This is a genomic window from Rhodococcus sp. WMMA185 (assembly GCF_001767395.1).
Classification (GTDB): Bacteria; Actinomycetota; Actinomycetes; order Mycobacteriales; family Mycobacteriaceae; genus Rhodococcus_F.
In genome coordinates this window covers 4297661-4413003 of sequence record NZ_CP017014.1, presented here as the reverse complement: position 1 = coordinate 4413003, position 115343 = coordinate 4297661, and the positions used below count along the sequence as shown (strand labels likewise).

Below are 115343 nucleotides of genomic sequence, written 5' to 3'. Positions count from 1 at the left end.
GGACCGAATCGGACATGAAGATCGACGGGCCGGGCGTATGCACGGTGGCTGACGGCGTCGAGGTGGCCGAACTTATCGCCCCTGTGCTGCGCCTTACCGGATGGCCGTTTCGAAGGTGCGACACGAGTGGCGATGGATTCCGGTCATCGGCGATAATTCCGACGATCCGGTTGTGATCGACCTGATTCACACCTTGTTGCCGCTCCAGACCCCTGGCCCGGGGCAGCAACCCCGGGCGGATCCGTTGACGCGCACGAGGAGACAGCATGGAACCTCAGGAAGTTGATTTCGCACACACGGACGGCGCAGCGCGGAGGCGACGGGAGAAAGCGATCGGTCTGGCTAAGTACGTCTGGGACAGGGGGATCAGCGGGGAGGAACTACTCGACCTCACCGACAGCGCACGGCGAAAGCTTGCCCGCGCGGCAGAAATCAACCCGCCGAGCACCATGGAGACCTGGAACATCGTTGCCGAGATGCTCGCGCAGAAGTCGGGGTGGGCGGCTCGACACCCCGACCATCCCGCTGCGACTCCCGCTCACCTCGACGAGAAAATCATGTGGGCGAAACCGCCGGTCCAGCCTTGGTCCTGACCACCGATCACCGAGCCGGCCAGATTTCGAGAATGCGGTCGTCTGTATCTGCGGGCGTGCCGCGACCGTCGCGGTTGCTCGTGGTGAACCACAGTGAGCCGTCCGGGGTAGCGACGACTGTGCGTAGTCGCCCGTACTCGCCCTCGAAGAGCGACTGCGGCTCGCCGAGCGAACCGTCGACGCCCACCGGGATCTGCCACAGTCGTTCGCCGCGCAGCGCCGCTACCCACAACGAGCCGTCGACGAAAGCCAGCCCGGACGGTGACGCTTCGCTGGGGCGCCACTGCAGCACCGGGTCGGTGAAGCCGTCGATACCCGCAATGCCCTCCACATCGGGCCATCCGTAGTTGTTCCCAGGTTCGATCAGGTTGAGCTCGTCCCAGGTATCTGCCCCGAACTCCGTCGCCCACAGTCGACCGGCGTCGTCCCAAGCCAACCCCTGTACATTGCGGTGCCCGAGTGACCACACCGGGGACCCCGGTGTGGGGTTGTCCTGGGGGATCGATCCATCGGCGCCTATCCGCAGGATCTTGCCGCCGAGCGAGTCGGGGTCCTGCGCGAGGGGCTTGTCGCCGGCTTCGCCGGTGGTGACGTACAGCGCTCCGTCGGGTCCGAAGGCGATCCTGCCACCGTCATGGATGGTCCCGGCGGGGATGCCCGTCAGGATCGGATCGGGTGCTCCGAGTCCGTCTTCGTCGAACCGGAGCGCCACCACCCGGTTGTCATCGGCGGTGGTGAGGTACGCGTAGATCGTCCGGTCTGTGTCGTAAGTGGGTGAGATGGCAAGGCCGAGCAGTCCCGATTCGCCCCGTGCTGCTACTCGGGGCACGGTCCCGACATCAGACACTTCCCCGTTCGCCTGCAGTTGGAGGATCTTGCCGCTGTTGCGCTCGGCAATCAGTGCCGTCCCGTCGGGAAGGAATGCTATCCCCCACGGCACTTCGAGGTCTTCCGCGATCACGGTGGGGTCGGCAACGGCCGCTGCCCCAGTGGTCGACGACGCCTGCGAATTCCCGTCCGACTGGCATCCCGCAGATCCCACCACCGCAAGCACCGCCGCGACCGCCAAGAGTCGCCGTCTCATGAGAGGTCCTCCCGTCGCGTAACTCCTCTGACAATCATCGTCCCCTGCAGGGCGGTGCGGTGGGGGCGAGATAGGCCATTTGTCCATTTCAGAGGCCGAAATTTCACCGAAATGTGGGTTCCGTCAACCGCCGACGCGGGCATACACTCCTCGAGATGCGCGACTCACATCCGACCTGATGTTGCGCCGAGGAGAGTGAGCCCGGAGGGAGTGAGCAATGTCCGGCACCGCGGATCCACAACTTCAACACACACTGAAAAAGCGCCACCTCTCGATGATTGCTATCGCCGGGGTGATCGGGGCTGGCCTCTTCGTCGGATCCGGCGCCGCGATTCGCGAGACCGGGCCCGGCGTGGTGTTCGCGTACGCACTTGCCGGCCTCGTGGTCATCCTGGTGATGCGGATGCTCGGCGAGATGTCAACCGCGAATCCCGACACCGGATCGTTCTCGGCCTATGCCGACCGGGCGATCGGGCCGTGGGCCGGATTCAGTATCGGCTGGCTCTACGCATGGTTCTGGATTCTGGTACTCGGCATCGAAGCGACGGCGGGCGCGCTCATCATGCACCGTTGGATCCCTGAAGTCCCGCAGTGGAGTTGGGCGCTGATCATGATGATCGTGCTCACCCTGACGAATATCGCTTCTGTGAAGTCCTTTGGCGAATTCGAATTCTGGTTCGCATCGATCAAGGTCGCAGCCATCTCCATCTTCATCGTCCTCGGCGTTCTGGCCATATTCGGCTTCCTGCCCGGCGTCGAAGCTCCCGGATTCACCAACCTCACCGGTCACGGCGGGCTGTTCCCCAACGGTTCCGGTGCGTTGTTCGCCGCGATTCTCGTGGTCGTGTTCTCGTTCTTCGGCGCCGAGATCGCGACCATCGCTGCGGGCGAATCCGCGAACCCGGTCGCAGCGGTGCGCAGTGCGGTGCGCTCCGTGGTGTGGCGCATTCTGATCTTCTACATCGGTTCGATCGCTATCGTCGTCACGCTTCTCCCGTGGGACGACGCATCGGTCGCACTGAGCCCGTATGTCGCAGTCATGGACTCGTTCGGCATTCCGGCGGCGGGCAACATCATGGACTTCATCGTCCTCACCTCGGTTCTGTCCTGCCTCAACTCCGGCCTCTACACGGCAAGCCGCATGATCTTCTCGCTCTCACGCCGCGGGGATGCCCCACCCGCACTGGGTAGGATCAGTTCCTCCGGCGTTCCGCGCACGGCCGTCCTCGTCTCTACGATCGTGGGGTTCCTCACCGTCGTCCTCAACTATCTGTATCCGGACACGGTGTTCCTGTTCCTCGTCAACTCGTCGGGCGCGATCGCGCTGTTTGTATGGCTGACGATCTGTGTTTCGCAACTGCGAATGCGACGTCAGTTCGATAGTGAGGGGAGGGAACTGAAGCTGAAGATGTGGCTGTTCCCGTACCTCACCTGGGCCACGATCGCCGCCATCATCGTCCTCTGCGTCGGGATGATCGTCATTCCCGACACCAGGAGTCAGATGTACGTGTCGCTGGCGCTCGCCATCGTCGTGGTCGGACTCGGGGTCCACCGTCACCGAAACGGAACTTCCACTGGGGAGCCTGATACCTCGCTACATGACCAGCCCGCTGGGGCGTCGCCTTAGCGGTGATTGTTCCTGCACCGGCATCGAGTTCGGCGGAACGGGATACGGCGCACCAACGTTCAACGTTCCGGCGACAACATTGACACCGCACTGCGCGATGGCAGCCTGCAGCCGAGGCCCGGGGTCGGTCATCGCGGGCACACCGACGTCAGGCGCAGAACCGAAGTCGAACGCCGACGTCATGTCGCCGGTGACTCCGCGGCGCCATTCGGTCAGATTGGGGACCGGGACGCCGAACCGCGTCTCGAGTAGCCGCAGTTGCGACGTGTGATCGAAGGTGTCGGATGCGACCAGGCCGCCCCGGCTGTAGGGCGAGATGATCAGCGCAGGCACTCGGAACCCGAGGCCGATCGGCCCCGGGTTGCCGTCGCTCTCCGAGACCGAGTCGAGCGGCACGGTGAGAAACTCCCCCGGTGTGCCTGGGGGTGCCGTGGGTGGCGGGACGTGGTCGAAGAACCCACCGTTCTCGTCGTAGCTGATGATCAGCGCCGTCTTCTCCCAGATCTCGGGGTTCGAAGTGAGAATGTCGAGCACCTCGACGATCCCGACCGCTCCCCCGGCCGGAGGCAACGCCGGGTGCTCGCACGTGAAGACGCTCGGGACGATCCAGGACACCGACGGCAAGGTACCGCCCTCGACATCGGCGCGGAAGTCGTTGGGGTAGATCGGATCGATGCCGCGACGCACGAGATCGGACGTCGGGTCGCCGTATTGCGTGAACGAGCCCAGCATCCCGTCGAGCAAGACGCTCGACACCGGGCCGACATCCTTGTTCGCGTACACCTTCCAACTGACTCCTGCTTCCTGCAGGTTCTCCGGGTAGGTGCGCCAGGAGTAGACGAGCTTGGGAATCAGCGTCGGCGTCTCGACGAGCGGGCCGCCGGCTCGACCGTCGGGGTCGATCGTCGCGCTGACCCAGTACAACCTGTTCGGGTCGGTGGGACCGAGCACCGAGCAGAAGTAGTGGTCGCAGATCGTGAACGCGTCGGCGAGGTCGTAGTGGACGGGAATATCGGCACGGGTGTAATAGCCCATTGTCGCAGGGCCGTTGAGCGGCCCCGCATTCGCGATGTGGACCGGCAACCACTGGTCCATTGCACCGCCGTTCCAGACATCGTGCTGCGAGCCCCACGTGTGGGTCGGATCGTTGATGCACTCACCGTCGAGGTGCGGGCCCTGATTGGTGTCCAACCGGAACGGATTGATGTAACCGTCGGGAGTCGGCCCCTCCCCCGGCGCATATCCATACTGGTTCCACGCCGGCGACGGGTCGTCGAAGCCTCGCACTCCCGACAGGGTGCCGTAATAGTGGTCGAACGAACGATTCTCTTGCATGAGAAGCACGAAGTGCTCGATGTCGCCGAGCGACCCGGTACCACCCGGGTCATACGCATAGGCACGGTCGATGACCGGGCCCGCCCACGAACTGAGGAATGCGGCACCACCCGCCGCCGCTGCGGAGGCGAGGAACTTGCGACGCGAGATCTCCGATGCCGAAGTCACGACCCCTGATGGTAGTCGCGGTGGAAGTTGCTCGCCGGGTGAATTCTCCTGGCACCACCTCGGGGGCGAATCAACTCCAGCGAGCCTGCCCGCCATCGAGCGGAATGGTCGCCCCTGAGAGATATCCGGCGTCAGATCCGACTAGGAAGACGACGGCGCGCCCGATGTCCTGTTCGCAGTCCCCGATTCGGCCGAGCGGGATGGACTTCACGAACTCCTCGGCCTCGTCCGGATAGTTCTCCGTCCACCACTTCAGGCCAGGGGACAACGCGTGCGGTGCAACCGCATTGACGCGAATGCCGTCAGGTCCCCATTCGCTGGCTGCCGTCCGGGTGAGCGAGCGCATTGCCTCCTTGGTGGCCGCGTACAGCCCGTACCCGCTGGTGTCCCACCGAACGGCCGAGGAACTCACGAGGTTGATGATCGACCCGCCGCCACGCGCCTTGAGATGTGGATGGCACAGTTGCATGAGGAACAGGGTCGCCACGGGGCCCACGGCCATCGCGCGGTCGAGGAGTTTCGGCGTGATCTCGAGGAGTGGCCCGAGCGCGCTGGCGTTTGCGTTGTTGATCAAGATGTCGAGTCCACCGAACCGGTCCACGACGCGCTCGACCATCGGTGCCAACTGCTCACGTTTGCTGATGTCGCAGACGATCGGTTCGGCATCGCCCCCGAACCCCGCAATGGCAGAACACGTGTCGACGAGTTTCGCCTCTGTCCGCCCGACGATCGCGATCCGGGCACCCTCCTTGGCCAGCGCAAACGCCATCCCCGCCCCAACACCCTGACCTGCCCCCGTGATCAGCGCGACCTTGCCGTCCAGTGTCCCCATCACACGGCTCCGTTGCCTGAATCCGATTCCGCCGCCATACGATTGGATGTCAACCGAAAACTGGGCATATCCGACAGCGACATCATCGCCTCGTACGTGCGCTCGTAACCCGTGTGCGCGATGCGCCACCGCCCGTCCGTGCCACGGGTGTACCGATCGGAGTAGAACGCGGCACCGCACAGCGCAATACCGCGTTCCGGGATCAAGACGGTGTCGGACAGATACCACCGCCCCGTCGCCGTGTCGCCCTCCACGTCGATCTCGGGGTGGCCGCAATGATGCTCGGTGATGGTTTGCGGTCCCAGGCTTGATTTCATGAACTCGACGAGCGCGTCCCGCGAGTCAAAGGCGAGGTCTTCGCCGTAGCTTGCCGTCACGTCGGGGAGCAATGTGTCTGCGAACTCGTCCCAACACTTCGTGTCGAGTGCGCGAAGGTACGTGTACTTGAGCCGGCTGATCGCGGCGACGGCCTCGAGATCCACTACGTTCACCCTTCGTCCATCCCCCAAAAAAACTGATACCCGTTCTACCACAATCATTTGGGGTAGAGATCGAACTCGGGAATCGCCGCCAGCGGTCCGGTAGACGAGCAGGATTTGCCAGGGCTCTATACCTGGGCGCAGACGAGTACCGTCGATCAGGTGACCATCCGCCTCGGCTATCAGATGCCGAAGTTCGCATATTCGGCTCCTGCCGAGAACATGTTCCCCACGATCGTCGCCCAGTCACGTGAAGCAGAGTCCGCCGGCTTCGACTGCGTCTTTTTGGCTGATCACTTCTTTCAAGTGCCCACGCTCAGCGAGCCCAGCAGATCGATGCCGGAGGTCTACACCACCCTCGGCGCGCTGGCCACCCCCACGAAAAAGATCCAACTCTCCGCGTTGGTTACCTGCAACAATTTCCGCAATCCGGCTCTGCTCGCCAAAGCTGTGAGCACCTTGGACGTGGCCAGCGGGGCCCGCGCCGTGCTCGGCATCGGCGCGGGCTGGTTCGAACCCGAGCACACGCAGTACGGCTACGAGTTCGGCACACTCACCGACCGATTCGAACGCCTCGACGAGGCCCTCCGGATCATCACCCCGATGCTCCGCGGCGACAGGCCCACCCTCGACGGCAAGTGGTACCACGTCGAGAACGCGATCAACGAACCACGGATCCGTGACGATCTGCCCATCCTGCTCGGCGGTTCCGGCGAGAAGAAGACGTTCGCACTCGCCGCCCGCTTCGCCGACCATCTGAATATCACCTGCGGCCAGAGCGAGCTGCCCCGCAAGCTCGACGCCCTCGATGCGCGGTGTGCTGAGGTCGGCCGCGACCGGTCCACACTCGAAACCAGCTACCTGGCGTTCGTCTTCATCGACGAAAACGGCGACCGCGCCCGGAAACTCCAGCACGAATTCCTACTCGACCTGGGTGTCGACCTGTCCACAGCCTCGGAGGCCGAACGCGCCGCGGCCACCGACAGGATGTTCTGCGGCGCACCCGACGAAATCGCCGAACAGATCGACACCCGTGTCCTCGAACCGGGCATCGACGGCATCGTCCTCAACCTCGGTGCCAACGCCCGCCAGCCCGAAATCGTCGAGTTGACCGGTCGCACGTTGCGCACGCTGGTCGAGGCCTAACCCACTCTCGACGCCCTGCACCTCGACAACTACCGCCCTGACGTGCACGTCAGACGAGTATCGTCGATCACGTGGCCATCCGCCTTGGTTGCCAGATGCCGAAGTTCACATATTCGGCCACTGCCGCGGACCTGTTTCCGACCATGATCGCCCAGGCGCGCGAAGCCGAGTCCGCGGGCTTCGACTGCGCCTTCGTGGCGGATCACTTCTTTCAGACGCCCGCGCTCGGTCCGGCAGGAGGACCGAGACCCGAGGCCTACACCACCCTCGGCGCGCTGGCCACCGCCACGGAGAAGATCGGACTCGCTGCACTGGTCACCAGCAATACGTTCCGCAATCCGGCCCTGCTCGCAAAGGCGGTAAGTACTTTGGACGTGGTCAGCGGGGGTCGCGCCGTCCTCGGTATCGGCGCTGGCTGGTACGAACTCGAACATCAGCAGTACGGCTACGAATTCGGTACGTTTGCCGAACGCTTCGAACGCCTCGAAGAGGCTCTGCAAATCATCGCGCCGATGCTCCGCGGCGACAGGCCCACCTTCGAAGGCAAGTGGTATCGCGTCGAAAGCGCGATTAACGAACCGCGAATTCGTGTCGATCTGCCCATCATGCTCGGTGGTGGCGGAGAGAAAAAGACGTTCGCACTCGCCGCCCGCTTCGCCGACCACCTGAACATCATCTGCGCCATAAGTGACTTACCGCGCAAGCTCGACGCCCTCGACGCGCGGTGTGCTGAGGTCGGCCGCGACCGGTCCACACTCGAAACCAGCTATCTGGCGTTCGTCTTCATCGACGAGAACGGCGATCGCGCCCGAAAGCTCCAGCACGACTTCCTACTCGACCTCGGCGTAGACCTGGCCGAGGCCTCGGACGCCGAACGTGCATGGGCTACCGCACAGCAAGTCTGCGGTACCCCCGACGAGGTCGCCGAACAACTGCAGACCCGCGTTCTCGACAAGGGCATCGACGGCATCATCGTCAACCTCGTCGCCAACGGCCACCAGCCCGGAATCGTGGAGTTGGCCGGCCGCACAGTGCGACCTCTGGTCGCCCCGTAACCGACCCTCGGCAAACACGGGTAAAACGGGCACAGAGAGAAGTACCGTCGATCGAGTGACAATTCGCCTCGGTTACCAGATGCCGAACTTCAGGTACTCCACCCCCGTCACAGACCTGTTCCCGACCGTCATCGCCCAGGTACGTGAAGCCGAATCCGCGGGCTTCGATGCCGCGTTCGCGGTGGATCACTTCTATCAAACTTCCACACTCGGCGAGCCCGACAGACCGATGCTCGAGTCCTACACCGCCCTCGGGGCGTTGGCGACGGCAACGGAGAAGATCCAGCTCTCCGTACTGTGTACCGGCAACACCTTCCGCAACCCACCGATGCTCGCGAAGTGCGTGTCCACCCTCGACGTCGCCAGCGGGGGTCGCGCCGTCCTCGGTATCGGCGCGGGCTGGTTCGAACTCGAACACCGGCAGTACGGCTACGAATTCGGCACGCTCACCGACCGATTCGAACGCCTCGACGAGGCCCTGCAGATCATCACGGCCATGCTCCGCGGCGAAAGGCCCACCCTCGACGGTAAGTGGTACCACGTCGAGAACGCGATCAACGAACCACGAATCCGCAACGACCTGCCCATCCTGCTCGGCGGTTCCGGCGAGAAGAAGACGTTCGCCCTCGCCGCCCGCTTCGCCGACCACCTGAACATCAACTGCAATACAAGCTTGTTGCCCCGCAAGCTCGACGCCCTCGACGCGCGGTGTGCTGAGGTCGGCCGCGACCGGTCCACACTCGAAACCAGCTACCTGGCGTTCGTCTTCATCGACGAAAACGGCGACCGCGCCCGGAAACTCCAACGCGAATTCCTACTCGACCTGGGTGTCGACCTGTCCACAGCCTCGGAGGCCGAACGCGCCGCGGCCACCGACAGGATGTTCTGCGGCGCACCCGACGAAGTGGCCGAACAGCTCGAGACCCGTGTTCTCGACAAGGGTATAGATGGCATCGTCCTCAACCTTCTCGCCAACGGCCACCAACCCGGGATCGTGGAGTTGGCAGGGCACACGGTGCGCCCGCTGGTCGAGGCGTAACCCACTCAAGGTGGCCTCCTGAGTCGCTCTCGCTGCTCGATACCTGGCGGGTGACCGGCAGTGGTTACCGAGCGTGCGCCCGGAACGGTGTTGGCGAGGGCGATGGCGATGCGCCGTTCAGAGTCGTCGACGAAGGAACCTGCGACGGTGACGCTTCCCTCGGAGACACTCACGTGCCAGCGACGCGTGCCGGTGTAATCGTCGAGGCGTGTTTGAGCGCTTACGGCGATCGCTTCGTCGGGCTTGAGCATCAGCCGAATCAGGTCGCCGCGGCTGAGGATTCCGGTTACCTGCCCGTCGTCATCAACCACGGGCAAACTCCGCAAACCGTGTTGGAGAAGAATTTTCGTGGCCTCGGCGAGGTCTTGGTACGTTGCGATCGCCACCGCTGGGGAGGTCATCGCGGCACCGACTGTGATGTCGGGCGGCGAGGGAGTCCCCGCACGGAGTAGGTCGCCACTGGTCAGCATTCCTACGAGGTGACCGTCACCATCGGTCACCGGTAGCGCCGCCCAACCGTGTTCGGCGAGCAAGACAGCCGCCTGCCGGGCGCCACTGGACTGCAGCACGGTGGTCACTGGCCGCTGCATCACGTCGTGAACTCGCATGATCTTCTGCGCCTCCGAGGGACCTCACTCGATTTCGTATATCACGAATAATAAATACCGAATTATATTTCGTCAATAATGATTCTTGAATGAGTGTTGTAGCCTGCGGTGATGGCGTCGTGGACCTTTCTGACCAATCACGCACATGTCTTGCTGTGCGTCGCTCACGATCCCGGGATTCGGCACCGCGACCTCGCCGAAAGAGTAGGCATCACCGAACGCGCAGCGCAGCGCATCGTCACCGATCTCGTGGATGCGGGCTACTTGAAGCGAGAGAAGGTCGGCAGGCGCAATCGGTACCAACTCGATCCGACCCTGCCGCTGCGGCATCCCCTCGAGCGCGACCACGCCATCGGCGAGATTCTCGCCGTACTGCAAGACAAGCCGGGCGAAGAGTAGGTCGCGTCCCGCCAGCGGCGTTCTCCCGGGTCGCACTCAGGGAAGGACGAGTACGGTCGATCAGGTGACTGTTCGCCTCGGCTACCAGATGACGAAATTCAGCTATTCCACTCCAATCGGAGAGCTGTTCCCCACCGTCATCGCCCAGGCGCGAGAAGCCGAATCCGCTGGCTTCGATGCGGCATTCATCATGGACCACTTCCTCCAGGCGCCGGTACTCGGTGCACTCGACGAGCCGATGCCCGAGGCCTACACCACGCTCGGTGCGCTCGCGACAGCCACGAAGAAGATCCAGTTGGGAGCGCTGGTCACCAGCAACACCTTCCGCAACCCGCCGATGCTGGCCAAAGCGGTGAGCACGTTGGATGTGGCCAGCGGCGGTCGTGCTGTCCTGGGCATCGGCGCGGGCTGGTTCGAACCCGAGCACTCGCAATACGGCTACGAGTTCGGCACGCTCACCGACCGATTCGAACGCCTCGACGAAGCCCTCCAGATCATCACGCCCATGCTCCGCGGCGACAGGCCCACCCTCGACGGCAAGTGGTACCACGTCGAGAACGCGATCAACGAACCACGAATCCGCGACGATCTGCCGATCATGCTCGGCGGTGGCGGAGAAAAGAAAACCTTCGCCCTCGCTGCCCGCTTCGCCGACCACCTCAACATCACCTGCAGCCAAAGCGAACTGCCACGCAAACTCGACGCCCTCGAGAAAAGGTGCGAAGAGATCGGCCGCGACCGCTCGACCCTGGAAACCAGCTTCCAGGCGTTCGTCATCATCGACGAGAGCGGCGACCGTGCCCGAAGGCTCCAGCACGATTTCCTGCTCAGCCGGGGCGTCGACCTGTCCACGACCTCGGACGCCAAGCGCCCCGCAGCCACCGACGAGATGATCTGCGGCGACCCCGACGAAGTCGCCGAACAACTGCAGACCCGATTTCTCGACAAGGGCGTCGACGGCATCATCCTCAACCTCGTCGTCAACGGCCACGAGCCCGGCATTGTCGAACTGGCCGGCCGAACATTGAGCCCGCTGGTCCACGGATAACCCACCGGTGAACCCGCGCGACCGCCACGACGTGCACCAAGCCCGACTACGGCCGATCTGAGTACGGTCGGTCCAGTGAGTATTCGACTCGGCTACCAGATGCCGAACCTCAGTTACTCGGCCCCCGTCGCGGACTTGTTCCCGACTGTCATCGCGCAGGTCCGGGAAGCCGAGTCCGCAGGCTTCGATGCCGCGTTCATCATTGACCACTTCTATCAAGCGTCCAATGTCGGTGAAATAGACGAACCGGTAGTAGAGGCCTACACCGCGCTCGGCGCTCTGGCCACGGCCACCGAGAAGATCCAGTTGGGCGCGCTGGTCTCCGGCAATACCTACCGCAACCCGCCGATGCTGGCGAAGTGCGTGTCCACACTCGACGTGGCCAGCGGGGGGCGCGCCGTCCTCGGCATCGGTGCGGGCTGGTACGAACTCGAACACCAACAGTACGGCTACGAGTTCGGCACGCTCACCGACCGATTCGAACGCCTCGACGAAGCCCTCCAGATCATCACGCCCATGCTCCGCGGCGAGCGTCCGACATTCGACGGCAAGTGGTACCACGTCGAAACCGCGATCAACGAACCGCGAATCCGCGATGACCTGCCGATCATGCTCGGCGGTTCCGGCGAGAAGAAGACCTTCGCCCTCGCCGCCCGATTCGCCGACCACCTCAACATTCATTGCAGAGGGGGCTTGTTGCCCCGCAAGCTCGACGCCGTCGACGCGCGGTGTGCGGAGATCGGCCGCGACCGATCCACACTCGAAGTCAGCTACCTGGCGTACCTCTTCATCGACGAGAACGGCGACCGCGCCCGGAAACTCCAGCGCGACTTCCTGCTCGGCCGAGGCGTCGACCTGTCCACCGTTTCGGACACCGAGCGCGCGACAGTCACCGACCGAATGTTCTGCGGCGACCCCGACGAAGTCGCCGAACAACTGCAGACCCGCGTTCTCGACAAGGGCGTCGACGGCATCGTCGTCAACCTCGTCGCTAACGGCCACGAACCCGGCGTCGTGGAGTTGGCCGGCAGAACGGTGCGCCCGCTGGTCTGCGGGTAACAACCCACACACGACAGATGCGATTCGCGTATGCCCGAAGACGAGTACGGTTGAATACGTGACTATTCGACTTGGTTATCAGATGCCGAACTTCAGTTACTCCACCCCCGTTGCGGACCTGTTCCCGACCGTCATCGCCCAGGCCCGAGAAGCCGAGTCCGCGGGTTTCGACACCGCCTTCGTAATGGATCACTTCTATCAGCTGCCCGGTATCGGTGCGCCCGACGAACCGATGCTCGAGGCCTACACCGCTCTCGGTGCACTGGCCACGGCCACGGAGAAGATCCAACTGTCCGCGCTGGTCACCGGGAACACCTACCGCAACCCGCCGATGCTCGCGAAGTGCGTGTCCACCCTCGACGTCGCCAGCGGGGGCCGCGCCATCCTCGGTATCGGCGCGGGTTGGTACGAACTCGAGCACAAGCAGTACGGCTACGAGTTCGGCACGTTCACCGACCGATTCGAACGCCTCGACGAGGCCCTGCAGATCATCGCGCCGATGCTCCGCGGCGAGCGTCCGACTTTCGACGGCAAGTGGTACCACGTCGAGAACGCGATCAACGAACCACGAATCCGCAACGATCTGCCGATCATGCTCGGCGGTTCCGGTGAGAAGAAGACCTTCGCCCTCGCCGCCCGCTTCGCCGACCACCTCAACATCATCTGCAATGCGAGCGAATTGCCACGCAAGCTCGAGGCCCTCGAGAAGCGGTGCGAGGAGATCGGCCGCGACCGGTCCACGCTGGAAACCAGTTACCTGACCTTCGTCATCATCGACGAGAACGGCGATCGTGCCCGCCAGCTCCAGCACGACCTCCTGCTCCGACAGGGTGTCGACCTGTCCAAAGTCTCGGATGCCGAGCGCGCCGCCGCCACCGACCGGATGTTCTGCGGTGCCCCTGACGAGGTGGCCGAACAGGTCCAGACACGCATCCTGGACAGGGGCATCGACGGCATCATCCTCAACCTCGTCGCCAACGGCCACGAGCCTGGAGTTGTCGAACTGACCGGCCGCACGCTGCACCCGCTGGTCAGCGCATGACGTACGGTCGAACCCGCGCGCGGCAGATGCGATTCGCACAATTCCGACAACGGACCGGTCGGTGACATGACCATTCGCCTCGGCTACCAGATACCCAATATCAACTACCACATCCCCGCTGCCGACCTTCTTCCCACCATCGCCGCCCAAGCCCGAGAAGCCGAGTCTGCGGGCTTCGATGCCGCGTTCGTGGCGGATCACTTCTATCAAACGCCGACATTCGGTGTACCCGAGGAACCGAGGTTCGAGGCCTACACCGCGCTCGGTGCGCTAGCCACGGCCACCGAGACGATCCAGCTGGGCGCGCTGGTCACCAGTAACACCTTTCGCAACCCAGCCATGCTCGCGAAGTGCGTGTCCACCCTCGACGTCGCGAGCGGCGGACGGGCCGTCCTGGGCATCGGCGCGGGCTGGTTCGAACTCGAGCACGTGCAGTACGGCTACGAGTTCGGCACGGTCACCGACCGATTCGAACGCCTCGACGAGGCCCTGCAGATCATCGCGCCGATGCTCCACGGCGAACGACCCACTGTGGACGGCAAGTGGTACCACGTCGAAACCGCGATCAACGAACCACGAATCCGCGACGACCTGCCGATCATGCTCGGCGGAGCCGGCGAGAAGAAGACCTTCGCCCTCGCCGCCCGCTTCGCCGACCACCTCAACATCACCTGCGGCCAGAGCGAGCTGCCACGCAAACTCGACGCCCTCGAGAAACGGTGCGAAGAGATCGGCCGCGACCGCTCGACCCTGGAGACGAGTTACCTGGCGTTCGTCATCATCGACGAGAACGGCGATCGCGCCCGGAAGCTCCAGCACGACTTCCTGCTCAGCCTCGGTGTCGACCTGTCCACGGCCTCGGACACCGAACGCGCCGCGGCCACCGCTCGAATGTTCTGCGGCGACCCCGACGAGGTCGCCGAACAACTGCAGACCCGCGTTGTGGACAAGGGCGTCGACGGCATCATCCTCAACCTCTCGTGCAACGGCCACGAGCCCGGCATCGTCGAACTGGCGGGCCGATCGTTTCGGCCCCTAGTCGATATGTGACCGCTTGCGCGTCCCGGAATACCGGTAGTCGCGCGCCGGTTGTAATGCGGGGTGACGCGTGAGCCTCTGATGAGTCGCGTCTGCTCGGTGACGAAAGGGAATGATGTCCGTGAGTACAGTGCTGTCGATTCTGGATCTGGCCTACATCCCCGAAGGCGGCGCGGCACGAAACAGCTTCGATGCCAGCGTTGCGCTGGCGCAACTCGCGGAGTCCCGTGACTACCGCCGAATCTGGTACGCCGAACACCACAACATGGCATCAATCGGCTCGTCGGCGACGAGCGTCCTCATCGCCCACGTCGCGGCACACACCCAGAGCATCCGACTCGGTTCCGGCGGAATCATGCTGCCCAACCACGCGCCGCTGACGATTGCCGAGCAGTTCGGCACACTCGAAACCCTGCATCCCGGTCGGATCGACCTCGGACTCGGACGGGCACCCGGAACCGATCAGAAGACCATGTACGCCCTGCGTCGCGACCCTGCCTCGGCCGATCGGTTCCCACAGGACGTTCTGGAACTTCAGGCATACCTCGCGGGAAAGTCGCGTGTGCCCGGCGTCGAAGCCATTCCCGGCAAGGGCACGAACGTCCCGCTATATATTCTCGGGTCCTCACTGTTCGGTGCACAGCTAGCCGCCAAACTCGGACTCCCCTATGCCTACGCATCCCACTTCTCACCGGACGCGCTGGTCGACGCCGTCACGCTCTACCGGGAGCGTTTCGAGCCATCCGAGCAGCTGTCCGAGCCGTACGTGATTGCCGGTGTCAACGCCATCGCTTCGGACACCACCGCCGAAGCACACCGGCAGTTCGAGTCGGCAGTTCGGCGGCGAGTAGTGCAGTTGGTCGGGCACGGGCAAACATTCAGCCCCGAGGAGGTCGACCTGATCATGTCGTCCCCAGCCGGTCAGCAGATGAAGCAGAGGTGGCGGTACTCGGCGGCCGGGACTCCGTACGAGGTGAAGGCCTACCTCGAAGAGTTCGCCGAACACGCACAGGCAGACGAACTGATCATCGCCTCCTATACCGAAGACAGCGAATCCTGGCTGCGGTCCTACGATCTGATCGCGGACGTGTGGCACGCGGCGAAAGTGAGTGGTCAGTAGACAATCACACCACGAATGTTCTTGCCGTCCATCAGATCTTGGTAACCCTCGTTCACCTGCTCGAGCGTGTACTTGGTGGTGATCAACTCGTCGAGTTCGAGTTGTCCGGCATCGTAGAGGCGCAGCAATCGGACGATGTCGTACTGCGGGTTGGCCGAGCCGAACAGTGAGCCCTTGATCGTCTTCTGGTTCTCGGTGAGGTCGGCACCCGAGACGTGAACCGTCAGCTTGGTGGGGTCCGCGAGACCGGTGATGACCACCGTGCCGCCCTTTCCGATGATGGCGGTCGCGTTCTGGACCACCTCTTCGTCGACGGTCCCGACCAGAATGAGGGCCTGATCGGCGCCCTGACCCCAGGTCAGCTCGTGGACCTTCTGTGCGGCCTCGGCCGCGTCGGCGAAGGCGTGGGTGGCACCGAACTTCAACGCGGTTTCCCGCTTCATCGCCACTGGGTCCACGACCACTACATACTTGGCGCCGGAACTTACCGCACCCTGCACAGCGTTGATTCCGAGTCCCCCGATGCCGTAGATGACGACGGTGTCGCCCACACGGACACCTCCCGCGTACACCGCCGTGCCCCAACCGGCTGGTACGCCGCAGCCTACGAGCACAGCCGTCTCCAGCGGAAGCCAATCGTCCACCTTCACCACGGAATGCTGCGAGATGGTGGCTCGCTCAGAGAAAGTACCGAGCATGCACATGCCGCCGAAGTCTTCCTTGCCCGCGTGGAACCGGAACGAGCCGTCGGGCATCGAACCCTCGGGGATCATCGCGCCCAGATCGCACAGGTTCTGCCGGCCAGTGGAGCAGTAGCGACAGGTGCCGCAGTTCGGGATGTAGCTGCAGACCACGTGATCGCCGGGCTTGACCTTGGTGACCCCGAGGCCGACTTCTTCGATGATTCCGGAACCCTCATGGCCACCGACGATCGGGAACCGCGGTACCAGGGCGCCGTCGATCAGATGAAAATCGGAATGGCACAGTCCTGCGGCGGCATATTTGATGAGAACTTCGCCGGGACCCGGCCCATCCAGATCGAGCTCGATGATTTCGAACGGCTTGTGCGCTTCGAACAGCACGGCTGCTTTGGTCTTCATGCCTTCTCCTCGTTGACTGACACTCACCAGTGCGTTGTGAAGGCAATTGATTGTGAAGGAGCTGATCAGCCAGGCAACGAACCGCTTTGCAGCAGTTCTCCCCACTCTTGCGTGGCCACGTCACGGGCGCGGCGACGGTCGCCGGCGGCAGCCGGCACATTCAGCGCGATGTCTGCCAGGGCCTCCGCAAGATCTCCGAGATCGACTTGATGACGCATCGAGGTGTCGAGAAGTTCATCGAACGCCTGATCGGCGCTATAGGCTTTCCCACGCGCCACAGCCAGGATCTCAATCGCCGCATCCAGCGCGGACAGGTGCCGCATAGCACGGGTCTCGCCACGAGCTTCGATCGTCAAGATTCCGCCTCTGAGGTGTCGCCACGCGGCGTTGTCGTTCACGGGTACGCCCATCACACCACACCAGATCACGAACAGGCCGCGTTCGTCATCGAATCGATATCAATCCCAAAGTTGCTCTTCACCAGCAGTATACGCGCTTCGGCAAGCAATCCTTCGAAGCCATTTCCTACTGTCGAGTTCTACCAATCGGTACCCGGAGGGCGGTCACGCTCCTACATCTCGCGTCCGACCTCGTCCAGCGCCGCAGGCAAGAAGAGGTCGATATCCGTAACCTGGCAACGTGTCCTCAAAACCCGTCAGCTTCGATGCCGTGCTCTTCGATTTCTCCGGCACACTCTTCCGGTTGGAAGAAGACGAGAGCTGGATGTCCGGTCTCATCGATCACAATGGCGAACCGTTGGACGTCCACCACCAGGCCGAGTTGATGCGACGCATGACGGCACCCGTAGGCCAGCCCGTCGAGATGAATGCCGCAGAACACCACGCCTGGACGAATCGAGACCTCGACCCGCGTCTACACCGCCAGGCCTACCTCACCGTGCTGCGAAAGTCCGGGGTCGCGCGGGAAGACCAGGCCGTACGGCTGTACGAGCGGTCGCTCGATCCAGGAAGTTGGAGCGCGTACCCCGACACAGCCGAGGTGCTCGCGACGCTGAACGGCCACGGCATCAAGGTCGGGGTGCTCAGTAACATCGCATTCGATATCCGTGCCACGTTCGCCGCTTTGGGGGTAGAGCACCTCATCGACCAGTTCGTGCTGTCGTTCGAGGTAGGCGCGGTGAAACCCGATCCGAGAATCTTCGAGATCGCGCTCGCCGAACTCGGCGCCGATCCCTCGCGCACTCTGATGGTCGGGGACAGCGAGAAAGCTGACGGAGCCGCACGAAAGCTGGGCTGCGCCTTCGCGCTCGTCGAACCACTCCCTCTGGCGGAACGTCCGACCGGACTCCGTGATGCCCTGCATCGAAACGGGATCCACTAGAACACATTTCCGCCCGACCACGGCGTAGTAGCGCGGCTATCGGACCGCGCTACGCAGAAGGTCGGCGACAAGCTGATCGAATGCCACAAACGTGACGACGTCAACGTTCGTTCGAGTCCTTCCGACCGCTTCGACGGCCTGCAGCACAGCGTCGTCCTGCGGCCACCCGAACGCACCCGACGAGATGAGCGGGAACGCGACCGTAGCGGCGCCGAGCCCGTCCGCGACCTCGAGGCTGCGGCGGTAGCACGACCGCAACACGTGACTGCGGTCGTCGCGCCGCGAGTAGCGCGGTCCGACCGTGTGAATCACCCATTTCGCGGGCAACTCCCCTGCCGTCGTCGCGACGGCTGCCCCCTCCGCCAGTCCGTCCGGCAGTGTCGTGTCGCGCAGCGCCCGGCACGCCGCGAGGACCGCCGGGCCGCCCCGCCTGTGGATCGCACCGTCCACCCCGCCACCGCCGAGAAGTGAGGAGTTGGCCGCGTTGACGATGGCGTCTACGCGCTGCGTAGTGATGTCTCCCTGGACAATGTCGATGATGGGCATACACGCTCCTTCGCTGTAGTAGCAATCTTCCACCGTCGCAGCCGCGGGCGTCCCGCGACAACCACGTCTCGAAGTGCCTACCGACGCCGCCAGGACGATCTTGGATTGGCCGTCCTCATACCGGCCTGCCGTTGCCGAAATTGTCGGCCCGGCGCGTTACGTTGAAACCGGCACGGCTCGAACGCATCGGCCAGCAGCAAGTCCTGGTGTACGAGCCCGACAGAGAAGGGGGCAACTTGTTCGATAGCACCAGCTTCGACGAAGCCATCGACCAGTCCTGGATCATGTTCCAGCGCAAACTCGCCGACCACCTCTCCGCGATGCAGAACGACGACACCCTAATCCTCGAATGGATCGAGGAGAGCACCGTCGACGGCTTCACACCGTACGTCCAATTCCTGATCTGGGGGGACGAATACGTGCGCGCCGAGGTGCCCTCGAACGCGTACCTCGCGCCCCGCTACGCACTCGCACCCGAGACCCAGCAGCGCTTGGTAGAGCTGGGGTGGGATCGCCCGACACGACTGGTCGACGATGAACCCGACGAGGGATCACCCGCGTTCTTCGTCGACAAAGAGCGCAGATGGGCCGACCAACTCGCTGCGATGACCGTAACCACGCTGCGCGAGATCTGGAACGTACCGCATCCCAGCTTCATCCTTACCGAGATCGCAGGCACACTCGAGGGAGCCAATTCCGATATCGACTCGCACGCGGCCGAGTCGAGACCTGACCCCATCGGTCTCGACGACACCACCGCCGTCGTTCCCGAAGATCCAGATCAGCTCCGGAACCTCGTCGCTCGCACCGTCGAACAGGCCCTTGGTTTCCGACCCGACGTCGATGAGGACAGCGACGTAATCCTGAAACTGGACGACCAGTCAGTGCTGGTCATCGCGCACCCGAGCCAACCGCTGGTACGGGTGTGGGTGCCCCTCTTGTACGGGATCGCCGGCCGCACCCGGGCGGCCGAGAATGTCTGCGACCTCACCAGACGCTGGCCCGGTATCCGGTTCACCCTCGACGAGGACCGGCTGAACGCGTCGATCGACGTCTCCGCGAATCCGTTCGTCCCCCGCCACCTCGTCGATGCACTCAACCGGTTCAGCGCATTCGTGCCTTCAGTCGACGCCCAGTTCGCTGCACGTTTCGACGGCTCCCGGTTCGCCGACGGCCCTCGCCGCAGCTGCGGCGACAACGTTCCGTCGAGCGCATCAACCGATGACGATGATGACGACGAAGATCTTCCACCCGCCCTGTTGACGATGCTCCACCTAGATCCCAACGGGTCCGGGTCGCTGAGCGGAGACGAAGTCGCAGCTGTGTGTGGCAACGACCGCGACGCGATCCTCGAGTACCTGACGATCGCACAGGAACAGGAGATCAGCTGGCGTGAGTTCGCGGAAACAGCTCGGGGCGAGGGTGATCCGGAGGAGGCAGCGACATGCGACCATGAGGCGCGGGCTTGGGCGAAGACTTATGAATCGCTGCGATCGGCGCTACGGGTGATTGCACTCCCGCACCCCACACGTGCGGCGCCGGCCGCGAACAAGCCCGATTCTTGAGCGGTGGCTCGGATCACCAGATAGTCACTAGCTGGTCACCAACGTGCGCTTCGGGAGAGCCTGGCGCGCACTCGAACGCCTCCGCGAATCCGGGGACGTTTGCCACGACACCGTTGACACGAAGAGACGCCGGCGAATGTGGATCGCTGTTGATCCGGGTGAGAAGAGCTTCGTCGCGCGTCTTGTCACGCCACACACGCGCGTAGTTGAGGAAGAAGCGCTGATTCGGTGTGTAGCCGTCAATCTCCGTGGTCGCGGCCCCGGGTTCGGAGTCGAGTACGGTCTTCAACGCGTCGTACGAAGTATTGACACCACCCAGATCTGCGATGTTCTCGCCGAGGGTCAACTCGCCATTGACATGAACGTCCGGCATGCTGGGGATCGGCGTGTAGGCGTCGTACTGTTCCACCAACTTGGCTGTCCTGCTGTCGAACTGCGCCCTGTCCTCAGGTGTCCACCAGTTCACGTGATTTCCTTGGCCGTCGAACTGGCTGCCCTGATCGTCGAACGCGTGTGTCGCCTCATGGCCGATCACAGACCCGATTCCTCCGTAGTTGAGGGCGTCGTCAGCGTTCGGGTCGAAGAACGGGGCTTGCAAGATGGCTGCGGGGAAGTTGATCGTGTTGTCAGTGGGGCTGTAGTAGGCGTTGACCGTCTGCGGCGTCATCACCCACTCGGACCGGTCGGATGGCTTGCCGATCTTCTCCAGATCGTAGGCATGGTTGAACCTGTCGGCGGCTGCGAGGTTGCCGAAGTAGTCACCCTGAGTTATCTGCAACCCGGACCAATCGCGCCAGTTGTCCGGGTATCCGATCTTGGGCACCATCTGCGACCACTTGTCCAGAGCCTGTTGCTTGGTCTCCGGACTCATCCAATCGACGTTCTCGATACGCACTCTCAGGGCATCGAGAACATTTTGGACAAGCTGCTCCGCATGTTCCCTCGCCGACGGGTCGAACGCCTCCTCGACGTACAGCCTTCCCATCGCCTCACCCATGGCTGAGTTCACGTCGCCGATGGCGATCTTCCACCGATCGCTCTGTTCGGCAGTGCCCGTTATTTGCTGTTCGAATTCGAATTTGTTGTCCCGGAAAGGCTTCGAAAGCCTATCCGCCGATCGATTTACCACTTGCGCACGCAAGTACGATTTCCACTGGTCAATCGGCGCTTGGGCGAGTAGTTGTTCTACCTGAGTGAAGTATGCAGTGTCAGCCAGCGAGAACGCTTCGTCGGGCGATACGTTCTGCGCCTCTAAATACTGTCGCCAATCAAACGCCGGGGTAATCGCGTTCGCCTCGTCAACTGTAACCAGCCTGTACTGGGTCGCCGGATCACGTGCTTCTGCGGGAGACAGCGATGCCGCTGCCAACGCCGTCTCGAAATCGAGGGCCTGATCTGCCTGGGCCGAGGCCTCGGCGTCACCGATTCCGGTCAGTTCCAAAGAGGTCTGCAGGTAGCTGCGGTACGCGTCGAGAATGGGCGCGTACTGCGGATCGGTGTAGTAGTCCTTGGACGGCAAAGTGATTCCGGTCGGCCCGACGAATCCGATTTGCCTGGTTGCATCTTGAAAGTCGGCGCCGGATCCGAGGCTGAACAGAATGGCCCCGCCATCCTGGGCGTCTTCTCGAAGGAACGCTGCGATGTCTTCCTGCGACGCAATCGCGTCGACCTGAGCCAGTTCGGGCTCGATGGGCGAGAATCCGGCCTCGTCTATCGAATTTTCGTCCATGGCCGACTCGAACAGCAACCCGATCTTGGTGCGATCGGACGTCTCATCCGCGCTCCCGAGATCCGCGGCCGCCCTATCGGCTATTCCCCGCTGAATGTCGAGGCTCTCGTCCCGCAGTTGGTTGAAGACGCCATAAGACGACTCGTCGGCGGGAATCTGCGTCTGCGCACTCCATTGGCCATTCACGAACGCGTTGAGGTCGTCACAGGGGTTGATCCCCAAGTCCAATTCGGACGTATCGAAAGCGGAACTCGTGGCGACCTCCGTTGACGAACAACTCGCGACACCGATTACCAGGGCCGAACCAGCCGCCACTGTTGCAATCCACCGTCTACGCCCGATCTGCACCGTTTTCTCTTCCTTCGTCTTGCGGTTGCATCTACTCCAACGTACGCGACGATGCAGTGGTCAAGCCCGGGCTGAATCTCCAGCCCCGTGACCTCACCACCCGTTACAGCTCCCCCATCGAGGTTGCCGATAGGTGCTATCGGGCTCACCCGTTCTGTTTACCTTTCGTTCTCTGCCGCGACTCCTAGCCGACATGCAGGGCTGGGTTGCGTTTCGTAGCGTCTGCGCTGCAACGTGCAGGCTTTGCCGCGTCACGGGCGCGGAGAAGGGTGACTCCTTATGAGAATCCGTAACTTTCGGTGCAGCCGAGTGCTTGCCGGGTTGATTGCCCTGATGGCGCTGACGCTCGTGGCGTGCGGCGCGTCCGGCACAAATTCGGACAATACCATTCGGTTGGGTCTCTCCCCCGACGAAGATTCGGCCGCGGTGCTCGCCAGATATGAACCGCTCGTCGACTACCTGAGCGAAGCCACCGGATTGAGAGTCGAGCCTTACGTCGGAGCCGACTACACAGCAGTTATCGAGGCACTCAACTCTGGCCACCTCGACCTGGCCTGGTTCGGCCCCTCGGAGTACGTGCTAGCCAGCGAGCGAGTCAACGGCGGCGTCGAGCCGTTCGCATCGGCGATCCAGTCCGACGACACCGTGCCGTACCGTTCGAGCTTCATCGTGCGAACCGACTCGGGCATCAATGGGCCCGCAGACTTCCAAGGCAAGGTCGTCGCCTTCACCGACCCCGCATCGACATCTGGACACATTTTCGGCCAGTACGCACTCACCGAAGCAGGTTATGACGTCGACAGCCTGTTCTCGCAGATCGTCTACTCGGGCAGCCACGATGCGTCCCTGCTCTCGCTCCTGAACGGGCGGGTCGACGTCGCAGCAATCTCGAGTCGCAAGATCCCCGGGTTCATCGACAGCGGAGTCGCCGGCCGCGATGAGATCAAGACGGTGTTCGAATCACCCGAGATTCCTGCCGACCCGATTACCTACCGTGCCGACCTTCCCCAGGACAAGAAGGATCTGCTCCGACACGCGTTCCTCGATCAGACCCCCGCACTGGCGGCGGCCCTCGAGGGAACCGGCTTCAGCCACTTCGGAGAGGCCCGCGATTCCGACTACGACATCGTCCGTACCGCCTACGAGGTAACGGGACTGGAGCCCGAGCTGTGACCGGCGCAGGTGAGGCCGTCAGCTTCTCCGACGTCCACCTCACATACAAGCGGAAGGAAGAGGCGGTCCTGCGTGGGGTCGATCTCGAGATTCCGGCGTCAGACTTCTGTATCTTGTTGGGGCGCAGCGGCACAGGGAAGTCGACGTTGCTGCGGTGCATAAACGGTCTCGTAGCCCCTTACCAAGGCACGGTAACAGTGGCCGATGAGCAGGTACACGCCGCCGACCGCAACGCGCTGCGCGGTATCCGCCGCAAGGTCGGCATGATCTTCCAGGGCTACAACCTCGTCAACCGGATCACCGTGCTGCAGAACGTATTGGCAGGCATTCTGCCGGATATACCCGCCTACCGATCTCTCCCCGGAATCTTCACGCAGGCGGAGCGTGAACAGGCGCTGTCGATCCTCGAGACCGTTGGGCTCGCGGGCTTCGCCGACCAACGCGCCGACCAGCTCAGTGGCGGGCAGAAGCAGCGCGTGGGAATTGCCCGAGCGCTCGCGCAGAACCCCAAGGTAATCCTTGCGGACGAGCCGATTGCGAGCCTCGACCCGGTGACCGCGGGCGAGATTCTCGATCTGCTCAAGGGAATCAACGAACGCGACGGCATCACGGTCATCTTGAGCCTTCATCAGCTAGGTTTCGCGCGCAGCCATGGCGAGCGGATTGTCGCGCTCCTCGACGGCCGGATCGCCATCGATACCACTCCCACCGGACTCTCGGAAGACGAGGTCAGTCGAATCTACGGCCAGGGTGCAGAGAAGGCGGCTTGACATGTCTCTGGATTCCCAAGCTCCTACCGCGATTTCGCCGAAGCCACCATCTCCGCCTGCCGAGTCGGGCATGCGACGCAACATCCTGTGGGTGCGGAACATCGTCGTGGTCTTGGCAGTACTCACCTTCCTCGGCTGGAGTGCAAATGACCTCGGTCTCAGCCCCGGTCGGTTCATCCAGGGCGTCCCCCGACTTGTCGAATTCCTGGTCCGAATGCTCCCGCCCGACCTGTCGGTCATCCCCAGTCTGTGGGACGCGATTCTCACAACGGTGGCGGTGGCGCTCTGGGGCACGCTGCTCGCGATGATCATCAGCACCTTTCTCGCGATGGGCGCGGCGAAGAACCTGCTCGGTCGCAACCCGTTGGTGTACGCGACATCGCGGGCCATCCTGAGTGTTCTGCGCTCGCTACCCGACTTGATCTGGGCGCTGATCTTCGTCTCGGCGGTCGGGCTCGGCCCCTTCCCGGGCGTCCTCGCGCTGACCGTGTACTCGTGTGGCGAGCTGAGCAAGCTCTACGCGGAGGCGGTCGAGAACATCGATCCGGGCCCACGCGAAGCTCTGGAGTCGACAGGCGCGGGTATGCTCACGACTCTGCGGTGGTCCGTCATCCCGCAGATCCTTCCCGAGGTGATCACCTACAGCCTCTACCGCCTCGAATCGAACGTGCGCCACGCGTTCGTGCTCGGCATGGTCGGCGCAGGTGGGCTCGGCTTCGAGCTGACGGTAGCGATGAGACTGTTCCAGTACCACAAGGTCTCGGCGATCCTCATCGTCATCATCGTCACGGTCGCGACGATCGACTTCATCTCGTCTCGCATCCGTGCACGGATCATTTGATGGCTCCCAAGATCAGCCTGCAGCGTCTCGAGACCTTCGTCGCTGTCGCAGATCACGGTGGACTGTCCGCCGCAGCTCGCGCACTCGGCATCGCACAGTCCACCGTGTCGGGCAATCTGCAACTGCTCGAGCGCGAACTGGGCGTAGTCCTCGTCGACCGATCCGGCCGCGCTTCCCGGCTCACCGATGCGGGGGAGGCCCTCATCGACCATGCCCGCACGCTACTCTCTCTTGCCGGAGAGGCGGCCGATCGGGTGACGCGGCTCCGCAAGGCCCCTGTTTCGGGAGTGCTGGCAGTGGGCGGCACAGAGACGGTTGCGCAGAAGCTATTGCCGCGGCTGGTCACGTCGTTCGCCTGCAGATACCCCGGCATCGAGATTGACTTGCACGTCGACAACTCGGCAGCTGCGGTACTAGCAGTCACCGAGGGTCGAGTACCGATTGCCCTCGTCGCCGCCGAAACCGACAAGCCCTCACTCGAATCGAGCCGGGTCGCGAGCGAACCACAAACGATGATCGTCGCGAGCGACCACCCACTCGCAGGACGGCAAGCAAGTCCCCACCGGCTGCGCGGTAGCCGCATCCTCCTGCGTGAAGAAGGATCGGCAAGCCGCCGATACCAACTCGACCTGCTGAAAAAGTGGCAGATCCCGAATACTCACACCAGCACCATCGCAAGTAACGGCGCCATCATCGGCGCAGTTGCCCACGGGCTCGGCATCGCCTGCCTCCCTCGAAATTGCACCGAAGACGCACTCGAGCTGGGACGCATCGGCGAGATCCATCTCGACCCGGCCCTACCTCATCGCCCGATCAACCTCGTCCGGCTCGCGGATCGGCCACTGACCCTTATCGAAGAGCTCTTTCTCGAACACGTTCGAGAGAAGGAAGGCATCCAATGACCACCGTCATGGCAAACAACCGCACATATCGGGCTCCGGATCACTCCGTAGTGGTCATCACCGTCGACGGCGGCGACCCCGCCTATTTCCACGACGGACTCTCCCGGGGCATCATGCCCCGTTTGCAGCAGATGCTCGACGAGGGCGGCGTCTTCAGCGTGGGGGCCTCCGAGGTCCCGAGCCTCACGAACCCCAACAACATCTCGATCGTCACCGGCGTCCCACCCGCCATCCACGGGATTCCCGGCAACTACTGCCGGACCCCTGAGGACGGGCTGGTGCTCCTCAACGATGCCAAGTATCTGCGCGCACCCAGCATCCACGCGCGGTTCGAGGAGGCCGGCGTGCCGACCCTGATGGTGACGACCAAGGACAAGCTGCGTCAGCTACTCGGCAACGGCGGCGTCCCCAGCGTCAGTGTCGAGCGGGCAGCCGGGATGGGCATCCCCGAGTACGGCATCGAGTCGATCGAGGCGCTGGTCGGCGAGCCGGCGCCGGGAGTCTACGACCCGCTGGCCAGCCACTACGCCATGCGAATCGGCCTGCATGCCCTGCGCGCGGCCCCTCAGATCCGGTTGCTTTACGTGTCGCTGACCGACCGTGTCCAGCACGCACACGCACCGGGCGAGGATGTCTCCGACCTGTTCTTCACCGAGTTCGATACGCTGCTCGGCGAGTACCTCGACGCCGGCTGCACGGTGGCCGTCACCGCCGACCACGGCATGAACGCAAAGCACGACGAGAACGGCGAGCCCCGCGTCATCTACCTGAAGGACGTGCTCGCGGCGGCAGGCATCCCGGTCGAGGAGGTCGTGTTGCCGATTACCGATCCGTACGTGAAACACCATGGCGCTCTGGGCTCGTTCGCCTGGCTCCATCTGCCTGCCGAGCACCGCGACGCCGCTCGCCGCGTGCTGAGCGCGTTACCCGGCATCGAGGAGATCTGGGACCGCGAGGATGCGGCCACCGTGTACGAGCTGCCCCGCGACCGGATCGGAGACCTGGCCGTGACGGCCTCGGCCGACACCGCGCTCGGAAGCGGCGCCGCCGACCACGACCTGAGCCAGCTGCACGGGCCCCTCCGCTCGCACGGCGGCCGACACGAGCAGCCGGTTCCGCTGATCCTGAGCGGGAAGGTGGACGGTTCACTCGCCGAGGCTTTCGAGGCCGGCATCCTGCGTAGCCGCGACATCCACGACCTCGTCCTGAACCACGTCGGTTCCTAGAATTAGAGCGTCCAGGCGCCGAAGGAGGCCGGACGCAATCGGGCAGACAACGTTCAAGTTGCGTGAAAATCCAAATCCGGGTTGATGATTCGTCTTCTAATACTCAAGGTCCGTCTGAACCGCCGAAGACGAGTTGTGGTGTGCCCATAGCCGGTTCACCGGGGTGGAGTTGCTGCTGCAAGGCCGAGATCCCCGCGGCATCCAGCGTGCCTCGGCCGTGAATATGGCATGCCCAGTCAAATCTTCTTGCAGACCAAGCGATTTGGTTTCCAAAGGTCTTGACAGCCCACGGTTCGATCGAGCGGAACCACTACATCACCCCCTCCATATCGGGCGTATCTCCGTGTCCAGCGCGGGCACGGGATTCGTCGTCAGTGACAACTGGCCCGTCCCAGGTGAAGAATGCCGGATCCAGAGGCTCACCCACGGTTACGTCCGTGTAGGCGGCGCCGCTGATACCGTCACCGGAATGCTGTCCGAGGACGGCACCGCTGCCGGCGTCGACGATCAGACGCAGTGACGGTTTCGGTAGGTTGCGACTCTCACGTGCGGCCAGATTCACCGACCAGCAGCGGCGATCTAGAAACTCGAGATCGGTCACCGGTCCGGTTGGTCGGGCATGGTGGTGACCGACCCAGTGGGTAACCGGTGGAGTAATGACCAAATGACGGCCCGGGCCTGCAGACTTCACGCGATGCAACTCGGTGCAACGCGGCCGGTCCGAGTCGCACGTGAAGTCCCACGCCGTGGTTCCGTCACTGACGAACAGGACTTCCCCGTCGATCGATTCGATTCGGGATCGACGCCCCCACCGGTACAAGCGCACCCCTTCGCGGCCAATCGGCACGAAGACTGCTTCCTCCGCAGAGGTCGCGTAGTAGAAGTGGAATGGCTTGTCGGAGTTCCGGTACGGAATGACGGTGCCGTGGACTGGTTCGGTCGGCCCGTCCGCCATTCCCACCAACATCTGCATCCATTCGGTCATTGATGCCTCCGGTTCGTGTTCGTTTTCGGGTACCCATCGACCCGTGTATGCAAGGGGCTTAGATGTACAGCGCTCCGTCGACGGCATCCGACGCCGGCGGATAAGCTTGGGCGCCTGCCTGTTCCATCAGTTCCGTCCGCACGTAGGTAAGGAATTTGTCCAGCCGGGCGCCTCGCTCGTCGTAGAGATTCAGACGTGCCACCATGGTCAGGCCGGGATAGTCGATGTGACGGAACCGGACATGGACCCGACCGTGGGGCCACCGTCCGACGTAGGTGGCGGACACGTCGTCGACCTCCTTCGCGAACCGCACCCCATCCAGCCCGCGCAGGCAGTACGCCACGTACGAATCATGGTCGAGCGGTTGCGGTCCCAGCGGTCGACACCGACCGGTGATGTCTATGCCCTCGACTCGCAGCGGACGCAACTCTCCGTCCGCTCCTATGGTGAACACAGCGCGTCCCGACCCCGTGCGGATTTCTGGAGTGGTGACTATCCACAGCCGTCCGGCCGCAGCCGCGCCGTCGGTCACTCGCATCCCGGAGAACTTGATTTCCGTCGCCAGCGCCGACGTGTCGGGCCGGTACGCCCGCACGATCGTCGTGCCAGGTTGAGCCAGGTCGGTGCCCCAGTGCCAACGAAGCGCAGCGTCCAGGGCACGTTTGCGTCGGTGTGCCTCGTTGTACGAGGTGTCGGAGTACTCGCTGGTGTGCTCGACCTCGCGGTCCTGCCGGCATGGATGCGTGTCGGGTCCGATTCGCTCCGGGATCGGCCCGTCCAGCGGCACCTGCAGCACCGAAGAGCTGTACCGAACCTCGAAGCCAGCCCTCTCAACCCTTGTTCTCGCCGACGTCGGAACCCGCTCCCACGGATCGTGTTCGACCCCGACGAACAGCGACGACTCGTCGAACTCCACCGACACCACGGCCACACCGTCAATGCCAACGCGGCGGGCACCACCCTCGGGCAGTGCAACCAGCAGCATCGGTGGCCGTAGCGAGCGGATTGGCGGAGTGTCGGGTGCGGGTGCAATGTCGCGACGCCGCCGCACACTGCTGAAGCACCATGCCCCGGCCGACCCGGCGCAGATCAGTCTGTGGCCTTGGGTGTACTCGGCATGGACTATGCCGTCGATACCGACCCGCACCAGCGGCCCGTCTCGGTGGTTCTGCACCCACACACCATCGGCATCGGCCTGGATCTGCGGGTGCCCCGCACCCTGCGGGGGTGGAGGAAGATCGGTCCACGACACCAGGCGTGCGAACCGCTCCGTATACGGATCGAACAATGCCGCGACCGGCTGGGTCTCATCGAGTACCCACACATAGCCGGAAGAGAAGAAGACACTGCGGGGGCGCAGGAATCTGCGCTGAGAATCGGCGCTCATGCGCCTTTCTGCCGAGTCATGTCGCAGACAGTACCAGTGATCGGGAGCGCTTCGATCGCACGGTCGACCACGTCGTCGACGGTGAAGACGGGATCGACGGTACGGTCGATGGCGAGGGATTCGACCATTGCCCACCATGCCCGCAGCAGTACCCGGCTGGAGGGCGACGATTCGGTGCCAGTGGCATCGAGGGTGCGCTCGACCATGGTGTTCTGCAGGTTCGTGCGGATTTCGTGGATCTGCTCATCAGCGCCGAAGCCACCGTGGAAGAACGACTGATAGTTCGCGCCGTGACGGTCGATGAAGGAGACGAACGCGCGGACCACGGCCCGCAACGGCTCGCCTGTTGCGTCGTCGGGATCTGCGTTCGCCGCGCGTAGCAGGCGCCGAGCGGCCGCGCCAACGACGGCCACGTAGTAGTCCTGCTTGGTCGGGAAGTAGCGGAACAGCAATCCGCGAGAGATCCCCGCCTTCTCAGCCACCTGGTCGATGGACAACGCGTGGATGGGCCGGGTTGCCAGCTCCTGCAGGCCGATCGCGACGAGTTGCCGCTTGCGCTCCTCCGGTGGGAGCCGCCGCCGGTTGGTGGCTGCACCGGGTAGTGAGGTTTCGGTCGACACGAGAGGACACCCTCCAGATTTGATTGCCGGGCAAGTCTACGTTTAGGTTAACTGAGCAATGCTTAGTTAGCTGCGGCGTCATGGAGGAAGGCATGGATTTCGCTCAAAGCGCGCGGTCGAAGGAGTACCTCGACCGGTTACGTGCGTTCATCAATACGGAGGTCGCCCCCGTCGAGGTGCGCCTGCGGGCCGAACGGGTGGAACCGTTCGCGCAGCGTTCCGATGTCTCCGGCGCCGCGATGTGGCAGGTGTCCGACGAGTTCCGGCACCTCCAGTCCAAGGCCCGCGCGCAGGGACTGTGGAACCTCTTCCTGCCCGACGCCGAACTCGGCGCCGGCCTGACCAACGTCGAGTACGCGCCGCTCGCCGAGGAGATGGGTCGCTCCTTTCTCGCGTCCTCGGTCTTCAACTGCGACGCCCCCGACACCGGCAACATGGAGGTGCTCTTCCACTACGGCAGCACCGAGCAGAAGGAGCGTTGGCTGCAGCCGCTGCTCGACGGCGAGATCCGCTCCGCGTTCTGCATGACCGAGCCCGACGTCGCGTCGTCCGACGCCACCAACATGGCCGCGACCGCCGTCGTCGAGGGTGACGAGGTGGTGCTCAACGGCCGCAAGTGGTGGAGCACCGGCATCGGCAGCCCGGATTGCAAGCTCCTCATCTTCATGGGCCTCACCGATCCGGAAGCGCACAGGTACCAGAGACACTCGATGGTTCTGGTGCCGATGGACGCACCCGGCGTCAAGGTCGAGCGGATGCTCTCGACGATGGGCTTCTATGACGAGCCCGGCGGCCACGGCGAGGTGTCGTTCACGAATGTGCGGCTGCCGCTCGACGCGATCATCGCCGGTCCCGGAAGGGGATTCGAGATCGCGCAGGGTCGGCTCGGCCCGGGCCGGGTGCACCACTGCATGCGGCTGGTCGGCCTCGCTGAGGCCGCGCTCGAACTCGCGATCCGCCGCGGCACCGAGCGTGTCGCGTTCGGAAAGCCGCTCATCAACCTCGGCGGCAATCGGGAACGCATCGCGGATGCCCGTATCGCGATCAACCAGCTGCGGCTGCTGGTGCTCAACGCCGCGTGGCTGCTCGACACGGAGGGCATCGCCGGAGCGCGCTCCGCGGTATCGGAGATCAAGGTCGCCGCGCCTCGGGTGGCACAGCAAGTGATCGACTTCGCGATCCAAATCCACGGCGGTGCAGGGCTGTCCGACGACTTCCCTCTCGCCGGCGCGTGGACGGCGGCGCGGGCGATACGGCTCGCGGACGGCCCCGATGAGGTACACCAGGGCCTGGTGGCCCGTTTCGAGTTGGGAAGGTACAAGTGACCGCGAAGATGTCAGGGCTGCCGGACAACGCCCGCAGCGTCCGTGATGAGGATGCGTTCGATGTGGAGGCTGTGGCGAACTGGCTGCGCGAGAACGGGTCCGGTGAACTGACCGCGACCCCCGATGTGCGCCAGTTCTCCGGGGGTGCATCGAACCTCACCTACCTGTTGCGCTACCCGGATCGCGACCTCGTGCTGCGCCGACCCCCGGCGGGGGCCAAGCCGTCGTCCGGACACGACATGGTCAGAGAGTTCCGGATCCAGTCTCTGCTCGCACCGGTGTACCCGCACGTACCGACGATGGTGGGGCTGTGCACAGATCCGTCGGTGCTGGGCAGCGACTTCTACGTCATGGAACGCGTCGAGGGCAGCATCTTGCGTTCTGCTCCCCCGACCGAGTTCGGCCTCACCCCCGAGAACACGCGTCAGCTGTGCCTGCGGGTGATCGATCTGCTCATCGAACTGCACGGCGTCGACCCGGCGGCATCCGGACTCGACGAGTTCGGTCGTGGCACAGGCTATGTCGCCCGACAGGTGGCTGGGTGGACGAAGCGCTACGCTGCCGCCCGGACCGACAACGTGCCCGACTTCGCACGGGTGACGACCTGGCTCGCGGACAATCAGCCGGCCGATGTCGCGTCCGCGGTGATCCACGGCGACTTCCGGCTCGACAATGTGGTCCTCGGCGACGACCTGCAGCCGCGTGCGGTCCTGGACTGGGAGCTGGCCACGATCGGTGACCCACTCATGGATCTGGGGTCGAGCCTGGCCTACTGGGTGGAGGCGGATGATCACCCGATGATGCAGGCCACCAAGCGGCAGCCCTCGGACCTGCCGGGCATGCTCACCCGCCGCGAGATCGTCGAGTACTACGGTCAGCGCACGGGACTACCGATCGACAACTGGCGCTTCTACGAAGTATTCGGGCTGTTCCGGCTGGCGGTGATCGCGCAACAGATCTACTACCGGTACCACCACGGACAGACCACCAACCCGGCCTTCGAGCACTTCTGGATCGCCGTAGGATATCTGGATACCCGGTGCAACCAGCTGATCGACGGCCTCGACACCCACGACACCGACACCAAAACGGAGGGCAACGCGTGAGCAAGCGCACGACACGCAAGAACATTCTCATCACGGGCGCCAGCTCGGGCCTCGGTCGCGGTATGGCTCGCGAATTTGCCTCGCGCGGGCGTAATCTCGCATTGGCGGCCAGGCGTACAGACCGCCTCGAAGAACTGCGCGACGAACTGCTGGCCGCAAACCCGCAGATCACGGTGGCGATCCGCAAGCTCGACGTCGACATGCACGACGAGGTCTTTCGTGTGTTCACCGAACTCGACGAGGAACTCGGCGGCCTGGACCGGGTGATCGTCAACGCGGGTCTCGGCAAGGGGCAGCCGTTGGGCACCGGCTACTTCCATGCCAACGTGCAGACGGCAAACACCAACTTCCTCGGCGCGCTCGCGCAGAGCGAGGCGGCGCTCGAGCTGTTCCGTCCCCGCAACGCCGGCCACGTCGTGCTTATCTCGTCGATGAGCGCGTTGCGTGGTATGTCTGGGAATATCACGACCTATGCGGCGTCGAAGGCAGGACTCGCGGCACTCGGCGAAGGTATGCGCGCCGACCTGGCGAAGACCGGTATCGACGTCAGCACCATCTTCCCCGGATACATCCGCTCGGAGATCAACGACAAGGTGAAGAACGTGCCGTTCATCGTTGACACCGAAACCGGTTGCCGTGCGCTGGCTGCGGCCATCGAGAAGGAACCGAGCAAAGCGTACGTCCCCGCGTGGCCGTGGGCGCCGCTGTCTGTGGCGATGAAGCTGCTGCCCTTGTCAATCCTGGCGAAGATTACGTAGCGCACCGCCGTGCACGAACCTCCGTGGCGGTGGCCGAGTCCGAGGACCCGACCACCGCCACGGAGTGCGGAGCGTGCGCCGCTCCCCGGCGCCGAATCACGCGGACTCGACGCCCGACCCCAGCCTCGGAAACGGCTCGGTGGAGAACACGACCTCCACCGATACTTCGAAGTACGCGGCGATACGCAGCGCCAGGTGCAGGCTGGGGCTGTACTCACCGCGCTCGAGGTAGCCCACGGTCTGATAGTGGACGCCCAAGGCCTCGGCCAACTCCCGCCGCGATATGCCTCGCTCGGCGCGCAGCATCGCGATGCGGTTGTAGATGGCCTCAGAAGGCACGCTGCATCGCCCTCTCCCGTCGTGCAGCCATACTCAAACCCGATTCGTGACGCGCCATGCGCCGCAACACTACCGGCGCGACCAGCAGTCCCGCGATCGCCCATGCGCCCAGCACCGCCGCAGCCTCGGCGTGGCGCCAGGACTCACCGATCTCGACCGTCACCGCGTCGGAGGGAAGCAATGCCGATCGCATTCCGAGTCCGCTCCAGTACATCGGGAACGCCTGACCGATGGCCTGCAGCCACCCCGGCAGCGCCGTTATCGGGTAGAAGATTCCCGAGATGGCGACGAGTCCCATGAGCGGCATCGTCAGCAGGAACGTCGCGCGGGGTCCGTCGAGGACGGCGCCCAGGATCGCACCGAGGGGCAGCGCGGCGAGCAGGCTGAGCAGCAGAACCCAGACGAAGGTCGCCCACGCGCCGGGGCCGTCCATAGATACCCCTCCGATGACCACCATGCCCACTGCCAGCACCACCGTCACCTGCACGATCACCGATCCTGCGGCCGATACAATCTTGCCGACCATGTAGCCGGTCATCCCTCCCGGCACCGCCTTGGCCCGCAACAACGTGCCATCCTCCCGATCCAAAACAAGCACGTTGGTGATCGCGAACAGACCGTTGAAGACGATGATCGACCCGATGAGACCCGGGAGTGCGAGTTCGGAGATCGAGAGGTCGCTGCCGTCGTACTCACGATTGCGCAGCAGATAGAGCACGATCAGCGCGATGGCCGGGGTCATGAACTGGCCGATGAGGTCGGGACCGTGGGTGAACAGTTGACGTAGCTCGATCCATCCCCGAGAAAGGCCGGTGCGGACCGCGTTGGCAGTGGGGTTCATCGTGCGACCTCCGCAAGAGAGAGTGCTCCGGTAGGGGCGTCATCGGACTCGTGACGACGGACGAGCGCCATGTAGGTGTCCTCCAGCGAGGCACGGCGCACCTCGAGTTCGCCGATGGAATCACCGTGCTGCCTGAACAATTCGTGGACGAACTTCGTCGACTCGGTGGCGGTGTGCACGAAACGTTGGCCGTCGACAGTCCAGCGCACCTCGGCCTCACCGGCGATCTCGCGAGCCAACGCGTCGGGCGAGCCGTCGGCGACGATGCGTCCTCCGGCCAGGATCAGGATCCGGTCGGCGATCTTCGCCGCCTCGTCGAGGTCATGGGTGGTCAGGAGCACCGTGGTGTCCTCGAGATCGGACAGACGGTGCACCAGGTCATGAAAATCCCTGCGGGCCGCAGGATCGAAGCCGGCGGTGGGTTCGTCCATGAACAGCACCTTCGGCCGTCCCACGATTCCGATCGCCACGTCCAGTCTGCGCCGCTGACCACCCGAGAGAGACGCAACCTTGTCCCGTGCCTGTTCGGTGAGCCCGACGAGGTCGATGAGTTCGTCTGTATTCCAGACCTTCTGGCCATCGCCGGCGGAATACGGGAGATAGAAGGCGGCGAGGTGGGCAAGCAGGTCACGAACGCGCCACTTGGCATGGTCGCGCCAGGATTGCAGGACGACGCCGATCTGCGCCCGCCAGTGTTCGTCGCCGTTCTCGGGATCGACACCGAGCACGCTGACACGGCCTGCGGAACGGTTGCGGAACCCCTCGAGTATCTCGACTGTCGTCGTCTTGCCTGCCCCGTTCGGCCCGAGCATGACCAGCACCTCGCCGCGCTGGGCGCGGAACGTCACATCGCACAGAACATCCTTGTCGCCGTAGCGCATGCGCAACCCGTCGACGTCGAGCACAACCCCACTTCTCGAACTCATGACCCTCCCTATCGTGGTGACTCTACGTTTCGTAGCATATGTACTACATTCCGTTGTGGCAATACTCTAGGGGAGACTGACGGAATCTGGTCAGCCGCGACGCCACGACAATGCCGTCCGCGTCTGGGCCACCCAGTCACGCAGGGGAGCGAAAGGTGTTGGAAAACAAGGGAATCAAGGTGCAGATTGCGTGGCGACTCAAAGTCGGCCGAGATGTCGCAGGTCGGCGACGTACTTGTTGATCAGCGACGGCGTCACGTGCGGCACGTCTCCGGTCTCGCCTATTCCGGCGGACTTCACTGCGGCGCGGAACCCTTCCGCGGACGCCTGTCCACTCGGAATCGGCGGCGCCGGAACGGTGTACGCGTTCAGCAGTCGGAGCACGGAGCGCCTGCGGCGCTCGTCTGACAGCGATTCCATGGCCGACCGGAATCGACGCAACCATTCGTCGTAGTCGTCGATCCGCTTGATGTCGTTCCCTGCCTCGATCAACCAGTCGACGATCCGGTCCATCGAGATACCGTCGTCGTGTGTGTTGAGCACGTGGTAGGTGTGGTATCCGGCCGTCGCCTCGGCGCCGAGCGCGGTGATGGCCTCGGCCGCGAAATCGGCGGGTAGGCCGTCGTAGTGCGCGCGCTGTCGGTTGCCGTCGGCGTCGAGACGATAGAACGAGCGCGGCGCGAGTCCCGTCACGACGATGCTGAAGATCAGCCGGGTGAGCCTGTCGTGCACGTTGAGCTGCCCACCGTAGCGGCCGTGCGCAAGGATCATGGAGGGCCGGAACACCGCCACCGGTAGTCCACACAGGTCGTGCGTCTCGCGCAGTAGGACTTCCCCGGCCCACTTGCTGGTCCTGTATCCGTTGGCGTACGAATCATCAAGCGGTCGAGTCGGAATCTTCTGCCGAACGTCCTGGTCCTCTCCCATCGAACCGCCTCCGGGCAGCACGGCGACCGCGAAGGTCGAGAGGTAATTCACCGGCTTGAGGCGCGTCGAAAGGGCTAGCTTGACGATCTCGGCGGTACCGGCGACATTGGGGCCGAACAGCCGGCGGTACGGCAGCACGTGGTTGACGAGTGCCGCGCAGTGCACGATCAAGTCCACCGACTGTGCGAGCCGATCCCAGGTTCCGGTGTCGAGGCCCAGATCTGCCTCGGCCAGGTCACCAGCGAGCACCTCGAGGTGCGGGTCTGCGAGGGCACGGAAGTGTCGCGACAGTTCGGCATCGCCACTGTCGAGCGCTTCCTCGATACGCCGTCGGGCCGCCTCGGCGTCGTCGCCGCGCGCGATACAGATCAGCTTTCCGTCCACCTGTGCGAGGCGCTCGAGCCATGACAGGCACAGGAAGCGGCCGAGATACCCGGTCGCGCCTGTCATCAGGACGGTCCGGACGGGGCCGGGCGGCGCGGGCAGCGAGGGCGCGGCGGCCAGCGTCGCGGCGTCGATGAACTTGCCGAGCGCGAGATCGGCGGCACGGACGACGTTCGCGTCACAGCCGTGCACCGACTCGAAGGTGGGCCGCGCATCTGCGGAAATGCCTGTGGTCATGTGCGTCCTCCTGACGCCGCTGGCCTCTCACATCACCTGGTCAGGCGCGCGATGTAACGCAACGGGCCTTGTCTACGACACTCCCTTTGACGTTACGCGCGGTATCGGGTCTGTCCGCGCGCCAACCGCTGGTCCGTTTGGGGAGTAGACATTGACTACTGATGGTTTCTTGGTGAGACATCGGATCGCAGCTCGGGTGCTCACCCGGGTTGCGGTGGGGGTGGTGCTGCTGGTGGGGCTGACATGGACCCTGTGGCCTTCTTCGACGCGCACCGAGGACGCCGCCTTGGTGGCGTCGACGACCGAATGTCATGACATGGTCACCGTCTCGATCGCCGGCCGTGGCGATACTCCCCGGGCAGGCACCACGAGGATGCTCGTCGATGAGAACGGCAACGAGCTGCCCGCGGCGTCTGCGGACGACTACGAGAGCCCGTGGATCGATCATGCGGCCAACGCGCCGCTCGGCGCCGTCGATCCAGACTCGTACGCCGCAATGTACATCGCGTACCCGGCGGATATGTCCAGCTACGAAGACGCGGTGAACACCGGTGTCGCGAACACCCAAGAGGTGATGCAGGCGATCCGCTTCTCATGCCCGGACACCCAGTTCGCGATCGTCGGATACAGCGAGGGCGCCGATGTGGCCCGTCGTGTCGCGATGAACGTCGGACACCAGGAAGTAGGCCCGGACGGCGAGTACTCGATCGTGGACCCGAGCGACGTCGTCGGTGTCGTCATCCTCGCCGACGCGGGCCGCGGCGACGGCGAGGGGCCCTTCCCCGGCGCGGAGAACCCCTTCTCCAATCCGGACGGATTCGACCTCGAGTACCAGAACGGCAACAACCCCGTTTCCGGCCAAGGCGCGCTGCCGGATACCAGCGGCGACTTCGGCGACCTGAACGGTCGGATTGCCTCGTTCTGCTCCGAGGGCGACCTCACATGCGCGGCTCCCGAGAACATCTCCTTGCTGCAGCTGGTCATCAACGTCGGACGCCAGCTCGACATCGACGCACTCGAGACCGAACAGTTGACCCCGGCCACCGGCATCGACGTCGCGACTGTCGTATCCCGGATCGCGATCGACGCGTTCGCGGACATCAAGTCGCAGCCCGACTGGATGCAGAGCGACGAGACGTTCCTGGACGTGCTGCTCAAAGTTTCGGATCCGTCGTACACCGGACCGGCCACGACGGAGCCGACTCCGACCTCGGACCCGGCCGACGCCTCGGACATCGCGGGTGTGACTCCGGTTTCGGCAGAGCTGGGTTCGATCGAGGCGGAGGAGATGTCGCCCCTCGCGTACCTGCCGGAGAAGCTGTTCAAGGAGGTCATCGGCCTGATCGTCACGAACCAGAACACCATTCCGGTGGTCATGAATGACCCATACAATTTGACCCTCGGCCCCGACGTCGGGCACCACTTCGACTACTGGCGCGACGCCGATCCCGACAACGGCAAGCCGCTCACTTCCGCCGACTACGCGGCGGCATGGCTCACCCACCTCGCAGAGCAGGCTCAGGCCGGAGAGCGGTTGGACCCCGCGGAGAGGCTCAGCCCGGACGAACTGTCGGAGGCGCTGGACGAGGTCGCGGCCACCACGGCAAACCTGTCGACAGCATCATCGGACACATCGACGAATGCGTCGTCCTCGGTCAGCTCCACTACAACGCCTACCTCGACCACAGCGCCTACCTCGGCTGCGGCACCCTCGGCAACCCCGTCGCCGAGCACAGCGGCGTCGGCCGAGACCGGCCCGACTACTACAACGACCACGACGGGCAGCAGCACCCCTACCACCACGGCGGCACCGAGCGGCAGCACCGACGCGGCCTCGCAAGAGGTCACCACCTCACCTAGCGCGGTCACGTCAACGCCCACCACCACGCAGTCGCCGGTGGCGAGCGAATCGGCCACGCCGACCGCCACTGCTGTCGGATAGCCGGCCCGCTATAGAGAACCTGACATCCTGACCCCGCACGGAGTTGGTCAGGATGTCAGGTTCGGGTCGCTCTATATGTCGCGTCCAAGCCGGAATCTCATGCCGGCTGAAGCCAAGGATCGCCATAAGGGTTCGCCATTGGCGCCATCACGGTATCGGGACGCAGGACCGGGTCGCCCGTTCCTGGGATCCTGATCAACTTCGTGTGCGGTTCCCACCGGACCGCTCTGATCGGCTGGCCATCGCGGAAGAAGATGTACAGCCCCCACACCGACCGGTCGAAGTCAACTGAGCCCAACCCGAACCAGCACAAGTCGGCGGCACCGCCCAGCCGGTTCAGGCGGTCCGGATTGATTCCCTCGTTCGCCAACACCATCACGTCCCAGGCGTCATGCCACCCCGACCCCGCAACTACATCCCCCATCGCAACCGTGCCCGACTGTCGGGCGGCGGCTCTAGCAGCATTCCAAAAGGACTCATCCTCTGCCGGCGAGAACGCGGGCGTTCTGACATCGACCGTAGCGGAGCACGCGACCGGTGGATCGCGATCGATCGGCAAGAACCCGCAACCGCCCACAAGGAGGGAGGTCGAGATCAGCGCTGCGGACAACCGCACCCGATACGACGACTTCATCAGTTCCCTCCCGACGGCAGCGGCACATCTATCGAGGAAGGTGGCTGCGATACCCCAACAGGCACGTCGTCGCTCCAGCCGATGTGCCCGAACCCGTCCATGACGATTGCCTCACCGCCGTTGATTGCGTCGAGAACGATCTGCTGCATCTCCTGCGGTGTGGCATCAGGATGTTCCAACGCGAGCCTTCTTCCGAGCTCGTTGTTGTAGAGGTCCATGGCCTCGCGGTGCGGTGAATTCGCACCGGTCCCCTCGTGTGCGGTGGCGAAATCCGCGGTCCAGTCGCCGCCGAATTCCTTCGTCATGAGCGCATTCCAGTAGGTGTGCCGAAATGCGTCCCCGTGACCGTCAGCCGTCGACTCGGGGAATTGCTCGTGCGCAGCACTCTCGGCGGCACCCTTCATGCGATTCAGGTCGACGAGTCCGGCGGGACCGTGCTCATGGAAGAGGAGCATCATCATTTTCACTTCTTCTGGAGTCATGAGCGTGGGCTGATAGCTAGGCGATACCAGCCTGATCGCATTCAAGACCTCGCCCGACGGCCATAAAGACGCGCCTGCCTCCGACGGTGCCGTCTGGTACTTGAAGAGCACCTCGTTCAGGGTCGGGTCCGTAGACACCGCGGTCACGCCAATCTTGACCGCATCGCTCAAACCCTCGAGGCACCGAGCAACCTGTTCGGCGCCCTCCTTGTCCAATTCCTGGATCCTGGTCAGGGTTTTTCGGATCTCGTTCTCGAGGAAGAACTCCTCAGCCTCTTTCGCCGCGAGCCTCGCCGGCCCGAGAACCCCCCATTCCGCAATCCAGTCGACGTTGGAGCGACGCGAGCGGACGCCTCCGTCCGGCTCGACGAACAACTGGTACTCGGATTCTTCTACCTCGGCGACTTTGTCTCTGATGTACGCGATTTGGGATCTGATGTTCGACGCGTACTGGTCCACGACAGTACTCACCGATTCCATCACCATGGCGGTTCGAACCCCGTCAGATCTGTTCTCGGCCGCGCGATCCCTAGCCGTCTCAGCCGCAGGACTGTTCCAATATTCGTACGAGCTATCGATGGACTTCCCCGCCGCGATGATCTCGTCTTCGATGTCCTCGGATTTCGACCTCATCTTGCGGCCAATCTCGTCAGTACTGTCCAGATTCCACCCCAGAATCTGCGGCAGGGCGTAGGCCTCTACGTATCCGCCCCCATACGCGTCGCTCACCGTAGGCTAACTTCGTTCAGCGACAGCGCATTATCGTTATCCGTTTGCTCGTACCGAATGGCGTTCTGCTCTGCCTGCCCGGCGAATTCATGAAGCACGTCGCGGTGGTACGCGACGACACGGTCCACTGCCAGGGCCGTGTCCTCGAGTGCGGCCGCGAACGCGGAACCGGTCATTGCCGGAATGGGCGACACACCGTCGGTAACGGGTGCCAGTTCACCGACCCTGTCGCCCGACCTTCGAGTACGTTCCGCGAGGTCCCTGACCTTGTCTGGCTCGACTTGAACCACTACGCCGGGCTGCACGAATTCTCCCCTCCCCCTTTCGATGCACGCTGCGTGCACCGACGAGGCGGAACGATATCACCGGAGACCGCGCCGACTTCGGGTGACTTACTCGAACGGCGTGCCCACGTAGTTTTCGGCAATCAGCGTGCGGCCCGCCACGGATCGGGTGACCATGTCGAGTTCGGCGATCTGCCGCTTGTGGCCGAATTCGGTGTCGGGCAGGCGATGCAGCATCGAGGTCATCCACCACGAGAAGTGCTGGCTGCGCCACACCCGCGGAAGCACCGTCTCGGTGTAGGCATCGAGTCGGCCACGATTGCGGGTGGCGAAGAACTCGGCCATCGCCTTCGACAGGAAGTACACGTCGGCGATCGCCAGGTTCATGCCCTTGGCCCCGGTCGGGGGCACCGTGTGGGCAGCGTCGCCAGCGAGGAAGAGGTTGCCGTGCTGCATCGGCTCGCAGACGAAGCTGCGGAACTGCAAGATCGACTTCTGGAAGATCCTGCCGTCCTTGATTTCCGCACCCTCGCCGTCGACGCGGGCGTGCAGCTCCGACCAAATGCGGTCGTCCGACCAGTTGTCGACTGAGTCGTCGGGATCGACCTGCAGGTAGAGCCGCTGAACCTCGGGAGTGCGGGTGCTGACCAGTGCGAAGCCCCTCGGGTGGTTGGCGTAGATCAACTCTTCCGACGACGGCGGTGCCTCGACGAGGATCCCGAACCACGCGAACGGGTACTGGCGGAAGTGATCGGTACGCACGGTGGTCTCGGGGATGAGATCGCGGGTGCCGGTGCGCGAGCCGTCGCAGCCGGCAACGAGCGCGCATGTCAGCGTCTGCTGGTTGCCCTCGGCATCGACGTAGGTGATCTTCGGAGCATCGGTGGTGTGATCGCGGACCTGGACCTCGGACACGCCGAAGCGGATGTCGCCGCCGTCCTCGAGGCGCCTGGCGATGAGGTCGATGAGCACCTCGTGCTGTGGGTAGACGGTGACGGCGCGGCCTCCGGTGAGCTCGTCGAATGCGATGCGGTGGCCGCGCCCGCCGAACCGCAGTTCGATCCCGTGATGAGTGAGGCCCTCGCGCTTGATGCGGTCGCCGAGCCCGGTGTCGACCATCAGGTCGACTGTGCCCTGCTCGAGCACACCGGCACGAATCGTGCCCTCTACCTCCTCGCGGGTACGGCTCTCGAGCACCACCGATTCGATGCCGGACAGGTGCAGGAGATGGGACAGCATCAGTCCTGCGGGACCTCCGCCGACGATCCCGACCTGTGTGTTCATGAGCAGACTCCTCGCGTGGTGTGTGATAGCCGCCACTGTCCTGATCGAGCTACGGCCACGACACCCTCTCTTTCACTGAGCGAAAGACGAACTAGGCGACACGCCGGGATATGCCACGGGCAGCGGCGCGAACGGCGGGGATCAACGCCGCCGGATCCTTGGCGGCCGGTACCACCACGGACACCGCCGCCACCACTTCGCCCGTCGACCGCGATACCGGCGCGGCGACGGCAAGGGTCCCGAGATTGAGATGTTCGCGGCACACCACCCAACCGGTCCGCCGAATGTCGTCGAGCGTGCTGCGCAAGCGGTGCTCGGTGGTGATGGTCGACGGCGTGAAGCGCTCGAGGCCGGCGGCGAGAACCTCGTCGAGCAGTTCTTTGCCACCGAACGCCAACAGGACGAGACCGCCACTCGACGCGTGCAACGGCAGTCGGCCCCCGGCTCGTCCGACAACCGAGACGGCGCCGCGAGCGGACAGACGTTCGAGGTACAGCGCGTCGAGACCCTCGCGGACCACAAGCTGCGCGTTTTCGCGGGTCGCCTCGTACAGATCCTCGAGATAGGGCTGCGCCACCTGCCTGAGCCCATGTGCACGAGGGGCGAGAGCACCCAACTCCCACAGTCGCACTCCGATTTCGTAGCGCCCGTCGGCGGCCCGTTCGAGCGCGCCGCAGTCCGCCAACTGACGGCACAGCCGGTGGACTGTGGGCAACGGCAGCCCGGTACGCCGGCTCAGTTCCGACTGCGACAACCGCAGGTGACTCGAAGTGAACGAACCCAGCACCAGGAAGGCGCGCCCCAACATGCTGCGTTCGTCGGACATGTGAACAGTATTCCGGCCACCACTAGCCGGTGACCAGCATGTATCGGCACCGAATGTCACATCGGTCTACTCAGACAACACCTGTGTGACATTGGATGAAAGCCCTGGTTGACATCCGAGCGTGACGGGGCACACAATGGGCGCCCAAGCATGAACGAACGGCCGTTCGCATCAAGAACACCTAATGTCAGGGGGCGCCATGGCCACGTCACTACAGAGCGAAACTCGAGACTCCTCCCCAACTCGAGCCGCTCCGACCTGGGTGGCCTCTCTCTGCTGGGTGATCGTTCTCCTCGACGGCTTCGACCTGGTCGTTCTCGGCGCCGTCATCCCCTCCCTGAGCACGTACGAGGCGTGGGGGCTGACGACCGGCACGCTCACGTTCATCTCGACGCTCACCCTGGTCGGCATGACCATCGGCGCGCTGACGATCGGCACGCTCACCGACGTGATCGGACGCCGCCGAGTGCTGCTGTTCACCGTGACGGCGTTCTCGGTCCTGACACTCCTCTGCGCGGTGGCACCGAGCCCCCTCCTGTTCGGACTGTTCCGGTTCCTGGCCGGATTCGGCCTGGGCGGCGCGTTGCCAACAGCGCTGGCTCTGGTCAACGAGTTCTCCAGGAAACCGGGCGGCGGATCCGCATCGACGATGCTCATGACCGGCTACCACGTCGGTGCTGTGGCGACCGCCGCGCTGGCGATCGTCCTGATCGAACCCTTCGGCTGGCGCTCGATGTTCGTCGCCGGCGCACTGCCCGCCGTGGTACTGATCCCGCTGATGCTGCGCTACCTCCCCGAATCCCCGTCGTACCTGATCGGGCAGGGCAGGCACGCCGAAGCCGAGCAGATCGCCAAACGCCACGGGATTCGGCCCGCGCAGGCGCACCCGCACACCGCCCATCATTCCGTCGCCGAGGCGGCCAATCCGGTACACGCGCTGTTCTCCCGTCCCTTCCTCCGCAACAGCATCGCCATCTGGGTCACCTCGTTCATGGGGCTCCTGCTGGTCTACGGACTCAACACCTGGTTGCCGACGATCATGCGCGAAGCCGGCTACAACCTCGGCGCGTCGCTGACATTCCTTCTGATTCTCAATGCGGGTGCTGTTGTCGGCCTCCTGATTTCGGGCAGCGTCGCCAACAAGATCGGCCCACGCACGGCCGCGATCATCTGGTTCGCTGGAGGCGCCGTCTTCCTGGCGCTGCTGAGCGTCAAGATCTCGTTCGGGATCTACATCCTCGTATTCCTCGCAGGCTGCTTCGTCTTCAGCGCACAGGTCCTCGTGTACGCGTTCACCAGCGCCAATCACCCGCCGCAGATCCGCGCAACCGCGCTCGGGTGGTCTGCGGGCGTCGGCCGGCTCGGCGCGATCTGTGGTCCGGTCCTGGGCGGCGTGATGCTGGGTGCCGGCTACGCCGTGCCGTGGGGCTTCTACGCATTCGCCCTGGTGGGACTGCTCGGTGCAATCGCAATCTCGTCGTCCCGGACAATCGCTGAGCTTCCTCCTTCGGCCGCCCCCATTACCCGAGGTAGGGAAGCGTAGGCATGCCCGGCACCACGTCGGACACGCGAAAGAGGGCCCCCGCCTCGGGATGAGCGTCAAGGTCAGTGCCGATGCGAGAGGTCGTGATGTAGAGCTCATCGAGCGCCTGACCCCCGAACGCGCATGAGGTAACTCGCGGGACCGGGAGTTCGATGACGTCGGCGAGTGTTCCTTCGCGGGTGTAGTGGTGAACGGCACCACCGCCCCACAACGCCAGCCACAGCCCGCCTTCGGAATCGATCGCCAATCCGTCCGGAGCGCCCTTCTTCGGATCCACGTGCACCACTGTTCGCCGACCCGAGAAGGTGCCGTCGGCGTAGTCGAAGGCGTCGATGCGTTGGGTCGGGGTGTCCACGTAGTACACCGTGGATCCATCGGGACTCCACCCCATACCGTTCGAGACGGTTACATCGCTGAATACGACCGTGACGTTTCCCTCGGGATCCAGTCGGTATAGGGAGCCGGCGTGAGGGATCTCGTCGTAGGACATCGACCCGCAGAAAAAGCTGCCGTCCGGCGCGCAGCTCCCCTCGTTCATCCGGATATTCGGGTCAGACCAAATTTCCTCGAGGCGGCGCACATCCGAGATGTCGTCATCCGCAACAGCGAACCCACGCTCGATGGCGACGATCGCCCCGCCACGACTACGCGGACGAAGCGCAGCGGCGACGGACCCGACGTGACGCCGGTCGATCACACCCGAAACAGAGTCCATGATCAAGACATCACCGACGAGCATGTCTACCCAACGCAGCCCGCTCCAACCGTCGTGCCAGACCGGGCCTTCGCCATGCTGCGCGCACGGGTCGGTTACTTGCTCTGCTACCGGCATCGCGTCTTCTCACCCAGCTCGGTGGAGATCATCAGACAGCCTCTTTTCTCCTCGTCGACAGGACTTGTGGATCAGGGATGCAGCAGAATCTTCACGGTACTCCGGGGTCCCTCTTCGAGAATCCGTAGCGCGTCGGCCGCCTCGCTCAACTCGAGGTCACGGCTGATGATCAGCTTCGGATCCAATACACCGGAGGTGAACGCCGACACCGCGTGAATCCAAGCCCGAGATGGCGCACCGAAGACGGTGTGCGCAAGGCGAGTAGCCAGACTGGCCGCGCCCGAGGCGCCGGCCGCTTCGAGTACCGCGTCGAACTTCCCGAGGTGGCGCTCGGCCTCCTCCGCCGTGATGACAATCGTTGCGCCACAAGATTCGGCGAGTTGATCCCGAGTGCGGCCGGAGATACCGCCGAAAGTAGATGTACTGCAAGTAAACCCAGACTTCCTCCGCCCACGACGGCCACACGCTCGCCGGGCACTGCTGCAAGCTCGAGACACGCGGCCGCGACACAGGCTGCCGGTTCCAAAAGCGCTGCCGCCTGCAAGTCGACCCCACCGGGCAACACATGCAACAGCATCACCGTGTTCGAAATGTCCGATTAGCCATCGTGTTACAGACGACTGTAGATCGCCTCGGATGGGTGGTCAACGCTTCTGGCGACGGTTGACGCAGGGTGCGAATCGCACCTACTGTGATGGAGTAAATGTCACCGCGCGTTTCGCACAACTGAGAGAACTACGCCTGATGACCTACCTTGCCGCAGAAGACCGCTACGAGTCGATGAGCTACCGCCGCTGCGGGCGCAGCGGAATCAGGTTGCCCGCTATTTCGCTGGGCCTGTGGCACAACTTCGGTGACGACCGCCCTCTCGCCACGCAGCGCGAAATCTTGCGCAGAGCATTCGATCTCGGTGTCACTCATTTCGATCTCGCCAACAACTACGGGCCGCCCTACGGGTCGGCCGAAATCAACTTCGGACGGATTCTGAACGAGGATTTCAGGCCGTATCGGGACGAGTTGTTCCTCTCGACCAAGGCCGGCTGGGACATGTGGCCGGGTCCGTACGGCGACATGGGTTCGCGCAAGTATCTGCTGTCGAGCTTGGACCAGTCGCTGAAGCGGATGCAGGTCGAATACGTCGACGTCTTCTACTCGCACCGGTTCGACCCCAGCACGCCTCTCGAAGAGACGATGGGGGCCCTCGACACGGCCGTGCGCTCCGGGCGTGCACTGTACGCCGGCATCTCGTCATATTCGCCGACCCGAACCACCGAAGCCATCGCGATTCTGAAGTCCATGGGCACGCCACTGCTCATCCACCAGCCGAACTACTCGATGCTCAACCGCACGATCGAGGAAGGACTGCTCGACACCCTCGAGCCCGCAGGCGTCGGCTGCATCGCCTTCTCACCCCTCGCCCAGGGGATGTTGACGTCGAAGTACCTCGATGGTGTGCCGGCCGGATCGAGGATGACCGAGGGAACCTCGCTCACGAGAGACATGCTCACACCTGAGAATCTCGATCGCATCCGAGCGCTGAACGCGATCGCCGAGCGCCGGGGACAGTCGCTGGCTCAAATGGCAATCGCTTGGGCCCTTCGCGATCCGCGCATGACGTCCTTGGTGATCGGTGCATCGAGCGTCTCACAGCTCGAGAACAGCCTCGGCGCGCTCGACAACCTCGACTTCTCGGCGGAAGAACTCGCCGAGATCGATGTGAGCGCCGTCGAAGGCGGCGTCGACCTGTGGCGCAAGCCCAGTACCTCCTGAAGGACATCGACCTCGGTCCGGACTGTCGGTGGCGGAAGGTATAACGGGTACTCGCCCAACCGCCGCCCCGACCACAGGAGCTGTTATGCCTACCGAACACGACGTACGTGCGATGATGCTCGCGCTACCGGAAGCCGAGGAGGTTGTGGTCGCCGACTGGGGCGATCAACCGACATTTCGTGTGCGCAACAAGATTTTCGGAATCGTCGGCAACGGTGCACCCACGGCGTGCCTCAAGGCGACGGTGGAAACGCAGGCGGCGCTGCTCCAGGAGGATCCCGAGGCATTTCTGGTAGCGCCGTACCTCGGACGGCACGGCTGGACCGATGTGGTCTTGGACCGCGTCGATGCCGAAGAACTGGCTGAATTGGTCGAGGAGGCGTGGCGCCTCACCGCACCGAAACGCCTAGTCGCCGCCTACGACGCTGGGCGTTCTACCCCACGTCCGTCTTGAAGCGCCCCAGCTGATGGCGCAGCGCCGTGCCGAGGTCGGGCCGCCGGAAGCAGTGGTCCCGTTCGAGGAGGCGCCCCGGAGTAACCCGCTGATCGGCCAGGGCGAGTTCACGCGCGCCCTGCTCGCCGAGCAGTAGCTTCGGCCCGAAATCGGGTACCGGTACAAATGCCGGGCGGCGGAGCACAGAGGCGAGCACGGCGGTGTATTCCTCGTTGCGGACGGGATTGGGTGCCACCGCGTTGACCGCTCCCCGCAACTCCGAGTCGACCAGGGCGCGGTGGTACACGTCCACGAGGTCGTCGATGTCGATCCATGACAACCACTGCGTTCCCGTCCCCAACCGGCCGCCGAGACCGGCCTCGAAGAGGGGCCTCTGTAGTCGCAGCACACCACCCTTCGGCGACTGCACGATCCCGGTTCGAACATTCACCACCCGCAACCCCGCCTCGGCGGCAACCTTTGATGCTTCTTCCCACTCCGCCACGACGTCGGCAAGGAACCCGTCACCGCGCTCACTGCGCTCGTCGAGAATCGCATCACCACGCTGTGGGCCGTAGTACCCGATCGCCGAAGCACTGACGAATACCTTCGCCCCACCCTCGGCAGCCGCCTCGGCCAGGCGTCGCGTTGGCTCGATGCGACTGCCCCTGATCGCCCGACGGTGGGTGTCGGTGAACCTTCCCGCGATGGATGCACCGGCAAGGTGGATTACCGCATCGACCCCGTCGAGAAGGTCGCCGGCGGGGTCGAACGGGTTCCATAGCCGTTCGTCAGGAGAACCTGGGGAGTGGCGCACGAGGCGCACCACTCGGTGCCCGCCCGTGCTCAGGAACGCGGTCAGCGCCGAACCGACGAGACCCGAACTGCCCGTCACCGCGATCGTGAGGGGCTCCGGCAGGAGCGTGGACGCCCACTGGTGCCGGGCGATGTCGTCCGCGAGTTGGCGGTGGCGGTAGACGAATGTCGACCGAAGGAACCTGGCCGGCACAAGGGTGTCGACATGATCGGTTACCCGGGTCGAACCCTCCGACAGGGCGTCGAACGTGTGTGTATGCCGCCACGGTACGAGCAATCTCATCGGCAATGCCGAGGAGTAGTCGACGAACCGGTGCGGCGGGTCGTACTCGTCCCGATCGTGTTGTGCGACCCATGGCAGACCGCCGGGCAGCCGTAGTTCCGCCTTCCCCGACTTCAAGGAATCGGACTCCCTGGCCAACGTCAGTGGTTGCCACGGCGGTGACAGTCGGGTGAAGGCCCCCGGCCTCGTATGCCAGGCGAACAACTCGTCCCGTGGGGCTTCGATGACACTCGAGTACACGATGCCCATCCCCCGACCCTAGCTGCGAACCAAACCGAAACACGGGCAAATGGAGGTAACGTGTGGACATGGCGCAGCTACGCGCGCTGGTCACGGGTTCTACCGGGTACATCGGCGGACGCCTCGCCCCCCGGCTCGTTGAAGTCGGCTACCAGGTGCGCGTGCTGGCACGCTCGCCCGACAAACTGACGGACGTTCCCTGGGCCTCCGAAGTCGAGATAGCCCGCGGTGACCTGAGCGATCCCGCATCGCTCGCTGCCGCATTCACAGACGTCGATGTCGTCTACTACCTCGTACATTCGATGGGCGGCGCGGAGGAATTCGAGGAGGCCGAACGTATCGGCGCGGAGAACGTCGTGGAGGCAGCCCGAAATTGTGGCGTGAGCCGCATCGTCTACCTCAGCGGGCTGCATCCCGACTCGGCAGATCTTTCCCCGCACCTGCGTTCTCGAACGCGAGTCGGCCAGATCCTCATCGAATCCGGTATTCCCACAATGGTTCTGCAGGCCGGTGTCGTCATCGGAGCAGGCTCGGCGTCCTTCGAGATGATTCGGCATCTGACCAACCGATTGCCGGTGATGACCACCCCGCGTTGGGTGAACAACAAGATCCAGCCGATCGCAGTTCGAGACGTGCTGCACTATCTCGTGGAGGCGGCGGAGGCTCCACTTCCGCGTAGCCGCACCTATGACATCGGCGGTCCCGACGTCATCAGGTACGGCGAGATGATGCAGATCTACGCGGAGATCGCCGGTCTCGGGCGCCGTCGCATTCTCGTCCTACCCGTCCTGACACCGAAACTTGCAGGCTTGTGGATCGGACTCGTAACCCCTATTCCCCCGTCGCTCGGCCGAGCGTTGATCGAATCACTGCGCGACGATGCCGTTGCCTCGGAGCACGACATCGACGAAATCATCCCGCCTCCGAAAGAGGGGCTGACGGCGTATCGGGAAGCCGTGCGATTGGCGCTGTGGCGAACGGACAACGGTGATGTGGAGACCTCATGGGCCGGGGCATCTCCGGTGGACGCACCCTCGCAGCCCCTTCCATCGGACCCCCACTGGGCCGGCGAAGTCGTCTACACCGACGAACACACGAAGGAGTGTGACGCCGACGCCGCAACGCTATGGAGTGTGGTCGAGAGTATCGGCGGCGAGAACGGTTGGTACTCCTCCCCTCTCGCATGGTCCATTCGCGGCTGGCTGGATCGAGTTGTCGGGGGTGTCGGACTTGCCCGAGGACGCCGAAACCAGAAGCAGCTCAACACCGGTGACCCGTTGGACTTTTGGCGTGTAGAGCGCATCGACCGAGGAACCTTGCTGCGCCTGCGCGCTGAGATGCGGCTACCGGGCGCGGCGTGGCTCGAATGGCGCGTGCATGCGGTTGGTGCGGGTCGCTCGCGCCTCGATCAACGCGCGATATTCTTCCCCAAAGGTCTAGCTGGACGCATTTATTGGTATTCCATCCTGCCGTTCCACGGAATCATCTTCAAAGGAATGTTGGAGAACATCACCGGCTGCGCGGCCCGTCAGACGGTGCACAGCGGCACAATGTCCTCTCGTCCACCGGTGGTCGGGGATGTCAGCAACAAGCACGAGTTGTAGCCACGCCACTCCACCACCTGCCGGATCTGCGTCCACCCCGCATCGTCGACCGCCGGCGTACGAGAGAGGACGAATCCCGACGAACGTGCCGGATCACCGACCAGCGCCCATGAGTAGTCATCGGCGATGTAGGTGACCACGTAGTTGGTGGGGCCGTCCGGCGAACCTTGGAAGGGCACATCGGTAAAGCTCACGTGCAGTTGGGCGTTGGTGGCCGGATCGTTGACGCGCGCATTCCCGTTGACGCCGCTCGTTCCTCCCGTCCAGGTCGTGCACCTGTTGGCGACGCTGATGTTCGATGAATCGACATATCCGTACGTCGCCGAAGTGTCCCGCGCGCAGTTCAGGTTGAACGGCTGGGGTACGGCAGCCAACTGATACCACGTGCCGAGGTATCTCTGAATATCAAGAGAAGGAACCGGTTCCAGCGCGCCCGGTATGTCTTCCGGCCCTGGCGGCTGAGCCTGTGCAGGGCCCGCGGACAGCACCAGAGCGAGAGCTGAGGCCAGCATTCCGGTTATGAATCCACGAACCATAGGGCGGGTCATCTCGAGTCCTTTCAACAATCATGCAGTCGATAAGAAGCAAGCAGCGTAGAGCGAGTCACCCCACGGGACTCTCTCGAGAGTCATTCGAAACCCCTCGCGAATCGGATGGGTAGCAGAAGTCGAAAAAATCCACCCATCCGATTCGGATACCGCTCCGAACTCCTGTCGCACGGTACTTATCCACACACATCAGCGAGAGGCAAAACAATGAAGGTCACCACCCGAGTTCTGGCAGTCGCAGCAACCGCATCCCTGGCACTGATGGGCGCAGCGTGCTCCTCGGATGACAACGGCTCCGCGAACAACACGACGACGGCAGCCGAGACCACGACAGCTGAGGCGACAACGACACCTGCCACCGCGGATCCGGCTGCGAACCTGGTCGGACCGGGTTGCGCGGACTACGCGGCGTCGGTGCCTGACGGCCCCGGCTCGATCGATGCGATGGCGGTCGAACCCGTCGCCACCGCGGCTTCCAACAGCCCCGTACTCACCACTCTCGCGGCAGCGGTTTCCGGGCAGCTGAACCCGGATGTCAACCTCGTCGACACTCTCAACGGATCGGAGTTCACGGTCTTCGCCCCCGTGGATGACGCATTCGCCAAGCTCGACCCGGCGACGATCGACACTCTGTCGACCGATTCTGCGCTGCTCACCCAGATCCTGACCTATCACGTAGTCCCCGGCCAGATCCCACCGAGTGACATCGTCGGCGAGCACGCCACCGTCGAAGGTGGCACGGTCACCGTCACGGGTTCGGGTGACAACCTGATGGTCAACGACGCGGGCGTCATCTGCGGCGGCATCCAGACCGCCAACGCCACGGTGTACCTCGTGGACACCGTCTTGATGCCCCAGTAAGTAGATGCCCGAGTAAGTACTTGCACGAGCAGGTACTCGGATCTCGGTAGTACGCCCGGCGGTATCGGTCTCAGCGCGATACCGCCGGGTTTCTACATGAGCACCACATTCCTTCCCCGGCTCCAGCATCCGACGCACCCCTCGGCCATCCGACACATCCCCAGCTCCGAATGATTGATATGGACACAGCTCGCCCCCAGCGGAGAGACGTCGCCGTGATCGGCAGCGGCGTCGCAGGACTGACCGCTGCCTATGTTCTCTCACGCCGTGATCGTGTCACCCTCTACGAGGCCGACACTCGACTCGGCGGCCACGCTCATACCCATCACCTGACTCTCGACTCCGGCGCCGAAGTGGATGTCGATACGGGCTTCATCGTGCACAACGACCGCACCTACCCGACGCTGCTCCGCCTGTTCGCGGAGCTCGACGTGGCCACCCAGGAGTCAGACATGTCGATGTCGATTCGGTCCGACGTCGACGGACTCGAGTATGCGGGCGCGAAGGGTCTTCGCGGGCTATTCCCGACAACAGCCAACCTGAGGAAGCCTCGTTACTGGCGGATGCTCGGTGAGATACTCCGGTTCCACCGCCGCGCACGCGCACTGCTCGACACTCCCGCCACCGAGCGTGACGCGCAAGAGTCGTTGGGCGACTTCCTCGCCCGCAACCGCTTCAACCGGTACTTCGTCGAACACTTCATGACTCCATTGGTCGCCGCAGTGTGGTCGTGCGATCCTGATTCGGCGTCCCGTTACCCGGCGCGGTACCTGTTCACGTTCCTCGATCACCACGGGATGCTGACGGTCTTCGGTTCGCCCACGTGGAGAACGGTGACCGGCGGTTCGGCCAGGTATGTCGAGAAGGTAGCGACACACATCGACGAGATACTTCTCGATACGTCGGTGAAGCGATTGGACCGCAACGACGACGGCGCGTGCATCGTAGACAGCAAAGGCGACGTCCGCTATTACGACGCTGCTGTGGTGGCAGTGCACCCAGGGCAGGCGCTCGCGATGCTCGGCAAGCCGTCCAAACTCGAGACCGAGGTGCTCGGCGGTATGCCGTACACGGTGAATCGTGCTCAACTGCATACGGACGAATCGCTACTGCCTCGAGCAAAGAACGCGCGAGCATCCTGGAACTACCTGACCCCGGCCGATGCCGTGGATGCGTCCGGAGTAATTGTCACCTACGACATCACACGCTTGATGCGCCTGGATGCCGTGCGAGACAGGAGATTTCTGGTCACCCTCGGCGGTGATCATCTCGTCGATCCAGCCAAGGTTATCGCCGAGATGACCTATGAACATCCCATCTATACCCCTAATTCCGTTGCTGCTCAATCCAGAATGGGTGAACTGTCGACCGATACCGTCGCTTTCGCTGGGGCATATCAAGGTTGGGGGTTTCACGAGGACGGAGCTCTATCGGGCTCGAGGGCAGCCGAGAGGATCGGCGGAGAATGGGAAACCCCGATCGCGCAAGATCACAAGCGGGAGGAGGTATCGTGACCAGCCCAGCGATCTACGCGACGACAATTCGGCACGCACGCGTCGAGCCCATCCGCAACAGCTTCGAATACACGAGCTACAACTGGTTCGTCGATCTCGACGCCCTACCCCGATTGTCTCCATGGCTGCGGCCCTTCGCACGCTTCCTCGCTGAGGACCACTTCGAGCCCGGAGACGACAGCCGACCGGACACGCTGCGGCGAAGGGTCGACGCATTCCTCACGGCGCACGGCATCAACCTCGAAGGCGGCCGGGTTACGGCTCTGCTCAACGCACGAGTTCTCGGCTACGTCTTCAATCCGCTGAGCGTGTACTGGTGCCACGACCCTGCCGGCAACTTGCGATGCATAGTCGCCGAGGTACACAACACATACGGTCAACGGCACAGCTATCTGATCGAACCCGATACCAACGCCTGGGCCCAAACGGACAAGCAGTTCTATGTCTCGCCGTTCAATGACGTGAGCGGACGGTACGACATGTGGCTGCCAGAGCCAAGTGACACCCTCGCGCTGACCGTGGTTCTTCACCGGGACGGTCACGCTCCGTTCACCGCTTCGGTACGCGGGAAGCGTCAGACCGTCACCCTCCGGACGATCCTGAGAACTCAATTACGTTTCCCCCTTGCACCTCTCGCAGTCTCTGCTCGAATTCGCGTCCAGGGAATCACTTTGTGGGCCCGCGGACTCCCGGTCATGGCTCGACCCGGTCACTTGAAGGAGAAAGCCCAGTGAGAACGAAGAAGGAAACAGACCTCGACCGGCCGATCGACAATCAAGCTTGGCCAGGGCTGGCCGAAGTGCCTACCGGCCTGCGAGCTTCCGTGTCGGCGAAGGTCGCCGATCGACTGTTCCGACGTGCCGCGGCTGGACTCGATGTTCGAATCGAGTACCCCGACGGCACTCTGGTGGGGGCGAGTCGCGGCAAGGAGATACTGCCTCGCATGATCATCCGCAACCCCGATGCGTTCGCCAGACGAGTCGGGGCTAGTGGGCTCATCGGTTTCGGCGAGTCGTACATGGCCGGCGACTGGACGTCACCAGACCTCGCAGCGGTACTGACAGTGTTCGCCTCGCGGATCTCGGCGCTCATACCGCGTCCACTGCAACGGCTCCGCACGCTCTATGTCGCCAAACACCCAGAGCAAGAGCGCAATACCGAACGAAATGCCCGCTCGAACATTTCCCGTCACTACGATCTGTCCAACGAATTGTTCGAGACGTTCCTCGACGAGACGATGACGTACTCGTGTGCACTGTTCCCTTCGGCCCCCACCCAGGTCGGGGAGGTACGCGGCGTCACAGTCTTGGAGGCACCCACCCCGCAGAGCGCGCCGAAGTGGGAGGATCTCGCAGATTCCCAGCGCAACAAGATCGATCGGCTGCTCGACCTGGCCGGCGTAGGCGTCGGTACTCGCCTGTTGGAGGTAGGGACCGGTTGGGGAGAACTGTGCATCAGGGCGGCGCAGCGCGGCGCGACGGTCCGTTCGGTAACACTGTCGCGCGAACAGCAGCACCTGGCTCGTAGGCGTGTTGCCGAGGCCGGCCACTCGAAGTCGGTCCAGATAGACCTTCTCGACTATCGCGAAGTCGACGGTGAGTACGACGCGATCGTGTCAGTGGAGATGATCGAAGCCGTTGGACATCAGTACTGGGCAAAGTACTTCAGTGTGCTCGACCGACTTCTCGCCCCTGGCGGGAAGGTGGCGCTGCAAGCCATCACGATGCCGCACGATCGGATGCTGCAAACCCGCAACACCTACACCTGGGTGCACAAGTACATCTTTCCGGGCGGGTGCCTTCCTTCGAGCAAGGCCATCGAGTCCATCGCGGCGCAGCATACGACGCTGCGCGTGCGGGAACGCTCGAGTATGGGCCGGCACTATGCGGAGACGCTGCGTTTGTGGAAGGAGCGATTCGGCTCGGCCAGCTCGCGGGCAGAAGAGCTCGGGTTCGACGAGATATTCCGCCGAATGTGGCACTTCTACCTCTGCTACTCGGAAGCAGGGTTCAGATCCGGATACATCGACGCCGCGCAACTCGTCCTCGAGAGAACGGGAACAAACAGATGAACGGATTCGACTGGTCGAACTTCGCCGTTATATCCCTTGCGAGTCTGCTGGTACTCGCCCTCCTCCAAGCAGCGACGTACCTGATCGGGAGGCGAATCAGACGGTACAACGTCGTCGACGTGTCCTGGGGACTCGGATTCGTCTTGGTGGCACTCATCGCTGCCGTCCTCGGCGAGGGCGATGGGCTCCGGCGGTGGCTGATCTTCGTGCTCGTTGCGATCTGGGGACTGCGGCTGACGTGGCACATGTATGCAAAGTCCGCAGGCAAGGGCGAGGACCCGCGCTACGTAGCGATGTTGGAGAGAGCCGGCGGTGATTCGCCCACCACGGTGATCAGAAAGATCTTCGCAACTCAGGGCCTTTCGCAGTGGTTCGTCTCACTGCCGTTGCAGGTGTCTGCTGTTGTGGGTGCAACATCTGGTCTGGGCACGGTGGTTGCGACGATCGGCGTTGCACTGTGGGCCGTGGGTCTGGTGTTCGAATCCGTCGGCGACCACCAGCTGCGGCAGTTCAAAGCCGACCCGTCCAACAGCGGCAAGATCATGGATTCCGGCCTGTGGGCCTGGACTCGGCACCCGAACTACTTCGGAGATTTCTGTGTGTGGTGGGGACTCTGGCTCATCTCGGCGAGCGTCTGGCCCGGTGTCCTCACCGTGCTGTCCCCGCTCGCGATGACCTACTTCCTGGTGTACACAACGGGGGCGAGGTTGCTCGAGAAGTCGATGTCGCGGCGTCCTGGCTACCCTGAGTACCAGCAGAGGACCAGCTACTTCCTCCCCCGACCGCCGAAGAGGTGAGTGGCATGCCGGCATCGCTCGTAGGTCATTTGGTCCATTCGTCACACCGGCCACAGCCTCCTACTAGGCTGTGGAACGATGAGCGGACCGAACCGATGACCGACGTTGGCAGGGCCACCGAGAGCATGGCCCTGGCATCTCTGCTCGCGCGGATCGCGAATGGCGAGCGCGAGGCGTTCACCGATTTCTACGAACGCACCAGTAGCCGGGTGTATGGCATGGTTGTGCGGGTTCTGCGCGACCCTGGATACAGCGAGGAGACTACCCAGGAGGTGTACCTGCAGGTTTGGAAGTCCGCGGCGAAGTTCGATCCCGCCCTGGGGTCGCCGCTGTCCTGGCTGATCACCATGGCCCACCGCCGGGCTGTTGATCGTGTGCGCTCCGAGCAGTCCGGCTCCGCGCGCGAAGCCGCCTACAGCACTTCGAACTGGTACGGCTCCTTCGATGCGGTGTCAGAGGAAGTAGTTCGCCGAGAAGACAACAGCGGCGTCGTCGACTGCCTCGAAACACTCACAGAGGTTCAGCACAGAGCAGTAGTCCTCGCCTATTACGGCGGGCTGACCTACCGGGAGGTCTCGGAGCAACTGTCCGTCGGGCTTGCCACGGTGAAGTCCCGAATACGGGACGGGTTGATCAGACTCCAGCAATGTTTGGGGGTGAGATTCGATGGATGACATAAAGAACGGCAACGCCAGAAACGGCGACGCCAGAAATGATGAAACCGAGAACGGCGCCCTCGATCTCGCTCATGTGTATGCGCTCGATGCTGTCGACGAGGAACAACGCAAAGAGATCCGAGCGGCGGTCGTGAGCGCCCCGCCGCACGTTCGCCGTGAGTTCGACGACACCGTTCGCACCATCCACGAGACGATGGCCGTCCAATCCGCGTCCACTGCGGTCGATCCCCCCGAGCATCTGCTCGGCAACATCCTTGCCGCTCTCCCTCCCACCGAGACGAGCGGGATACCGACCCCGCTGTCGCTGGATCAGGCCAGAGCCCGGAGGCGTAGGCGCATTGCCGTCGCGGTCAGCGCCGCAGCCGCCGCCGTCGTTCTCGCAGTCGGAGGGGTGACGGTGGCCGAGCAGTTCCGCAGCGAGCCCGGCCAACCGGTGCCCGCGCAGATATTGGCGGCCGACGACGTCCGCACATCGGTTACGCCGATCGCCGGCGGCGGCTCGGCCACCGTCGTGTTCTCCAAGGATGTGGACGCAGGCGTGTTGGTGATGAACGATGTCACACCGCCGGCGCCGGGGACGGTCTACCAGATGTGGCTGCTCGGCCCCTCCCACGATCCCGTGTCTGCCGGGATCATGGACGCCTCCGCGGTCGCACCGTCCACGACCGCAGTAGTCAGCGGTATCGACCAGTCGACCGCCCTCGGATTCAGTGTCGAACCACCCGGCGGGTCCACCGAACCCAGCGATATCTTCGCGACTGTGACCCTCAGCTGATCTTCGTCGCCCAGCTGTCAGCCGACTCGCGTCCACACACCGAATGACGCCGTCACCCTCACAGTAAAGGTGGCGGCGTCATCCGGCTGGAACGGTATGGGCGTCAGCTGAACGCGCTGCCCGCACCCGAGCCGCTGCCGGTGAGCGAACCGAAGTCGATGCACAGCGACCCCAGGCACTGCTCGACAGCGATCACCGACACCGTGTCGTTACCGTTGTTGGTGACGTAGACGCGGGTGCCGTCCGGGGTGATCGCCACCCCGCGCGGGTCGACCCCGACCGGGACGGTCTCGATCACCGTGTTGGTGGCGGTGTCGATCACAGCCACCGTGGCGTCGCCGTTGTTGGCGACGTAAGCGCGGAGGCCGTCGGGGGTGATCGCCACCCCGGCCGGCAAGTTCCCGACCGCGAAGGTGGTGACCACCATGTTCGTGGCGGTGTCGATCACATCCACCATGCCGGAACCAGGGTTCGTGACGTAGGCGAAGGCCCCGTCCGGGGTGATCGCCACCCCGAACGGGACGGCCCCGACCGGGACGGTGGCGATCACCATATTGGTGGCGGTGTCGATCACATCCACCGTGCCGGAACCAGAGTTCGTGACGTAGGCGAAGGCCCCGTCCGGGGTGATCGCCACCCCCTCCGGGGTGACCCCGACCGGGACGGTGGCAACCACCATATTGGTGGCGGTGTCGATCACATCCACCGTGTTGGCCACAGCGTTGGCGACGTAGGCGAAGGCCCCGTCCGGGGTGATCGCCACCCACTCCGGTCCGCCCCCGACCGGGACGGTGGCGATCACCATGTTGGTGGCGGTGTCGACCACATCCACCGTGCCGGAACCAGAGTTGGCGACATAGGCGAAGGCCCCGTCCGGGGTGATCGCCACCCCGATCGGGAGGGCCCCGACCGGGACGGTGGCAACCACCATGTTCGTGGCGGTGTCGACCACATCCACCGTGCCGGAACCACCGTTGGCGACATAGGCGAAGGCCCCGTCCGGGGTGATCGCCACCCCCTCCGGGTCGAGCCCGACCGGGACGGTGGCGATGACGGTATCCGCCGCCGCGGCCCCCGCCCCCACACCGGCCATACCCAGCACCATCAGGGCCGTGGCCATCAACCCGAGCACCAGTCTCCGAACCCCTGCCCGAAACGTGGGATACCTGCGGAAACGACTGTGGTGATTCACATTTCTCTCCTGCAGTACGAGGAACAAAACGGATCAACCGTGCAATGGAACTGGCCCGCAATCAGTCTCCGATCACCAGCCCATCGAAGACTAACAACCACATACTGATTTCCAGCCCACGACTCGCCGAATCCCGCACCGGGGCTTTCCGCGCGGGTGTCAGCTAAGCGTGCTGCCAGCCCCGAAGCCGCCGCCCGTGGGCGAACCCAAGTCGAAACGCAGCCAATCCATGCAGTGCTCAATGGCAATCACCGACACCGTATCGGCACCGAAATTGTTGACACAGAAGCATTTTCCGCTAGGGTTGATCGCTACCCCCTGAGGGAACGCCCCGGCCGGGACAGTGTCGATGACGGAATCCGCTGCTGCCGCAACCATTCCGGTCATACCCAGCAGGGGCTGTCGGTGGCCGATACCGAGGGTGGACGTCTGTGTGGGCGCACCCAACCCTTGTGGATCACCGCCCCAATATCGGTGCAGATCAACACCGGGAGCAGCAGGATCGAGCCGTCTCAGCTGAGGTGATGGACCTCCGGTAGCCCGTAGACGGGGGTCGGAATCTTCTCGTGCCTGGCCTTCAACTGCAGGGCGAGGTACACGGAGTACTGCCGCGCCTGAGCCAGACCTCCGCACTGGAACCACAGCCCTTCTTGCCGGGTGGGCTTCCACATGTTGCGCAGCTCGCCCTCCCACGGGCCAGGATCCTCGGTGGTGCCGAAGCCGAGGCCCCAACACTTTCCGACCTTGTCGGCCACTTCCTGGCCCATCAGGTCGGCCACCCAGCCGGTCATCGAACCGTAGCCGGTGGCATAGACGACCAGATCGGCCGGCAACTCGGTGCCGTCGGCGAGCACCACCGCGTCCTCGGTCAGACGCTGCACCTGACCCGATGCGAGGCGGATGCTGCCGTCCGCGACCAAATCGGACGCCCCGGCGTCGATGTGATAGCCCGAGCCGCGACGCAGGTACACCGTGGCGAACCCCCACCCGTCGTCCCCGAAATCGAGCTTGAACCCCACCTTTTCGAGCCGGTCGTGCAGGTCTTTGTCCCGCTCGGCGACCTTCTCGTAGATCGGGATCTGGAACTGGGCCATGATCTTGAAGGGCATCGACGCCGAGATGAGATCTGCCTTCTCCGTGCTAATTCCCGCCGCCAGCGCACGCTCGGAATACAGATCCCCGAATCCTAGATCCATCAGCGTCTCCGACCTCACCACATACATGGGCGAACGCTGCACCATCGTCACGTCAGCACCGTTCTCATACAACGCCTGGCAGATGTCGTGGGCCGAGTTACCTGCGCCGATCACCACGACACGCTTACCGGTGTAGGCGTCCGGCCCCGGATGTCGGCTCGAATGGTGCTGCTCGCCGCGAAAGATGTCCTGCCCGGGGAATGCGGGGACACGGGGCCTGCCCTGCAGTCCGGTCGCGAGCACCAGGTGCTTCGGGTGCAGCACCACGTTCTCGCCGGCGCGGTTCAGGACGACGGTCCACTCCTTCGATTCCTCGTCGAACTTCGCCGACGTGCAGGTGGTCGATCCCCAGTACGGGATCTCCATCACCTTCGTGTACATCTCGAGCCAGTCGGCGATCTTGTCCTTCGGCGAGAACACCGGCCAATTGTCCGGAAAGGGCAGATAAGGAAGGTGATCGAACCACACCGGATCATGCAGGCACAGCGACTTGTACCGCTTCCGCCACTGATCACCCGGCCGTTCGTGCCGATCGACCACGATCGCCGGAACAGCAAGCTGACGCAACCGCGCACCCAACGCGATCCCGCTTTGGCCACCACCGATCACCAACACGTACGGCTGGCGGCTGTAACCGAGTTCCCGCTCCTCGAGCGCGCGCTCCTCCACCCAGGTCCGGGTACCCACACCCGACTCGGGTACCGCACCGTTGACACGATTCGTCCCGCGCCGCTCCTCGTGACCCTTCAACTCCTCCATCGTGGTCAGCAGCGTCCACGCCTGATCACCCCTGAGCCGCAAGTGCCCCTTGCCCCGTCCGGTCGCCGTCTCGAACTCGATCAACGCGGACGTGACACCATCGGCCTCCTCCGGCTCCTCGCCGGCACGGAAGTTCAACGGATCGGTGCCATCCAACCGTGCCCGCAACATCGCCGTGACACCGTCCCGGCCCTCGACCGTCGTGATATTCCAGGTGAACGCCACCAGGTCACGCCAGAAACTGTCCACCGCGAACATCGCTGCGACACGGTCGATGTCACGATCAGCGAGAGCGGACTCGAAGCTCGCCAACCACGAATCGACACGTTCCCGAGGTGTCGGAATCGTTGGATCCGCAGGCCGCAGAACCGACTTCGTCATCCGACACTCCTTCCGTCTCAGCTGAGGTGATGCACCTGCGGCAGCCCGTAGACCGGGGTCGGGATGCCCTCGTACCTGGCCTTCAGCTGCAGCGCGAGGTAGAGGGAGTACTGCCGCGCCTGAGACAGGCTTCCGCACTGGAACCACAGCCCTTCCTGCCGGGTGGGCTTCCACATGTTGCGCAGCTCGCCCTCCCACGGACCCGGATCCTTGGTGGTGGCCGAACCGAGGCCCCAACACTTGCCGACCTTGTCGGCCACTTCTTGGCCCATCAGGTCGGCCACCCGGCCGCTCATCGAGCGGTAGCCGGTGGCGTAGACGACCAGATCGGCCGGCAACTCGGTGCCGTCGGCGAGCACCACCGCATCCTCGGTCAGCCGCTCCACCTGACCCGACGCGAGGCGGATACTGCCGTCGGCGACCAGATCCGACGCCCCGACATCGATGTAATAGCCCGAACCTCGACGCAGGAACTTCATGGCAAGCCCCGACCCGTCGTCCCCGAAATCGAGCTTGAAACCAACCTTTTCGAGCCTGTCGTACAGGTCTTTGTCCCGCTCGGCGACCTTCTCGTAGATCGGGATCTGGAACTCGGGCATGATCTTGAACAGCATCGACGCAAGTGTGAGGTCGGCCTTCTCCGTGGTAATGCCCGCCGCGAGTGCACGTTCGGAATACAGGTCCCCGAACATGAGGTCCATCAATGTTTCGATCTTGATGACATGTGTGGAGGAGCGCTGCACCATCGTCACGTCGGCACCGTTCTCATACAAGGCCTGGCAAATGTCATGAGCCGAGTTATTCGAGCCGATCACCACGACACGCTTACCGATGTAGGCGTCCGGCCCCGGATGTCGACTCGAATGGTGCTGCTCGCCGCGGAAAACCTCCCGACCGGGAAAGGCCGGGATGTTGGGCTTGCCGTGCAGTCCGGTCGCGAGCACAAGATGCTTCGGGTGCAGCACCACGTTCTCGCCGACACGGTCCAGGACGACGGTCCACTGCTTCGATTCCTCGTCGAACTTCGCCGACCGACACCTGGCCGATCCCCAGTACGGGATCTCCATCACCTTCGTGTACATCTCGAGCCAGTCACCGAGCTTGTCCTTCGGTGAGAACACCGGCCAATTGTCGGGAAAGGGCAGATAGGGAAGGTGATCGAACCACACCGGATCATGCAGGCACAGCGACTTGTACCGTTCGCGCCACTGATCACCGGGCCGTTCGTGCTCGTCGATGACAAGCGCCGGAACGCGGAGTTGACGCAGTCGCGCACCCAACGCGATCCCGTTTTGGCCACCACCGATCACCAGCACGTACGGCCTGCGACTGTAACCGAGTTCCCGCTCCTCGATCGCACGCTCTTCCGCACCGTTGACGCGATGTGTCCCCCGCCGCTCCTCGTGACCCTTCAGCTCCTCCATCGTGGTCAGCAGGGTCCACGCCTGATCACCCCTGAGCCGCAAGTGCCCCTTGCCCCGCCCGGTCGCCGTCTCGAACTCGATCAACGCGGACGTGACACCATCAACCTCCTCCGGCTCCTCGCCGGTACGGAAGTTCGACGGATCGGTGCCATCCAACCGTGCCCGCAACATCCCGGTCACACCGTCCCGGCCCTCGACCGTCGCGATATTCCAGGTGAACGCCACCAGGTCACGCCAGAAACTGTCGACCGCGAACATCGCTGCGACACGGTCGATGTCACGATCAGCGAGAGCGGACTCGAAGCTCGCCAACCACGAATCGACACGCTCGCGAGGTGTCGGAATCGTTGGATCCGCAGGCCGCAGAACCGACTTCGTCATCCGACGCTCCTTCCGTCAGCTGAGGTGATGCACCTGCGGCAGCCCGTAGACCGGGGTCGGGATGCCCTCGTACCTGGCCTTCAGCTGCAGCGCGAGATACAGGGAGTACAAGCGCGCCTGAGACAGGCCTCCGCCCTGGAACCACAGCCCTTCCTGCCGGGTGGGCTTCCACATATTGCGCAGCTCCCCCTCCCACGGACCCGGATCCTTGGTGGTGGCCGAACCCAGCCCCCAACACCGCCCGACCTTGTCGGCCACCTCTTGGCCCATCAGGTCGGCCACCCGGCCGCTCATCGAGCGGTAGCCGGTGGCGTAGACGACCAGATCGGCCGGCAACTCGGTGCCGTCGGCGAGCACCACCGCATCCTCGGTCAGCCGCTCCACCTGACCCGACGCGAGGCGGATGCTTCCGTCCGCGACCAGATCCGACGCCCCGACATCGACGTAGAAACCGGATCCGCGGCGCAGGAACTTCATCGAGATCCCCGACCCGTCGTCACCGAAATCGAGTTTGAATCCCACCTTCTCGAGCCGGTCGTACAGGTCTTTGTCCCGCTCGGCGACCTCCTCGTAGATCGGGATCTGAAGCTCCGCCATGATCTTGTAGGGCACTGACGCAACTGTGAGGTCGGCCTTCTCCGTGGTAATGCCCGCCGCGAGTGCACGTTCGGAATACAGGTCTCCGAGTCCGAGGTCCAACAGCGTTTCCGACTTGACGACATGTGTGGAGGAGCGCTGCACCATCGTCACATCGGCACCGCTGCGGTGCAATGCCAGGCAGATGTCATGGGCCGAGCTGTTCGAACCGATCACGACGACACGCTTACCGGCGTAGGCGTCGGGCCCCGGATGTCGACTGGAATGGTGCTGCTCACCGCGAAAGATGTCCTGACCGGGGAACGTTGGGACATGAGGCTCGCCGTGCACCCCGGTCGCAACCGCGACGTGCTTCGGATGCAGCACCACTTGCTGTCCGGAGCGGTCGAGTACGACGGTCCACTGCTTCGATTCCTCGTCGAACTTCGCCGACTGGCACGTGGTGGAGGACCAGTACGGGACCTCCATGACCTTCGTGTACATCTCGAGCCAGTCACCGAGCTTGTCCTTCGGTGAGAACACCGGCCAATTGTCGGGAAAGGGCAGATACGGGAGGTGGCTGAACCAGACCGGATCGTACAGGCGCAGCGACTTGTACCGTTCGCGCCACTGATCACCGGGCCGTTCGTGCTCGTCGATGACAAGCGCCGGAACGCGGAGTTGACGCAGCCGCGCACCCAGTACGATCCCGCAGTGTCCACCACCGATCACCAGCACATACGGCTGGCGGGAACCACCGAACTCCCGCTCCTCGAGCGCACGCTCTTCCGCACCGTTGACGCGATGTGTCCCCCGCCGCTCCTCGTGACCCTTCAGCTCCTCCATCGTGGTCAGCAACGTCCACGCCTGATCACCCCTGAGCCGCAAGTGCCCCTTGCCCCGTCCGGTCGCCGTCTCGAACTCGATCGACGCGGACGTGACACCATCGGCCTCCTCCGGCTCCTCGCCGGCACGAAAGTTCGATGGATCGGTGTCATCCAACCGTGCCCGCAACATCGCCGTGACACCGTCCCGGCCCTCGACCGTCGCGATATTCCAGGTGAACGCCACCAGGTCACGCCAGAAACTGTCGACCGCGAACATCGCTGCGACACGGTCGATGTCACGATCAGCGAGAGCGGACTCGAAGCTCGCCAACCACGAATCGACACGTTCGCGAGGTGTCAGAGTCGTTGGATCCGCAGGCCGCAGAACCGACTTCGTCATGTGACGCTCCTCAAACCCCCGAAACCTAAGGTATGCAGGTTCCAGCAACCGTCTCAGCTGAGGTGATGCACCTCCGGCAGCCCGTAGACGGGGGTCGGGATGCCCTCGTACCTGGCCTTCAGTTGCAGGGCGAGGTAGAGGGAGTACTGCCGCGCCTGTGCCAGGCCTCCACCCTGGAACCACAGTGCCTCCTGCTGGGTGGGCTTCCACATATTGCGCAGCTCGCCCTCCCACGGACCCGGATCGTGGGGGGTGTCGGAGCCGAGGCCCCAGCACTTTCCGACTTTGTCAGCCACTTCCTGGCCCATCAGATCCGCCGCCCAGCCGTTCATCGACCCGTAGCCGGTGGCATAGACGACCAGATCCGCCGGCAATTCGGTGCCGTCGGCGAGCACCACGGCATCCTCGGTCAGCCGTTCCACCTCACCCGACGCGAGGCGGATACTGCCGTCGGCGACCAAGTCCGACGCCCCGACGTCGATGTAGTAACCACCGCCGCGGCGCGCGTACTTCATCGGGACACCCGACCCATCGTCACCGAAATCGAGCTTGAAACCAACCTTTTCGAGCCTGTCGTACAGGTCTTTGTCCCGCTCGGCGACCTCCGCGTAGATCGGAATCTGGAACTCGGGCATGATCTTGTAAGGCAGCGCAGCGGAAATGAGGTCGGCCTTCTCAGTGGTCATGCCCGCCGCGAGTGCATCCTCCGAATACATGTCCGCGATGAGGTCCCTCAGCGTTTCGGCCCTGAGGACGGTTGTGGGCGAACGCTGCACCATCGTCACATCGACACCGCTCTGGTGCATTGCCTGGCAGATGTCATGGGCCGAGTTGGTCGAGCCGATCACCACCACACGCTTACCGCTGTAGGCGTCGGGCCCCTCGTGTTCACTGGAATGATGCTGCTCACCACGAAACACATCCCGACCGGGGAAGGCCGGGATATGGGGCTTGCCAACCATCCCGGTCGCGAGCACAACATGCTTCGGGCGTAGCACCACCTCTTCACCGGCGCGGTCGAGAACGACGGTCCACTCCTCCGATTCCTCGTCGAACTTCGCCGACCGGCAGGTGGTGGAGGACCAGTACGGAACCTCCATCACCTTCGTGTACATCTCGAGCCAGTCACCGAGCTTGTCCTTCGGCGAGAGCACGGGCCAGTTCTCGGGGAAGGGCAGATACGGGAAGTGATCGAACCACACCGGATCGTGCGCGCACAGCGACTTGTACCGGTTGCGCCACTGATCACCGGGCCGTTCGTGCTTGTCGACGACGAGCGCCGGGACGCGGAGTTGACGCAGTCGTGCACCCAGCGTGATTCCACCCTGGCCGCCACCGATCACCAGTACGAACGGCTGGCGGGAGTCACCGAACTCCCGCTCCTCGATCGCGCGCTCTTCCGCACCGTTGACGCGATGTGTCCCCCGCCGCTCCTCGTGGCCCTTCAGTTCCTCCATCGTGGTCAGCAGGGTCCACGCCTGATCACCCCTGAGCCGCAGGTGCCCCTTGCCTCGCCCAGTCGCCGTCTCGAACTCGATCAACGCGGAGGTGATTCCCTCGGCCTCCTCCGACGGCTCTCCCTCGAGCACCTCGCTGGTGCGGAAGTTCGACGGATCGGTATCGCCCAACTGCGCCCCAAGCATCGCGGTGATACCGTCGCGACCCTCGACCGTCGTGATATTCCAAGTGAACGCCACGAGATCGCGCCAGAAACTGTCCACCGCGAACATCGCCGCGACACGGTCGAGGTCACGGTCGGAGAGGGCGGACTCGAATTTCGCCAACCACAGATCGACTCGTTCCCGAGGTGTCAATGTCATAGGGTCCACGGACGGCAGGACCGACTTCGTCATGTGATGCTCCTTACACTCCGAAACCGAGGGTAGCAGCGCCGCGGAATCCCGAAGATGTCACAGCAGAGGGCAGGACAAGCACCCGCCCGGTGGCGGTACAGGCAGGATCGAGCCGTCTCAGCTGAGGTGATGCACCTGCGGCAAGCCGTAGACCGGGGTCGGGATGCCCTCATGCCTGGCCTTCAGCTGCAGGGCCAGGTACAGGGAGTACTGCCGCGCCTGAGCCAGATTTCCGCCCTGGAACCACAGCGCTTCCTGCCGGGTGGGCTTCCACATATTGCGCAGCTCACCCTCCCACGGCCCCGGATCCTTGGCGGTGGCAGAGCCGAGCCCCCAACACTTGCCGACCTTGTCGGCGACCTCCTGACCCATCAGGTCAGCCGCCCAGCCGTTCATCGAACCGTAGCCGGTGGCGTAAACGACCAGATCGGCCGGCAACTCGGTGCCATCGGCGAGCACCACCGCCTCCTCGGTCAGCTTCACTACCTGACCCGACGCGAGGTGGATGCTGCCATCCGCGACCAGATCCGACGCGCCGACGTCGATGTAGTAACCGGAGCCGCGGCGCAGGTACTTCATCGAGAGCCCCGACCCGTCGTCCCCGAAGTCGAGTTTGAATCCTGCCTTTTCGAGCCGGTCGTAGAGGTCCTTGTCCCGCTCGGCGACCTTCTCGTATATGGGGATCTGGGACTCGTGCATGATCCGATAAGGCAATGACGCAGCTGTGAGGTCGGCCTTCTCAGTGGTCATACCTGCCGCGAGGGCACGCTCCGAGTACAGGTCTCCTAGTCCGAGATCCAACAGCGCTTCCGACTTGAGGACATGTGTGGACGAACGCTGCACCATCGTCACATCGGCACCGTTCACGTACAACGCTTGGCAGATGTCATGGGCCGAGTTGTTCGAACCGATCACCACGACACGCTTGCCTGCGTAAGCGTCGGGCCCCGGATGCCGGCTGGAATGATGCTGCTCACCGCGGAACAGGTCTTGACCGGGGAAGTCCGGGACATGGGGCTTACCGGCCATACCGGTTGCGAGCACGACATGCTTCGGGTGCAGCACCACCTCCTGACCCACATGGTCGAGGACGACGGTCCACTCCTTTGTTTCCTCATCGAAGGTCGCCGACTGACACGTGGTCGATCCCCAGTACGGAATCTCCATCAACTTCGTGTACATCTCGAGCCAGTCGCCGATCTTGTCCTTCGGCGAGAACACCGGCCAATTGTCAGGAAACGGCAGGTACGGCAGATGGTCGTACCACACCGGATCGTGCAGGCACAGCGTCTTGTACCTGTTGCGCCACTGATCACCCGGCCGTTCGTGCGTGTCGACGACCAAAGCCGGAACATCGAGCTGTCGCAGCCGCGCACCGAGTGCGACCCCGTTTTGACCACCACCGACCACCAGTACATACGGCTGACGGGTATACCCGAGTTCCCGCTCCTCGATCGCGCGCTGTTCCGCCCAGGACCTGGTGGCTCCACGCGGACCGTGCACCGCACCGTTGACCCGAGTGGGCCCCCGCCGCTCTTCGTAGCCCTTCAATTCCTCCATCGTGGTCAGCAGCGTCCACGCCTGCTCACCCCTGAGCCGCACATGTCCCTTGCCCCGACCGGTCACCGTCTCGAACTCGATCAACGCAGAGGTGACACCGTCAGCCTCCTCCGGCTCCTCGACGGCGCGGAAGTTCGACGGATCGGTGTCGTCGAGCCGCTCCCGCAGCATCGCGGTCACACCGTCGCGGCCCTCGACCGTGGTGATGTTCCAGGTGAACGCCACCAGGTCACGCCAGAAACAGTCGACCGTGAACATCGCTGCGACACGGGCGATGTCGCGGTCGGAGAGAGCGGACTCGAAACTCGCCAACCACCGATCAACGCGTTCCCGAGGCGTCGAAGCCGTGGGGTTCGCAGGCGGCGGTGGTGACTTAGTCATGTGTTCCTCCTCACGCTCCGCAACCCAGAGTAGCGCCGACCGTGGTCCGCTGGAGATGCCTCAACAACAGGCAGCGAAGCGCTCGGCCATGGTGGCGTCCACACGCCGGAGGGGGGAAGAACACCGCAGGGAGTGCTTCTCAGGCCATGCGCGGCCTGAGAAGCACTCCCTGGCGTGGTCTAAGCGGTGGCAGCCGCCGCGGCCTTGTATTCGCGCCGGCGGCGATGCAGGATCGGCTCGGTGTATCCGGAGGGCTGCTTGGTTCCTTCGAGGATCAACTCCTTGGCCGCCTGGAAGGCGATGTTGGAGTCGAAGTTCGGAGCCATCGGACGGTATGTCGGGTCGCCCTCGTTCTGACGGTCGACCACCGGTGCCATCCGTTCGAGAGCGGCAACCACCTCAGCCTCGGTGACGACGGCGTGGCGAATCCAGTTCGCAAGAAGCTGACTGGAGATGCGGAGGGTGGCCCGGTCTTCCATCAGGTCGACGTCGTGAATGTCGGGAACCTTCGAGCAGCCGACACCATCGTCGATCCACCGCACCACGTACCCGAGGATCGACTGACAGTTGTTGTCGAGTTCCTCACGCTTTTCCGCTTCGGACCAGTTGGGGTCTTCGGCGAGGGGCACGGTGAGGATGTCGTCCAGGGTGGCCCGCGGGTGGCCCTTCAAGCCGTCTTGAACGGCGAAGACGTCGACGTGGTGGTAGTGGGTGGCGTGCAGGGTGGCCCCAGTCGGCGAGGGCACCCATGCGGTGTTTGCACCAGCCTTCGGGTGGCCGATCTTCTGCTCGAGCATCTCGGCCATCAGTTCGGTCATCGCCCACATGCCCTTCCCGATCTGAGCCCGCCCTTGCAGGCCGGCGGCCAGGCCGGTATCCACGTTCCAGTCCTCGTAGGCGCCGATCCACTTCTGCGTCTTCATCGCGGCCTTGCGGACCATCGGCCCGGCCTCCATCGAGGTGTGGATTTCGTCGCCGGTGCGGTCGAGGAACCCGGTGTTGATGAACACCACTCGCTGTGCAGCTTCCTTGATGCAAGCGGCGAGGTTGACCGTGGTACGGCGCTCCTCGTCCATGATCCCGACCTTGATCGTATTGGCGGGCAGACCCAGTACGTTTTCGACGCGGCCGAACAGTTCGGTGGTGAACGCAACCTCGTCCGGCCCGTGCTGCTTGGGCTTGACGATGTAGATCGACCCGGTGCGGGAGTTGTTCAAGGGGCCCGTTGCCTCGGAGATGGACTGCCCGTGAATGGCGCAAAGGGAGGTGATCAGTGCGTCCATGATGCCCTCGGGCACTTCCCGGCCCTCAGAGTCGAGGATCGCCGGGTTCGTCATCAGATGTCCCACGTTGCGGACGAACAACAACGACCGCCCGTGCAACTCCAGATTGTCACCATCGGGGGCGGTGTAGACCCGATCCGGATTCAACGTGCGGGTGAAGGGCTTTCCGCCCTTGGTCATCTGGGCCTCGAGGTCGCCGCGGTTGAGGCCCAGCCAGTTGCGGTAGCCGACCACCTTGTCATCGGCATCGACTGCAGCGACCGAGTCTTCGAAGTCCATGATCGTGGTGACCGCCGACTCGAGTACCACGTCTTTGACCCCGGCCGGGTCGGTGGATCCGATCGGGGAGTCCGGGTCGATCTGAATCTCGGCATGTAGACCGTGGTGACGCAGCAACACGCTGGTGGGAGCATCTTTCTCACCCGTATACCCCACGAAGGTGTCCGGCTGCGCCAAAGTGGTGGTGCTACCGTCCGACAGGGTGATGGACAAGCCGGTTCCGTCGACGAAGTACCTGGTCGAATCCGCGTGCGATCCCGAAGCAAGAGGCGCTGCCGTATCGAGGAAGTCGCGCGCCCAGGCGATGACCTTGTCGCCGCGAACCTTGTTGTACCCCGAACCCTTTTCTGCACCATCGTCTTCGGAAATGGCATTGGTGCCGTACAGGGCGTCGTACAGCGATCCCCACCGCGCGTTCGAGGCGTTCAGCGCGAATCGGGCGTTGAGGACTGGGACCACCAACTGCGGCCCCGCAGTCGAGGTGATCTCAGTGTCCACATTCTCAGTTGTCACCTCGAACGGGGCGGGGACCGGCACCAGATACCCGATCTCGGTCAAAAATGCCTGGTACTCGGCCTGATCGATGGGCTTTCCGGCCCGGTCACGGTGCCAGGAATCGATCTTCGCCTGGAGGTCGTCGCGGATGGCAAGTAGATCCCGGTTCTTCGGCGCCAACTCCTGGATCACCCTGTCCGCACCGGCCCAAAACGCGTCGGCGTCCACGCCGGTACCCGGCAGCGCCTCGTTTCCGACGAAGTCGTAGAGCACCTTCGCGACCTGAAGACCGCCGACCTGAACACGCTCAGTCATGAAACGCCTCACCCTTCCGCACTTTGTGATAACTTCCATGATACGGAAACACAGTTTCGTATCTTGACATAGAGAAAACCTTGTCAACGGTGTCCTGTCAACACGGGTGGTCCCTGTCAACACCGGGACCACCGTGCGGCGGCGTGCTCATGTGTGTTCAGTGACCGTGGTAGCACCGAAGAAGATGGAGCCAGAGATGTCGAACGGTCAGAATCCGGCCGGTGGAGTGCAGTCGGTGGAACGCGCATTCGACATGCTCGAGATCATGGCGAGCTCCGGGGGATCGATCGGAGTCAGCGAACTTGCCGACATCGCCGGTCTTCCCCTCCCGACGATCCATCGACTCATGCGCACATTGATGAATGGCGGGTATGTCCGACAACTGCCGAATCGACGGTACGCACTTGGCCCCAAACTCATCAGGCTTGGCGAGAGCGCCACATCGCTGATCGGCGCCTGGTCCCGTCCTCATCTCGCAGAATTGGTGAGGGGCACCGGCGAGACCGCGAACATGGCCGTCCTCGAAGGCACCATGGCCGTCTATGTCGCGCAGGTACCGTCCGAACACGCGATGCGCATGTTCACAGAGGTGGGCCGTCGCGTCTACACGCACTGCACGGGCGTGGGCAAGGCGCTACTCATGCAACTCTCCGACGAGACAGTTCACTCGCTCGTCAGCCGGGCAGGCATGCCGACCTACACCGAGAACTCTCTATCGAATCCCGACACACTGATCTCGGATCTGGAACTGTGCCGCAAGCGTGGATACGCGATCGACGAAGGTGAACTGGAAATCGGCGTCCGATGCTTCTCTGTTCCAGTACCGAATGCACCCACTCCGACGGCAATCTCCGTCTCTGGGCCGGCAGCCCGCGTCACCATCGAATCGGCCGACCACATTGTTCCCCTGCTCAAACGAGTCGCTAAGGAACTCGCCACCGAGTTCGACAAGAACGCGGCGCTGTAGCCATCAGCACCGCAGTCGTCACGTCAGGTGATGCGGTCTGGATTGGCATAGACGTTCATCGTCGTGCCGCGCAGGAATCCGATCAGGGTGAGACCGGCGTCGTGGGCGAGGTCGATCGCCAGCGACGACGGAGCCGACACGGCCGCGAGCACCGGAATGCCTGCCATCACAGCTTTCTGCGCCAGCTCGAACGAAGCCCTGCCACTGACGAGCAGGACGGTCCCCCGCAGTGGAAGACGACTCTGTTCGGTCGCCCAACCGATCAACTTGTCGACAGCGTTGTGTCTGCCGACATCCTCCCTTGTTGCGAGCAATTCGCCAGTGGCAGTAAACAAACCGGCGGCATGCAACCCACCGGTCGTCTCGAACACACGCTGAGCGGACCGCAAGGCGTCCGGCAACTCGGCGATCGTAGCGGCCGGAATCCGCACCACATCGTCGGCGGGTGAGTGCCGAGTCCGCTGCCGGATCGCCTCCAATGACGCTTTTCCACACACCCCACACGACGAGGTGGTGTAAAAGTTACGTTCGATGTTGATGTCGGGAGGTGTCACCGACGCCGCGAGATCGACGTCGAGGACGTTGTACGTGTTGACCCCGTGCTCGTCGACGCTGTTGCAGTAGCGAACCGAAACGATGTCCGAACGATCCGAGATTATCCCCTCGGTCAGCAAAAAACCTTGGGCTAGTTCGATATCGGACCCGGGGGTCCGCATGGTCACGACCAGCGGTGTTCCATTCAAACGGATTTCGAGGGGTTCTTCCACCACCACCGTGTCCGGGCGGGTCGATTGTCGTGTGCCACTGATCCGGGTGACCGGAGTGCGAGTGGTGACACGCCCCATCAGGGTCTCCGTTCCAGGCGGATCGTGATCGCCTTGGCAACAGGCGTATTCGATTTCCTCGCTACATGGTCTAGAGGAATCAGCGCATTCGTTTCCGGATAGTAGGCGGCCACGTTCCCGACGGGAGTCTTGTAGGGCACCAATCGGAAGTCGTCGGCGCGGCGCTCGAACACCTTTCCGTCGCCGTCCCTCCACTCGGAGACCAGGTCCACCCGATCTCCGGCCACACCACCGAAAGCAGCGATGTCATCTGGATGGATGAAGAGCACGCGACGCCCACCCTCAACCCCGCGATACCGATCATCGAGACCGTAGATGGTGGTGTTGTACTGATCGTGACTGCGCATCGTCTGCAACATCAGTCGACCCTCGGGAACCGGCAGCCAGGTCAACTCGTTGACAACGAAGTTCGCCTTCCCCGTCGACGTGTCGAAACGACGTTCGTCTCGAGGTGGATGGGGCAACGCGAACCCGTCCGGCTGCCGTACCCTCCGGTTGAAATCCTCGAACCCCGGGATCACCCTGGCGATCGAATCACGGATCAGATCGTAATCGGCGGCAAACTCCCGCCACGGCACCACGTGATCTGCGCCGAACAACGCTGTCGCTATTCCACAGACGATAGCCACCTCGCTGCGCAGATGCGCACTCGCCGGCCGAAGGTTGCCGCGGGATAGATGCACCACTGACATCGAATCCTCTACCGACACTTTCTGCTTCCCGGCCGACTGAACATCGCGATCGGTGCGCCCCAGAGAAGGCAGGATCAACGCGGTCTCACCGGTAACCAGGTGGCTGCGATTGAGTTTCGTCGACACCTGCACGGTGAGCGAGCACCGGCGCATCGCCTTCTCTGTGAGTTCGGTATCCGGGGTTGCGGAGACGAAATTGCCGCCCATCCCGACGAATACCGACGCCTTCCCGTCGCGCATGGCGCGAATCGATTCGACCGTGTCGAATCCGTTCTGCCGAGGGGAGACAATGCCGAACTCCTTGTCGAGGGCGGCGAGGAATGATTCGGGCATCGTCTCCCAGATTCCCATCGTCCGATCGCCCTGCACATTGGAGTGTCCCCGGACCGGGCACAGCCCGGCTCCGGGCTTCCCGATCATTCCCTGCAACAGCAGCAGATTGACGGCATCCTGAATCGTTGCCACCGCATGCGTGTGCTGGGTCAACCCCATGGCCCAGCAGATGATCGTCTTCTTCGACGCGATCAGTGCATCTGCGGTCTGGTGAATCTGTTCCAGCGAGAGGCCCGTCGCCTGGGCCACAGTTTCAAGATCCACTCCGCGGACGTGTGCGGCATACTCCTCGAACCCCGCGGTGTACCTCTCGATGAACTCGCGGTCGATCACGGTGCCAGGGTTGCGCTCTTCTTCCTCCAAGAGCAACCGGCCCAGACCCTGGAACAACGCCTGGTCGCCGCCGATCCGAATCTGCAGGAACTCATCCGCAATCGCGATACCGTCACCGACAATGCCGTGCACCTTCTGCGGATCCTTGAATCGCATCAGGCCCGCCTCCGGCAGTGGATTGATCGCAATCACGCGGGCCCCGTTTGCTTTTGCGTTCTCCAAGGTCGAGAGCATGCGCGGGTGATTGGTGCCCGGGTTCTGGCCCGCGATCAGGATCAGGTCGGCGGATTCGATGTCGGGGACCGAGACAGAGCCCTTTCCGATCCCGATCGACTCCGACAATGCCGAACCCGTGGACTCGTGGCACATGTTCGAGCAGTCCGGCATGTTGTTCGTCCCGAAAGCGCGAATCATCAGTTGATACACGAACGCTGCTTCGTTCGATGTTCGACCGGAGGTGTAGAACACTGCCTCGTTCGGCGATCCCAGCGCCCGCAACTCGCCAGCGATCAACGCGAAAGCCGCATCCCAATCCAGTGGCTCATAGTGTGTGGCGCCCGGCAACAAGACCATCGGATGAGTCAGTCGCCCCTGCTGACCCAGCCAATATTCGGTCTTTCCCAGCAACTCGGCCACCGAGTACTTGGCGAAGAACTCGGGGGTGACCGTACGGGTCGTGGCCTCCTCTGCAACTGCCTTCACGCCGTTCTCGCAGAATTCGGCGTGCTTGCGGTGCCCAGGAGTCTCCGGCCACGCACACCCGGGACAGTCGAATCCCTTGCGTTGGTTCAGCTTCAACAGCGTCCGAACTGTGCGAACCGGACCCATCTGCTCGATACCTCGGCGCAGCGACACCAACACCGCAGGAATACCCGCCGCGTAGGACTCCTCGGCCGAGACGACGACATCGTCCTCGTCGAAGGTGTATTTGTCGGTATTGGTCATCTTGCGAGTTTACCCGCGTAGCCACTCCTCGAGATGCGGAGCTTCGGTGCCGATTGTGGTCCCACCGCCGTGCCCGGTGTGAACGAAAGTCGCTTCGGGCAGGACGAACAGTCGATCTCGGATCGACCCGATAATCGTCGGAAAATCCGAATAGGACCGGCCCGTCGCGCCCGGGCCGCCGGAGAACAAGGTGTCTCCGGAGAACAGCGCTCCCGCCTCCGGCAAGTAGAGACACGACGACCCCGGTGAGTGACCGGGCGTGTGTATCACCTGGATCTCGGTGCCGGCAACAGCGATACGCTGCTCGTCTTCGAGTTGCCGGTACTGCTCGCCTGGGTGCGTCATATTCCACAGCACATCGTCGCCGGGATGCAGGAACATCGGTGCGTCCAGTCGAGCAGCCAGTTCCGGAGCGACCGTGACGTGATCGTTGTGGCCGTGCGTACAGACGATGGCATTGACGTGGCGGTCGCCGACCGCATCGATGATCGGCGATGCATCGTGTGCCGCATCGACGATCACGACCTCACTGTCGTCACCGATCAGCCAGATATTGTTGTCGACGTTCCAGGTTCCACCGTCGAGGGTGAATGTTCCCTCTGTGACGACATTCTCGATACGAAATCTGCCGCTCACAGGACGACCACCGAGCGCAGGACCTCACCGGCATGCATCGTGCCGAACGCTTCTTCGACCTCGTCGATACCGATGCGCTCACTGACGAACTTCTCCAACGGCAACCGTCCCTGCTCGTACAGGTCGACGAGCATCGGGAAGTCTCGTTCGGGCAGACAGTCGCCGTACCACGACGACTTCAATGCGCCGCCGCGCGAGAAGAAGTCGACCAGCGGCATCTCGAGAGTCATGTCCGGAGTCGGAACGCCCACGAGCACGACGGTCCCGGCGAGATCGCGGGCATAGAACGCCTGCTTCCAGGTTTCTGGACGGCCGACGGCGTCGACCACCACGTCCGCACCGAATCCTCCGGTCAGTTCCTGAACCGCCTCGACGACATCGACCGTGGAACCGTTGATCGTGTGAGTGGCCCCGAGGTCCTTCGCCCAGTCGAGTTTCTTGTCGTCCCGATCGATCGCAATAATCTTGGACGCACCGGCGAGACGCGCGCCCATGATCGCGGCGTCACCGACACCACCGCACCCGATGACGGCAACGCTGTCGCCGCGGCTGACGTTTCCGGTGTTCACTGCCGCACCTAGGCCGGCCATGACGCCGCAACCCAGCAATCCGACCACGGCCGGATCGGCCGACGGATTCACCTTGGTGCATTGCCCTGCATGGACGAGAGTCTTGTCGGCGAACGCGCCGATCCCCAGCGCGGGGGTGAGCTCGGTGCCGTCCTCGAGTGTCATCTTCTGCGTCGCGTTGAACGTGTCGAAACAGTATTGCGGGCGGCCGCGCTTGCACGCCCGGCACCGACCGCACACGGCGCGCCAGTTCAGAACGACGAAATCGCCGACCTCGACGGTATCGACACCCTCGCCGACTCTCTCCACAGTGCCTGCTGCCTCGTGACCGAGCAGGAAAGGAAACTCGTCGTTGATGCCGCCGTCACGGTAGGTGAGGTCGGTGTGGCAGACCCCGCAAGCGGCGATGTCGACGATCACTTCGCCGAGTCCGGGGTCGGGGATGTTGATGGTCGCGATCTCGACAGGGGCGCCCTTCGAGCGAGCGATGACGCCTCGCACCTGTTGCGGCATTGAACTCGGTCCTTCGGTCGATCGGTTGTCGTGGATCGGCGCATTGCGACATGCGCACCTCTTTAAACCTTACGGTTCGATCGTCCCGAAGGTACCCATCAGCGGGAGTGGCTATCGCGAAAGCAGCCGGTGTGAGTTGCTCATTCGAGCGCGTCGAACGCCGCCGACACGTACTGGGCTGTGCGGCTGGAACCCATGAGCGCTGAACCCATCCGGTTCATCACGTATGACATGGTCATGCGACGTTCGGTGTCGATGACGATCTCGGAGCCACCCCAACCGCCCCAGAAACAGATCCGTCCTTCCGGGACGAACGGCACCGACACTGGCGTTGGCAGCCCGTATCCGATTCCGAATCGGATCTGCTTCTCCAGAACGAGGTCGACACCGTTCGACTGCTCTTCGAAGATGAGCGCGGTCGTGTCGGGAGACAACAGGCGGACGCCGTCGACTTCACCGCCGCACGCGACCACGGAGTGGATGCGTGCGAGTGATCGCGCATTACCCTGACCCGAACCTGCACCGTTTTCGCTGGTCCTGAACTCCCTGGACCAAGAGTCTGTGGCGTCGGGGGTCGGACCATTGAGCGCCCTGAAGGAGACGCTGTCGGTATCTGAGGCGGTCCGGTCGATCGGAGAAGGCGGCGGGACGACGTCCGACACCCGACCGAACTCGGAGGGGTTCAATCCGATATGGAAATCGGCGCCCAACGGTCCGGTTATCTCTTCGGCGACGAAACGCCCGAGCATGCGGCCGTCGATGCGACGGATCAACTCGCCGATCAAATGTCCGTAGCTCTGCGCGTGGTACCCGGATGCAGTCCCAGGTTCCCACCACGGAGCTTGCGCGGCAAGCCGTTTCGTCGACTCCTCAACGTCGTAGAGATCTTCGCTCGAGATCGGCTGATCCCAGCCCGGGACCCCCGAGGTGTGCGAGAGGAGATGCCTGACCTCCACGCGTTCCTTGCCTCGAGCAGCGAATTCCGGCCAGTACCGCGCGACAGGCGCATACACGTCCAACAGTCCACGGTCGACGAGCACCAGTGCCGCCAGTGCGGTCACCGTCTTGGTGCACGAGAACACAGAGGTAATGGTGTCTCGTCCCCACTCGGTGGTACGGCCCGCATCCGACCACCCACCCCACATGTCGACTACAGGCTCTCCGTCCAAGGTGACGGCGATAGAGGCGCCGAGATCCGCGCCCGAATCGATATTGCGCTTCAACGCGTCCTGTAACGCCGCGAAGCGGCTGTCGCAGTGGCCTCCGAGTTCGGTCATCAACGATTCATCTCCACCAGTCGAAACAGAATTGATCCTGGCACTGGGTTCACTCTAGATTCCCCGTCCAGTCCGGGGCTGCCGAAACGTGGTTCGATTTTCGGCGGACCTGCCATCGGCTCAGGCGTTTCGGGTGTTCTCCGAAGTCATGCAACGCCAAGGATGCGGCCGGTGCGATCGAGGTTGGCGTCTACGGTGGCTTGATCGGCATCGACTGGCCTATCGATGCCAGGCATCATCTGCCGCAGTGTTGGCCTCCATTGCCGCATCCGGTCGGGGAAGCAGGTGTCGAGGAGATCGAGCATCGCGGCAGGGGCGATCGAGGCGCCCGGCGACGCACCGAGCAGTCCAGCGATGGTTCCGCCGGCGCTGGTGACAACCTCCGTCCCGAACGTCAAAGTGCCGATCTTGCGGGGGTGTGGCTTGATCAGCTGGGCTCGCTGGCCCGCAGTGATCAGGGTCCAGTCGGTGTCGTCTGCGGTGGGAAGGAAGCGTTTCAGCTGGCGTAGTTTTCGGCTGCGCGATGTCAGAAGTTGGCTGACGAGGTAACGCACCAAGGGCAGATTCTGTATGCCGACCGCAACGAGGGGTGCAATGTTGTGCAGCCTGACCGTGGTGAAGAGGTCGGATAGTTTCCCGTGTTTGAGCAGTCGCGTGCTGAAGGTCGCGTAGGGACCGAACATCAGCGAACCCGCGCCGTCGATCACGCGCTTGTCGAGGTGCGGCACAGACATCGGTGGAGCGCCGACAGCGGCTTGGCTGTAGACCTTCGCATCGTGACGCACCACGAGGTCACGCTGGTCAGCGCGTAGGAACTGGGCACCGATCGGGAACACTGCGTAGCCACGGACCTCCGGAATTCGGGCCTTCTGTAGGAGCTTGAGGGCGTAGCCACCGGCTCCGACGAACACGAAGCGAGATCGGAGGGAGAAGTGGCCACTCTCGCCGTAGTTTCGGCCTGTCACGGTCCACAATCCGTCTGGACCGCGGCGCAGACCCGTCACCTCGTGACGTGTGCGCACTCGTGCACCGCGGGTTTCCATCATCTTGACGAGGTCGCTCGTGAGGATGCCGAATTCGACATCCGTGCCCGCGTCATAGCGGGTCGCCGCAACGGGTTCGGTGTCGGCTCGGCCCTCCATCATGAGAGGTACCCACCGGCGAATCATCTCCCGATCCTCGCTGTACTTCATCGCCGAGAACATAGGGGACAGGCGAAGCGTATCGAATCGTTTCCGCAGGTATGCCACATCACGCGCACCGAATACCACGTTCATGTGCGGTGTCGAATTCACGAATGTGGCAGGGGCGGGCAGATCACCGGACTCGACGAGCGACGCCCAGAACTGCCTCGAGAGCTGGAACTGACGCCCGATCTGCTCTGCTTTGGTCGAGTCGCCCGGATCGGGCATGTAGTTGAGCTCGCACAGGCCGGCATGGCCGGTGCCAGCGTTGTTCCAGGGTGCCGAACTCTCTCCCGCAGCGCGATCGAGGCGTTCGAGGAGCACCACCGACCAATCGGGCTGCAGCCTGGAGAGCAATGCGCCCAGCGTCGCCGACATGATGCCCCCGCCGATCAGGACGACATCGAACTCCGGGCCGGTATCGACTGACTCACCGATCAATTCACGTTCCTTCACGACCTGCCTCCGCTCGTGTTGTCGAAGTTGGTCCCAGCTTGCGCGCTCGAAACCAATCCGTCCAATGAGCAAATCACTCGATTATAATCCGAATATGGATTTGTTCCTGTCCAACGCGACTGCGGCCGTGGTGCCGCTGCTGGCGGCATTCGACGTTGCAGCCAGGGAGGGCCACATCACTCGCGCTGCGGACCAACTCGGCGTGCCGCAGTCGTCGTTGAGTCGCCGTCTCAAGGCGCTCGAACAGACGATCGGCGTATCTCTCTTCCAGCCTGCCGGTCGCGGTGTCGCACTGACGCCTGCCGGACGGGAACTCCACGAACGCACCCGCGACCTGGTTCGCAATCTTGACGATGCGATCAGCACGGTCCGCAGCCACGCCGATCCCGACAGCGGATTCGTGCGCTTCGGATTCCCTCTGACCTTGGGTCCCGTGAGCATCCCGTCACTGCTGGCCGAGTTTCATCGTTCGGCACCACGGATCCGGCTACGCCTCGTTCAGGCCCACGGTGAAGCGCTCGCGCAGATGGTCCGTGACGGCCGGCTCGACCTTGCGGTGATGATCCCACCACCAGACGATCTACCCGTCACTGTCCTCGGCCGCCAACGGCTTCTATTGCATGTGGCCACAACTCATCGACTAGGCGATCGCAGCCAGGTCGACCTCGCCGAGCTGTCTCGGGAACAGTTCATCGCGAGCCCAGCGTCGTATCACATACGGCAGTATCTCGAATCATGCTGCGCCGAGGCCGGGTTCACCCCTCAGGTAGCGTTCGAGATCAGCGAGTTCGAGACAATCAGAGTCCTCGTCAGACACGGTCTTGGAGTCGCCCTTCTACCCGCCGCAGAGACCGCGGCCACTGACCTGGTGACCATCCCGGTGTCCGGCATCGCCGACAGAACCATCGGCCTCGCGGCAGGAAACCACCGCTTGTCTCCGACTGCCACCCGCCTGCACCGCCACATCACCACACACGCAGACAGATTCATTGCGACAACTGCCTCGCGGCAGAACCCACCGGCCCAAAACCAGTCACTATCTTGAAGTGTCGAGGCTAGACAGCGTCAAGGGTTTGCCGGCAATTCGGCAGTGACGAATGAAGTGTTGAAGGAACCGAAGAACGGCTGGTCACTGCTGGGTGGCGCGATGGTTCGGCCCAGCCGCTGTGCCTCCTGGCGGCTGTCGACGGATTGCGCCGTCCAGCCATGCAAGTCGAACCACTGGACGCAGTCGGGGCGGCCCTCATCGCCGTACCAGAGCCGGAATGGATGATCGAAGGACACGTCTTCACCACGCTGTTCGCGCGCGAGACGTTCCTTGTGCCATTGCTGTTCGACCTCACGGCGCCGCTGGTCATCAATATGCAACACCTCGACCGCCACCCGACTGCCATCCGCACTCAGTCGATGCATGTTGGCGAACATCGCCTCTTGGGCGGTGCCCCGCAAGAATGGCAGTAGCCCTTCTGCAAGCCATGCCGTGGCCCGGGTGGGGTCAAATCCTGCTTGGAGCAGCGCCGCGGGCCAGTCGTGGCGCAGGTCCACACCCACTTCGCGCAGAGTCGCGGTCGGTTCGGCGCCATAGGCGCGTAGGGTGGCGGCCTTGTACTCCAGCACCGCGGGCACGTCGTTGTCGTAGACCACGGTTCCGGCGGGCCAGTTCAGGCGGTAGGGACGCGAATCAAGACCAGAAGCCAAGATGACATGCTGGCCGATGCCCGCCTCGGCGGCTTCGGTGAAAAACGCATCGAAAAAGTGTGTTCTCACCGCTAGATGGTCGACTACCTGCTGGCGGTCGGCTTCACCGGCATCAGCCCACATAGATGACACCTGCTCGCACACGTGCGCGAGCTGTGGAGTTGCCACCAGCGGCTCGGCGAACTGGTCGCGGATCAGTGGGTTGGCACTGTTGGTTTCGTCGGCGCGAGCCATCGCCGTCATCACAGCGGTAGCGCCCATGGTGGTGGCTATGTCCCAAGTGTCGTCGTCTGTGCGTGCCATTTCAGTCCTCTCGATCTCGGCAGTTGCGACCGCCGCAAACACCAGAGCGTGCCGAGGTAGTAGTCGAGAGTCACCGAGTACGCCCAGAAGCCGTCAATACCTGGAATGCAGCTCACGAATTCCTGTAGTCCAGGATCCGTAGAAGTCGCGCCGCGGTCAATTCGCGCTCAGGAGTCTCTCAGCCAGCACTCGCTACTCACGTCGCGAACCGTTGCCGCGTTGCTAGGTCCGAAATTTCCGTTCCCCGTGAAGTGTTCACGAGAAGGCATTCACGCTCGATGATCACTGTGCCTGCGACGCAGAATTCCTCGAGGTGTCACACTTTCCCTGTCGCTAAGCTGGGCCGATGCCGCTAGGCTGGGCCAGATGTCGCTACGCTGGGCACAGGCTGACGCACTAAATCTTGGGAGGAAACGGTGGTAGCCGTACAGATACAGGTGGGCGATCTGGTTCAGGCATCCGGCCACGCCGGTCCCTGGCTAGTGGTGGAAGTCAGCAAGGGAATGGCTTCGCTTCAACACCCGGACGGCCACAGGCTCTCGGTCAGGACGACAACCCTTTCCGTGGTGCGCAAGGCGTCCCGGCAGGAAGGGGAGGCCGACTCGTCCGGTACCGCTGGCGACGAGTCGAGTGGAGATGCGCCCACACTGTTCGACTAGTCGGGTATCCTCTTCCAGACCGAACCTTCGGTAGGTCAGTACGGTGGACGGCGCGCCGAAGCGGTGAAGCTCCACAGCTGGAAGGACTGCGCATATGGCCACGGCACGCCCTGCCCGAAAGAGCGGCTCTCCCGGGCGCCCGGGCTATGACCTCGAATCGCTGCTCTCTGTGGCCGTAGCCGTTTTCAACGATAGGGGCTACGACGGCACCAGCATGGAGGTGCTCGCCCAACGCCTGGGCATAACGAAGTCGTCTATCTATCACCACGTGTCCGGTAAGTCGGAACTCCTCGAACTGGCTCTGTCTCGCGCGCTCGATGCGCTCTTCGCCGTTACCACCGAAGAGAAGGCCACCAGCGGCCGGTATATCGACCGGCTCGAATATCTCGTCCGTCGCAGCGTCGAGGTTCTCGCCGCCGAACTCCCTTACGTCACGCTGCTACTGCGTGTCCACGGGAACACCACGGTCGAACGCCGCGCTCTCGCCCGCCGCCGAGAGTTCGACGCCTTCGTCAGCGACCTCGTCGTCGCGGCAGCGAACGAGGGAGACCTGCGGCCTGGAATCGATCCAGCGCTCACCAGCCGCCTCGTGTTCGGCACGGTCAACTCGCTGATCGAGTGGTACCGCCCGCGCACGGGCGGCTCGGTGTCCGATCTGGCTGACGCGGTGGTTCAACTCCTGTTCGACGGACTCCGGCGCACCTGATCGACCGACCTGAAGAATTTTCCGTCGGCGTTTGGTCAAAGCCCGAGTGACGCCGACAGCTGGGGCCAAGAGTTGTGCAGGTCGTCCTGCCAGTATCCCCACGAATGCGTGCCAACGTCCCGAAAATCGAAAGTCGCCGGAATGTTCAACTCCTGCAATCGATTTGCAAAGTTGTGGGTGCAGACGTCGGTAGCAGCCTCGATAGCGCCACCGACTACGGCCTGATTCAGCCACCAAATCCCCTGTGGGGTGTCCGGGCGAGCCGGATCCTCGTACGGCCCGGGGAGCCCATTGCCGGTCGCGATATAAAGAGAAATCCCACGCAACTTCTCGGCGTTGAGGAGTGGATCGTGCTCACGCCAGCCTGGTCCGTCATAGGGCCCCCACATATTCTGCGCATCCCCGCCGCCGACCCCCACAACTGTCCGGACATAGGCCTGTCCGAGAGGGTCGCTGGTCTGTGCGCATCCGCTATAGGAACCGACACCTCGGTACAGACCGGGTGCATGGATCGCCAAGTCGAACACGGACGTGGCCGCCATCGACAGACCGGCGATCGCATTGATCCCGTTGGCACCGAGCGAGGAATCGATCACCGGAGGGAGTTCACGGGTAAGAAACGTCGTCCACTTGTTTCGCCCGAGTACCGGGTCGTCGTGCTCCCAGTCTGTGTAGTAACTGGATATTCCCTCAGCAGGAATCACTACATTCGCGTCCTTGTCCGCGAAGAAACTCAGGACGTCCGTCTGGTCCAGCCAGTTCGCGTCACCCTCACCCCCGCTGGCCCCATTGAGCAAATACAGGGTCGGCCTCGGCACACTGGTGTCGGCCGGACGAATCACCTGCAGCGGGATCACACGATCCATCGACGGGGAGTACACGTACACGTCCCACCGACGGTCGTCGAGCTTGTCGATGCGATCGAGATACGCGGCCGATGTCGCTTCGATCGATCGCATCGGACCAGGGTCGGCGCCAGCAGGGGTCGGCAGAGACAGGCTCATCGCGACGGTCATTACACTCAACGCACCCGCAGCCCATCGCCTACGGGGAAACTGCAGCCCCAGTGACCGTCCCTGCATATTCGGTACCACCTTCTCTTGTTCATGTCGGTCAACTGCTGCTGTATCCGACTCTCGATAGTGAAAATTCGGCCCCGAGTGGCTCGGACGCCCGAAACTCATGACCCGCCCGCTATTGCCTGGGATGGCGCGATCGCAGACGAACCGAGCGTTCCCTCGGTCGGCGATTCCCCGTCGGCCACATCGCTCGAACTCAGGCCTGTCGGCGCCAAGACGTCGTTCAAGATCGGGCCGACGAGAGCCAGAGCATCAGGAGACGTCATCCGCCAATGCGTAGCCGGGACCGGGTGGTCGCATACCTTTCCCGTGACCGCCTTGCTCCACTCCTGCTCTGCCCGCGTATCCGTGGGAGCATCAGCAGCGGCCGTGAAGAACACGATGTCTCCTTCGAAACGCTCCGGTCGATACTCGGCCATCAACCGCGAATTGCGTTCCGCCGCAGACCAGAGTCGCCCAACGATCTCTTCGGCTTGTTCTGCGGACCGCCCCGTCAGCCTGGCCAATTCCGCTGTGACAACGTCGAGGCTCAGATCGGAGGCATTGGTTCCTGCGGCGTCCTCTTCGACGCCGAACGCGCCCAGCAACTCGCCCATGGCGACGTCATCAGCCGAACCAGCCACGTTCGACTCGATGAAGCTGTCCAGCATGGCCAACACCTCCACCCGCTCACCAGCCGCCTGCAGTTGGATCGCCATCGCATGAGCGATGGCACCGCCCAAGGACCAGCCCAGCAGCCGATACGGCCCATCCGGCCGGACCTTGCGGATCTCACTGATGTATCGGTCTGCGAGTTCCTCGAGAGACTCCGGCACAAAACTCTCCTCGTGGATCGCGGGAGTTTGGACACCGTAGACGGGCACATCGCCGTCGAGATGCTGTGTCAGACCTGCGTAGCACCAGGACAATCCCACGATCGGGTGGATGCAGAACACCGGCGTCGCGGTGCCGGCTTCCCGAAGGGTGAGCAGTGGACCGAAGCCTGCTCCGGCCGAGTCTTTCCCGGCTGAACCGTCGATACCGGCAACGATGCGGCCAGACAACGCCTCCACCGTCGGATCGGAGAAAAACCATTGCAAGGGAACAGGAATGCTGACTTCGCTTGCCAACCGAGACATCGCCCGGGTCGCGACCAACGAATTGCCACCCAACGCGAAGAAATCATCGTCGAGGCCGACCCGCTCCACACCGAGGACCTCGGCGAACACCCCCGCCACCATCTCCTGCACCGGAGTCACCGGCGCCCGGAACACCCGAGCCTTCCACTGCGGCGCCGGCAACGCCTTCCGGTCCACCTTCCCGCTCGACGTCAACGGGAACTCCTCGAGGACCATCACCACATCCGGCACCATGTACGAAGGCACACGCTCACCCACCACCGCACGCACCGACTCGGCATCGACCACGCACCCCGCAGCAGGCATCACATACCCCACCAGTTGCTGGCCGAGATCGCTCTCGTGTACCACCACCACCGCCTGAGCGATGCCGTCGCAGGCCACCAACGCCGCCTCGATCTCCCCCAACTCGATCCGCAGACCCCGCACCTTCACCTGGAAATCCGTGCGCCCGAGGAACTTGAGATTCCCGTCCCGGTTCCACAGCGCCAGATCCCCCGTCCGATACAACCGCGACCCCGCCGCACCGAACGGAGCGGCCACGAACCGCTCCGCCGTCAAATCCGGGCGGTTCTGGTACCCGCGTGCCACCTGTACACCACCCACATACAACTCCCCGGCCACCCCCACCGGCACCGGATGCAGACGAGCGTCGAGTACATACGTATGGGTGTTCCACACCGGGACGCCGATCGGCACGGTGAGCACATCCCGGTCATCACACCGGTAGTAGCTGACACTCACTGCCGCCTCGGTCGGCCCATACACGTTGTCCAGGCGTGCATCCGACTTCGCCGCCAGACGCCCGAACATATCCACCGGCAATTCCTCGCCACCGACATGTATCAATCGCAACGAGTCGGGGATCTGCACCTCGGTGTCCGCGAGGAAGGCGCCCAGCATCGACGGCACGAACTCCGTCACCGTAACCCCGGCGTTCTTGATCAGCGACAGCATGTACTCCGGATCACGGTGTCCGTCCGGCCGGGCGATCACTATCCGGGCCCCGATCGCCAACGGCAGGAACAACTCCCACACCGACACGTCGAACGTAATCGGCGCCTTCTGCACCACCACATCGGAGTCGGTGAACCCGTATTCGGAGATCATCCACGACAGGAGGTTGACGATCGCCCGGTGGCTGATCGCCACCCCCTTCGGCCGCCCCGTCGACCCGGACGTGAAAATCACATACGCCGGGTTCTCCGACCGCACCGGACCCAACAACTCGCACTCGGCCACCGGCGCCGGCGAATACCCCGACACATCCACCTCGTCGAGGTTGACCACCCGATGCCCCGAAACCACGAATCCGTCCCGGGACGTCGACAACACACACACCGGGGCGGCTGTCCCGAGCACATACTCGTTGCGCTCGCGGGGCTGATCCGGATCGACCGGCACATACGCCCCACCCGCCCGCAACACCGCATAGATCCCGACCACCATCTCCACCGACCGGCGCATCCCGATGCCCACCAACGACTCCGGGCCCACCCCGGCATCGATCAGGAACCGGGCCACCTGGTTGACCCGCGCATCGAACTGCGCATACGTCAACGACTGCCCCTCGAACACCACCGCCACCGCATCCGGCGACCGCACCACCCACTCCGCGAACAACCCCATCAAAGAGGTGTCGGGCACCGGGTGCCCCGTGTCATTCCACCGATCGAGCACCAACGCCCGCTCCGCAGCATCGAGAACAGACACATCCCCCACCCGAACCGACGGATCCTCCGCCACCGACTCGAGCACCCGCACGAACCGCTCCGCGATTCCCGCCGCCGTGCCGGCATCGAAGATGTCCGTCGCAAACACCAACGCCCCCTCGTACCCGCCGTCGGCCGCCTCACCAAGCGACATCGATAAATCGAACGGCGCCGCCGCCCAATCCACCTGAACCGGCGACACCGTCAAACCCGGCAACTCCACCTGAGACCGCCCGAAGTTCTGGAACGCCAACATCACCTGAAACAACGGCGAGAACGACTGCGAACGAACCGGATTCAACACCTCCACCACACGCTCGAACGGCACATCCGCATGCGCGAACGCCTCGAGATCCGACTCCCGCACCCGATCCACCAACTCGGTGAACGACAGATCCGGATCACACTCGGCCCGCAGCACCAGGGTGTTCACGAACATCCCCACCACATCATCGAGCGCCGCCTCACCCCGGCCCGCCACCGCCGACCCCACCGCAATATCGGTCGACCCACTAAGCTTCGCCAACACCACCGACAACGCCGCATGCACCACCATGAACGCAGTCACCCCCCGCTCCCGTGCGAACGAGTGCATCCGACCCACCGTGGCTGCCGACACGACGAACTCGACACTGCCACCGGCACCCGACCGCACCGCAGGCCGCGGCCGATCCGTCGGCAACGCCACCACATCCGGCAACCCCGCCAACGCCCCCGACCAATACTCGATCTGCTGGCCGGCCAACGATTCAGGATCGTCCTCCGACCCGAGAAACTCCCGCTGCCACAACGCATAATCCGCGTACTGCACCTCGAGCGGCGGCCACCCCGGCTCGTGTCCTGCCCGACGGGCCGCATACGCCACCATCACATCCCGGGCCAACGGCGCCGTCGAGAACCCATCCGCGCAAATATGGTGCACCACCATCACCAACACGAATTCGTCCGCACCACACTCGAACAACGCTCCCCGCACCGGCACCGACTCGGTGACATCGAAACCCTGTGTCAACAACGCTTCGGCACGATCGAGCAACTCGCCCTCACCAGCCACCGGTACGGGGGTCAAATCGACCCGCACCCGCGACACCGGCACCACCACCTGGAACGGCCCCTGCGCCGAATCCGGGAACACCGTTCGCAACGTCTCGTGCCGGCCCAACACATCGGCCACCGCCGCCGACAACGCCGCCACATCCAACACACCGGACAACCGCAACGCCACCGGAATGTTGTACGCCGCCGACCCCGGATCCAACCGATTCAAGAACCACAACCGCTGCTGCGCCAACGACAACGGCACCCGACCCGGCCGCACACCCGCCTCGAGCACCGGACGCCCACCCTCACCCGCATGCCCCTCGACCCGCACCGCCAACGCCTCCACCGTCGACGCCTCGAAAATCACCGGCACCGGCACCCGCGCGTCCAACGCCGCACCCAACCGTGCGATCACCCGGGTCGCGACCAACGAATTGCCACCCAACGCGAAGAAATCGTCATCGAGGCCGACCCGCTCCACACCGAGGACCTCGGCGAAGATCTCCGCCACGATCTCCTGCACCGGAGTCACCGGCGCCCGGAACTCGCGCGGCGCCCACACTGGCACAGGCAACGCCTTCCGATCCACCTTCCCCGCCGAACTCAACGGGAACTCATCGAGGACCATCACCACATCCGGCACCATGTACGCAGGCAACGACCGCCCAACAGACTCGCGCACCGCCTCGGTGTCCACCGACCAGCCCATCTCCGGCACCACATACCCCACCAACTGCTGGCCGAGATCGCCCTCGTGCACCACCACCACCGCCTGAGCGACCGAATCATCGGTCACCAACGCGGATTCGATCTCCCCCAACTCGATCCGCAGACCCCGCACCTTCACCTGAAAATCAGTGCGCCCCACAAACTCCAACTGCCCGTCCCGGTTCCACCGCACCAGATCCCCCGTCCGATACAACCGCGACCCCGCCGCACCGAACGGATCCGCCACGAACCGCTCCGCCGACAACTCCGGGCGACCCTGATACCCCCGGGCCAACTGGATCCCACCCAGATACAACTCCCCGGCCACTCCCACCGGCACCGGATGCAGACGAGCGTCGAGTACATACGTATGGATGTTCCACACCGGGACGCCGATCGGCACGGTGAGCACATCCCGGTCATCACACCGGTAGGACGTCACCGTGACTGCGGCCTCGGTAGGGCCGTACATGTTGTCGAGGCGGGCATCCGACTTCGCCGCCAGACGCCCGAACATATCCACCGGCAATTCCTCACCACCGACATACACCAACCGCAACGAGTCGGGGATCTGCACCTCTGGGTCCGCGAGGAAGGCGCCCAGCATCGACGGCACGAACTCCGCCACCGTGACCCCGGCATCGCCGATCAGCGACAACATGTACTCCGAATCACGATGCCCATCCGGCCGAGCGACCACCAACTTTGCGCCGACCGTCAGCGGCAGGAACAACTCCCACACCGATACGTCGAACGTGATCGGCGCCTTCTGTACCACCACATCGGAGTCGGTGAACCCGTACTCCGAGACCATCCACGACAGGAGGTTGGCGATCGCCCGGTGGCTGACCGCCACCCCCTTCGGCCGCCCGGTGGACCCCGACGTGAAAATCACATACGCCGGGTTCTCCGCCCGCACCGGCCCCAGCAACTCGCACTCGGCCACCGGCGCCGGCGAATACCCCGACACATCCACCTCGTCGATATTGACCACCCGATACCCCGACACGACGAATCCGTCCCGGGCCGTCGACAACACACACACCGGTCCCGCCGTATCGAACACATACTCGTTGCGTTCGGCGGGTTGATCCGGGTCGACCGGCACATATGCCCCACCCGCCCGCAACACCGCATACATCCCGACCAACATCTCCACCGACCGGCGCATCCCGATGCCCACCAACGACTCCGGCCCCACCCCGGCATCGATCAACAACCGCGCCACCTGGTTGACCCGCGCATCGAACTGCGCATACGTCAACGACTGCCCCTCGAACACCACCGCCACCGCATCCGGCGACCGCACCACCTGCTCCGCGAACCCATCCAGCAACAACCCCTGAGGTACCTCACGTCCGGTGTCGTTCCACTCCGAGACCATCCGGTGCCGCTCGTCGTCGCCTACGACGGAAAGGTCGCCCACCGCCACCGCGGGATCGTCGAGAACCGTCTCGAGCACCCGCACGAACCGCTCCGCGATCTGCGCCGCCGTCCCCGGATCGAAGATATCCGTCGCATACACCAGCGCGCCCATGTAGCCACCGTCGTCCCCCTCACCGAGAGTTACCGACAGGTCAAACTGTGCCGCTGTCCAGTCCACCGCAACCGGCGACACCATCAACCCCGGCAGCTCAACCTGAGACTGGGTGTAATTCTGGAACGCCAACATCACTTGGAACAGAGGTGAGAACGACTGCGACCGTGTCGGATTCAACACCTCCACCAACCGCTCGAACGGCACATCCGCATGCGCGAACGCCTCGAGATCCGACTCCCGCACCCGATCCACCAGATCGGCGAACGACAGATCCGGATCACACTCGGCCCGCAGCACCAGGGTGTTCACGAACATCCCCACCAGATCGTCGAGCGCCGCCTCGCCCCGGCCAGCCACCGCCGACCCCACCGCCACATCGGTGCTGCCACTGAGCTTCGCCAACACCACCGCCAACGCCGCATGCACCACCATGAACGGCGTCGCCCCCCGCTCCCGCGCAAACACATGCATCCGCTCGGTCACCGCCGCCGACACCACGAACTCCACACTGCCCCCGGCACCCGACCGCACCGCAGGCCGCGGACGATCCGTCGGCAACGCCAACACCTCCGGCAACCCCGCCAACGCACCCGTCCAATACCCGATCTGCTGCGACAGCAGCGATCCCGGATCGTCCTCCGACCCGAGGAGCTCACGCTGCCACAGGGCGTAATCCGCGTACTGGTTCGACAACGATGCCCACCCGGGTTCGTGCCCGGCGAGCCGGGCCGCGTACGCCACCATCACATCCCGCGCCAACGGTCCGGTCGAGAACCCATCCGCGCAAATGTGGTGGACCACCACCACCAACACATGCTCGGACTCCGAGACCCTGAACAACCTCACCCGAACCGCAACCTCAGCGGTCACATCGAACCCGGGACTCGCCAATCCCGCAATCCGCGCATTCATCTCCTCCGCCGTCACCGGCACCGGGGTCAAATCCACCGGCACCTGCGACACCGGCACCACCACCTGGAACGGGCCCTGCACCGAATCCGGGAACACCGTCCGCAACGCCTCGTGCCGGCCCACCACATCGGCCACCGCCGCCGACAACGCCGCCACATCCAGCTCACCCGTCAAGCGCAACGCCACCGGAATGTTGTACGCCGCCGACTCCGGATCCAACCGATTCAAGAACCACAACCGCTGCTGCGCCAACGACAACGGCACCCGATCCGGCCGCACACCCGCCTCGAGCACCGGACGACCACCCTCACCCGCATGCCGCTCAGCCCGCGCCGCCAGCCCCTCCACCGTGGACGCCTCGAACAACGCCCGCACGCCCAGTGCACTACCCAAAATGGTGTTGAGGCGCGCGATCACCCGGGTCGCGACCAACGAATTACCGCCCAACGCGAAGAAATCATCATCGAGCCCGACCCGCTCGACACCGAGGACCTCGGCGAACACCCCCGCCACCATCTCCTGCACCGGAGTCACCGGCGCCCGGAACTCCCGCGCCTTCCACTGCGGCGCCGGCAACGCCTTCCGATCCACCTTCCCGCTCGACGTCAACGGGAACCCCTCGAGCACCATCACCACATCCGGCACCATGTAGACCGGGAGCGACCGCCCAACAGACTCGCGCACCACATCGACCTCGACCGTGCACCCCACCTCGGGCACCACATACCCCACCAACTGCTGACCCAGATCGCCCTCGTGCACCACCACCACCGACTGCGCGATGCCGTCGCAGGCCACCAACGCCGTCTCGATCTCCCCCAACTCGATCCGCAGGCCCCGCACCTTCACCTGGAAATCCGTGCGCCCGAGGAACTCGAGATTCCCGTCCCGGTTCCACCGCACCAGATCCCCAGTCCGATACAACCGCGACCCCGCCGCACCGAACGGAGCGGCCACGAACCGCTCCGCCGTCAAGTCCGGGCGGTTCTGGTACCCGCGGGCCACCTGCACACCCGACAGATACAACTCCCCCGCCACCCCCACCGGCACCGGACGCAAACCACGGTCGAGGACATGGGCGGCAGTATTGCGGATCGGCGCTCCGATCGGGACCGGGCCCGAACCCGAACCGGTTCCCGACTCCGGTGAACAACGGAACACCGTCGTGGTCACAGTCCCCTCTGTCGGCCCATACGTGTTGTCCAACAAAGCATCCGAACGGTTGGCGAACCGAGATGCCACCTCCGCTGGTAGCGCCTCACCACCGACTGACACATACCGCAATGTTGCCGGCAGATCTAGCGCCGAGTCTGCCGACAAGAACAGCGCGAGCATCGACGGCACGAACTCCAAGATCGTGATCTCCCACCGCTGAGCGGTTCGGATCAAGTATTCGGGATCGCGATGCCCACCCGGCTCCGCCACCACCAACCGAGCGCCCACCTGCAGCGGGTAGAACAGTTCCCACACCGACGCATCGAAGGTGACCGGAGTCTTGTGCAGCACCGTGTCGCCTGAACCGAGACCGTAACGCTCCCGCATCCAAACCATCTGATTGACCACAGCGCGGTGAGTGACCGCCACCCCCTTCGGACGCCCGGTGGACCCCGACGTGAAAATCACATAAGCCGGGTTCTCCGACCGCACCGGTCCCAACAGTTCCGACTCGGCCACCGGCGCCAAGGAAAACCCCGACACATCCACCTCGTCGACATTGACCACCCGACGCCCCGACACGACGAATCCGTCCCGGGACGTCGACAACACACACACCGGTCCCGCCGTATCGAGCACATACTCGTTGCGCTCGCGCGGCTGATCCGGGTCGACCGGCACATACGCCCCACCCGCCCGCAACACCGCATACATCCCGACCAACAACTCCACCGACCGGCGCATCCCCACCGCCACCAACGATTCAGGGCCCACCCCCTCCTCGATCAGGAACCGGGCCAACCGGTTGACCCGCGCATCGAACTGCGCATACGTCAACGACTGCCCCTCGAACACCACCGCCACCGCGTCCGGCGTCCGCACCACCTGCCCCGCGAACCCGTCCAGCAACAACCCGTCCAACACCTCACGCCTGGTGTCATTCCAACCATCGACGGCCCGACATTCGGCGGGGCTGCGCAACTCGATACGCCCCACCGGCACCGTCGCATCCGCTGTGACCGCCTCGAGTATCGCGGTGAACATGGCACCGAACCCCGCCACTGTCGGCTCCTCGAACAAATCCAGCGCGTACGTCAACGTCCCGACGATCCCGGTGCGCCGCCCATCCGCATCGAACCGGTCGACCAGATCCAATTCCAGATCCAACTTTGCACCCACCGAACCCGTATCGACCGGGTCGATCTCCAACCCAGGCAACGACACCCGCGACTCGGCAAAGTTTTGCACAACCAACAAGACCTGGAACAACGCCGAATACGCCATCGACCGAGCCGGATTCAATATCTCCACCAGCCGCTCCAACGGAACATCCGGGTTACCGAAACCGGCCAGATCAACCTCTCGAACCTGAGCCAGCACCTCCGTGAACGACGCCGTGCCCGCAATCCGGGTGCGCAACACCAATGTGTTCCCGAACATCCCCACCAGATCGTCGAGCGCCGCCTCTCCACGGCCAGCGATCTGCGTCCCGATCGGAATATCCTCGCTGCCACTGAGTCGCGCCACCAACACCGCCAACGCCGCATGCGCCACCATGAAGAACGTCGCCTGATGCTCCCGCGCCAACCGATCGATCCGATCCGCGAGATCAGCCGGCAACACGAAATCCACTCGCGCCCCTCGCGGCGATTGAACCGCGGGACGAGGATGATCGGTCGGCAACTCGACCAGATCCGGCAGGTCCTCCAACACCGTTGTCCAATAAGATAACTGCTGTGATAGCAACGACCCCGGGTCATCCTCCGACCCCAGCACGCGTTGTTGCCACAAGGCATAATCGGCGTACTGCACCTCGAGCGGCGCCCACCCCGGCTCGTGCCCAGCGTGGCGGGCCGCATACGCGGCCACAAGATCCCGGGCCAATGGCGCCAGCGACCCACCATCAGCGGAAATATGGTGCACCACCATCACCAACACATGCTCGGACTCCGAGACCCGGAACAACGCGCCCCGCACCGGCACCGACTCGGTGACATCGAAACCCTGTGTCAACAACGCTTCGGCACGATCGAGCAACTCGCCCTCACCGGCCACCGGCACCGGGCTCAAATCCACCGGCACCTGCGAGACCGGCACCACCACCTGCGACGGCCCCTGCACCGAATCCGGGAACACCGTCCGCAACGCCTCGTGCCGGCCCACCACATCAGCCACCGCAGCCGACAACGCCGCCACATCCAACACACCCGTCAAGCGCAACGCCGCGGGCATGTTGAATGCCGCCGATTCCGGATCAAACTGGTTGAAGAACCACATACGCTGCTGCGCCAACGACAACGGCACCCGATCCGGCCGCACACCCGCCTCGAGCACCGGACGCCCACCCTCACCCGCGTGCCGCTCGACCCGCGCCGCCAACCCCTCCACCGACGATGCCTCGAACAACACCCGCACGCCCAGTGCACTACCCAAAATGGTGTTGAGGCGCGCGATCACCCGGGTCGCGACCAACGAATTGCCGCCCAACGCGAAGAAATCGTCATCGAGGCCGACCCGCTCCACACCGAGGACCTCGGCATAAATCTCCGCCACGATCTCCTGCACCGGAGTCACCGGCGCCCGGAACTCGCGCGCCTTCCACTGCGGTGCCGGCAACGCCTTCCGGTCCACCTTCCCGCTCGACGTCAACGGGAACTCCTCGAGCACCATCACCACATCCGGCACCATGTACCCAGGAAGCGACCGTCTGATGGCACCACGCACGGCTTCGGTGTCGATGGTCCGGCCACTGTCGGCTGCCACATACCCCACCAACTGCTGACCCAGATCACCCTCGTGCACCACCACCACCGCCTGCGCGATGCCGTCGCAGGCCACCAACGCAGTCTCGATCTCCCCCAACTCGATCCGCAGACCCCGCACCTTCACCTGGAAATCCGTGCGCCCGAGGAACTCGAGATTCCCGTCCCGGTTCCACCGCACCAGATCCCCCGTCCGATACAACCGCGACCCCGCACCCACACACGAACCGGCACCAGTGTCCGCAAACGGATTCGCCACGAACCGCTCCGCCGACAAATCCGGACGACCCTGATACCCCCTGGCCAACTGCACACCAGCCAGATACAACTCCCCCGCCACCCCCACCGGCACCGGCTGCAGACGAGCGTCGAGAACATACGTGCGGGTGTTCCACACCGGAACACCAATCGGCACCACCGACTCGTCGGAACTGGTCTCGTAATACGTCACATCCACCGACGCCTCGGTCGGCCCATACAAATTGTGCAACTGCGCATCGCTCACCCGACGCAACCGCGCCACCGTCGCCGGCGCCAACGCCTCACCACTGGCAAACACCCGACGCAACGAACCACACCCCGCCACATCCGCCCCACCCAAGAACACCTCGAGCATCGACGGAACGAAATGCACCGTGGTAACCGACTGCTCCCGGATCACCGCCTCGAGATACCCCGGATCGCGATGCCCACCCGGCTCCGCGACCACCACACTCGCACCAGCCTGCAACGGCCAGAACAACTCCCACACCGACACATCGAACGTGACCGGTGTCTTCTGCAACACCACATCACCCGCCCCGATCGGATACCGATGCTGCATCCACAACAACCGATTCACGATCCCCTCATGCGGCACCGCCACCCCCTTCGGGTGCCCCGTCGACCCCGACGTGAAAATCACATACGCCGGGTTCTCCGACCGCACCGGACCCAACAACTCGCACTCGGCCACCGGCGCCGGCGAATACCCCGACACATCCACCTCGTCGACATCGACCACCCGATGCCCCGAAACCACGAATCCGTCCCGGGACGTCGACAACACACACACCGGGGCGGCTGTCCCGAGCACATACTCGTTGCGCTCACGGGGCTGATCCGGATCGACCGGCACATACGCCCCACCCGCCCGCAACACCGCATACATCCCGACCAACATCTCCACCGACCGGCGCATCCCGATGCCCACCAACGACTCCGGGCCCACCCCCGCACCGATCAGATACCGGGCCAACCGGTTCACCCGCGCATCGAACTGCGCATACGTCAACAACTCACCCTCGAACACCACCGCCACCGCATCCGGCGACCGCACCACCCACTCCGCGAACCCATCCAGCAACAACCCCTGAGGTACCTCACGTCCGGTGTCATTCCACTCCGAGACCATCCGGTGCCGCTCGTCGTCACCGACGATCGAAATATCTCCCACCGCCACCGCGGGATCGTCGAGAACCGTCTCGAGCACCCGCACGAACCGCTCCCCGATCTGCGCCACCGTCCCCGGATCGAAGATGTCCGTCGCATACGCGAGGGTCCCCACATACCCGCCGACCGGTGATTCGGTAACGATCATCGACAGATCGGTCTGTACCGCCGTCCAGTCCACCGCAACCGGCGACACCGTCAACCCCGGCAACACCACCTCGGACTGGGTGTAATTCTGGAACGCCAACATCACCTGAAACAGAGGCGAGAACGACTGCGACCGTGTCGGATTCAACACCTCCACCAACCGCTCGAACGGCACATCCGCATGCGCAAACGCCTCGAGATCCGACTCCCGCACCCGATCCACCAGATCGGCGAACGACAGATCCGGATCACACTCGGCCCGCAACACCACCGTGTTCACGAACATCCCCACCAGATCATCGAGCGCCGCCTCGCCCCGGCCCGCGACCGCCGACCCCACCGCCACATCGGTGCTGCCACTGAGCTTCGCCAACACCACCGCCAACGCCGCATGCACCACCATGAACGCAGTCACCCCCCGCTCCCGCGCAAACACATGCATCCGCTCGGCCACCGCCGCCGACACGACAAACTCCACACTGCCACCGGCACCCGACCGCACCGCAGGCCGCGGACGATCCGTCGGCAACGCCAACACCTCCGGCAACCCCGCCAACGCACCCGTCCAGTAGTCGATCTGCCGGCCCGCCAGCGATTCCGGATCGTCCTCCGACCCCAGCAGCTCTCGCTGCCACAACGCATAATCGGCGTACTGCACCTCGAGCGGCGCCCACCCGGGCTCGTGCCCGGCGAGCCGGGCCGCATACGCGGCCAACACATCCCGCGCCAACGGCACCGTCGAGAACCCATCCGCGCAAATATGGTGCACCACCACCACCAACACGAACTCGTCCGCAGCGCACTCGAACAACGCCCCACGCATCGGCACCGACTCGGTGACATCGAAACCCTGTGTCAACAACGCTTCGGCACGATCGAGCAACTCGCCCTCACCGGCCACCACAACCGGGGTCAAATCCACCGGCACCTGCGATACCGGCACCACCACCTGGAACGGCCCCTGCACCGAATCCGGGAACACCGTTCGCAACGCCTCGTGCCGGCCCACCACATCGGCCACCGCCGCCGACAACGCCGCCACATCCAGCTCACCCGTCAAGCGCAACGCCACCGGAATGTTGTACGCCGCCGACTCCGGATCCAGCCGATTCAAAAACCACAACCGCTGCTGCGCCAACGACAACGGCACCCGATCCGGCCGCACACCGGCCACCAAGGCCGGACGCCCACCCTCACCTGAATGCCCCTCGACCCGCACCGCCAGCGCCTCCACCGACGATGCCTCGAACAACACCCGCACGCCCAGTGCACTACCCAAAATGGTGTTGAGGCGCGCGATCACCCGGGTCGCGACCAACGAATTACCACCCAACGCGAAGAAATCATCATCGAGCCCGACCCGCTCGACACCGAGGACCTCGGCGAACACCCCGGCCACGATCTCCTGCACCGGAGTCACCGGCGCCCGGAACACCCTCGCCTTCCACTGCGGTGCCGGCAACGCCTTCCGATCCACCTTCCCGCTCGACGTCAACGGGAACTCCTCGAGCACCATCACCACATCCGGCACCATGTACCCAGGCAACGACCGCCCAACAGACTCGCGCACCACATCGACCTCGACCGTGCACCCCACCTCGGGCACCACATACCCCACCAACTGCTGACCCAGATCGCCCTCGTGCACCACCACCACCGACCGAGCTATCCCGTCGCAGGCCACCAACGCCGTCTCGATCTCCCCCAACTCGATCCGCAGACCCCGCACCTTCACCTGGAAATCCGTGCGCCCGAGGAACTCGAGATTCCCGTCCCGGTTCCACCGCACCAGATCCCCCGTCCGATACAACCGCGACCCCGCCGCACCGAACGGATCCGCCACGAACCGCTCCGCCGTCAAATCCGGACGACCCTGATACCCGCGGGCTACCTGCGCACCCGACAGATACAACTCCCCCGCCACCCCCACCGGCACCGGCTGCAAACGAGCGTCGAGCACATACGTATGGGTATTCCACACCGGAACACCGATGGGCACGGTGAGCACCTGCCGGTCATCACACCGGTAGGACGTCACGGTGACTGCGGCCTCGGTCGGCCCATACATGTTGTCGAGGCGTGCATCCGACTTCGCCGCCAGACGCCCGCACATATCCACCGGTAGTTCCTCACCACCGACATACACCAACCGCAACGAGGCAGGAATTTGTGCACTTGGGTCGGCGAGGAACGTCCCCAGCATCGACGGCACGAACTCCGCCACCGTGACCCCGGCGTTCTCGATCAGCGACAGCATGTACTCCGGATCACGATGCCCATCCGGCCGGGCGATCACTATCCGGGCCCCGACAGCCAACGGCAGGAACAACTCCCACACCGACACATCGAACGTGACCGGTGCCTTCTGCACCACCACATCGAAGTCGCTGAAGCCGTACTCGAAAGCCATCCACGACAACAGATTCACTACGGCTCGGTGACTGACCGCCACCCCCTTCGGGCGCCCGGTGGACCCAGACGTGAAAATCACATACGCCGGATTCTCCGCACGCACCGGCCCCAGCAGTTCCGACTCGGCCACCGGCGCCGAGGAGTATCCCGAGACATCCAGAACATCGGGCGCAACTACCTCCACCGACGCGGGGAACCCGCCACGATCGGCGGTGCTCGCCAGAACCAACACCGGATCAGCAACGGCCACCACGTGCGCGATCCGTTCGCTCGGCTGGTCCGGGTCGACCGGCACATACGCCCCACCCGCCCGTAACACCGCATACATCCCGACCAACATCTCCACCGACCGACGCAGAGCGATGCCCACCAACGACTCCGGACCCACCCCCGCACCGATCAGGAACCGGGCCAGCTGACTCACCCGCGCATCGAACTGCGCATACGTCAACGACTGCCCCTCGAACACCACCGCCACCGCATCCGGCGACCGCACCACCTGCTCCGCGAACCCATCCAGGAGTAACCCCTCCGGCACCGGGTGCTCGGTGTCATTCCAGGCATCGAGCACCAACCCCCGCTCGGCGTCACCGACGATGGAGATGTCTCCCACCGCGACCGCGGGATCGTCGAGAACCGTCTCGAGCACCCGCACGAACCGCTCCCCGATCTGCGCCACCGTCCCCGGATCGAAGATGTCCGTCGCATACGCGAGGGTCCCCTCATACCCACCGGCCGGCGACTCCGCCAAAGTGACCGACAAATCGAACGGCGCCGCCACCCAGTCCACCTCAACCGGCGACACCGTCAACCCCGGCAACACCACCTCGGACTGGGTGTAATTCTGGAACGCCAACATCACCTGAAACAGAGGCGAGAACGACTGCGACCGAACCGGGTTCAACACCTCCACCAACCGCTCGAACGGCACATCCGCATGCGCGAACGCCTCGAGATCCGACTCCCGCACCCGATCCACCAGATCGGTGAACGACACATCCGGATCACACTCGGCCCGCAACACCACCGTGTTCACGAACATCCCCACCAGATCATCGAGCGCCGCCTCACCCCGGCCCGCCACCGCCGACCCCACCGCCACATCGGTGCTGCCACTGAGCTTCGCCAACACCACCGACAACGCCGCATGCACCACCATGAACGGGGTCACACCCCGCTCCCGCGCCCACGAGTGCAACTGTCCCGCCGTGGCCGCCGACACCACGAACTCCACACTGCCCCCGGCACCCGACCGCACCGGCGGACGCGGACGATCCGTCGGCAACGCCAACACATCCGGCAACCCCGCCAACGCACCCGTCCAGTAGTCGATCTGCTGCGACAGCAGCGATCCCGGATCGTCCTCCGACCCCAGCAACTCCCGCTGCCACAACGCATAATCGGCGTACTGCACCTCGAGCGGCGCCCACCCCGGCTCGTGCCCCGCCAACCGGGCCGCATACGCGACCAACACATCCCGCGCCAACGGCACCGTCGAGAACCCATCCGCGCATATGTGGTGGACCACCACCACCAACACATGCTCGGACTCCGAAACCCGGAACAACGCCCCCCGCACCGGCACCGACTCGGTCACGTCGAACCCCCGCGACAACAACGGCGCCACCCGGTCCCGTAGTTCGTCCTCCCCGGCCACCGGCACCGGGGTCAGATCCACCGGCACCTGCGACACCGGCGCCACCACCTGGAACGGCCCCTGCGTCGAATCCGGGAACAGCGTCCGCAACGCCTCGTGCCGGCCCACCACATCAGCCACTGCAGCCGACAACGCCGCCACATCCAACACACCGGTCAACCGCAACGCCACCGGCATGTTGTACGCCGCCGACTCCGGATCCAACCGATTCAAGAACCACAACCGCTGCTGCGCCAACGACAACGGCACCCGATCCGGCCGCACACCCGCCTCGAGCACCGGACGCCCACCCTCACCCGCATGCCCCTCGACCCGCGCCGCCAACCCCTCCACCGACGGCGTCTCGAACAACACCCGCACCGGCACCCGGGTATCGAGCGCCGCACCCAACCGGGACACCACCCGGGTCGCGACCAACGAATTGCCACCCAACGCGAAGAAGTCATCATCGAGCCCGACCCGCTCGACACCGAGGACCTCGGCGAACACCCCGGCCACCATCTCCTGCACCGGAGTCACCGGGGCCCGGAACACCCGCGCCTTCCACTGCGGCGCCGGCAACGCCTTCCGGTCCACCTTCCCGCTCGACGTCAACGGGAACCCCTCGAGCACCACCACCGCATCCGGCACCATGTACGAAGGCACACGCTCACCCACCACCGCACGCACCGACTCGGCATCGACCACGCACCCCGCAGCAGGCATCACATACCCCACCAACTGCTGGCCGAGATCGCCATCACGGACCACCACCACCGCCTGAGCGACCGAATCCTGCTCCACCAAAGCCGACTCGATCTCCCCCAACTCGATCCGCAGACCCCGCACCTTCACCTGAAAATCCGTGCGCCCCAAAAACTCCAACTGCCCGTCCCGGTTCCACCGCACCAGATCCCCCGTCCGATACAACCGCGACCCCGCACCCGCACACGAACCGGCACCAGTGTCCACAAACGGATTCGCCACGAACCGCTCCGCCGACAACTCCGGACGACCCTGATACCCCCGGGCCAACTGCACACCAGCCAGATACAACTCCCCCGCCACCCCCACCGGCACCGGCTGCAAACGAGCATCAAGCACATACGTGCGGGTGTTCCACACCGGAACACCAATCGGCACCACCGACTCGTCAGAACCGGTCTCGTAATACGTCACATCCACCGACGCCTCGGTCGGCCCATACAAATTGTGCAACTGCGCATCGCTCACCCGACGCAACCGCGCCACCGTCGCCGCCCCCAACGCCTCACCACTGGCAAACACCCGACGCAACGAACCACACCCCGCCACATCCGCCCCACCCAAGAACACCTCGAGCATCGACGGAACGAAATGCACCGTGGTAACCGACTGCTCCCGGATCACCGCCTCGAGATACCCCGGATCACGATGCCCACCCGGCTCCGCGACCACCACACGCGCACCAGCCTGCAACGGCCAGAACAACTCCCACACCGACACATCGAACGTGACCGGTGTCTTCTGCAACACCACATCACCCACCCCGATCGGATACCGATGCTGCATCCACAACAACCGATTCACGATCCCCTCATGCGGCACCGCCACCCCCTTCGGCCGCCCGGTGGACCCCGACGTGAAAATCACATACGCAGGGTTCTCCGCACGCACCGGCCCCAACAACTCGCACTCGGCCACCGGCGCCGGCGAATACCCCGACACATCCACCTCGTCGACATCGACCACCCGATGCCCGGACACGGCCACACCGTCCCGGGACGTCGACAACACACACACCGGGGCCGCCGTATCGAGCACATACTCGTTGCGTTCGGCGGGTTGATCCGGGTCGACCGGCACATACGCCCCACCCGCCCGCAACACCGCATAGATCCCGACCAACATCTCCACCGACCGGCGCATCCCGATGCCCACCAACGACTCCGGCCCCACCCCCGCACCGATCAACAACCGCGCCAACCGGTTCACCCGCGCATCGAACTGCGCATACGTCAACAACTCACCCTCGAACACCACCGCCACCGCATCCGGCGACCGCACCACCCACTCCGCGAACCCATCCAGCAACAACCCCTGAGGTACCTCACGTCCGGTGTCATTCCAAGCATCGAGCACCAACCCCCGCTCACCGGGAGCAAAGAGGTCGACGTCTTCGATTGGTCGATCCGCACGGTAGGCGATGGTCTCGAGGATGGCTGTCAATCGTGCGGCCATCGTGGCGACGGTGTCTCGGTCGAAGAGGCCTGGCTGGTAGCGCAGACTCAACCGCAGGCGCGGTTCGAGCGTCGAGACCAGGGTCAGGGGATAGTGGGTGGCGTTGCGAACATCGACACCGGTTACCCGCATGCCGGCGACATCGACGTTCTCGCCGAACCCAGACTTGTCGATCGGAAAGGACTGGAACACCGACAAAGTGTCGAACAGGTTGCCCAGACCTGCACGTGACTGAATTTCGCCAAGCCCCAGGTGGTGATGCTCGAGCAGCAACGCTTGCTCGGTCTGCAATCGCCCGAGAAGTTGAGCCAAGGTCTCGTCCCGATTCAGCCGCACCCGCACCGGTACTGAGTTGATGAACATCCCGAGCATGTTCTCGACGTCCTGCAGCTGCGGGGGCCGACCCGACACCGTGGTACCGAGGACGACATCGTCTCGCGAGAGCAGCCGAGACAGCAGCAGCCCCCACCCTGCCTGGACCACGGTGTTCATGGTGATCCCGAGCCGCCTGACCAATGCAGTCAGCGAATCGATCATGTTGTGAGACAAATCGATATCAACTTGGGCAGGCACGTCGTTGCGCACCAGGGACGCACCGGGCGCCATCAGTGTCGGCTCTTCCAGGCCGGCCAAAGCGTGATCCCACGCGCGGCGAGACGCATCGAGGTCGCGGCGGGCGAGCCAATCGAGATACGTTCGAAACGATGGTGGTTCCACAGACACCGGTACCGAGCCACCATTGGCGTAGCTCGTCAGCAATTCGCGCACGAGCAGTGGCATCGACCAACCGTCGAGAATGATGTGGTGGTTCGTCATCGCGAGCACGTACCGTGCCGGTGCCGTGCGGATCAGCAACAGCCGCAGCAGCGGTGGCCGAGAGAGATCGAAGCTGGCGACGCGATCCTCATCGAGGAGACGGGCGAGTTCGGAACCTGTAGCCATCCCGTCGACGGTCAGATCGACCTCCCGCCACGGCACCTCCACCCCGTCGACGACCAGTTGCGCCGGCTCACCTGACTCGTCGTAGACGAAGGCGGCACGCAGGCTCGCATGGCGGGCAAGCACATCGGCGGCAGCGGCCCGCAAACGGACTGTATCGACCGCCCCTTCGAGGTCGATGCATAGTTGCGCCGCGTAGACGTCGATCGACTCGGCCGCGAGGCTCGCGTGAAATAGCAAACCGGACTGTAGCGGCGACAGTGACCACACGTCCCGCAGCGCGGGGTACCGCCGTTCCCAACGTTCGATCTGCCGCTGGTTGACCGACACGAGCGGCAGATCCGACGGCGTCAGGCCACCCGCACCGGGCAGCAGAGCATGGGTAGCGAGACCGTCGAGGGCGCGGCGCCACAAGTCAGCTAGGGCAGCGACTTCCGCGTCACGCAAAACCCCGGTCGGGAAGGCGAATGACGCCGTGAGCCGTGCCCCTGTCGAGCTGTCGACGACGAGGGCATTGATGTCGATGGCGGCCGCCACCGCCATATCGGATCCACTGGTCGCGAGCAGATCCGGCGCCGACAGGTCGGGGGTCCACCCGAGTCCGCGCAGTTTGTCCGCGTTCTGCTGCCCAACCTGTCGGCCCAGAAAGTTGAAACTGATCTGGGGTGCCGAAAGCGCAGCGAGGATCGGCCGGGTGGTGTCGTCGAGTTGCCGGAGCACTCCGAAGCCGACACCGCGAGCGGGCACGGCGAGGAGTTGTTCCTTGACGGCCTTGATGAGGGCACCGGCGGCGTGTCCACCACCGAAGGCCTCGGCGAGATCGATCCCCGGCATGGTCAGCCGGACCGGGTAAGCGCTGGTGAACCAGCCAACAGTGCGCGCGAGATCGGCGCCCGCAACGGCTTCTTCCTCCCGCCCGTGTCCCTCGAGCGTCAGCAGCACCGACGGTTCGTCTACGCCGCCCGAACGCCGCCATTCCACAATTGCCATGGTCAGCGCTGCGAGCAAGCCATCGTGGATTCCGCAGCCGAATGCATCCGGCAGCTGTGTGAGCACCGCCTCGGTCACCGCGGGGCTCACCTCGATCGTGATCCGTTCGGTAGTGCGCAGCGTGTCGGTAGCGGGGTCGATCGCCCGCGATCCGATCAGGGGGTCGCGGGTTTCGAGTACCTGTTGCCAGTGCGTCAGCTCACCGATGTGCGTGCCGCTGTCCGACTTGTCTCGGACTCCGTGCGCCCAGCGACGGAAGGAGGTGCCCACCGGGTCCAAGACCGGGGTCTGCCCCGTGCCCAGTTGCAGCCATGCCGTTGCGAGGTCCGGTAGCAGCACCCGCCACGACACGCCGTCCACTACCAAGTGGTGCGCCACGAATAGCAACCGTCCGCGCACTCCCGCCGATCGTGGGGCGAGCCACACCAGTTGGATCATGATTCCGCGTTCGGGGTCCAGGCGGCGCGCAGCAGCGGCACTCTCGGACACCACAAGCTCGTTGAAGGTCAACGACCCCGGCACCGCAGTGGTCGGAACTTTCGAAACAAGATCGTCGGCCGAAATACCTTCGGCAGATAGGGTTTCGAGAACCCAGGTACTTCCCTCGCGGTAGAACCGCGAACGCAGCACATCATGATGACCCAGGACCGCCGCGAGTGTCGCCCTCAACCGGTCTTCGTCGGCATCCCGCGGCGCCGTCAGCAACAACACCTGACTGAAGTCATTGAACGAGCCGACATTGAAGAATCCGCGCTCGAGCATCTCATACATGATGGGGGTCAATGGAATTCGTCCGACGCCACCGCCCTCGAACTCCTCGAGGACGGCAGAGACCGGTTCCACTGCCGCCGCCCGAGCTATCTCCGCGATGGTCTTGCGTTCGAATACCGTCCGCGCGGTGAAGCCGAGCCCGAGGGTCTTTGCTCGAGCTGCTATCTGCATCGCGATAATACTGTCGCCACCCAACGCGAACAGAGAGTCGTCCACACTCACCCGTTCGAGTCCGAGCACCTCGGCGACCAGGCCCGCGAGCAGTTCCTCATCTGGCGTAGAAGGGGCCCGGAATGCACGTCCGACAGAGCCGAACCGTGGCGCGGGTAGGGCACTGCGGTCGAGCTTGCCGGCGGCCGTGACCGGTACCTCGTGTAGTTGCATCACCAGGGCGGGCACCATGTGTGAGGGCACCATCGTGGCGACCCCCTCCACGATCGCCTGAGGATCGAACTCTCGTCCGTCGTCGACTCGCACATAGGAGACCAAAGCCGTAGTGCCACCACTAATTTGATGCACAACGGTGGCGGCGAAGTTGATTCCAGCCTGGGACAGCAGGGCTGCATCGATCTCGCCGAGTTCGATACGGAAGCCACGGACCTTCACCTGGGAATCTGATCGCCCGATGAACTCGAGGGCATAGTCCCCCGCAGTCGACCGCACCCATCGCACCTCATCTCCACTGCGGTAGAGACGCTGACCCGGTTCTCCGAATGGGTTGGCCACGAACCGATCTGCTGTCAGTCCTCGGCGATCGAGGTATCCGCGCGCCAGACCTGAACCGGCCAAGTAGAGCTCGCCCACCACTCCCAGCGGGACCGGCCTGAGTCGGCGGTCGAGTACCACTGCGCTCACACCCTGGATCGGTGTGCCGATGGTGATCGGGTCACCCGGCCGAAGCGGACTGAGCAAGGTCGAGGCGATGGTGTTTTCGGTGGGCCCGTAGGCGTTGGTGAGGCGACAGACGCCCCCGAAGCGTTCGACAAGGTCCGGGGTGCATACATCCCCGCCGACCAGCACTGCCTCGAGGTGCTCGAGCGTTCGCGGATCCATGGTGTTCATCACCGTGGGCGCCGACATCATGTGGGTCACCTGCTCGTCGCGGAGCAGGTCGACCAGTTCGGTACCGCCAATCAGATCCGGAGGCGCCACCACCATGGTGGCCCCGGCGCTGAACGCACCAAGCATCTCTATGAGGGATGCATCGAAACTCGCCGACGAGAAGCGCAACACCCGGGAGCGCGCGGTGACGCCCAGTTCGGGACGCCCACCAGCCGCGTAGTTCGCCAGCGCGGTGTGGGCTATGACGACCCCTTTGGGAACACCGGTTGATCCCGATGTGAAGATCACGTACGCAGCATTGTCCTCACGAAGTACCGACCGACGATCCTTGTCGGTGACCGCATCGCCGGAGAGGTCTGTACACCGCCGGATCGTTGCATCTGCGTCGAGCGCGATCCAGTCGATGGTGTTCGGCAGATCTGCGCGCAGGCCGACAGTGGTGACTCCGATAGGTGCTCCGGAGTCAGCCAGCATGTTCGTGATGCGCTCGGTGGGCAGATCCGGGTCGATCGGCACGAATGCGGCACCAGACTTGGCGATAGCCCAGAACGCGATCAGCGACTCCGCCGATCGAGGCAGACTCAATGCGACCCGCGTCTCCGGACCGAGGCCTTCTTCGATGAATAGCCGCGCCAAGCGGTTGGAGCGGGCGTCGAGATCCCGGTAGGTGATCTCCGTACCCGATGCACGGATCGCGATGCCGTCCGGAGCTGCGGCCACACCTTCGGCCAGCAGATCGGGCAGCAGACGTACCGGTTCAGGCTCCGGCCCCCGCGCAGGTACCAGATGCGTAACCTCGTCCTCGTACAGAATCTCGAGATCGACGATCCTGCGATCGGCCGGGGCATCGGCAAGAGCAGCGAGGAACTCGAGGAACCGCGTGTGGTGTCCGCGCAACTCCTCCTCGGTGTACAGATTCGGATTGGCCTCGAAGTCGATCTGCGCCACCTGGCCGGTGATGCTGGGGTACAGATTCACGTTCAGATCCTCGACGGGACCGGTACCCAACACGTTGAAGCGGCCGACCGAGTCACCGACTCGAAGCTCGTTCTGGAACAGCATGATGTTGATCGACGGACCAAAGAGGCCCCGATGGCCCCCGCCGATCCCGGCGTCCCGCCGAATGTCCTCGTGCCGGTACCGCTGGTGCCGCAGCGCACCCGTCAACTCGAGTTGCGCGGACCGCATCAGATCGGCGACGGTCGTCTCGTTCCCTACCGGCAAACGAATCGGCACCACATTCGAAACCATGCCGCCGGAGTTACGTAGCCTCGCAGTGGTGCGGGCCGAGACCGGCAGACTCAGCACGACATCGTCTTCACCTGTCAGGCGAGACAAGAACGCCGCCACCGCGGCCACCGCCACGGTGGCGAACATCGAACCCGGTTGCCGCATCAGCAGTCGCTGTACCGCCGCTTCTGTCGTCGACGGTAGCGGGGCACTGATCACCAGGGAGGGCAGTCCCGGGGCCTCCGACCGTCCCGCCAGACTGATCGGATCCGGGAAGTCGCGGCTTCGTTCGGACCAGTATTGCCGATCCCTCGCGAACCTACTGGACGTGCGATAGCGCGCCTCGTCCTCGACGATTTCACGCAGCGAACTGGCCCGGAACCTGGGCGGATCACTCCCCTCCGCCCTCGCGTCATACAACTTCGCAATCCGGTTCATGAACGTCATCGCGCCGAAGCCGTCGAGCGCAATGTGGTGGATCCGCGAGTACACGTAGTAGTGGTTGTCGCCCAGGCGGAGCGTTGCGGCACGGACCAGCCGATCGCCCAAAAGGTCCATCGGTGCGCGGTCGTAGGCTCGCATCCACGCATGTGCGGCCGCGTGTGGATCCTCTTCGAACCGGAAGTCGAGGTGAATCCACTCGAGGCCGAGCGACTCGTCGATCAGCTGGAACGGTTCACCGTCTCTCTCGACGATCCGCAGCATGCCGGTTCCGAGTTCACATGCCGCGATGTCCCCGACCTCAGCCAGCAGTTCGACATCGAGATCGAGATCGGTGAACTCCACGTACTGGGAGATCACGATCGGGACATCGAGGAGATGCTGAGCGAACCAAATACCGCGCTGAGCAGCCGAAAGAGGGAAGATGCCGGATGTTTCCGGGAGGTTGGCGGTCGACGACCCGAAGCGCGCCGAACTCAAATCGAGGTCGTTCAACGATGACACCTATTGTTCTCCAACTCTTTTATGCGCTCTTTCGGTAATTTGGGTGAATTCCCCGCTGCACCATGAACCACCCGATCGGCCCATGGCGAGAATTCACCCTGCCGAGTATTTTGCTGCCAAGAATTTGGTTGCAACACGGATCATTCGTTGGGACCGGCTACTGCCGAATTGAACCCATTGGTCTCGTTTCAGTATACGCAACTGCGGGCGGCTACCAGTTGGTCCGAGCGGCGCTCAGACGTGCACGGTTCGGCCAATTGATCCGCCCGACTCAGCCGAGACGGAAAATGGTCCCACCGATGAATGCAACTGTCTGTGACATATCCGTTGCGACGCAAGCTGGAATTGTGATCCAGCGAATTCGGGGCAACGTCGGAAATTATCGGCCATTCTGGCGAGGGCAGCCGGGGCGTTCGGACGCAGCTGTTCAGTCGTCGGCTACGAACCGGGCGGACCCACCACGTTCACGGTCCGATACCGACTGGGCCAGCAGCTGTGGCCAGCAGTCGGTTCGCCTCCACCAGCGTCAGGATCCAGTCAGCAGCTGCGCGATCCTCAGATCCAACCCGAGCCGTTGCGCGAGCTCCACGGCCGCTTCGAATGCCGCCTGGGCAGCGGCCATCACCGCGGCAGGATCGTCGAAGACTGTGGAGCCGCCCTGGTTCAGATACTTGCCGCACACGGGCCACGCGCCGGGGCCCTGGGTCTTCAAGACCCTCTCTGCGATGCGGATCTGCTCGGCTTTGCTGGCGTCCGAGGGCAAGCCTCTTCCTCCGTGCTCCGCCCAGGTCACGGGGGAGAACTGAAGGCCACCGTAGTAGCCGTTTCCAGTGTTGATGGACCAGTTTCCACCGCTCTCACACTGCGCGACGGCGTCCCAGTTGTTAAACCAGGGCGACAAGGACGAAGAGGACGAGGAGGCTGACGCCGTTGCGGTGCTCGCACCGAGCGGGAGAGCAACAGCAACGCCGACCGCGGCGATCGCGCCAAGTGCACGCTTCTCGATGCTTCGAGTGTTCATGCTGGGTCAATCCTCTCCGCGCTCGCAGACGTGTCGGGCGTGCCGGCAACGATGCGCTGCCTCCCCGAACATCCCTTTCCGTACCGCGTCTGTGCGCCTCAAAGGTTGTGGATCCTGCGATGTTCACGTGACAGGAAAATTGAAGGTACGAACGTTCTGACTATCGAGATATTAGGAGTCGGGCGCTCGGAGATCCGAGAATTTGATATAGTTTCGGCATTAGGCTGTGACCAGTTGGTTACGTTTTCTTTACCTTTAAATTGAGCGGAATATGGTTTTTCTTGCCGCTTTGGACGCAACTTTTCCGACCCATCATCGAGCACGCACGTAAATGACAATAGACTCTTTCATGGGAAATTATTCAACTTCACTTCACTGATTCATTACCAAGAAAATTGGACTACAGAAACTATGCCGGTAGGAATTTGCCGCCACCTCGCCGACATCGAGCAGAAAGCCCGTCCCTGATCTCGAGGGCGGGGCCTTGATGTGACTGATTGCCGCGTGTCACTCAGACTATTGATATTGACGTCAACATCAACTCCGCTAATATTGTGGCCGTGACCACAGGGGCGGAACTCTCGATACCAGACTCCACACTCGTTCCCGCAGAGGAGTACAGGTGAAACTACTTGTCGCCAATCGCGGCGAGATCGCACTCCGCATAATCCGCAGCGCCGCCGAGATGTCGGTGGACACGATCGCTCTCTACGCGGAGGATGACGCAGACAGTCCCCACGTCAGGGCCGCCACCGAGGCGGTTGCACTGAACGGTTCCGGACCATCCACGTACCTCGACGCCCGCGCCATCCTCGACGCAGCCGACGAGTTCGGCGCCACCATGATCCATCCCGGGTACGGATTCCTCAGTGAGAACGCAGATTTCGCGCGCTCGTGTGCCGCGGCCGGACTCACGTTCGTGGGTCCCGAACCGGAGATACTCGACATCTTCGGTGACAAGTCCTTGGCGCGCAAGGCCGCGATGTCCGCGAAAGTGCCTGTGCTCGATGCCACGCCGGGACCAACGGACGTCGACGGCGTGCGCTCATTCTTCTCGAGCCATCCGCAGGGAATCATGCTCAAGGCACTCGCAGGCGGCGGAGGCCGTGGCATCCGTGCGGTTCACTCCGCGGACCGAATCGAGGAGTCGTATCGGCTGTGCGCATCCGAGGCGCAACTCGGATTCGGCAACCCCACCCTGTTCGCCGAGGCGTTGATGCCGGCGGCCAGACACATCGAAGTACAGGTAGTGGCGGCGCCCGACGCGGGAAACATCCGTGCGCTCGCGGTGGGGGACCGTGACTGCAGCGTGCAACGTCGCCACCAGAAGCTGATCGAGACCGCACCGGCCCAAGGACTCGATGCCCAACTACGGACCGAACTGCATGAGGCTGCCACTCGGCTCTGCTCCAGTATCGGCTATCGGGGGATAGCAACCGTCGAGTTCCTTGTGTCCCCGAGCGGTTTCGTCTTCCTCGAAGTCAATCCGCGAATCCAGGTGGAGCACACGGTCACCGAGGAGGTGACCGGGATCGACCTCGTCGCCGCCCAGATCGACATCTCCCGTGGAGCGTGTTTCGACGAGCTATCCCTGCCGGAGGGGATCAGTGCCGTCGGGTTGGACACCGTGGGCAGCGCGGCTACCGCACGAGGAATCGCAATCCAGGCACGGGTCAACATGGAGACCATGCGCCCCGACGGTCAGGCGATACCCGCCACGGGCACTCTGTCGACCTTCTCGGCCCCAAACGGCCCGGGTGTTCGAGTGGACACCTACGGGCGACCGGGGCTTTCGCCGAGCCCGCGATACGACTCGCTTCTCGCGAAGGTCGTCGTGCATTCTCGTTCCGAGTCCTTTCCGGCTGCCGTACGCAAGACCGTGTCGGCGCTGAGCGAGTTCGCGATCGACGGGGTACCCACTAATATCGGCTTTCTCCAGGCGATTCTGGCGGACTCAGACTTCCCCAACGGCATCGTCACCACCGACTTTCTCGACGAGCGAATGAACACCCTCGCCGATGCAGCGCACTCGCACAGCCCTGCCGCCGCTTCGCCGGGCACACTCGAACTGCGAACGGGTGAGGAGGTGTTGCGGGCCCACATGGCAGGCACCATCGTAGAGTCGGTCGGCGAAGGTGCCGATGTGGGTACGGGTGGCCAGCTGATCGTGCTCGAAGCGATGAAGATGCAACACGTGATCAGCGCCCCTGCGGAGTCCGTAGTCGAGCGGACACTGGTATCGCCCGGAGAGACCGTCAACGCGGGCGATCCGCTGATCGTGATTCGGCGCACGGGTCCCGACGCCGACGGCATCGCGCTCAGTGCAATCGATCTCGACCGAGAACGTCAGGATCTCGCGGAGATCCGGCACCGGCACGAAGTAACCCTCGACGCTGCGCGCCCCGCCGCGATGGCGAAGCGTGAGAAGATCGGTAGGCGAAGCGCCCGTGCGAATATCGGTGATCTGGTAGATCCCGGCACTTTCGTCGAGTACGGGCCCCTCGTCTTGGCCGCCCAACGTAGCCGCCGATCCGAACAGGACCTGATCGAGAAAACACCGGCCGATGGACTGATCGCCGGGCTGGCGAACATCAACGGAGAAGTGTTCGGTCCGAGCGTGAGTCAGGCGGTCGTGATGTCCTATGACTACTCCGTGCTTGCAGGGACTCAAGGAAGAAACAATCACGCGAAGTCCGACCGAATGCTCGAAATCGCAGCGCGCAAGCAGATTCCGGTTGTCCTGTTCGCCGAGGGCGGTGGTGGACGTCCGGGCGACACGGACGCCGGTCCCGTGAGCGGACTCGATCTGGAAACCTTCCGATCGATGGCAGCGTTGAACGGAAAGGTGCCGTTGGTATCGATCGTCTCAGGACGCTGCTTCGCCGGTAACGCAGCGCTGGCCGGTGTCTGCGACGTCCTGATCGCAACCCCGGAAGCCAACATCGGGATGGGTGGTCCGGCGATGGTCGAGGGCGGTGGACTCGGTGTGTATCGGCCAGAGGAAATCGGACCGGTCGAGGTGCAGCGTCGCAACGGGGTAATCGATCTTCTCGCGCGAGACGAGGCGCATGCCGTCACCCTTGCAAAGAAGTACCTGTCGTACTTCCAAGGCCACGTCTCCGACTGGATTGCCCCCGACGAAAGACTGTCGCGGCACGTTGTCCCGGAGAACCGGTTGCGCGCCTACGATGTTCGCCGCGCCATCGATGCCATCGCCGACGTCGACTCTGCCCTCGAGCTTCGCCGCGACCACGGTGTCGGTATCGTGACCGCGCTGATCCGAGTGGAGGGAAGGCCGTACGGTCTGGTTGCGAACAGCAGCGATCACCTAGGCGGTGCGATCGACGCGGTCGCTGCCGACAAGATGGCGCACTTCCTCGAGTTGTGCGAGTCGTTCGGCCTTCCCGTCGTCTCACTCTGCGACACACCTGGATTCATGGTCGGTCCCGATTCCGAGAAGGAAGCTACCGTCCGCCGCTTCGGCAAGCTGTTCGTGGCAGGTGCGCGGATGACTGTTCCGTACGGGACGATAATCCTGAGGAAGGGCTACGGTCTCGGCGCAATGGCGATGGCCGGCGGCTCCTTCCATGCCTCCGACTTCACGGTCGCGTGGCCGACGGGTGAGATAGGGGCGATGGGCCTCGAGGGTGCGGTTCGACTCGGGTTCCGGAAGGAGCTCGAAGCGATCGACGACCCGGACGAACGCCAAACGGCGTTCAACCAACTCGTCGATTCGGCATACGAGCACGGAAAGGCGATCAACGCGGCGACGATCTTCGAACTCGACGACGTGATCGATCCGGCCGATTCTCGCACCTGGATCCGCCGTCTCCACCCATGAGGGTGGTGCTACACCGCGACTACCGCTCGGCCCGAGTAGTTTCCGGCGCGTACCTGGTCGATCACCGACACAACGTCGGCGATCGGCACTTCGTGAGTGATCGACTCGAGTCGAGCGGGCGCGAGGTCCGACGCGAGGCGGCCCCACAGCCGACGACGTTCATGGATCGAATACTGCACCGAGTCGATCCCGATCAGGCTGACACCGCGCAGGATGAAAGGAAGGACCGTGGTGTCCAAGCCCGACCCACCGGTCAGTCCGCTCGCCGCAACCGACCCGCCGTACTCGATGGTGCTGAGCACGTGCGCAAGGGTCGCGCCGCCGACGCAATCCACCGCGCCGGCCCATTGAGCTTTGCCGAGCGGACGCGGCTTGGTGCCGGGTTCCGGCAGACGTCCGATCACCCTGCTCGCTCCCAACCGGGTCAGCAGCTCCGCCTTCTCCGGCTTGCCGCTCGACGCCACCACCTCGAAGCCCGCCGCTGACAGCAAATCGACGGCGACGGTGCCGACACCGCCGCTCGCGCCAGTGACGAGCACCGGAGCCTTGCCGGGCTTTATTCCCCGGGCCTGCAATGCCTCCACGCTCATCGCGGCCGTGAACCCCGCCGTTCCGATCGCGGCAGCCGTACGAGTCGACATACCGTCGAGGCGAACCACCCAATCGGCAGGGACGCGGGCGTACTGCGCGTACCCACCGTGGCGGGCAGTGCCGATGTCATAGCCGTGGGCAAGAACCTTGTCACCGACCGAGAACTCCGGCGACTGCGACGCTACGACAGTGCCCGCGAGGTCGATGCCGGGCACCAGTGGGTACTCGCGCACCACGCCACCCTTCGGCGTCAGCGCTAGAGCATCCTTGAAGTTCACACTGGAGTACTCGACCTGGATCGTCACATCGCCAGCTGGTAGGAACGACTCGTCGACGCTCTCCCTGGAGAGTTCGATTCCCTCCCCCGTCTCGCGGGCGATCCACGCGGCGAATTCCTTCAATTGCGGGCCTCCTGACCTCGAGAGTGCACCCATCACCATAGTGCGACGGCCCTACGGGATCACCAATGGCAAAGCCATCACGCCAACTTCTGCGAGACCTGGGTCAATCTCCGGTCCAGCGCCAGGCATCCACCATCCGGGGAAGCCACGGTGGACTATCCGCGCGAAACCGGGCAGCATCCGTTGCCTACTCAGGGCAACTCACTATTACGTCGGTCAACACGGTAGCTGCCAAGAGCAAAATTTTTGGAAGCTTCCCGACATCAAT

General features: G+C 63.8%; 81 protein-coding genes and 1 pseudogene. 38 read left to right on the top strand and 44 right to left on the bottom strand.

The features are described from left to right. The first annotated feature begins 266 nt into the window (after nucleotides 1-266). Nucleotides 267-593: a hypothetical protein gene (locus BFN03_RS19785; protein ID WP_070380449.1), complete on the top strand. Its 327-nt coding sequence runs from the start codon at nucleotides 267-269 to the stop codon at nucleotides 591-593. A 7-nt stretch (nucleotides 594-600) separates the two neighbouring features. On the opposite strand, the gene BFN03_RS19780 is transcribed toward BFN03_RS19785, so the two are convergent. Beyond that, nucleotides 601-1677 (bottom strand): PQQ-dependent sugar dehydrogenase, encoded by a 1077-nt coding sequence (locus tag BFN03_RS19780; RefSeq protein WP_070380448.1) that lies wholly within the window; start codon nucleotides 1675-1677, stop codon nucleotides 601-603. 217 nt (nucleotides 1678-1894) lie between these two features. Here BFN03_RS19780 and BFN03_RS19775 point away from each other — a divergent pair, with 217 nt between their 5' ends. Then, on the top strand, nucleotides 1895-3304 hold the full coding sequence (locus BFN03_RS19775; RefSeq protein WP_070380447.1) for an amino acid permease: 1410 nt from the start codon (nucleotides 1895-1897) through the stop codon (nucleotides 3302-3304). Here the strand turns inward: BFN03_RS19775 and BFN03_RS19770 are convergent. The 3 genes from BFN03_RS19770 to BFN03_RS19760 form a co-directional block, all read right to left on the bottom strand. Continuing rightward, nucleotides 3272-4807: a phospholipase C gene (locus tag BFN03_RS19770; RefSeq protein ID WP_070380446.1), complete on the bottom strand. Its 1536-nt coding sequence runs from the start codon at nucleotides 4805-4807 to the stop codon at nucleotides 3272-3274. The genes BFN03_RS19775 and BFN03_RS19770 overlap by 33 nt on opposite strands. Nucleotides 4808-4877: 70 nt before the next feature. Next, nucleotides 4878-5639: an SDR family NAD(P)-dependent oxidoreductase gene (locus BFN03_RS19765; RefSeq protein ID WP_070380445.1), complete on the bottom strand. Its 762-nt coding sequence runs from the start codon at nucleotides 5637-5639 to the stop codon at nucleotides 4878-4880. Next, entirely contained in the window at nucleotides 5639-6121 is a 483-nt protein-coding gene (locus tag BFN03_RS19760) for a nuclear transport factor 2 family protein (RefSeq protein WP_070380444.1), read from the bottom strand. Before BFN03_RS19760 ends, BFN03_RS19765 begins: the two co-directional genes overlap by 1 nt. 159 nt (nucleotides 6122-6280) lie before the next feature. Between BFN03_RS19760 and BFN03_RS19755 the strand changes: the two genes are divergently transcribed. The 3 genes from BFN03_RS19755 to BFN03_RS19745 all read left to right on the top strand — a co-directional run bounded on the left by BFN03_RS19755 (nucleotide 6281) and on the right by BFN03_RS19745 (nucleotide 9358). Continuing rightward, nucleotides 6281-7264, top strand: coding sequence for an LLM class F420-dependent oxidoreductase (locus BFN03_RS19755; RefSeq protein ID WP_070380443.1), 984 nt, complete (start codon nucleotides 6281-6283; stop codon nucleotides 7262-7264). A 71-nt stretch (nucleotides 7265-7335) separates the two neighbouring features. Beyond that, on the top strand, nucleotides 7336-8319 hold the full coding sequence (locus BFN03_RS19750; protein ID WP_084385711.1) for an LLM class F420-dependent oxidoreductase: 984 nt from the start codon (nucleotides 7336-7338) through the stop codon (nucleotides 8317-8319). A gap of 55 nt (nucleotides 8320-8374) precedes the next feature. Continuing rightward, nucleotides 8375-9358, top strand: a complete 984-nt coding sequence (locus BFN03_RS19745) for an LLM class F420-dependent oxidoreductase (RefSeq protein ID WP_084385710.1) — start codon at nucleotides 8375-8377, stop codon at nucleotides 9356-9358. Nucleotides 9359-9363: 5 nt separating this feature from the next. Here the strand turns inward: BFN03_RS19745 and BFN03_RS19740 are convergent, their stop codons facing one another. Then, nucleotides 9364-9966: a CBS domain-containing protein gene (locus tag BFN03_RS19740; RefSeq protein WP_084385709.1), complete on the bottom strand. Its 603-nt coding sequence runs from the start codon at nucleotides 9964-9966 to the stop codon at nucleotides 9364-9366. A gap of 111 nt (nucleotides 9967-10077) precedes the next feature. Between BFN03_RS19740 and BFN03_RS19735 the strand changes: the two genes are divergently transcribed. The 6 genes from BFN03_RS19735 to BFN03_RS19710 all read left to right on the top strand — a co-directional run bounded on the left by BFN03_RS19735 (nucleotide 10078) and on the right by BFN03_RS19710 (nucleotide 15672). Then, nucleotides 10078-10365 (top strand): helix-turn-helix transcriptional regulator, encoded by a 288-nt coding sequence (locus BFN03_RS19735; protein WP_070380440.1) that lies wholly within the window; start codon nucleotides 10078-10080, stop codon nucleotides 10363-10365. 64 nt (nucleotides 10366-10429) lie between these two features. Then, nucleotides 10430-11413 carry an LLM class F420-dependent oxidoreductase gene (locus tag BFN03_RS19730; RefSeq protein WP_070380439.1) on the top strand — a complete coding sequence of 328 codons (984 nt, stop codon included), beginning with the start codon at nucleotides 10430-10432 and terminating at the stop codon, nucleotides 11411-11413. A gap of 75 nt (nucleotides 11414-11488) precedes the next feature. Further along, nucleotides 11489-12472, top strand: coding sequence for an LLM class F420-dependent oxidoreductase (locus tag BFN03_RS19725; protein ID WP_084385708.1), 984 nt, complete (start codon nucleotides 11489-11491; stop codon nucleotides 12470-12472). Nucleotides 12473-12530: 58 nt separating this feature from the next. Next, nucleotides 12531-13514, top strand: a complete 984-nt coding sequence (locus BFN03_RS19720; RefSeq protein WP_084385707.1) for an LLM class F420-dependent oxidoreductase — start codon at nucleotides 12531-12533, stop codon at nucleotides 13512-13514. A gap of 66 nt (nucleotides 13515-13580) precedes the next feature. Then, complete coding sequence (locus BFN03_RS19715) at nucleotides 13581-14564, top strand: LLM class F420-dependent oxidoreductase (RefSeq protein WP_070380436.1); 984 nt, start codon at nucleotides 13581-13583, stop codon at nucleotides 14562-14564. A gap of 109 nt (nucleotides 14565-14673) precedes the next feature. Then, a complete protein-coding gene (locus tag BFN03_RS19710) occupies nucleotides 14674-15672 on the top strand; it encodes an LLM class flavin-dependent oxidoreductase (protein WP_070381112.1) in 999 nt (332 codons plus the stop codon). On the opposite strand, the gene BFN03_RS19705 is transcribed toward BFN03_RS19710, so the two are convergent. Together BFN03_RS19705 and BFN03_RS19700 are read right to left on the bottom strand one after the other, a co-directional pair. Continuing rightward, the gene (locus BFN03_RS19705; RefSeq protein ID WP_070380435.1) at nucleotides 15666-16772 is read right to left on the bottom strand and encodes an NDMA-dependent alcohol dehydrogenase; all 1107 of its coding nucleotides are present in this window, start codon (nucleotides 16770-16772) and stop codon (nucleotides 15666-15668) included. The genes BFN03_RS19710 and BFN03_RS19705 overlap by 7 nt on opposite strands. Before the next feature lie 65 nt (nucleotides 16773-16837). Next, a complete protein-coding gene (locus tag BFN03_RS19700; RefSeq protein ID WP_070381111.1) occupies nucleotides 16838-17128 on the bottom strand; it encodes an ANTAR domain-containing protein in 291 nt (96 codons plus the stop codon). 283 nt (nucleotides 17129-17411) lie between these two features. Here BFN03_RS19700 and BFN03_RS19695 point away from each other — a divergent pair, with 283 nt between their 5' ends. Then, nucleotides 17412-18113 carry an HAD family hydrolase gene (locus BFN03_RS19695; RefSeq protein WP_070380434.1) on the top strand — a complete coding sequence of 234 codons (702 nt, stop codon included), beginning with the start codon at nucleotides 17412-17414 and terminating at the stop codon, nucleotides 18111-18113. Between the two features lie 36 nt (nucleotides 18114-18149). On the opposite strand, the gene BFN03_RS19690 is transcribed toward BFN03_RS19695, so the two are convergent. Beyond that, nucleotides 18150-18659, bottom strand: a complete 510-nt coding sequence (locus BFN03_RS19690; protein ID WP_070381110.1) for an O-acetyl-ADP-ribose deacetylase — start codon at nucleotides 18657-18659, stop codon at nucleotides 18150-18152. A gap of 236 nt (nucleotides 18660-18895) precedes the next feature. Between BFN03_RS19690 and BFN03_RS19685 the strand changes: the two genes are divergently transcribed. Beyond that, on the top strand, nucleotides 18896-20224 hold the full coding sequence (locus BFN03_RS19685) for a T3SS (YopN, CesT) and YbjN peptide-binding chaperone 1 (protein WP_157109661.1): 1329 nt from the start codon (nucleotides 18896-18898) through the stop codon (nucleotides 20222-20224). A gap of 13 nt (nucleotides 20225-20237) precedes the next feature. On the opposite strand, the gene BFN03_RS19680 is transcribed toward BFN03_RS19685, so the two are convergent. Next, on the bottom strand, nucleotides 20238-22268 hold the full coding sequence (locus tag BFN03_RS19680) for a M13 family metallopeptidase (RefSeq protein ID WP_198163324.1): 2031 nt from the start codon (nucleotides 22266-22268) through the stop codon (nucleotides 20238-20240). A 312-nt stretch (nucleotides 22269-22580) separates the two neighbouring features. Between BFN03_RS19680 and BFN03_RS19675 the strand changes: the two genes are divergently transcribed. From BFN03_RS19675 to BFN03_RS19655, 5 genes are read left to right on the top strand one after another with little or no spacing between them, the layout of a single operon-like run. Next, nucleotides 22581-23474, top strand: a complete 894-nt coding sequence (locus tag BFN03_RS19675; protein ID WP_084385705.1) for a phosphate/phosphite/phosphonate ABC transporter substrate-binding protein — start codon at nucleotides 22581-22583, stop codon at nucleotides 23472-23474. Beyond that, nucleotides 23471-24244: a phosphonate ABC transporter ATP-binding protein gene (phnC, locus tag BFN03_RS19670; RefSeq protein ID WP_070380431.1), complete on the top strand. Its 774-nt coding sequence runs from the start codon at nucleotides 23471-23473 to the stop codon at nucleotides 24242-24244. Before BFN03_RS19675 ends, phnC begins: the two co-directional genes overlap by 4 nt. 1 nt (nucleotide 24245) lies before the next feature. Further along, nucleotides 24246-25085 (top strand): phosphonate ABC transporter, permease protein PhnE, encoded by an 840-nt coding sequence (gene phnE / locus BFN03_RS19665; RefSeq protein ID WP_198163322.1) that lies wholly within the window; start codon nucleotides 24246-24248, stop codon nucleotides 25083-25085. Continuing rightward, nucleotides 25085-25987: a LysR family transcriptional regulator gene (locus BFN03_RS19660; protein ID WP_070380430.1), complete on the top strand. Its 903-nt coding sequence runs from the start codon at nucleotides 25085-25087 to the stop codon at nucleotides 25985-25987. The genes phnE and BFN03_RS19660 overlap by 1 nt, the downstream gene beginning before the upstream one ends. Next, nucleotides 25984-27213: an alkaline phosphatase family protein gene (locus BFN03_RS19655; RefSeq protein ID WP_070380429.1), complete on the top strand. Its 1230-nt coding sequence runs from the start codon at nucleotides 25984-25986 to the stop codon at nucleotides 27211-27213. The genes BFN03_RS19660 and BFN03_RS19655 overlap by 4 nt, the downstream gene beginning before the upstream one ends. A 310-nt stretch (nucleotides 27214-27523) precedes the next feature. Here BFN03_RS19655 and BFN03_RS19650 read toward each other — a convergent pair whose 3' ends face one another. The 3 genes from BFN03_RS19650 to BFN03_RS19640 are packed head-to-tail and all read right to left on the bottom strand — an operon-like array spanning nucleotide 27524 to nucleotide 30205. Then, a complete protein-coding gene (locus BFN03_RS19650; protein ID WP_070380428.1) occupies nucleotides 27524-28198 on the bottom strand; it encodes a hypothetical protein in 675 nt (224 codons plus the stop codon). A gap of 58 nt (nucleotides 28199-28256) precedes the next feature. After that, nucleotides 28257-29585: a hypothetical protein gene (locus BFN03_RS19645; protein WP_070380427.1), complete on the bottom strand. Its 1329-nt coding sequence runs from the start codon at nucleotides 29583-29585 to the stop codon at nucleotides 28257-28259. Continuing rightward, nucleotides 29582-30205 carry a TetR/AcrR family transcriptional regulator gene (locus tag BFN03_RS19640; RefSeq protein ID WP_070380426.1) on the bottom strand — a complete coding sequence of 208 codons (624 nt, stop codon included), beginning with the start codon at nucleotides 30203-30205 and terminating at the stop codon, nucleotides 29582-29584. Before BFN03_RS19640 ends, BFN03_RS19645 begins: the two co-directional genes overlap by 4 nt. A gap of 92 nt (nucleotides 30206-30297) precedes the next feature. On the opposite strand from BFN03_RS19640, the gene BFN03_RS19635 reads away from it, so the two are divergent. From BFN03_RS19635 to BFN03_RS19625, 3 genes are read left to right on the top strand one after another with little or no spacing between them, the layout of a single operon-like run. Continuing rightward, nucleotides 30298-31530 (top strand): acyl-CoA dehydrogenase family protein, encoded by a 1233-nt coding sequence (locus tag BFN03_RS19635; RefSeq protein WP_070381106.1) that lies wholly within the window; start codon nucleotides 30298-30300, stop codon nucleotides 31528-31530. An 8-nt stretch (nucleotides 31531-31538) separates the two neighbouring features. Further along, nucleotides 31539-32636 (top strand): phosphotransferase family protein, encoded by a 1098-nt coding sequence (locus BFN03_RS19630; protein WP_070381107.1) that lies wholly within the window; start codon nucleotides 31539-31541, stop codon nucleotides 32634-32636. Beyond that, nucleotides 32633-33394 (top strand): SDR family oxidoreductase, encoded by a 762-nt coding sequence (locus tag BFN03_RS19625; protein WP_070380425.1) that lies wholly within the window; start codon nucleotides 32633-32635, stop codon nucleotides 33392-33394. Before BFN03_RS19630 ends, BFN03_RS19625 begins: the two co-directional genes overlap by 4 nt. 96 nt (nucleotides 33395-33490) lie before the next feature. Here the strand turns inward: BFN03_RS19625 and BFN03_RS19620 are convergent, their stop codons facing one another. From BFN03_RS19620 to BFN03_RS19605, 4 genes and pseudogenes are all read right to left on the bottom strand, one after another. Further along, the gene (locus tag BFN03_RS19620) at nucleotides 33491-33733 is read right to left on the bottom strand and encodes a helix-turn-helix transcriptional regulator (RefSeq protein WP_070380424.1); all 243 of its coding nucleotides are present in this window, start codon (nucleotides 33731-33733) and stop codon (nucleotides 33491-33493) included. Continuing rightward, on the bottom strand, nucleotides 33723-34574 hold the full coding sequence (locus BFN03_RS19615; RefSeq protein WP_070380423.1) for an ABC transporter permease: 852 nt from the start codon (nucleotides 34572-34574) through the stop codon (nucleotides 33723-33725). Before BFN03_RS19615 ends, BFN03_RS19620 begins: the two co-directional genes overlap by 11 nt. Continuing rightward, the gene (locus tag BFN03_RS19610; protein ID WP_070380422.1) at nucleotides 34571-35500 is read right to left on the bottom strand and encodes an ABC transporter ATP-binding protein; all 930 of its coding nucleotides are present in this window, start codon (nucleotides 35498-35500) and stop codon (nucleotides 34571-34573) included. Before BFN03_RS19610 ends, BFN03_RS19615 begins: the two co-directional genes overlap by 4 nt. A 198-nt stretch (nucleotides 35501-35698) precedes the next feature. Then, a pseudogene (locus tag BFN03_RS19605) lies at nucleotides 35699-37033 on the bottom strand (thioester reductase domain-containing protein); the annotation flags it as partial. Nucleotides 37034-37199: 166 nt separating this feature from the next. On the opposite strand from BFN03_RS19605, the gene BFN03_RS19600 reads away from it, so the two are divergent. Further along, nucleotides 37200-38990, top strand: a complete 1791-nt coding sequence (locus tag BFN03_RS19600) for a cutinase family protein (RefSeq protein ID WP_070380420.1) — start codon at nucleotides 37200-37202, stop codon at nucleotides 38988-38990. A gap of 97 nt (nucleotides 38991-39087) precedes the next feature. Here BFN03_RS19600 and BFN03_RS19595 read toward each other — a convergent pair whose 3' ends face one another. The 5 genes from BFN03_RS19595 to BFN03_RS19575 all read right to left on the bottom strand — a co-directional run bounded on the left by BFN03_RS19595 (nucleotide 39088) and on the right by BFN03_RS19575 (nucleotide 43229). Then, nucleotides 39088-39624 carry a hypothetical protein gene (locus BFN03_RS19595; RefSeq protein ID WP_070380419.1) on the bottom strand — a complete coding sequence of 179 codons (537 nt, stop codon included), beginning with the start codon at nucleotides 39622-39624 and terminating at the stop codon, nucleotides 39088-39090. Continuing rightward, a complete protein-coding gene (locus BFN03_RS19590) occupies nucleotides 39624-40835 on the bottom strand; it encodes a DUF6973 domain-containing protein (RefSeq protein WP_070380418.1) in 1212 nt (403 codons plus the stop codon). Before BFN03_RS19590 ends, BFN03_RS19595 begins: the two co-directional genes overlap by 1 nt. Continuing rightward, nucleotides 40832-41140 carry a type VII secretion target gene (locus tag BFN03_RS19585; protein WP_198163320.1) on the bottom strand — a complete coding sequence of 103 codons (309 nt, stop codon included), beginning with the start codon at nucleotides 41138-41140 and terminating at the stop codon, nucleotides 40832-40834. The genes BFN03_RS19590 and BFN03_RS19585 overlap by 4 nt, the downstream gene beginning before the upstream one ends. An 87-nt stretch (nucleotides 41141-41227) precedes the next feature. Beyond that, nucleotides 41228-42403 carry a 4-hydroxybenzoate 3-monooxygenase gene (locus tag BFN03_RS19580; RefSeq protein WP_070381105.1) on the bottom strand — a complete coding sequence of 392 codons (1176 nt, stop codon included), beginning with the start codon at nucleotides 42401-42403 and terminating at the stop codon, nucleotides 41228-41230. A 91-nt stretch (nucleotides 42404-42494) separates the two neighbouring features. After that, nucleotides 42495-43229 carry an IclR family transcriptional regulator gene (locus BFN03_RS19575; RefSeq protein ID WP_070380416.1) on the bottom strand — a complete coding sequence of 245 codons (735 nt, stop codon included), beginning with the start codon at nucleotides 43227-43229 and terminating at the stop codon, nucleotides 42495-42497. A gap of 199 nt (nucleotides 43230-43428) precedes the next feature. Here BFN03_RS19575 and BFN03_RS19570 point away from each other — a divergent pair, with 199 nt between their 5' ends. Next, entirely contained in the window at nucleotides 43429-44772 is a 1344-nt protein-coding gene (locus tag BFN03_RS19570; protein WP_070380415.1) for an MFS transporter, read from the top strand. Here the strand turns inward: BFN03_RS19570 and BFN03_RS19565 are convergent. Further along, on the bottom strand, nucleotides 44750-45604 hold the full coding sequence (locus BFN03_RS19565) for an SMP-30/gluconolactonase/LRE family protein (protein WP_070380414.1): 855 nt from the start codon (nucleotides 45602-45604) through the stop codon (nucleotides 44750-44752). The genes BFN03_RS19570 and BFN03_RS19565 overlap by 23 nt on opposite strands. Nucleotides 45605-45675: 71 nt before the next feature. Beyond that, nucleotides 45676-46101, bottom strand: coding sequence for a hypothetical protein (locus tag BFN03_RS20350; RefSeq protein ID WP_157109660.1), 426 nt, complete (start codon nucleotides 46099-46101; stop codon nucleotides 45676-45678). A gap of 247 nt (nucleotides 46102-46348) precedes the next feature. Here BFN03_RS20350 and mgrA point away from each other — a divergent pair, with 247 nt between their 5' ends. Both mgrA and BFN03_RS19555 read left to right on the top strand, forming a co-directional pair. After that, nucleotides 46349-47374, top strand: coding sequence for an L-glyceraldehyde 3-phosphate reductase (mgrA, locus tag BFN03_RS19560; RefSeq protein WP_070380413.1), 1026 nt, complete (start codon nucleotides 46349-46351; stop codon nucleotides 47372-47374). An 85-nt stretch (nucleotides 47375-47459) separates the two neighbouring features. After that, nucleotides 47460-47828 carry an MmcQ/YjbR family DNA-binding protein gene (locus tag BFN03_RS19555; RefSeq protein ID WP_070380412.1) on the top strand — a complete coding sequence of 123 codons (369 nt, stop codon included), beginning with the start codon at nucleotides 47460-47462 and terminating at the stop codon, nucleotides 47826-47828. Here BFN03_RS19555 and BFN03_RS19550 read toward each other — a convergent pair. Continuing rightward, on the bottom strand, nucleotides 47809-49155 hold the full coding sequence (locus tag BFN03_RS19550; RefSeq protein WP_070380411.1) for a TIGR01777 family oxidoreductase: 1347 nt from the start codon (nucleotides 49153-49155) through the stop codon (nucleotides 47809-47811). The two genes, BFN03_RS19555 and BFN03_RS19550, sit on opposite strands and share 20 nt — an antisense overlap. Before the next feature lie 59 nt (nucleotides 49156-49214). On the opposite strand from BFN03_RS19550, the gene BFN03_RS19545 reads away from it, so the two are divergent. Continuing rightward, nucleotides 49215-50750 carry an SDR family oxidoreductase gene (locus BFN03_RS19545; RefSeq protein ID WP_070380410.1) on the top strand — a complete coding sequence of 512 codons (1536 nt, stop codon included), beginning with the start codon at nucleotides 49215-49217 and terminating at the stop codon, nucleotides 50748-50750. Here BFN03_RS19545 and BFN03_RS19540 read toward each other — a convergent pair. Then, the gene (locus BFN03_RS19540; protein WP_084385703.1) at nucleotides 50675-51298 is read right to left on the bottom strand and encodes a lipocalin family protein; all 624 of its coding nucleotides are present in this window, start codon (nucleotides 51296-51298) and stop codon (nucleotides 50675-50677) included. The two genes, BFN03_RS19545 and BFN03_RS19540, sit on opposite strands and share 76 nt — an antisense overlap. 207 nt (nucleotides 51299-51505) lie before the next feature. On the opposite strand from BFN03_RS19540, the gene BFN03_RS19535 reads away from it, so the two are divergent. The 7 genes from BFN03_RS19535 (at nucleotide 51506) to BFN03_RS19505 (ending at nucleotide 57993) form a co-directional block, all read left to right on the top strand. Next, nucleotides 51506-52159 (top strand): fasciclin domain-containing protein, encoded by a 654-nt coding sequence (locus tag BFN03_RS19535; protein WP_070380408.1) that lies wholly within the window; start codon nucleotides 51506-51508, stop codon nucleotides 52157-52159. 179 nt (nucleotides 52160-52338) lie between these two features. Continuing rightward, nucleotides 52339-53673, top strand: coding sequence for an NAD(P)/FAD-dependent oxidoreductase (locus tag BFN03_RS19530; RefSeq protein WP_070380407.1), 1335 nt, complete (start codon nucleotides 52339-52341; stop codon nucleotides 53671-53673). Continuing rightward, nucleotides 53625-54407 (top strand): DUF1365 domain-containing protein, encoded by a 783-nt coding sequence (locus tag BFN03_RS19525; protein WP_070380406.1) that lies wholly within the window; start codon nucleotides 53625-53627, stop codon nucleotides 54405-54407. Before BFN03_RS19530 ends, BFN03_RS19525 begins: the two co-directional genes overlap by 49 nt. Continuing rightward, the gene (locus BFN03_RS19520) at nucleotides 54404-55744 is read left to right on the top strand and encodes an SAM-dependent methyltransferase (RefSeq protein WP_070380405.1); all 1341 of its coding nucleotides are present in this window, start codon (nucleotides 54404-54406) and stop codon (nucleotides 55742-55744) included. The genes BFN03_RS19525 and BFN03_RS19520 overlap by 4 nt, the downstream gene beginning before the upstream one ends. Beyond that, nucleotides 55741-56541 (top strand): DUF1295 domain-containing protein, encoded by an 801-nt coding sequence (locus BFN03_RS19515; RefSeq protein ID WP_070380404.1) that lies wholly within the window; start codon nucleotides 55741-55743, stop codon nucleotides 56539-56541. Before BFN03_RS19520 ends, BFN03_RS19515 begins: the two co-directional genes overlap by 4 nt. Before the next feature lie 95 nt (nucleotides 56542-56636). Then, nucleotides 56637-57215 (top strand): sigma-70 family RNA polymerase sigma factor, encoded by a 579-nt coding sequence (locus tag BFN03_RS19510; protein ID WP_070380403.1) that lies wholly within the window; start codon nucleotides 56637-56639, stop codon nucleotides 57213-57215. Next, nucleotides 57208-57993, top strand: coding sequence for an anti-sigma factor (locus tag BFN03_RS19505; RefSeq protein WP_084385702.1), 786 nt, complete (start codon nucleotides 57208-57210; stop codon nucleotides 57991-57993). The genes BFN03_RS19510 and BFN03_RS19505 overlap by 8 nt, the downstream gene beginning before the upstream one ends. A 103-nt stretch (nucleotides 57994-58096) precedes the next feature. Here the strand turns inward: BFN03_RS19505 and BFN03_RS19500 are convergent, their stop codons facing one another. The 8 genes from BFN03_RS19500 to BFN03_RS19465 all read right to left on the bottom strand — a co-directional run bounded on the left by BFN03_RS19500 (nucleotide 58097) and on the right by BFN03_RS19465 (nucleotide 71295). Continuing rightward, nucleotides 58097-59185 (bottom strand): beta-propeller fold lactonase family protein, encoded by a 1089-nt coding sequence (locus BFN03_RS19500; RefSeq protein WP_232320375.1) that lies wholly within the window; start codon nucleotides 59183-59185, stop codon nucleotides 58097-58099. A 159-nt stretch (nucleotides 59186-59344) separates the two neighbouring features. Beyond that, nucleotides 59345-59632, bottom strand: a complete 288-nt coding sequence (locus BFN03_RS19495) for a hypothetical protein (protein ID WP_157109659.1) — start codon at nucleotides 59630-59632, stop codon at nucleotides 59345-59347. A 65-nt stretch (nucleotides 59633-59697) separates the two neighbouring features. After that, nucleotides 59698-61521 (bottom strand): NAD(P)/FAD-dependent oxidoreductase, encoded by a 1824-nt coding sequence (locus tag BFN03_RS19490; RefSeq protein WP_070380400.1) that lies wholly within the window; start codon nucleotides 61519-61521, stop codon nucleotides 59698-59700. A gap of 17 nt (nucleotides 61522-61538) precedes the next feature. Beyond that, nucleotides 61539-63326, bottom strand: a complete 1788-nt coding sequence (locus BFN03_RS19485; protein WP_070380399.1) for a flavin-containing monooxygenase — start codon at nucleotides 63324-63326, stop codon at nucleotides 61539-61541. A 15-nt stretch (nucleotides 63327-63341) separates the two neighbouring features. Next, on the bottom strand, nucleotides 63342-65129 hold the full coding sequence (locus tag BFN03_RS19480; protein WP_070380398.1) for an NAD(P)/FAD-dependent oxidoreductase: 1788 nt from the start codon (nucleotides 65127-65129) through the stop codon (nucleotides 63342-63344). A 53-nt stretch (nucleotides 65130-65182) separates the two neighbouring features. Further along, nucleotides 65183-66982: a flavin-containing monooxygenase gene (locus BFN03_RS19475; protein WP_070380397.1), complete on the bottom strand. Its 1800-nt coding sequence runs from the start codon at nucleotides 66980-66982 to the stop codon at nucleotides 65183-65185. Between the two features lie 117 nt (nucleotides 66983-67099). Continuing rightward, complete coding sequence (locus BFN03_RS19470) at nucleotides 67100-68923, bottom strand: NAD(P)/FAD-dependent oxidoreductase (RefSeq protein WP_070380396.1); 1824 nt, start codon at nucleotides 68921-68923, stop codon at nucleotides 67100-67102. 179 nt (nucleotides 68924-69102) lie between these two features. Then, entirely contained in the window at nucleotides 69103-71295 is a 2193-nt protein-coding gene (locus BFN03_RS19465; protein WP_070380395.1) for a malate synthase G, read from the bottom strand. A gap of 196 nt (nucleotides 71296-71491) precedes the next feature. Here BFN03_RS19465 and BFN03_RS19460 point away from each other — a divergent pair, with 196 nt between their 5' ends. Beyond that, nucleotides 71492-72262, top strand: coding sequence for an IclR family transcriptional regulator (locus tag BFN03_RS19460; RefSeq protein ID WP_070381103.1), 771 nt, complete (start codon nucleotides 71492-71494; stop codon nucleotides 72260-72262). A gap of 23 nt (nucleotides 72263-72285) precedes the next feature. Here BFN03_RS19460 and fdhD read toward each other — a convergent pair whose 3' ends face one another. From fdhD to mqo, 6 genes are all read right to left on the bottom strand, one after another. Next, entirely contained in the window at nucleotides 72286-73107 is an 822-nt protein-coding gene (fdhD, locus tag BFN03_RS19455) for a formate dehydrogenase accessory sulfurtransferase FdhD (protein ID WP_070380394.1), read from the bottom strand. Further along, a complete protein-coding gene (locus BFN03_RS19450; protein WP_070380393.1) occupies nucleotides 73107-75410 on the bottom strand; it encodes an FdhF/YdeP family oxidoreductase in 2304 nt (767 codons plus the stop codon). The genes fdhD and BFN03_RS19450 overlap by 1 nt, the downstream gene beginning before the upstream one ends. 9 nt (nucleotides 75411-75419) lie before the next feature. Then, on the bottom strand, nucleotides 75420-76046 hold the full coding sequence (locus tag BFN03_RS19445) for an MBL fold metallo-hydrolase (protein WP_070380392.1): 627 nt from the start codon (nucleotides 76044-76046) through the stop codon (nucleotides 75420-75422). Beyond that, nucleotides 76043-77128: an S-(hydroxymethyl)mycothiol dehydrogenase gene (locus BFN03_RS19440; RefSeq protein WP_070380391.1), complete on the bottom strand. Its 1086-nt coding sequence runs from the start codon at nucleotides 77126-77128 to the stop codon at nucleotides 76043-76045. The genes BFN03_RS19445 and BFN03_RS19440 overlap by 4 nt, the downstream gene beginning before the upstream one ends. A 140-nt stretch (nucleotides 77129-77268) precedes the next feature. After that, entirely contained in the window at nucleotides 77269-78405 is a 1137-nt protein-coding gene (locus tag BFN03_RS19435) for a serine hydrolase domain-containing protein (protein WP_070380390.1), read from the bottom strand. A gap of 146 nt (nucleotides 78406-78551) precedes the next feature. After that, entirely contained in the window at nucleotides 78552-80045 is a 1494-nt protein-coding gene (gene mqo / locus BFN03_RS19430; RefSeq protein WP_232320373.1) for a malate dehydrogenase (quinone), read from the bottom strand. Nucleotides 80046-80139: 94 nt separating this feature from the next. Between mqo and BFN03_RS19425 the strand changes: the two genes are divergently transcribed. After that, a complete protein-coding gene (locus tag BFN03_RS19425) occupies nucleotides 80140-81090 on the top strand; it encodes a LysR family transcriptional regulator (protein ID WP_232320371.1) in 951 nt (316 codons plus the stop codon). 20 nt (nucleotides 81091-81110) lie between these two features. On the opposite strand, the gene BFN03_RS19420 is transcribed toward BFN03_RS19425, so the two are convergent. Next, a complete protein-coding gene (locus BFN03_RS19420; RefSeq protein WP_070381100.1) occupies nucleotides 81111-82046 on the bottom strand; it encodes an SAM-dependent methyltransferase in 936 nt (311 codons plus the stop codon). 416 nt (nucleotides 82047-82462) lie between these two features. Here BFN03_RS19420 and BFN03_RS19415 point away from each other — a divergent pair, with 416 nt between their 5' ends. Then, nucleotides 82463-82705, top strand: coding sequence for a hypothetical protein (locus BFN03_RS19415; protein ID WP_070380389.1), 243 nt, complete (start codon nucleotides 82463-82465; stop codon nucleotides 82703-82705). A 94-nt stretch (nucleotides 82706-82799) separates the two neighbouring features. Beyond that, nucleotides 82800-83411: a TetR/AcrR family transcriptional regulator gene (locus tag BFN03_RS19410; RefSeq protein ID WP_070380388.1), complete on the top strand. Its 612-nt coding sequence runs from the start codon at nucleotides 82800-82802 to the stop codon at nucleotides 83409-83411. Nucleotides 83412-83446: 35 nt separating this feature from the next. Here the strand turns inward: BFN03_RS19410 and BFN03_RS19405 are convergent, their stop codons facing one another. The 3 genes from BFN03_RS19405 to BFN03_RS19395 all read right to left on the bottom strand — a co-directional run bounded on the left by BFN03_RS19405 (nucleotide 83447) and on the right by BFN03_RS19395 (nucleotide 110242). Beyond that, nucleotides 83447-84427: an alpha/beta hydrolase gene (locus BFN03_RS19405; RefSeq protein ID WP_198163507.1), complete on the bottom strand. Its 981-nt coding sequence runs from the start codon at nucleotides 84425-84427 to the stop codon at nucleotides 83447-83449. Nucleotides 84428-84591: 164 nt separating this feature from the next. After that, nucleotides 84592-109221, bottom strand: coding sequence for a non-ribosomal peptide synthase/polyketide synthase (locus BFN03_RS19400; RefSeq protein ID WP_070380386.1), 24630 nt, complete (start codon nucleotides 109219-109221; stop codon nucleotides 84592-84594). A 526-nt stretch (nucleotides 109222-109747) separates the two neighbouring features. Next, nucleotides 109748-110242: a transglycosylase family protein gene (locus BFN03_RS19395; protein ID WP_070380385.1), complete on the bottom strand. Its 495-nt coding sequence runs from the start codon at nucleotides 110240-110242 to the stop codon at nucleotides 109748-109750. Nucleotides 110243-110864: 622 nt separating this feature from the next. Here BFN03_RS19395 and BFN03_RS19390 point away from each other — a divergent pair. After that, a complete protein-coding gene (locus tag BFN03_RS19390; protein WP_070380384.1) occupies nucleotides 110865-114083 on the top strand; it encodes an acetyl-CoA carboxylase family protein in 3219 nt (1072 codons plus the stop codon). 8 nt (nucleotides 114084-114091) lie between these two features. Here the strand turns inward: BFN03_RS19390 and BFN03_RS19385 are convergent, their stop codons facing one another. Then, nucleotides 114092-115075: an oxidoreductase gene (locus BFN03_RS19385; protein WP_198163318.1), complete on the bottom strand. Its 984-nt coding sequence runs from the start codon at nucleotides 115073-115075 to the stop codon at nucleotides 114092-114094. Nucleotides 115076-115343: the final 268 nt, after the last annotated feature.

Excerpts from the sequence above, each read along its gene's own strand:
- BFN03_RS19785 (WP_070380449.1), top strand. The coding sequence starts at position 267 with ATGGAACCTCAGGAAGTTGATTTCGCACACACGGACGGCGCAGCGCGG.
- BFN03_RS19780 (WP_070380448.1), bottom strand. The coding sequence starts at position 1,677 with ATGAGACGGCGACTCTTGGCGGTCGCGGCGGTGCTTGCGGTGGTGGGA.
- BFN03_RS19775 (WP_070380447.1), top strand. The coding sequence starts at position 1,895 with ATGTCCGGCACCGCGGATCCACAACTTCAACACACACTGAAAAAGCGC.
- BFN03_RS19765 (WP_070380445.1), bottom strand. The coding sequence starts at position 5,639 with ATGGGGACACTGGACGGCAAGGTCGCGCTGATCACGGGGGCAGGTCAG.
- BFN03_RS19740 (WP_084385709.1), bottom strand. The coding sequence starts at position 9,966 with ATGCGAGTTCACGACGTGATGCAGCGGCCAGTGACCACCGTGCTGCAG.
- BFN03_RS19735 (WP_070380440.1), top strand. The coding sequence starts at position 10,078 with ATGGCGTCGTGGACCTTTCTGACCAATCACGCACATGTCTTGCTGTGC.
- BFN03_RS19715 (WP_070380436.1), top strand. The coding sequence starts at position 13,581 with ATGACCATTCGCCTCGGCTACCAGATACCCAATATCAACTACCACATC.
- BFN03_RS19705 (WP_070380435.1), bottom strand. The coding sequence starts at position 16,772 with ATGAAGACCAAAGCAGCCGTGCTGTTCGAAGCGCACAAGCCGTTCGAA.
- BFN03_RS19690 (WP_070381110.1), bottom strand. The coding sequence starts at position 18,659 with ATGCCCATCATCGACATTGTCCAGGGAGACATCACTACGCAGCGCGTA.
- BFN03_RS19675 (WP_084385705.1), top strand. The coding sequence starts at position 22,581 with ATGAGAATCCGTAACTTTCGGTGCAGCCGAGTGCTTGCCGGGTTGATT.
- phnE (WP_198163322.1), top strand. The coding sequence starts at position 24,246 with ATGTCTCTGGATTCCCAAGCTCCTACCGCGATTTCGCCGAAGCCACCA.
- BFN03_RS19660 (WP_070380430.1), top strand. The coding sequence starts at position 25,085 with ATGGCTCCCAAGATCAGCCTGCAGCGTCTCGAGACCTTCGTCGCTGTC.
- BFN03_RS19655 (WP_070380429.1), top strand. The coding sequence starts at position 25,984 with ATGACCACCGTCATGGCAAACAACCGCACATATCGGGCTCCGGATCAC.
- BFN03_RS19650 (WP_070380428.1), bottom strand. The coding sequence starts at position 28,198 with ATGACCGAATGGATGCAGATGTTGGTGGGAATGGCGGACGGGCCGACC.
- BFN03_RS19645 (WP_070380427.1), bottom strand. The coding sequence starts at position 29,585 with ATGAGCGCCGATTCTCAGCGCAGATTCCTGCGCCCCCGCAGTGTCTTC.
- BFN03_RS19635 (WP_070381106.1), top strand. The coding sequence starts at position 30,298 with ATGGATTTCGCTCAAAGCGCGCGGTCGAAGGAGTACCTCGACCGGTTA.
- BFN03_RS19630 (WP_070381107.1), top strand. The coding sequence starts at position 31,539 with ATGTCAGGGCTGCCGGACAACGCCCGCAGCGTCCGTGATGAGGATGCG.
- BFN03_RS19615 (WP_070380423.1), bottom strand. The coding sequence starts at position 34,574 with ATGAACCCCACTGCCAACGCGGTCCGCACCGGCCTTTCTCGGGGATGG.
- BFN03_RS19610 (WP_070380422.1), bottom strand. The coding sequence starts at position 35,500 with ATGAGTTCGAGAAGTGGGGTTGTGCTCGACGTCGACGGGTTGCGCATG.
- BFN03_RS19595 (WP_070380419.1), bottom strand. The coding sequence starts at position 39,624 with ATGAAGTCGTCGTATCGGGTGCGGTTGTCCGCAGCGCTGATCTCGACC.
- BFN03_RS19580 (WP_070381105.1), bottom strand. The coding sequence starts at position 42,403 with ATGAACACACAGGTCGGGATCGTCGGCGGAGGTCCCGCAGGACTGATG.
- BFN03_RS19575 (WP_070380416.1), bottom strand. The coding sequence starts at position 43,229 with ATGTCCGACGAACGCAGCATGTTGGGGCGCGCCTTCCTGGTGCTGGGT.
- BFN03_RS19570 (WP_070380415.1), top strand. The coding sequence starts at position 43,429 with ATGGCCACGTCACTACAGAGCGAAACTCGAGACTCCTCCCCAACTCGA.
- BFN03_RS19565 (WP_070380414.1), bottom strand. The coding sequence starts at position 45,604 with ATGCCGGTAGCAGAGCAAGTAACCGACCCGTGCGCGCAGCATGGCGAA.
- mgrA (WP_070380413.1), top strand. The coding sequence starts at position 46,349 with ATGACCTACCTTGCCGCAGAAGACCGCTACGAGTCGATGAGCTACCGC.
- BFN03_RS19555 (WP_070380412.1), top strand. The coding sequence starts at position 47,460 with ATGCCTACCGAACACGACGTACGTGCGATGATGCTCGCGCTACCGGAA.
- BFN03_RS19550 (WP_070380411.1), bottom strand. The coding sequence starts at position 49,155 with ATGGGCATCGTGTACTCGAGTGTCATCGAAGCCCCACGGGACGAGTTG.
- BFN03_RS19545 (WP_070380410.1), top strand. The coding sequence starts at position 49,215 with ATGGCGCAGCTACGCGCGCTGGTCACGGGTTCTACCGGGTACATCGGC.
- BFN03_RS19540 (WP_084385703.1), bottom strand. The coding sequence starts at position 51,298 with ATGACCCGCCCTATGGTTCGTGGATTCATAACCGGAATGCTGGCCTCA.
- BFN03_RS19535 (WP_070380408.1), top strand. The coding sequence starts at position 51,506 with ATGAAGGTCACCACCCGAGTTCTGGCAGTCGCAGCAACCGCATCCCTG.
- BFN03_RS19530 (WP_070380407.1), top strand. The coding sequence starts at position 52,339 with ATGGACACAGCTCGCCCCCAGCGGAGAGACGTCGCCGTGATCGGCAGC.
- BFN03_RS19525 (WP_070380406.1), top strand. The coding sequence starts at position 53,625 with ATGGGAAACCCCGATCGCGCAAGATCACAAGCGGGAGGAGGTATCGTG.
- BFN03_RS19515 (WP_070380404.1), top strand. The coding sequence starts at position 55,741 with ATGAACGGATTCGACTGGTCGAACTTCGCCGTTATATCCCTTGCGAGT.
- BFN03_RS19510 (WP_070380403.1), top strand. The coding sequence starts at position 56,637 with ATGACCGACGTTGGCAGGGCCACCGAGAGCATGGCCCTGGCATCTCTG.
- BFN03_RS19505 (WP_084385702.1), top strand. The coding sequence starts at position 57,208 with ATGGATGACATAAAGAACGGCAACGCCAGAAACGGCGACGCCAGAAAT.
- BFN03_RS19490 (WP_070380400.1), bottom strand. The coding sequence starts at position 61,521 with ATGACGAAGTCGGTTCTGCGGCCTGCGGATCCAACGATTCCGACACCT.
- BFN03_RS19485 (WP_070380399.1), bottom strand. The coding sequence starts at position 63,326 with ATGACGAAGTCGGTTCTGCGGCCTGCGGATCCAACGATTCCGACACCT.
- BFN03_RS19480 (WP_070380398.1), bottom strand. The coding sequence starts at position 65,129 with ATGACGAAGTCGGTTCTGCGGCCTGCGGATCCAACGACTCTGACACCT.
- BFN03_RS19475 (WP_070380397.1), bottom strand. The coding sequence starts at position 66,982 with ATGACGAAGTCGGTCCTGCCGTCCGTGGACCCTATGACATTGACACCT.
- BFN03_RS19470 (WP_070380396.1), bottom strand. The coding sequence starts at position 68,923 with ATGACTAAGTCACCACCGCCGCCTGCGAACCCCACGGCTTCGACGCCT.
- BFN03_RS19465 (WP_070380395.1), bottom strand. The coding sequence starts at position 71,295 with ATGACTGAGCGTGTTCAGGTCGGCGGTCTTCAGGTCGCGAAGGTGCTC.
- BFN03_RS19460 (WP_070381103.1), top strand. The coding sequence starts at position 71,492 with ATGTCGAACGGTCAGAATCCGGCCGGTGGAGTGCAGTCGGTGGAACGC.
- fdhD (WP_070380394.1), bottom strand. The coding sequence starts at position 73,107 with ATGGGGCGTGTCACCACTCGCACTCCGGTCACCCGGATCAGTGGCACA.
- BFN03_RS19450 (WP_070380393.1), bottom strand. The coding sequence starts at position 75,410 with ATGACCAATACCGACAAATACACCTTCGACGAGGACGATGTCGTCGTC.
- BFN03_RS19440 (WP_070380391.1), bottom strand. The coding sequence starts at position 77,128 with ATGCCGCAACAGGTGCGAGGCGTCATCGCTCGCTCGAAGGGCGCCCCT.
- BFN03_RS19435 (WP_070380390.1), bottom strand. The coding sequence starts at position 78,405 with ATGACCGAACTCGGAGGCCACTGCGACAGCCGCTTCGCGGCGTTACAG.
- BFN03_RS19425 (WP_232320371.1), top strand. The coding sequence starts at position 80,140 with ATGGATTTGTTCCTGTCCAACGCGACTGCGGCCGTGGTGCCGCTGCTG.
- BFN03_RS19420 (WP_070381100.1), bottom strand. The coding sequence starts at position 82,046 with ATGGCACGCACAGACGACGACACTTGGGACATAGCCACCACCATGGGC.
- BFN03_RS19410 (WP_070380388.1), top strand. The coding sequence starts at position 82,800 with ATGGCCACGGCACGCCCTGCCCGAAAGAGCGGCTCTCCCGGGCGCCCG.
- BFN03_RS19405 (WP_198163507.1), bottom strand. The coding sequence starts at position 84,427 with ATGACCGTCGCGATGAGCCTGTCTCTGCCGACCCCTGCTGGCGCCGAC.
- BFN03_RS19395 (WP_070380385.1), bottom strand. The coding sequence starts at position 110,242 with ATGAACACTCGAAGCATCGAGAAGCGTGCACTTGGCGCGATCGCCGCG.